This is a genomic window from Aureibaculum luteum (assembly GCF_003449015.1).
Taxonomy (GTDB): Bacteria; Bacteroidota; Bacteroidia; order Flavobacteriales; family Flavobacteriaceae; genus Aureibaculum; species Aureibaculum luteum.
Genome location: NZ_QRGD01000004.1, coordinates 57,672 through 173,014, shown reverse-complemented (window position 1 = coordinate 173,014; position 115,343 = coordinate 57,672). Strand labels below are relative to the sequence as shown.

The window sequence follows — 115,343 nt, the reverse complement described above, 5'->3', positions numbered from 1 at the left end:
TGCTGTGTATGTAAATTTAGAAATTTCTCAAGAAATCCTAATTTTGGTACATATTTAGTGTGTAATTGAAATTGCCAAAGAGCCTCAATACCCATACATACTATGAGCATTTCGTAATGGAAACCAATTGCAGGTATCCACATATAAAAGAAAGGTTTGTAAAGTACAGTAAACCAACCGTTACGTACCGCTGTACCCAAATTAAAGTTATCTGAAGAATGATGTACAATATGTGCCGCCCATAAGAATCTAATTTCATGATTAGCTCTGTGGAACCAGTAATAAGAAAAATCATCGGCAATTTGGCAAATAATCCATATATACCATGCCCAACCAAAAGATTCCCATCCCATAATATTTGTTGGAACACCATCAACTAAAGGATTAAATAAATCATAAACAAAACTGAATAAGACAACAGCAAAAACTATTTTCACTAAGGGGGCTATAATAGCTGAGCCAAGGCCCATGGCCCCACTTGCAAAAAGATCTTTCCACTCATACAACTCATCGTTGTCATGTGTTTTGCTATAAACTAATTCTAGTAAAATAAATGCTATAAATGCTGGTCCGCCGTAGACTAAGGGGTTGGTTAAATCCAATTTTTAATTTTTTTTGTAAATATAAATATAATCTAAGTACTTCAATCAAACTTTCAATTGTTTTAACAATAAAAAAACATTTTCCAAGTATGTTTTAAGCTTGCTAATAACTATTTTACCTCGTAGTGTATGTTTTAATTTTATACTGTGTTAAATAGATTTCCTTAATGATGAAAATTTATTATTCTTAATGCAATTGAAATCAGAGTATTATAATGAATAATTTTGAAAAAAATAATTGAATTTTTAGAACGTGAAATTTTATCGTAAATAAATTGATAAATCATTGTTATTTTAATCTTAAGTTTTATATTTGCACCGCTAATTTTAGCAAATGGTGGCATAGCTCAGCTGGATAGAGCACCTGCCTTCTAAGCAGGCGGTCCTAGGTTCGAATCCTAGTGCCATCACTTGAAAAGCCTTACTTTTTGTAAGGTTTTTTTTGTTTTATATCTTTTATTCGGTTTGTTTTTCGTCGAATCTGATTCTTGAAACTTCTTTTATTTTTAATTTTAATAGAATGAATACTGATATTTTATCTGTAAAACCGAAATGTGGTATATTGTCAAAAGAAATACTATTAAATTTGGAATTAAAACTTAAATTATTATCTTCGACATTACTTGATTAATACGACTTTTCAAGGAAATATTGGTGGCAATGGTTTATTTCAAACTACCATGATTGAAGTAATTTATAGAAATCTATAAATTACAGTAACACTAAAATAGTAATTGGAGTTTTCTAATTGAATTATTACACATCAAAAATGAGTGTTAAAAACTACATTATTTACAGCTTCTGTTTAATTACTAATCTAGTTTTTAGTCAATTCAACAATTTAAAGTTCGAGAACTTAGATACATATAATGGTCTGTCAAGTAGTACTTGTGTAGAAATTTTTCAAGATAAAGAAGGGTTTTTATGGTTTGGGACAATTGACGGTCTAAATAAATATAATGGATATGAATTTGAAATTTTTAAATCTGTTTTAAATGATTCAAAGTCTTTAAGTAATAATAGAATTAATGCAATAACTGAAGATAATGAAGGTAATCTTTGGGTTGGTACTAATAATGGATTGAACTTATTTGTTAAGGAAAAGAATAATTTTATACGAATTAACCTTTACCGTGACTTATCATTAGCGAATGGAACACAAAAAATTATTAATGATTTATTTTATGATAGTATTAATAATACATTATGGGTAGGAACAAATAATGGAATCATAAAAATTGCTCTGGGTGATGATAGTATTAATATAGAGAACTATAAATTTTCATATTATATAAATGATCAAACGAACCCAAACTCTATAGATAATAATAAGGTAAATGTTATAGTAAAGGATAAAAAAGATATTATATGGATAGCGACTAATGGTCAACATCTAAATAGATATAATTATAAAAAAAATAATTTTGATCGGGTTTTAATTAAAAATAATCGAACCTATGAACTTAATCACATGCCCAAAAGGGTTTTTATTGATAGCGATGGAGATTTTTGGATAGGTAATGATCTTTCTAATTTAATTTTATGGAATAAGAAGCAAAATACATTTAAACACATTTCTGTAGTCGATAAAAAGACTCCAATATTAGATATGTTTCAAGATTCAAAAGGTCTTTTTTGGATTTCAACTGATGCATTTGGATTGTATTTGTTTAATAAAAAGAATGATGTTGTGGAGTTACAACAGCATATTGTAAATGATTTTTCTGATCCTTTTACCCTTCCAAATAATAAACCAAGTAAAATATTTGAAGATAATAAAGGTATTTATTGGATAGGAAGTTATGACAAAGGTGTTAGTAAATTAGACCCATCAAATTATGCTTTTGGTCATTATTACTATCAGCCCAATAATTTAAATGGACTTAATCAAAAAACGGTACAGTCAGTTTTAGAAGATTCAAAAGGAAGAATTTGGATAAGTGCCTATAATGGTGGTCTGAATCTTTTTGATGAAAAAACAAAATCCTTTAAACATTTTAGTAGTAATCCTAATCTTAATAATGGTCTTAGTTCAAATAAAATTTTATACACATTTGAAAGTCATGACGGATTTATTTGGGTATGTACTTTAGATGGAGGTGTTAATAAATTTAATCCAAAATCAAATACATTTAAAACGTTTTTGCATAATGTAAAAGATTCACTCTCCATTGGTCAAAGTTCAGTATGGTCAGGGGTAGAGGACAATAAAAACAGGATCTGGTTTGGTTTAAGAACCGAAGGTCTAAGTCTTTATGATCCGTTAAGTGAACAATTTTCTAATTATAAAAATACATTTGCAAAAGAAAATGGTCTGGTTAGCAATTCTGTAATCTGCACCTTCATTGACTCTAAAAATCGTTTGTTTATCGGTACAGCTCTGGGCTTAAATGTTGTTGATTTAAACAAATTAGATGAATATATTCCAAAAGATATAAGGTTTAAACTTATCAAAGAAAAAGGTTTAGAAGGAGGTGGAATAAATTATGTTACAGAAGATCATAATGGAAATATTTGGATAGGGTCTGACAATGGTGTATTTAAGTTAGATAACACTTTACAACTATTGGATTCATATTCTTCTCAAAATGGGCTACCTAATAATCTTGTCGTTGGTATAAAAGAGGATGATAATTATAACCTTTGGATAACAACTAAAAGTGGTTTGTCTTTATTTAATCCTCAAACACATCAGTTTAAAAATTTTAATGCTCATGATGGACTACAAGGACCTGAATTTCAAAGTAAATCAATTGAGAAAACTAAAAATGGCAGGATTATAATTGGTGGAATAAATGGTTTTAATATATTTCAGCCTAATGATATAAAAGCCCCGAGTTTGGTAGAGCTACAGCCTCAAATAACAAACTTTAGGTTGAATAATAAAATAGTAGTTGAAGGAGATTCTATAAATGGGCGAGTACTTTTAAATAATGGGATTTCAAAAATTAAGGATTTGAATTTGAACTATGATGAGAATTATATTTCATTTGAGTTTGTAGCTTTATATTTTGATAATTCAGAACAAGTACAATATGCTTATAGAATGCAAGGTCTTGACAATGAGTTTATAAACTTAGGTTCTAATAGAGTTGTTAATCTTTCAAATTTAGAATCAGGTAATTATACCTTCGAAGTGAAAGCATCAATAACAGGAGATTGGGAATCTGCTAAAATGGACTTTATTAATATAGTGATAGCCCCTCCAATTTGGAGAACTTGGTGGGCCTATTTCGTTTATTTTATAATTGGAGCTCTTATTTTATTTGCTGTCATACACTATTACACACTAAAGATTCAAGAAGCTCAACGACATGATTTAGACCAAAAACAACTTCAGTTTTTTGTAAATGTGTCACATGAATTTAGAACACCTTTAACACTTATATTAAATCCGGTAAATAAGATTTTATCAAACTTTAATAATGACCCTGAAGTTACTAAACGGTCAGCTACATCAATACAACGTAGTGCTAGACGACTAATGCATTTAGTAGATCAATTACTCGATTATAGAAAAATGGATGCCGGTATGTCTCCATTACAATTAGAAAAGGGGGATATTGTAAAATTTAGCCACGATATTTTTACTCTTTTTAAAGATTTGGCTAAAAAGAAAGAGATTGACTATACTTTTGAAAGTACATCTAAAAGTATAAAATGTCTTTTTGATTTTGACAAGGTAGAAAAAATCATTACAAATTTAGTGTCTAACGCTATTAAATTTACTAATAATGATGGGCGTATTTCTGTAACAATTAACACCTCAAAGGAGAAGGAAAGTAAATCTACTTTCACATTATTTAAAGGTAAAAAATTAACTAGATATATTGAGATAATAGTTGAAGATACTGGTGTAGGATTAGACAAAGAACAACAGAATCGTATTTTTTCTCGATTTTATAATGTAGATGAAACAAAATCTGGAACAGGAATTGGACTTAATTTTACTAAAGGATTGGTTGAACTGCATGGAGGAAAAATATCTTTAGATAGCAAACGAAAAAAAGGAAGTAAATTCATTGTAAAATTGCCATTAGATGTAAATTCTAAATCTAAAAAAGTTGAAAATGTAAAGAATGAATATCTAATTAATTCCATGAAGGCTGTTGAATATAATATGATAATATCAAATGATAATTTATCAGTAGATCCTAAAAATGAAAAGAGTATTAAAGTTAATAAAGACTTACCTGTATTACTTATAGTTGAAGATAATAAAGAGTTAAGAATCCATTTAAAAAATGACTTAAAGGATTCATACACAATAAAAGAAGCGGTTAATGGTAAGGAAGGATTAAAAATGGTTAAAAAGTACTATCCAGACGTTGTGATTAGTGATGTTATGATGCCTAAAATGGATGGGTTTGAAATGTGTAAATTGATAAAAACGGACTTAGAAACCTCTCATATACCAATAATTTTATTAACAGCGAGAACCTTGGCGGAAGATAGAATAGTAGGTTATGATAACGGTGCCGATGCTTACTTGTCTAAACCATTCGTAATAAGTGTTTTAAGGTCAAGAATTGATAATTTGCTATTGGCAAAAAACAGATTACGAGAACGATTTTCTGAAATTGGAGGTATATTCCCTTCAAGTGAAGTAACTACTAATAATTTAGATGAAGCGTTTTTAGATAAAGCCACTAAAATTGTTTTGTCAAACATTAGTGATCTAGATTTTAAACAAGATCACCTTTTAAAAGAAATGGGCATTGGTCGTTCTCAATTTTATAGAAAAATAAACTCACTAACGGGTAATAATCCTAGTTATTTTATTAGGACCATACGTTTACGTTATGCCTCTGAATTACTGTTGAAAAATGGTCATTCTATTAAGGAAGTAACCTATATGTCAGGATTTAATTCTACAGCTTATTTTAGTAAGACATTTCGCGAATTATTCAAACTAACTCCTAGCCAGTATATTGAACAGAATGAAAAGAATAAAAAAACAGTTACTTAAATTATTTAGAATGAATGACTGTAATTTTAATTGTTTATAGCTGGCATTTCTGCCTTAACGTTATGTTGCCATTGTTTTAACTCTTTTGATAATTCTTTTGTTCGTTGAGGAAATTTACTTACTAAATTATGCTGTTCGCTAATATCTTCTTCTAGATTATAAAGAAATTCTTTTTGTGTTTCAAATTGATAAATATATTTCCATTTACCATTTCTAATTGCAGCACCCATAGAGAGTCCTTCTTTTCTGTGATGCGGAAAGTGCCAATATAGAGACCGTTTAGTAAATGTACTTTCACCATATAATAAAGGCAAAAGACTTTGCCCTTCTAATTCTGTATAATTTTTAGTAGAAATGCCTGCTAATTGCAACAAAGTAGGGTAGAGGTCAACACTTGTAACTGGAGTGTTACAAGAACTACCTAACTTTATTTTTCCTTTCCAATTCACAACCATAGGAACGCGTATTCCACCTTCATTTAAAGTTCCTTTTTTTCCTTTTAAGGGAAGGTTTCCCCATAAACCTCCATTGTCGGAATAGAAAATAATAATTGTGTTTTCCAATAGATCTAATGCTTTTAGCTTTTGCATTATCTTACCAACATTTTGATCTAGCTTTTCGATCATTGCAAAATATTTGTTTCCATCGTATTTATTCATAGTTTCAACAGGAGCGGCTAACGGAGTATGTACAGTATAGGTTGCGAAGTTTAAAAAAAATGGTTGATTTTTATTTTTTTCAATAAAATAAATAGCTTCATCTCCTAATCTATCGGTTAAATATTCTCCAACAGGTCCATCTTTTAGGGTGCCATTTTTGTATGGCGAAAAATAACTCGCTGGTTGTCCATATGCATTGCCACCAACGTTGGTATCAAAACCATACTTATTTGGCAGATAATCAGGGTTTACAATACCATCGTTGGTGTACATAGAACCATCGCCTCCCAAATGCCATTTTCCTATATAACCTGTGGAATATCCTTGAGTCTTTAAAACTTCTGCGATAGTAACCTCCTTTTGTGGTAAATGATCAATAAAATAGCCTTCTTTTAGTTTTTTTCCTTTATTTAACTTTTTTAAATATTTTTCCATACCCATACCTGGAATGTGACACGTAAGTTTTAAGGCTGCGGGTGATTTTCCAGTCATAATGCTTGCACGAGTTGGAGAACACACAGGAGCGGCTGCATAAGCATCTGTAAATACCATACCATTTGTAACAAGCTTATCTATATTAGGTGTTTGAATTTCTTCTTTATAATTCATATAGCCTACATCAGAATAACCAAGGTCATCAACTACAATAAAAACGATATTTGGTTTCTTTTCTTCCTTCTTGAGGATTGTTTTGTCTGTTGTATTAAAGGATGCTATTATAATAAACAACACAAATATTTTAATAGCTATTTTTAAATTTTTCATTCATTCAAATCTTTTTTTAATTCAAATTTAACCAAGCACGCTTGTATTTTAACGATATCGAACAGTAAAAGAATCTATAGTTACTTTTTTGCCTCCTGATATAATTCTTCTGTCTTTTTTCGCAACTTATTAAGTGTAAGATTATATTTTGGATTATTTACTAAATTATGCTGCTCTAATGGATCGTTTTCCACATCATATAGTTCTTCAATTATTGGAGAATGTTCATAATACACAAAGTATTTGTAACGCTCTGTCCGAACACCATGACTCCGGTAAGATTTGTTATTCTTAATTAGATTTTCATTGATTTCATCAACATTTTCTTTATATCTAGAATGAAACATACTTTCTAGAAAAAGGTCTTCCATAAACACGGCATCTCGCCATTTGGACATATCTTGTGTTTTGTTCAAGATTCCACCGAAGTTTTTACCTTGCATGCTTTTAGGGGCATCAAGACCTGCAAATGATAGAATAGTAGGAGCCATATCGACAGATGAAATAAGTGCATCTTCTCGAAACCCTTGTTTAGTATCAGGTACTCTTCCGTCATAGACAATTAACGGAGCTTTAACTGATTCTTCATATAATAAACATTTATCGAATAGACCATGTGATCCTTGAAAACGACCATTATCACTAGTATATATAATTATAGTATTTTTAAGCATGCCTTTTTCCTTCAATTTTTTAACCAAAAGTCCTACTTGATCATCAACACTATAACCTTGAGTGGCAAACCGTCGTACCAATTTTTGGTAAAGTTCAGGTGTAGATGACCGTTGTTTATGAAAACGAACTCCTCTAGCATTATCTTTAACTACGGATGGTAGTTTTTCATTTTCACCCTCAACCCAATTTTTAGGTACAGATAAATCTTCATCTTTAAATTGATCAAAATGTGGCATATACATATCTCTATCATTATCATGCTTAACAGCATAAAAACTAACAGAGAGACAAAAAGGTTGGTCTTTTGGTTGGGATTCTAAAAAACGTAACATGGCTTCACCTGTTCTTAAAGTTCTCCCAGAATTTTCTCGTCCTTCTTTATATATTTCCTTTAATTCTAAATCATCTTCGGGCCAAGTAACAAAACCTTTTCTATCAGAGGTCTCACTTCCTGCAAAAAAATCAAAAACATTACCCATATGTTCTTTATAGTAATGTTGTTTTGGTGTACTCGGTCGTGTGGCTTCTTCCGTGACCGTAAAACCAACCTTGCCAATAAAACCAGTACGGTATCCTGCATTCTTAAGTAATGCCGGATATCCATTTGCAAAATCAGTTTGTGATAAAGTATAGTCAGTTGGTGCTACAAACCCCACCTGATGGCTTGAGTTGTATCTGCCTGTCATCATTGTTACACGACTCGGCATACAGATGGCCACCGCATAATAGGCTTTGTCGAAAATGACACCTTTACTTGCTAGTTTATCAATATTTGGTGTGTTAAATTCAGGTTTTCCGTAGCAACCCATATTGTCCCAGCGTTGATCATCTGTCATTAAAAAAATGATATTGGGTTTATTCTGAGCAATAACAAAGAGATCAAATGGACTTATAAAAAGTAAGATTAACAGTATTAATAATTGATTGTACTTTATTGATTTTTTGAATGGTTTCATTGTTGTATTATTTTAAATAGTGTTTCAAATCATTACGCTATTAGTAATGTAAATACTTAATTGTATTTAATAGTCGGCTTCCCTTTTATAAATCTTAATTTTCTCAAAAACAGGTCTGTATCATACATGGTTAAATTGAAATATTTATCACTACTGCCTTTTCTAAAAAAACGACCATTAAAAAAGCCATGTCCAACACCATTAACTGTTATCAGTTTACATTTATTTCTGGCTTCTTTCATTAGTGAAGTAAAACGTGTCACGTTTTCATAAGGTACCGTTTTATCTTTATTTCCATGAAATAATAACATGGGGGGCAGTTTCTTTTTTACTTGATGACATGGTGATATTTCAGTTTCACGACCTGCAACTTTTTTAGCTCCATAACCTTTCACAGTAGTGTCAAGAACAGGATTGTAACCAATCACTGCATTGGGCACGGAGCTTATTGTTAAATCTTCATTTTTGTTTTCAAGTCCATTAATTAGTGCAGTACAGATAGCAATATGTCCACCAGCAGAGCCGCCAGAAGCCACAATTTTATTAGGGTCAACATGTAATTCTTTCGCATGTAAGCGAACCCATCTAATTGCCGATTTCGCATCTTCTACACTTTCAAAAGGAGAGGTTCCGTGAACGTTTTTAACTCTGTATTCTGCTGATATGGCTAAAATACCTCTTGAAGCTAGATATTTAGATTGTTGATAAAATTGTTTGGGAGTTCCACTTGTCCAACCACCACCAAAAAAGAATACAATAGCTGCTGTTGGTTTTTTGGAAATTTTAGGTTGAAATAAATGCAAATAAAGACTATCTCCATTTACTTCTTTAAAAAAAACTTTTTTATCTGGCTCTATATCTTGAGAAGAAATATTTTGAATTGTAAAAATAAAAACTATTAATAGATTGATTAAATTTTTAATTTTCATGTATTTTGATTCTTAAAAGATTTCCTATTTTGTATTTACTGATTAACAATGCTAGGATAAATATTATTCTGGTCTTATCCACATACAATGTCCACCTCCTTTTACCATTTGAGCACTTATTACATCTCCTTTTTTTACTGTTTCTTTTCGTATTTGATAAGCTTCAGGGTTTGTGCTACTATCTGTTTCTTCAGTATCTTCATAATAAGTAATTTTATAGTTTAGCTCTTCTTTTAGAAAATCTAAACTGATAGCTAAGTTTCCGCCTTTACTATGAACAGAGCCTATAAACCATTCATCACCATGTCTTCTGGCGGTGGAGATATATTCATCCATTTTAGCATGTAATACTTTACTTTCGTCCCATTTACCAACGGGCATTTTTTGTAAAAATTCGAATAAATCTAACTTAGCGGCATATGCTTCAGGAGCATCAGGTAAACAGATTAAACCACTAAAGATAATTAATGTTCTGGCAGCTTCAGCAGTAACCGTAGTAATTAAAGAATTTAACTTTTTCGGCCCTTTTTCTCGATTACCATCATTAACTCCAGTAATATCAAATATACCATTATTCATGTCTAATGGTCCTTGAATAGCATTAATAAGTGCCATTCTAATAAATGCTTCCGGTGTAAAAGCTCGTCTTGAATCTTGCTGTGCATGACAATACTCTCTAGCAATTGCATTGGGGTAAGTTCTTGTCATTCCAGTAAATGGAACGGGATTATCATGAAAATCAATTAATAATTTGCTTTCCGCACTAAGTCTTATGGCTTCCTTTGAAAAGGAAACATTTCTACCCATAAAACCATATTTAACGCCACTCATCCCTAAAGAGCTATAATAAGAAAAGAGTTTTTTATCTCCATATACACCTTTATGCCTATCGTAATATAAAATTAATGAAACACCTTTATTCTTTGCATAATCTGAAACTTTTTGTAAATCTAATTTTTCTGACATTTCTATATGCCCTTTTTTTACATCAGTATACCAAGAATCATCAATTAGAAAATATTCAATGTCATTTTTTGCTGCAAAATCAATAAAACGATAGTAACTTTCATTGTTAATGCCATAGGTAAATCCATCTTCAGTATTATATCCATGCACTCTCCAGTCCCACAGGGTTTTACCTGGTTTTATCCAAGAAGGATCCGAAATTTTATTTGGGGCCGCAACATTAAGAGGTACCGTATTAGTAACAAGATCTCCAATATTTTTTTCAAACAGAATCAGTCTCCAAGGTGTTATTAAACTGTTGCTTTTTAAATTATATTCATTCTTAGCTATTAATTTATTCCTTTTCTTGTCAAAATTAAAATCGATTACCTCAAAGCCTGGAGCACTAGCCAAATCTGATTCTAACAACGCCATAAATGGCTTTTCTGTATTTTCAATAAGAATAGGCATTACTAATTTTTGTTTTACTAAAGCATCAAATAAAGTTTGCATAGATAAAGGGCCTTTAGGTTTCCCTTCCCGTGCAGGTGTATATAATTTGCTATCTTTAGGTAAGCTATATTCAATGCTAAAAATTGGTTTTGAGTTTTTTGAAATTTGATCAATTTCATAGCGAAAAGCAGCACCATTATTATAGGCTCTTATATATAGTTTATAGGGTGTTTTATTATGAAGTAGGGTTACTTTTAGTTCATTATAATAATTTTGAATTTCACTAAACTGTCCCCAAACTGGCGTCCAAGTTGTATTTACTTTTACTTGTTCTGTTTTTAAAATTTCTACATTAGAATTTTGAAATAATGAAATTGAAGATTTTGAAATTAATGTTTGTCCATTCACTTTTAGTGAATATGTTAATTTATTCTCATTATTCTCATTATTATCAATATTGATAATTAGATTTCCATCCGGTGAATATAATTTTTTAACAATGGTGTCTGTATTACTGCAAAATGATAGTGATGTAAAAAATACAAAAAGAAGTAAACATATAATATTACTTGAATTACTCTTCATAGTGCTTATGTGATGAATTCATTAGATTAGATCTATACAATATTAATAAATATTTATAAAAATAAATATAAACTATGAATCAGCATTATCAATTCAATACCCATTTAATACCCATTTAGAACGAAGTCTAAAACTGATTTAATTTATTACTTTTAATTATTCTTATTAACTACTATAAAATAATATCTTTAAATGAACTATATTTTATAATGTATGATTCATGATTTATACTAGATAAAGCCTATTGTTTTTATTATTGTATAAACAATATTTCAAATTAATACTCCATGAAAAAAACTGGAATCTTATTGCTAATGCTCGTGCTTATATTTAATATCAGATGTGAGGGAAAGCAAAAGAATACGTCACTATTAGAAAATAAAGACTACCAAAAAGTAATCACTGATGAAGATCGAATGGAGTGGTGGTCAGATGCAAGATTTGGTATGTTTATTCATTGGGGTATATATTCAGTACCTGCTGGATTTTATAAGGGAGAAGCTCAAACGAATAGTGCAGAATGGATAATGAACAAGGGAAAAATACCTATTGCTGATTATGAAAAGTTTGCAGACCAATTTAACCCTGAACATTTCGACGCAAAAGAATTTGTAAGTCTAGCAAAACAGGCAGGTATGAAATATATGGTTATTACTGCAAAGCATCATGACGGTTTTTCAATGTTTCATTCTAAAAGCAGTAAATATAACGTGGTTGATGCAACTCCTTTTAAGCGAGATGTAATGAAAGAATTGGCAGAAGAATGTGAAAAGCAAGGAATTAAGTTTGGTTTTTATTACTCTCAGGCTCAAGATTGGCATCATCCAGGCGGTATGGGTAATACATGGGATAATACTTTAGAACGCGTTAGTAGTGATACGTACGTATATCAAAAAGCACTACCTGAAGTGAAACAATTACTAACTGAATATGGGCCAATTGCCATTTTTTGGTGGGATACACCTAGAGAAATGACAAAATCTGTTGTTGATAGTTTACATCATATCACAACAGCTTTACAGCCTAATATTATTACAAATGATCGTTTAGGAGACGATTATCCTGGTGATCACAAAACATTTGAACGTAATGGACCAAGATATCAGCCCGAAGCAAAATATTGGGAATTGTGTCAACCTATCAGTGGCAGTTGGGGATACCGAAGTGACGATAATAACTTTAAATCAATACCAACCTTAATTCATAATTTGATTGATCAAAGTAGCAAAGGGGGGAACTATTTACTAAATGTAAGTCCCACCAGTGATGGTGTCTTAAAACCCGAAGCCGTTGAACGTTTAAAGGCTATTGGATCATGGATGAATAAAAATAGTGAAGCCATTTATGGCACGCAAGCTAGTCCAACAAAAGAGGAGCCGAAATGGGGTAGAATTACAATGAAAACTGTTGATAATAAAGGGTTGTTATATTTACATGTGTATGACTGGAAAGATGGAGTTACACTTCCAATTAGACTTAGAAATGAAGTTGAAGCCTGCTATTTATTAACGGATAAATCAAGAACTTTTAAAACCCAATCTTTAGAAGATGGTATTGAAGTAAAGTTAACGGGAGATGCTCCTGATAGTATAGCATCGGTAATTGTTCTAAAATTGAATACTCTTCCCAATGCGTTGCCTCAACAAAGTTTAGGGCAAGATGAGTCAGGTCTTGTTAGGTTACCAGCTTATAGAGCTCAATACGAAAATTTACAAGGGCCAGGTGCTCAGTATAATGAGAAATTAGATTGTATTAGTAGTTGGGATAGTGAAACAGCAAGAGTTTATTGGACTTTTGAAATAGATACACCTGGCAATTTTGCATTAGTTGCAGGGTATTCAGGTCAAGAGGATAATGAAATAGAGGTTTTACTTAACGGAGAAACTAAAGTAATCAAAATCCCGGCAAGTGGTAGTAATTCTAAAAGGTTTAAAAAAATAGAATTTGAAAATTTCAGTATTTCCAAACCAGGTAAATATGAAGTTTCTTTAATGCCTGTTGCAAATAAATGGAAGGGCATTAACTTAAAAGAAGTAACTCTTAAACCATCTAAAAATTAATTCTAAATGCTAATTTAATTTATGAAATATTTTTTTCTTTTATTTATAGGAGTTATTTCTTCATGCACAGCACAGAACTTTATTTTTGATAATTTAAAGGAAGCACCTGTAAATGGTGGTTTTGAAATGGAAGATTATTGGGTGTGGGGAAGTTCTGTAATAAAAGGAGAGGACAATAAGTATCATATGTATGCATCACGTTGGCCAAAATCTTTACCATTTCATCCAGGATGGATGATTGCTTCAGAAATTGTTCATGCGGTTTCTGATACTCCAGAGGGACCTTATAAATATATAGATGTCGCATTAGGTGATAGAGGAACGCAATATTGGGATGGAAAATCATGTCACAATCCAAAAATTGTAAAGTATAAAGACACCTATATTTTATATTATATGGGCTCCACACATCCTTTTGAAGATGTTACTGCCGACAACATTAACGCGTTTACTTTATCAAGTAAATGGTGTATCGCAGCAAGATGGGGTAAGCGTATTGGTATTGCAACATCAAAAAGTCCTTATGGACCTTGGAAACGTTCAGATGCTCCTATTTTAGATGTAAAACCGAATTCATATTATAGTTTTTTAACTTCTAACCCTTCACCATTAATTAAAAAAGATGGATCTGTTATTTTGCTATTTAAAGGTAGGGGCTATAAGAAGGATGGTATTACACATGGAGATATGAGTATTGGTGTGGCTACAGCATCGTCTTTTGATGGTGAATATACTGTAATTGACGATGAACCATTATTTTCAATGGAACGGTTTGGAGAAATTGAAGATCCACATTTATGGAGTGATGATAATGGGTTTCATATGGTAGCCAAAGATCAAAGAGGGGTAATAACAGGTGGTAAAGGTGACGGACTATTAGCTCATTCTAAAGATGGAATTAATTGGGTTGTTGATAAAAATGCAAAAGCGTATACAAAATTAATTAAATGGGATAATGGAAAAAACATAAAACAAGGTCAATTGGAACGTCCTTTTGTTTTTGTTGAAAATGGAATTCCAACCCATATCTTTTTTGCAACTATGAATGGTCCAGGTGGATTTGGTAATGGTACTAAAACATGGAATATGGTTATTCCTTTAAACACAAAATAATTTAAATTAATACTTACAAAACTTATATTTAAGATGAACAAAAAAATACTATTATGGTCTATTACAGCTGCCCTTGCTGGATTTTTATTTGGGTTTGATGTAGTCGTAATTTCAGGAGCCGATAAAAAATTACAACTTTTATGGGAATCATCTGATTCTTTTCATGGTTGGGTTGTAATGGGAGCCGCACTTTGGGGTACTGTTATTGGAGCCATTTTTGGTGGCATACCTACAAATAAATATGGACGTAAAAACACATTAATAGTAATTGGGGTTTTGTTTGCTATTTCTGCTATAGGATCAGCATTTTCTAATGATCCTTACGTGTTTGCATTTGCTCGTTTCATTGGAGGTATAGGAGTTGGAGCATCTACAATTGCTGCCCCTGCTTATATTTCTGAGATTGCTCCTGCTAAAGATAGAGGACGTTTGGTCGCTATGTACCAATTTAATATTGTTTTTGGTATAATGATGGCCTATTTGTCTAATTTCTTGTTAAGTGATTTAGGTGAAAATGCTTGGAGATGGATGCTTGGAGTAGAAGCTATTCCAGCAGTATTATATATCTTATTTGCCTTAAAACTACCTAAAAGTCCAAGATGGTTATTATCACAATCTAGAGAAGAAGAAGCTAGAGAAGTCTTAAAAATAATTGAACCAGAAGCTGATGTTGAAGCACAGATAATAGAGTTCAAAGCTCATTCAGAAAAAAGTGATAAATCGGAGAATATATTTATAAAAAAATATAGATTCCCCTTAATGTTAGCTTTCCTAATCGCATTTTTTAATCAGTTGTCAGGGATCAACGCATTTTTATACTACGCACCTCGTATTTTTGAAGAGGCTGGTCTTGGTGAAAGTACGGCGTTGTTAAGTAGTATCGGAATTGGCGTTACGAACCTTGTTTTTACATTATTGGGTGTGTTTTTAATTGATAAATTAGGAAGAAAAACATTGATGTACATTGGTTCTATTGGATATATTATATCTTTAAGTCTCGTTTCAGCAGCATTTTTCTTGGGATGGACGGGTATGGCTGTGCCAATATTTTTGTTTTTATTTATTGCAGCACATGCCGTTGGTCAAGGTGCAGTAATATGGGTATTTATTTCTGAAATTTTCCCAAATCATTTAAGAGCTTCTGGTCAAGCTTTTGGAAGCTCAACGCATTGGGTTTTAGCTGCTATTATACCGTCTTTAATACCATTTTTATTTAGTCATCCTATGATTGGTCCGGGAGTTGTGTTTTTAGTTTTTGCACTAATGATGGTATTACAATTATTGTTTGTAGCCTTTATGATGCCCGAGACGAAAGGTAAAACGCTGGAAGAATTGGAAGATGTTATGCTGAAAAAATAACTGATTATCTGTAATGTGACATAATCAATTCGTCACCTTGTCCCGAAGTGTGGGGACAGCATGATGTTATGCTATATTATTACTAATTACGGATATGAAAAAAATATAAAAATATGAAAAACCGAATAAGCTTTATACTATTTTGTTTTATTGCTATCTCTGTATTTGCGTCTAAAACGGATACACTTATTGTACATAGCAAGACAATGAATAAAGACATAAAAAATGTGGTGATAACGCCCGACTCCTATACTAAAAAAGGGCAAGCCTATTCCGTAATTTATTTGTTACACGGTGCTGGTGGCGATTATAAAGATTGGTTAAAAAAAGCTCCTAAAATTAAAACGTATGCTGATTTATATAATGTGATAATTGTTTGTCCTGACGGGAATAAAACGAGCTGGTATTTTGATAGCCCTATTGATAGTACAATGCAATATGAGACCTATGTATCTAAAGAACTCGTTACACAAATTGACAAATCATATAACACAAAAGCTTCATATAAAAATAGAGCTATTGCCGGATTAAGTATGGGCGGTCATGGTGCTCTTTATCTAGCTTTTAAACATACAGATATCTTTGGAGTAGCAGCTAGTATGAGTGGAGGTGTAGATATTAGACCTTTTCCACGAAGTTGGGATATTTCTAAACGTTTGGGGTCTTATGCTGAAAATAAAGAAACTTGGGAGAATAATACCGTAATTAATTTGGTGCATTTATTAGATGGTAAAAATTTAAAGTTTCTTTTTGATTGTGGTGTTGATGATTTCTTTTATGATGCGAATAAGAGATTACATAAGAAACTGCTAGAACGAAATATTCCACACGATTATATTGAACGCCCTGGAGGACATACCAATACGTATTGGAAAAATTCTATTAAATATCAGATGCTGTTTTTTAATGACTTCTTTGAAAGTTCTAATACTAAATTAAAATGAATATTTTTAGATGCCTATTTGTGGTAACTATTTTGGTTAGTGTTTCATGTAAATCAAAAGTACTTGATAAGAATGATCAGGTTATAAATGAAAAAGTAATTGAAAAACAACCCAATATTGTAGTTTTATTATGCGATGATTTGGGCTATGGCGATTTATCCTCATTTGGTCATCCTATTATACAAACGCCAAATTTAGATGCATTAGCTGCATCAGGTATTAAACTAACTAACTTTTATGCTGCAGCACCGGTTTGTTCACCATCTCGAGTTGGTTTACTTACAGGGCGGAGTCCTAACAGAGCAGGTGTTTATGATTTTATTCCGGGGCTTAAAAAAAGCGAAGATAATAGAGATTTAGTCCATTTACAAGCTGATGAAATAGCCATTCCGTCGTTATTAAAATCAGTAGGATATTCCACGTGTTTGGTTGGTAAATGGCATTGTAGCTCTAGATTTAATTCGGATAAACAACCACAACCTAATGATTTTGGATTTGATCATTGGTTTGCAACTCATAATAATGCGGCACCTAGTCATCAAAACCCTAAAAATTTTATACGTAACGGTGAAAAAGTAGGAGAAATAAAAGGTTATAGCAGTCAAATAATAGTGGATGAAGCCATTCAATGGTTAGAAAAGAAAGAAAGTGATGCTCCGTTTTTTCTAGAAGTTGCTTTTCATGAACCTCATGAACCTATTGCGTCACCCGAAGATTTAGTCCAAAAGTATCTACAATTTACAGACAAAAGGGAAGAGGCAGAATATTTTGCCAATGTAGAAAATGTAGATTTAGCTGTTGGAAGGTTAATATCTTATTTAAAGAAAAATAATAGTGAGAATACATTAATTGTGTTTTCATCAGATAATGGACCTGAAACCTTAATGAGGTATAGTAAAGCAAAACATTCTTACGGATCTCCGGGAGCATTAAAAGGAATGAAATTATGGACCAATGAAGCTGGTTTTAGAGTACCCGGAATTGTAAGTTGGATTGGAAAAAATAATTTTTCAGGAACTTCAGATGCTGTTGTTTCTGCTTTAGACTTTTTACCAACTTTTGCTGAGCTTTCAGGAGCCAAATTACCAGATAGAACATTAGATGGACAATCATTTAAGTCCCTATTAGATAATGGCGTTTTTGAGCGAAGTAAACCCTTAATTTGGGCATTTTATGATGCTATTAATAAACGTAGAGTGGCCATGCGAAGTGGTGAATGGAAAATAATGGGAAGTTTAGAAGTAGATCATACCGAATTACCACATATACACAATTTATATGATGGTAATGAAGACTTCGTTAAAAGTGCTAAATTAACTGATTTTGTCCTATTTAATTTAAAGAAAGATATTAATGAATCTGAAGATTTATCTTTAAAGGAGCCTGAAATTTTTAACAAATTAAAAAAAGAGTTTAAAACTCAATATCAAGAATTATTGGAGGGAAGTCATATTTGGACTCGAAATGAATAATTATTATGAATAATTTGAAAATATTTTTTATTTGTGTCAATCTGTTTTTGATTAACATCGTTAATGCTCAATTTGATTTTCCAAAGGAGATTACAAGAACACATCCTCGACTTATTTCTTCAAAAGTTACTAAATCAAATATCTTTCAAATGATAAATGCATCTGATGATGTAAAACTATCATATAATGCATTTAAAAATAAAACTTCTAACTACGTAAAACAATTTGGTACCGATGCGGAATGGTTGTCCTCAAGGTTTCAAATGTACTGGAAGTCCCATGCTACAGATGTGTATGTAAATGGTGAGTTTTATTCTCATGCCGAAGGAAAGGCTCCTGTACCAACCGTACGTTTCACCGGGCAACGTGATTATGTTACAGATTATAAAACACCCAAATTGGAAGATGCAATTCCTTATTTAGAAGATAAAAGAGGATTATATCTTCAACACAAGAAAACAAATAAATGGGAATGGGTTTCCCCTCCGAAAACGGGGCGTGTCATAGAGAATACAAATGAAAATATTATGCGTATTGCTCGAGATGCTGCACTGGTATATTTTATAGAAGGTGATGAAGATTATGCAAAATTAGCCACACACTTGTTTGATGTTTATATGCACGGATTGTATTATAGAAAGGAGCCTGTTGATTTGAAAAAAGGAAATGTTCAAAACATAATAGGCTTAACATCATTTCAAGTAATAAAAGAGGGTATTGTTGATGAATTGGCAGAGACTTTCGATTTTCTTTATGAGTATTTGCACACCAATAAAAAGGAGCAAATGCATATTTATACAGCTTCACTAAAAAAACTAGCCGAAATTATTATAAAAAATGGAGTGCCTGATAATAATTGGAATCTTCATCAAGCAAATTATATTATTCAAATAGCTTTGGTTTTAGATAATGATAAGGCTTATAAAGACGGTAAAGGTTGTCAATATTATTTGAATCGTGTTTTTAATGAATCAGAAGCAAGACAATGGTCGGTGAATGATGTTTTAGCGTATGGTTATGATCAAAATAATGGAATATGGAACGAGAGTTCTAGTTATGCACTTAGTGTAGCCAAAGGCTTTATTGAATTGGCAATGGTAATACAAGGATCCTTAGACGTTGATGTTATGCAAGGAATGCCTATTATTCCCAAAGCAGTTACCATTATGCCTCAATATCTTTATCCTAATAAAAACATTGTAGCCTTTGGTGATTCTCATTATGGTCCACTTGAAATAGAACCCTTTTTAGACCTAGTAAAAAACGCTCAACGATTTAACAAACGGCAACAAGAAGAAAAGTATACTTCTCTAATTTATATGCTTACTAATAAGGATAAAATTATAAAAGACATTAAGGGTAATGAAAATACAATTATGCGTCTTTTATATGACGATGAAGTTAAATTAGATACTTCTATTCAGCCTGCAAATGAAGCAGATTATATGACCAACACTTTTTATGCACCAAATATTAGTTGGGTTGCTATGAGAAATGGATTGGATGCTAAGCACGGGTTAATGGTTTCTCAAGTAGGTTCATTAGGTAATCATGCTCATTCCAATGGAATTGCAATGGAACTTTACGGAAAAGGATATGTATTAGGTCCTGAAGGAGGTAGAGGTTCTAGTTATTTTCAACCTGATTATCGCAAGTATTATTCACAGTTTCCCGCTCACAATACAGTATCAGTGAATGGAAAATCTGAATACAACAAAATGCGTAGTTATTATGCATTTGATGTGAATGCCTTGTATCCGGCATCAGAACAGAAAACAGGCTATTATCCCAACATTAATTTTTCAGATCTTTATTTTCATGAACCAAGTACAAATTCAGATCAAAATAGAACAATGAGTATTGTAAGAACTGGAGAAAAGTCAGGCTATTATATTGATATTTTTAGATCTAAAACCCGAGAAATAAACGATAAATACCACGATTATTTTTATCATAACCTTGGTCAAGAATTTATATTGTCAGACTCAGAAAATAAGATATTAAACGTACAGCCAAGTGCAAAACTAACTTCAAAATTAGGGAATATAGAAGCTTATGATTATATCACAGATGAAACTTCGGTTAAAACAGATAAGGATATTAAAGCAACTTTTAATTTATCTATTGAAGGAAAAGAAAGTATAAGTATGAATTTGTGGATGAACGGTAATGAAAATCGTGAAATATTTAAAGTAAAATCGCCTCGTTCTGAAGCGTTAAGAGACGCCATGGTGCCAAAAAAAGTGGCCATGGCATTACAACCTACTTTGGTAGTTCGCCAAAAAGGCGAAGCATGGAACAATCCTTTTGTTGCTATTTATGAGCCATCAACACGCAGTGAGCCATCAACCTTAAAAAGTATTAAAACTTTTAATACAGATAATAACAACAGTTTTGTTGGTTTAAAAATTGAAAGTTTATTAGACAGAATTGATTATGTGTTTTCTTCAGATAAGAGCGATAGTTATAATTATGAAGATATGTTGCTTAATGGCACTTTTGGAATTGTTACCCAAGAAAAAAGAAATACAACACTTTTTCTTGGTAAAGGTAAAAAGATTGAAAAATCAGGATACACACTTGAAATATTAGGAAAAAAATCAGGAACAGCAATACTTGTTTTCGGAGAACAATTACAACTTTCATGTAATACTTCGGTTTTATTAACTGTACCAGATAACTTTAAGAAAGGTGATGTAATTTTAAAAATAGGTTTCAAAGAATTAAAAGGAAGTCGTAAAAAAGTGAATGGTAAATTTGTAGTATCTTTTAAAGTACAGCCTATGGATTATCGAGACATATCAATTGAATTAAAAAAGTAATATTAAATTAATTATGAGATACTTTGGAAGATTTTATTTAGTTGGGGTATTTTTTTTGCTGCTAATAATTTCATGCGATGAAGGTATAGAAATCATTCAAGTGAAATCTCCTGACGGAACTAAAAGTTTTAATTTATTAAACGCTCCAAAAAGTAATACGGTTACTTTTTCAATTACCTATAATAATAGAGATGTTATACTACCGTCATCATTACTGCTTATTTCAAATGAAATTAATTTTTCTGGTAAGTTATCTGTTTTGAAAGTGGAAAACACAACTGTAAACAGTGAATGGCATTCTAATTTTAGTGAATTGAGTACAGTACCGGATCATTATAACCAAGTTAAAATATTTTTAAAAAGGGGAGATGCACTATTTAATGTTGTTTGTAGGGCATATAATGAAGGTATCTCTTTTGCATATGAAATTCCGATACAGAACAATATTTCTGAAATAGGATTGGATGAAAAAATCAATTATAACTTTGACAATGATTATCAAGTTTGGTCAACCCCAAAACGTGAGCCAAGTAAACTAACAGCTCAAGGTGAGTACAAGAAAATTCCCTTGAGTCGTTTGGAGAATGGAATTGAGCGTCCCTTAGTCATTGAAATGAATGATAGTTTGATTGTGGCTTTGGCAGAAGCAAAACTGACAGATTATGCGAGATTAAGTTTTAATAAAGGTACTAATTCTAAATACAGTATTCTCGCGGAACTTGATGGAAAAATATTTGAGCAGAAACAAGATACAATTACGGGGGCAATTACCTCTAATCGTGATAGTAATGGAGCTACAGTGCATAAAAAACTACCTTTTCAATCACCTTGGCGTGTAATAATGATGGGGAAATCTTATGGAGAACTTCTTGAAAATAACTACCTCATTCAGAATTTAAATGATGCCTCAGAAATAGCAGATGAGTCTTGGATTAAACCTGGAAAAGTGTTACGAGAAACAACACTTACTACCAAAGGTGCCATTGCGGCTATAGATTTTGTAGCTACTCATAATATGCAATATATCATGTTCGATGCTGGCTGGTATGGAGACGAGATGAAAAACAGTTCGGACGCCACAACTGTGACGTTAGATCCAAAACGATCTAAGGGACCATTGGACATGAAAGCTGTTACGGCTTATGGAAAAAATAAAGGGATTGGTGTAATACTTTATGTCAATCGGAGATCGCTTGAAAAACAATTGGATGATTTACTACCATTATTTAAAGAGTGGGGTATTGCAGGTATTAAATTTGGTTTTGTTCGAGTTGGAGATCAAAATGCTACAGCTTGGATGCATGAAGCCATAAAGAAAGTTGCTAAATATAAAATGATTGTTGATGTACATGATGAGTATCGACCCACAGGTTTCTCAAGAACCTACCCAAATTTACTAACACAAGAAGGCATTCGTGGCGACGAAGAAACGGTTTCTAATGAGCATACATTAATCACCATGTTTACTAGAATGTTAGCTGGTGCTGCAGATAACACCGTTTGTTATTATAATAAAAGAGTTGATAATATGGGGTCACATGCTTCACAGTTGGCAAAAACAGTGTGTCTGTTTAGTCCGTTGCAATTTTTATATTGGTATGACAAACCTGCTGCTTCACCAGAAAAAAATGATGGTTTATGGGGAGATACAAAACATATTGGAAATGAACCTGAATTAGCGTTTTTTGATAATGTACCTACTACTTGGGATGAAACCAAAGTTTTATATGGAGAAATTGGTGAATTAGGAGTAATTGCAAGAAGAAAAGGTGACGACTGGTTTATTGGTGGGATTAATGGAGTAACAGAGCGTAAAGTAGCATTAGATTTTTCATTTTTGAAAGAAAATCAAATTTACAAAGCAAAAGTTTATACGGATGACGAATGTGTGAAAACTAGAACGCAGGTTAAAATAGAAGAAATGGAGATTAGCAATCAATCAAAACTAGATTTAATCCTAAAAAGTAATAATGGATTTGCTATTCATTTAATAAAACAATAATGAAATTAAGAATTAATAATAACCTAAAGTTTTTATTTTTAGTTGGGCTAACTTTATTCTGGGTCTTATGCTCAACAGCTCAACAAAGTGAGCATCCTAGAATTTATATAACAAATGATTCAAAGGAAGCATTTCTAAAAACAATTGAAAATACGAGTTGGAAAAAGGAACTGGTAGATCAGAAAAAAGAAAAGGTTGAAAAATATCTAAAACTGGTAAAGAATGATTCTAAATGGTTGGTTTCTAGATTACAGATGAACTGGAAAACAAAACATAATAAGGTCTTTTTAAAAGGAGGGAAGTTTTCACATTCAGAAGGTTCCGCTCCCGTAGCAACAGTTAGATATTCGGGTACAAGAGATTGGGCAACAGATTATAACCGTCCTAAACTTGAAAATGTACAGCCTTATTTTGATGATTCAAGAGGTTTGTATTTACAGCACAAAAAAACAAAAAAGATGGAATGGGTTCATCCATCAAAAGCAGGGTTTACTGTTGAAAAAATCAACGAGCAAATAATGGGTATCGCAGAAGATGCTGCCTTTTTATATTGGCTTACTGGCAAGAAAAAATATGCTGAATTAGCGACTCCAATTTTTATAACTTATATGAACGGTATGCATTACAGAGATGCACCCATTGATTTAGAAAATTCAACACAGCAAAATATTTCAGGATTGGCAACCTTTGAAGTTATCCATGAAGGTATTGTCGTTTCATTAGTTACTGCTTATGATTTTTTATATGATTACTTAAAAGCCAAGAATACGAATTTAGAGAACTCTGTTGCTGTTTTTCAAAAATGGGGAGATCAAATTATTAAAAATGGAATCCCTGATAATAACTGGAATCTTTTTCAAGCTCGTTTTTTAACTTATATCGGATTGGTTTTAGATAAAAATGAAAGCTATAAAAATGGCAAAGGGACAGAATATTTTTTAAACCATACTTTTACAACATCTACAGACAGACAATTGGCAGTTAAAGAGTCACTTTTGGTGTATGATCATGAAACAGGAATTTGGCCTGAATCGCCATCCTATTCTGTCCATGTGATAACTACACTGTTGCGAATCTTTACATTATTAGACCATGCTACAAATAACAATGAATTTTTGAATTACCCAATTGTTGAAAAGGCAGCCTTATCTTCTTTTCAATATTTGTTTCCGAATGGTTATACACTTGGCTTTGGAGATGCCAATCATAAAATTCTACCACCAGAAAATTTTGAGTTGTTAATTTCAAATTATCAAAAATATAATGAAAAGGATAAGGAAGAACTAATTTCAGGTCTACTCTCTAAAATGATTTCAGATAAATTATACACCCGTAAAGCCTCAGATTTTTTTCAATTGTTTTTCTATGTAGATGAATTAAAAACCAGTAAATCTATTAAAGAATCAAATATAGAAAGCCTAACATCTCCAACTTTTTATGCACCAAATGTGAGTATGTTTAATCAACGAATGGGTAAAGGTGATGATGCCTTAATGGTATCTACTGTTGGTTCATTTGGTAACCATGCACATGCCAATGGTATTTCATTGGAATTATATGCAAACAATTATGTGTTAGGTCCAGATTCTGGTAAAGGGCCAAGTTACTGGCATCCTACTCATCGAGAATATTATTCTCGTTTTCCCGCACATAATACGGTAATTGTAGACGGTAAATCTGATTACGCAGCTATGCGTACCTATAACCCTTATAAGTTAGAGAACTACTATCCTGAAATAGGTGAAACACCCGCTTTTAATAAAGTGAGTTTTTCAATGGTTTCCTTTTTTGAACCAGAAACAGTTTCTGATCAGCAACGTTTTACAGCACTAATAAAATCAAATACTAATAAAGGTTATATTGTAGATGTTTTTAGATCTAAAAAACAAAAAGTAGGAAAACAAAAACATGAATATATTTATCATAATTTAGGTCAATCTTTAGAAATTTTTGATTCTAAAAATAAACTCATAAAACTAGCTACAACTGACGAATTAAGTTCTAAAAAAGGAGATTTAAAAGGTTATGATTTTTACAAGGATAAAAAGAAGGTTATTCTTTCTAATGATTTACAGGCTCTATTTAAATTAAAAAGTGAAGGAAACCCTGATAATTTGATGAGGTTGTGGGTTAAAGGAAGTGAAAATCAAACTATATATAGTGTAAAATCACCTAAGTCAAATGCGATAAGTAAAGGTACGGCTCCTACTGAATTTTTAAAGGAACCAATGCCAACCCTAATTTTAAAAAGAGACGAAGCAGCATGGAAAAACCCTTTTGCGGTAGTGTATAATCCGTATATGGAAAATGGTAAAAATCCCATTGAAAAGGTTACTTATGCTTCTCTTGATAACTATCCGAATACACAACTGATTGATGTACTTCTAGATGATAAAGAAACAATAGATAGAATAGTTTTAAATGCATCAGAAAATGATGTCGCAGCAAAAGATGCTTTTTTTCAAAAGGGATTACTCTCTATTACGCGTGAATCTAAAACAAATAAAAAATTAGAGTATTTATTTCTTTCTGGGATGGAAAAATATGAAAATGACGGTTGGAATATTATAACATCTGGTACGCCTTTTACGCTATCAATGGAACGTAATAAAGTAGGATATTTAATAGCTACAGATGGTCCAATTACGATTAATATGCCATTTGTAAAAGGGGATAAACCAGCAGAGTTAAGATTGTATGAGAATGGTGAAATGGTTTCAAAGCGAAAAGGAACAACAAATAGAAACAATGATAATCAATTGGTCTTTAAAATAGAAAAGGCATACAAAAAAATTGAAATAAAATATTAATACAAAATGAAAAAAATAATCCTATTTATATCCGTTTTAAGTTTAATTTTTTCTTGTACAAACGAGAAGAATAGTATTGAAATATTTGTTTCGTCGAAGGGTGAAACAACAAATGATGGCACTAAAAACAGTCCATTTGCAACATTAGAAAGTGCAATTAAAAAAGCTAGTGATCTTAAGGCTAAAGATTCAAAAGCTATAATAGACATTACAATTTTAAAAGGAGATTATCATTTATCAGAACCCATAAAAATTCCTCCTTTATTAAGTAATTTATCAATAAAAGGGATTAATGCAGCTGATGTAAAAATAAAAGGTTCTACAGTATTAACATCGAAATGGGAAAAATTTAATGACAATATGTTTGTTACGACAGTTTCTGAAAATTTGGATTTTGATCAATTAATAGTTAATGGTAAAGCTCAAATTTTAGCACGTTATCCTAATTATGATGAAAGTTCTCAATATTGGCAAGGATCTGCTGCAGATGCCATTTCAAAAGAAAGAATAGCCTCATGGAAAAATCCAAAAGGAGCTTATTTTAGTGCTTTACATGGAGGTAAATGGGGTGGTTTTCATTTTACAATTACAGGTGTAAATGAAGATGGTTCAGCAATTTTGGAAGGAGGACAACAAAACAATAGAGGCTCAGAACCGCACAAAGAGTATCGAATGGTTGAAAATGTTTTTGAGGAATTGGATAGTCCTGGCGAGTGGTATTTAGATAAAATAGAGCATAAATTATATTATTGGCCATCAGAAAATGTAGCTCTTGATAGTGACAAAATTGAAGTGGCCGTTCTTAAAGATTTAATACAAATTGTTGGTACCAAAGAAAATCCTGTAAGAGATGTGACGATTAGTGGAATAACTTTTGAAAATACACAACGTACATTCATGGAGGCATATGAGCCTTTACTGCGAAGTGATTGGACTATTTATAGAGGGAGTGCTATATTTTTTGAAGGTACAGAAAATTGTAAAATTGAAGATAGTCAGTTTGTAAATTTAGGAGGTAATGTTATTATGGCAAGTAAATACAATAAGGGACTGGAAATAAAAGGGAACCATATTCATGATTGCGGTGCAAGTGCTGTGTCTTTTATTGGAGATCCATCGGCTGTAAGATCACCATCATTTAATTATAGGGAATTTGTTTCCATGGCAGAAATGGATACTGTTTCCGGTCCACAAAATGAATTGTATCCGAGAGCATGCCTTGTTGAGGATAATTTGATTTATAGAATAGGAAGAATTGAAAAGCAAACGGCAGGTGTACAAATTGCGATGGCAATGGATATTACTGTTAGGCATAATAGTATTTATGATGTACCTAGAGCTGGTATTAATATTGGTGATGGTACATGGGGCGGACATATTTTAGAATTTAACGATGTGTTTAATACGGTGTTAGAAACAAGTGATCATGGTTCATTTAATTCTTGGGGTAGAGATCGTTTTTGGCATCCAAATCGTCGTATTATGGATAGCTTAACCACGTCAAATCCTAACATGCATACATGGGATGCCATAAAAACAACCATTATTAGAAACAATCGTTTTCGTTGTGATCACGGCTGGGATATTGACTTAGATGATGGTTCCTCTAATTATCATATTTATAATAATTTATTGCTAAACAATGGGCTAAAATTACGTGAAGGTTTTAATCGTGTAGCTGAAAATAACATCATGGTAAACAACTCTTTACATCCACATGTTTGGTTTAAGAATAGCGAAGATGTTTTTAAGCATAATATTGTTGGTAAAGCGTATCAAGATGTACGATTATTGGGCTGGGGAAAGGAATTAGATTATAACTTTTTTCCGACAGAAGAAACCCTTTTGAAATCTCAAATTTATGATAGAGACTTACACAGTACTTATGGAGATCCGATGTTTATAGACCCTGCAAACTTAGATTTTACCGTGGCAGAGAACTCAAAGGCTTTGAGTATTGGGTTTAAAAACTTTCCTATGGATCAATTTGGAGTTCAAAAAGCAGCATTAAAATCTATAGCGAAAACACCTGAAATTCCATTACTTAAAACCCCTTCATCAAATAAAGATAAATCGAGTGCAACTGTAGCATGGTTACGTAATGAAATTAAAAGTGTGGATTCAGAACAAGAGCAATCGGCATATGGTTTAAAAACACCAGAAGGTGTTATTCTATTAAAAGTATGGAATCAAAGCCCAGCTGTTAAAAATAACGGACTAAAAAAAGGGGATGTTATTTTAGAGGCTGCTGGAAAAAAAGTGAATACTGTAAAGGACTTTTTTAAAATTAATGTTGCTAATACTTCTGATGAATTAGAACTATTAATTATGCGAAATCAAACGGAAAAAAAATTGACTATTAAAATAAAGTAAAACGAACTCAACCATAATATTAAAACTAAATAAAATGAAAATGTTAAAAAAATCGATCATAATTATACTGGTTGCTCTATTGCATATTAGTACGGGTTTTGCACAAGAAAAGAAAAATGTTAAAAAGTTATCAGATGATGAACGTATGGAATGGTGGCGTGATGCAAAGTTCGGAATGTTTATTCATTGGGGTGCGTATTCCATAATTGGAGGTGAACGTGATACTAAAATTGCAGGTGGTGGTGCAGAATGGGCCATGGATAAACTCGATTATACAATCGAAGATTATGAGAAATATCCAGAAATGTTTAATCCCCAATTATTTGACGCAGATGCATGGGTAACTATGGCTAAAAATGCAGGGATGAAGTATATTGTAATTACATCTAAGCACCATGAAGGATTTGCATTGTGGGACTCTAAAGTTTCGGATTACGATGTAATGGATACCTCTCCTTTTAAGCGTGATATTATTAAAGAATTATCAGAAGCTTGTAAAAAACAAGGAATCATATTTTGTGTTTACTATTCTATTGTTGACTGGCATCACCCACAAGCACAAGGAAATTTGTATCCAAATTATAATATAGCACAACATGACGATCCATCTGTGGTAAATCCGAAGTTTCCTAAGTACTTTAAAAACTATATGAAACCTCAAGTAAAAGAATTATTAACGAATTATGGAGACATAGGAGTGGTATGGTTTGATGGAGATTGGATTTCAGATTATACTACAGAAATGGGAAAAGAGCTGTATGATTTTATTCGTGAGATTCAACCGAATACAATTGTGAATAATCGTGTAGATAAAGGCCGTATGGGAATGGAAGGAATGGATGCCGATGGTGACTTTGCTGGAGATTTTGGTACACCTGAACAAGAAATTCCTGATACAGGTATTGCTTCTGATTGGGAAGCTTGTATGACCATGAATGGTTCATGGGGATATAAGCCTTCAGACAACAAATGGAAAAGTAGCGAAGATCTAATCCAAAAATTAGTGGATATTGTTTCTAAGGGAGGGAACTTTCTATTAAATATTGGACCTGATGGTTTTGGAAGATTTCCTGCTGAAAGTATTAGACGATTGAATGCCATGGGAGAATGGACTAAAAAGAATGGAGAATCTGTTTATGGAGCTTCTGCAAGTCCATATGAAAAACCTAAATGGGGACGCTATACTCAAAAAGGGAATGTTATTTATGCCCATGTTTTTGATTGGCCAAAAAGTGGAACATTAAAATTACATAAAGATATTAAAGTTAAAAAAGCAACCCTCTTAACAGCTCCAAACACGGAATTAAAAACACTTGGAACATCAAGAGAGGTTTTAGTTGAAGTGCCTATACTTGCACCAGATAATACTGTTTCTGTTATTAAAATAGAGTTAGCTAAATAAGTTTAAAGGCCTATTATTTTATATCATAAACAATAATTATAATTTTTATAAAAAATGAAAACATTAATCATACTCATAGTACTATCCGTAGTACAACTAAGTCCTGCTTTTGCTCAAGAAAATAGTGAAAAGGAAAAGCTTTCAGATACGCAACAATTTATAAAAATGGCTGAATGGACCAAGCAAAATGGAGAGGCTATTTATGGCACTTCTGAGAGTACATTTGAAAAACCAAATTGGGGACGTTACACCAGAAAAGAAGATATACTTTATGCACATGTTTTTGATTGGCCAACAGATGGAAAACTGATTATTGATAGAGGCATAAATGTAAGAACGGCCTACTTAAATTATGGGGACAAAAAATTAAAAACAAAATTGGTGGATGGTAATTTGACTATTTTCTTACCTAAAGTGGCACCAAATGATATTGCCACGGTTATAAAAATTGTTTTAACACCTACAGAAGATTGGGCAAATTTAAATCGATACAGAAAAGCAAATGCGAGTTTAAAAGCTCCATCTAAAAATGAAAAAAGAGTTGTATTTATTGGTAATTCAATAACAGATAATTGGACACGAGATCACGGGCAATTCTTTGAAGCGAATCCAACTTATATAAATAGAGGAATTAGTGGTCAAACTAGTGCTCAAATGTTGTTAAGGTTAAGACCAGATGTCATAGAATTAAAACCAAAAGTAGTTGTTATTTCAGCAGGTACAAATGATATTGCGGGTAATAGAGGTGTTATCAGTATTGAGCGTATTGCTGGAAATATTTTTTCTATGGCAGAATTAGCGAGAGCAAACAATATAGAGGTTGTGTTAGCCTCTGTATTACCTGCCAGTAGTTATTCTTGGAGTGCTTCAATAGAACCGGCCAATCAAATTATTAAATTGAATAAATTGATTAAAGCGTATGCTAAAAAACACAAGATGGTATATCTCGATTATTTTACCCCAATGGTTGATAGTGAAAATGCCTTAAAAAAAGAGTTGGGTAGAGATACTGTACATCCAAATGCCGATGGTTATGATATTATGGAGCCATTGGTTCAAGAGGCCATCAAAAAGGCTTTGAAAAGAAAAAAATAATAAATTCTTTATTATTAAAATAATTGAAAAGGTCAAAGCGTGTTGAATTTTAAATACGTTTTGACCTTTTAATAATTATCCTTCTTACTTCTTGAGATAATTAATGTATTTAAGTAAATCCCTTAATTTTTAATCAAATACTCAAAATAAATCATAATTTATAGCTCTTGAATGATGAGTTATATTTCTTTATGCATAAAATAGATAGTATTGTATATTCAATTAAACTAATTTGAGAAGTATGCAAAGAGGCCTATTATTTGTAATTTTTTATATACTAGTATTTTCCCTGAATGCACAAACAAGAAATTATCTTTTATATACTGATGAAAATATCTCTCGGTTAAAAGATCAAATTAAGACAGATGAATCCATCGAGAAAAACTGGGATAATCAGTACAAAAAAGCCAAAAAATTATTAAAGAAAGATAGGTTAAAGTCGACCGATGGTTTGCTGCTTGGTTTAGTTTTTAGAGTTACTGGCGAGGAAAAGTATGCCAATAAGTTGAAAGAGTTACTTCTTTATTATGGAACGAAGAAAACTTGGGAAGGCGGTACCTTATTAAAAAGAAACCCACCATGGAAAGGTGGATTGGGTACTTCTCACACGAGCTATGACATTGCAATGGGGTTTGATGCCATATATCAATATTTAACTGGGTCAGAAAGAAAAAAAATAGCTCAAAGTATTGTCGATTTAGGAATAGCACCAGCAAGAGAAGATTGGCTAGAATTAACCACAAACATGCATACCTTTGATACTATGGGGCATAATTGGTGGAGTGCCTGTGTTTATATGTCAGGACTGGCATCTTTAGCTGTAAGAAGTGAAATACCTGAAGCAACCAAGTGGGCAAAAGAAGTTGAAAATTCAGCTATAGAATGGATGAATTATACGGGGAGTATATTGCAAAATAAACCTCCTACTTTTGATAAAGATGGTGGTTTTTATGAAAGCTTAAACTATGCTTCATATGCCACATCACAATATTTATTGTTCTTAACGGCTTATAAAAATGCATGGCCAGATGAGTCCACTTATGAATCTCCATTGCTTGATAATATTGGTAATTTCTTTATCAATACAACGTATTATGTAAAAGGAAAAAATGACCTTGCCGTAAATTTTGGAGACTCGGGCATTGATGCAAATGGGGATAGAATACTCAAACTACTATGGAATTTAGGGTATCAAAAAGATGAATACGCTTGGTATATCAACAAAACGACAAACAAGGAATCGAGATATTGGAAATCAGCGGAGGCGTTAGCTTTGAACCCGAACTTACCAACTTTAAATACGGATTATGTACCCAAAGGATCTAAATCTCATCTGTATAAAGATATGGGTTGGGCAACCTTACGAAATTCTTGGGAAGATAATAAAACCATGTTAGCGGTGAAATCAGGGTTTACTTGGAATCATGCACATGCCGATGCAGGTTCATATATATTATTTCACAACGGTAAAAATTTAATAATAGATTCAGGTGGAGCTAGTTATTTGAGTCCATTATATACGGAATTTTATTGTCAAAGTGAAGCACATAATGTTGTGTTCTTTGATGGGAAAGCTCAAAATAGAAATGATCCTTATTTTGGAAGTGTTAATTCAGGTTCATTGCATAATCTTGTTGAAGGAGAGGGATTTAAATATTTATTAGCAAATGCTACGGGACCATATTCTCACATTTTGGCTCGGAATTATCGTAACTTTATTTGGGTAGGTGATGTCATTTTAGTTATTGACGATTTACTCGCCTTTGAACCGGGGCAATTTGAATGGCTATTGCATTACAATGGAGAATCTAATTTAAAAGGCGGAATTGATTTGAAAATTAAAGATGAAGATGCTAAAATAAGAGTGCGTCCACTCTTTCCTGAAACGTTTCCTCCTGGAGGAGAACGCCCACATGATTTTCCAGAACATATGAGATTAACTGAAAAAATTGGACATGAAGATCATCATCCTGAAGAAAGTAAACCTTATTGGTCTATTAGTCATTTTGAAAAAACTACGAGAACAAAATTTGTTTCTGCAATCATACTAGAAACAGAGGAAAACAAGAACAAATTACCAATAATTACACGAGAGGAAGGTAAAGATTATTTAAAAGTCACCATTACTCAAAATGGTGAAACCTCTGTTGTATATTTTAATTTATTAGCAGATGGTCGCTTAAAACATCGAAATAGTCTCATAAATATTGAAGGTTGGGAAACTGATGCGTACCTTACTGTTTTAAAGTTTGACGAAAATGCTGATAAAACAGATATAAATACAGTTAATGAAGTGTTTATTGGGCATGGTAGTTATTTACGTCGTAATGGGCAAGTTTTACTTCATTCTTTGTCAAAATATACCGCTTTGGTAGAGAATTTTGGAAAGCAACCAAATTTAATTTTTCAAGGGCAACCTAATGCTACGGTCACTATTTATAATCCCGAAAATATAAAAAGTTTACAATTAAATGAAGTCCTTAAAAAAGGTATTTATGATAACTCAAATAAAACGATTCAATTACAAATTAGAAATAATAAATAATTTAAAAAATATGAAATTTCATTCCTTTTTTAAAAAAATATATCAATTGGTATTTTCCATTGTGTTGTTAGGTTGCCTTTTGCTCATTGGATGTACTCCCAAAGAAAATTCTAAAAATTATGATGCTGATGTAATTATATATGGAGGTACTTCAGCAGCTATAACTACAGCTGTACAGTTAAAACGAATGGGAAAGACGGTTTTGATTCTTTGTCCTGAAAAACATATTGGAGGTTTATCATCAAGTGGTCTTGGTTTTACAGATCTTGGTAATAAGACGGTTATTGGAGGTATTTCAAAAGAATTTTATCAAAGTGTTTATAATCATTATCAAAATCAAAAAGCTTGGAATTGGCAACCACGCAATGAATACGGAAATGAAGGTCAGGGTACCACAGCAATCGATAATAGTACAAAGACCATGTGGACATTTGAACCTCATGTAGCGGAAAAAATTTTTGAAGACATGGTGAAGAAATATAATATTAAAATCTTGCGAGATAAATGGTTAGACCGTGAGAAAGGTGTGGAGATGAAGGATGGTAAAATAATAGCTATCACAACGTTAGATGGTGAAAAATATACAGCTAAAGTATTTGTAGATGGTTCTTATGAAGGTGATTTAATGGCAGCTGCTGGTGTTAATTATCATGTAGGGCGTGAGGCTAATAGTGTGTATAATGAAGAGTGGAATGGTGTGCAAAAAGAGATTTTTCATCACAGTCACAATTTCGCGGACAGAAAAATAAGCCCTTATCTAATTGAAGGTGATTCAACAAGTGGCGTTTTGCCCTTTATTTCTACAGACGCACCAGGAGAACAGGGGCAGGGAGATCATAAAGTACAAGCTTATAATTACAGATTGTGTACTACCAATGCTGAAGGTAATGTAATACCATTTGAAAAACCAGAAGATTATAACCCTGCTGATTATGAATTGTTAAGAAGAGTGTTTAAATCAGGCAGATATTCTATGTTCGGCGGGGGTAAAATTCCAAACCATAAGCGAGATGTTAACAATGTAGGTCCATTTAGTTCAGATAATATTGGTATGAACTATGAATACCCGGAGGCAACTTATGAAAAGAGAAAAGAAATTTTAGCACAGCATATTAGCTATCATAAAGGCTTACTTTATTTTTGGGGACATGACGAAAGTGTTCCGCAAGAACACAAAGACAATATTAATAAATGGGGGTTAGCTAAAGATGAGTTTGTAGATAATGATCATTGGCCTTATCAAATTTATGTGCGTGAAGCAAGACGTATGTTGGGTGAATTTGTAATGACTGAAAATGAAATTTTAGGAAAAAGCGGAGTGACTCAACCGATAGGAATGGGCTCGTATACGATGGATTCGCATAATGTTCAACGTTATATTACAAAAAATGGATATGTACAAAATGAAGGTGATTTAGGTGTTGATGCAGAAGAACCCTATCAAATTCATTTAGGTACTATTCTTCCCAAAAAACGAGAGTGTAAAAACTTAATTGTTCCTTGTGCTGTGTCGAGTTCTCACATTGCTTATGGATCTATTAGAATGGAACCTGTTTTTATGATACTTGGACAAAGTGCTGGTACTTTAGCAGGTTTGGCAATTGAATCGGGAAATGATATTCACGAAGTTTCTTACGATAAATTAAAAGAAAAATTAATAGCAGATCAGCAAGTTTTAGAATTTTTACCGTAATAAAATGAGAAATTATTTTTCAAATACTGTTTTAACTTTAGGTTTAGTAATTAGCTCTTTAGGTGTTAGTGCTCAGGTGATTAATGCTGGAGTAGGAGGTAATAATACTATGAATTTATTAAGTCGATTGGATAAAGATGTTTTAGAACAACATCCTGATTTAGTGATTTTAATGGTGGGTACAAACGATATGTTGAATTCTAAAAAAATGATTTCATATAAAAAATATGAAGACAATCTTGTAACGCTAATTAGAAAAATAAAAGAAAAAGGGATTGAAATTGTGTTAATGTCACCTCCACCGGCCGACTCTGTTTATCTTTTTGAAAGGCATGATAAAAATCTTTTTAGAGCATCTCCTAATGAGAAATTAGATTCAGTGAGACAAATAAATTTGAGAATTGCTGTTAACAATGAATTGAAGTTTATAGACCTTTATCAGGCTTTTACTGATTTAGACCTTCCAAAACACAACACAGATTTGTTTATTAGAAATCAAAAAAATAGTGGTGTTAGTGATGGAGTACATCCAACTGAATTGGGGTATCATTTTATTGGAGAAATGGTCTTCTATTTTTTAAAAGGTAATCAATTAGTACAAAAGCAACAGAAAATTGTATGTTTTGGAGATTCTATTACCAAAGGAAGCGGAGCGAAAGGAAAAACCTATCCAGTTATCCTTCAGAACCTCATCAATGATTATGATCATAAATAATTATAAAAATTCAATTAAAAATGAAATCTAAACTATCAAATTATTCAGTACTTGTATCATTAATTTTTCTGTTAACAATTGCATGTACGAAGACTCAAAAAGATCCCTTATCAGATGAAGGTTTTGTGGAAATATTCAATGGTAAAAATTGGGATGGTTGGCATCTTAAATTAAAAAATGGAGATGAAGAAATGGCCAAAAAAGTATACGCAATTGAAGATGGAATGGTGCATGTTTTTAAAGATATGCCTGATAGTTTAAATCTGAATACAGGAGAAAATGAAACACATGGTCTTTTTTATACAAATAAAAAATATAGTAAATATATACTGAGGTTTGAATATAAATGGGGGACAAAAATCACTAATAACTTTGATAAATGGCAATATGATGCAGGTTGTTATTATCATGTGTTTGATGACAAAATTTGGCCGAAAGGGATAGAATATCAAATAAGGTATAACCATATTACAAATAGAAATCATACTGGTGATTTTTGGGCGGCGAATACAACATTACATTGGACGGCTACTGAAGATGGTAAAACATTTCAATTACCAAAAGTTGGAGGAAAAGATATGGGAGAAAAGAAAAATGAACTTTATGGTATTGCTAATCCAACATATAATGCCCTAAATGATAAATGGAATCAATGTGAGATTATTGTTATGGGTGATGCATATACCATTCACAAATTGAATGGTGAGATTGTAAATATGGCGACAAATCTTTCGGTAAGTGAAGGCATTATTGGATTTCAATCAGAAACGGCTGAAATTTATTATAGAAATATTAAAATTAAGGAATTTGAAAAGATTATTCCAATGAAAGAATTTATTGAATAATAGATTTGATTAGAACTTGATTTTTTTAATTTTATTAAATTTTAATTCATAATAATGAAGCCATATTAATCATGAAAAATTCATATGTTACTTTCGCAATAATTCTTATTTTAACCTTTATATCATTTAAGTCTGAAGGTCAGGAAAAAAGAATTAAAGGATTTGTAACAACATTTGATAGTATTCCACTAATTAACGCTAAGATTATTGTTTCAAGCTCAAAACTAATATTTCTTACTGATAGTATTGGACATTTTGAGTTGAATTGTTTACCTACAGATAGACTTAAGATAAGTGCCAACGGGTTTTCAACACAGAAAGTAAAGATTAAAGAAGAAAATAAAATGTTGCATGTCAATCTTAAACTAAAAACGAGTCTTAAAAAGGACAAAATTTCCGTGGCATACGGATATGTAAAAGATGATAAAAAACTTTTTTCAATAGCAAGTATTAGTGATGATGATGATGATGATTTTGCACAATATGCCGACATTTATGCTTTAATAGTAAGAAAACTAGTAGGTGTGCAAATTATAAATAAAGAAATAATTATAAGAGGACCTAGTTCAATTAATGGTTCAAATGCTGCTTTAATAATTGTAGATGATGTTCCTGTTAACATACAAACACTTGAAGGGTTGAGACCGTTTAATGTAAAAAGAATTAGTTTATTGAAAGATGGTTCAGCGGCAATTTATGGTTCAAGAGGTGCAAATGGGGTAGTGATAATTGAAATGAAGAAAGGTGGTGAATAAATAGGATTATGAAACAAAATAGAGCTCGGAAATAAATTTCAAATAAAATTAAGATGAAAAAAACGTTAATAATAATCATTGTATTATCTTTTCTTGGAAGATGGGCATATGCACAAATTCCTCTCCCTGAAAATCTAGAACAAGGATATCCACGTTTATATATTACGCAATCAGAAAAGAAAGGCTTAGAGAAAACGATTAAAAATGAGCCGTGGGCTAAAGCCGTATTGCAAGGTATTCACGAACGTATAGATAAACATGTAGAACGTCATATTAAAGACCCAGAATGGATGGTTTCTCGACTACAAATGTATTGGAAAACCAAAGCAACTAATATTTATATAGATGGTATTAATTACTCACATGCCGATGGTGAAGCACCTGTGCCTACAGTACGTTTTGTTGGTTCTAGAGACTATACAACACCTTATGGAACGCCAAAATTAGAGGATATTTTACCTTATATGGATGATCCACGTGGTTTGTATTTACCAAATAGAAGTAAAGAAGGGAATCCTTTTGAATGGGCTGAACCCTCTAAAACTGGACGAGTAATTTATTCCATTAATGAGCAAATAATTGAGTTAGCACGCGATGCCGCATTTATTTATTGGCTTGAAAATGATGAACGTTATGCTAAATTTGCAAATGATATTATCCATACCTATTTAGAAGGAATGTCCTATAGAAGTGAACCAATTGATTTACTTAATGGGCATATACAGACACTTGTTGGCTTTACTAATTTTCAAGTAATTCATGAAAGTGTACTCATAGATGTTGCCGAACTTTATGATTTTTTACATCCATATATTGAAGCGAATCACGCTGAATATATACCTATGTATGATAAAACCATTAAGAGATGGACAGATCAAATAATCAAAAATGGAGTACCACAAAATAACTGGAATCTACATCAGGCTAAGACAATTTTAAAAGCCGCAATGGTATTAAAGGATAATAAATATTATGAAGATAAAAAAGGGCGTGAATATTATATCGATTATATTCTGAATGTTACTTCCGCAAGACAGTGGTCGTTAACTAAATTTATGGATTTTGGTTATGATGAAAACAATGGTGTTTGGGCAGAATGCCCTGGGTATTCTCAAGGTGTAACTAAAGATTTAACAGCCTTTATTGAGGATTTTGATACTACTTTTGATCATAATATTTTACCATATATGCCAACAATGGTAAAAGCTGTAAAAATGTTACCACAGTATTTATTTCCGAATGGGCAAACAGTAGCTTTTGGCGATTCTAATTATGCTGGTTTAGGTACAGAAGCAATTACAAACTTAATACGTGTAGCTCAGAAGAATAATGATAAAGCCGTTGAAAAAGAATTTACGAGTATGTATCACTTATTTGCTGAAGATTCTAAGAGTTCCGGTAAAAAAGGAAGAAAACCAAAAGCAAATATCTCTTCTTTTTTTGCTTCTAAGCCTTTGGAGCTCAATCCTAAATATGGTGCAGGAGATTTAAAAGAGTACATTACTCAAACTTTTTATGCTCCTAACGTAAGTTGGCATGTTCAACGGATAGGATCTGGAAAAGATGGTATGATGGTCTCCTTAAATGGATCGCTTGGTAACCACATGCATGCCAATGGAATTAATATGGAATTGTATGGCAAAGGGTTTGTACAAGGAGCTGATCCAGGAAAGGGGGCGAGTTATCTACAACCCATATACTTGGAGTTTTATTCGCAGTTTCCAGCACACAATACCGTGATGGTAGATGGGGTGTCTTCATATACCGAAATGTTTAGTAATCACGCATTTGATTTAATGGGTGAATATCCTAAATCTGAAAAGAAAAACGGTTACTACACAGATATTACCTATTCAGATGTTTATTTTTTAGAACCTGAAACTAGAAGTGATCAATCACGACTAGTAAGCACAATAAAAACGGGCGAAACAACAGGCTATTATATTGATATTTTTCGATCTAAAAAACAACGCAAAGGAGATAAATTTCATGATTATTATTACCATAACCTCGGTCAAAGTATGGCGGTTTTAGATGAATCTGGGCAACCTTTAAACCTTATGCCAACAGAAGAAATGGCTTTTGCTGGAGGGTTTTTATATGCCTTGGATTATATGTGGGATAAAAAATCTATCAAGCTGAATAAAGATTATCAAGCAGAATGGAAAATAGATATGCCAGAAGGGGAGGACGATGTTTTTATGAACTTGTGGATGAAAGGAACTGAAGGACGTGAAATATTTTCATTAAAATCGCCTCCAAATAAAGCTTTTAAAGGAAACCATGGCTTTCCGTATGAGGTTGAAAATGCACCTTATTTAACTTTTGCAGCAAGACAGCACGGAGCCGCTTGGGAACACCCTTTTGTTTCAGTTTATGAACCTTTTACTTCTAGTGAAGGAAAGAGCATTACAAATATTTCTGGTTTTGAAGATGAAAATGGGAATACTGAGTTTGTTGGTCTTCATATAAAACATAAATCGGGTCGTGAAGATATTGTTTTTTCTTCAGCAAATCATCAAAAGGTAAATTATAAAGAGATGACAACTGATGCTACCTATACATTATTAGCCAATGAAAAAAATGGAGATTTGATAATTTTTATGGGTAACGGAAAAGAAGTAATCACAAAAGACTTTTCAATTTCAGCAAGCGAAATAGGTAATGTGGTTTTAAAACAACAAAATGGTCAACTTATACTGCACAATGAAGTCGCTGTTACTATTACTCACAAGGGGGTAGAAAAGAAATTTGAAGCTGGCGATTTGCGAACAATACATATATAATAACCTATTATTAGATGCAATTATTTGAGAATTTAACATGTTTAAATAAACTAAAATAATTTTATAATATTCTAATATATAAAATGTTAAATAAATGAAATTAAATAATTACTTCAAGATTCTTTTAAGAATAAAAAGAGGATTACTTCTATTGGTACTGTTTTTCGGTTACCAATCAATTGTAATTGGACAAACGCCAGAAGAACAAGAAATTCTTGACACATTTACTTATAAAGAAACTGTCGTTTATAAAACGGTAGATGGTACTGAATTAGATATGATTATTTTCTATCCAGAACCTAATAAGGTAAAAAAAGAAAATCCATGGATGTTACATGTTCACGGAGGTGGATGGGCTGGTGGAAGCAAATACAAAGTGTTAAGAAAATCCTTTTTGGGTACTTTAAGAAACCTTCTTGATAATGGGGTTGTTTGTGCTACCATAGAATACCGAAAAGCACGAGGAACTATTACTGCTTATGATGCTGTTGTAGATTCAAAAGAGGCAGCTCGTTTTCTCTTAAAAAATGCAGAGAAATATAAATTAGATAAAAACAAGTATGGTATTTGGGGAGGATCTGCAGGAGGACATTTAAGTCTAGTGACAGCTTTAAGTAAAGAATCTGATTTTAAAGGTGATCCTAAATTATCAAAATACACGCTTGATTTTAAATGTGTAGCTTCCTATTTTCCCTTTACATCTTGTATAAATCCTGATATTCGACCAAATTCTATTTTTGAAGATAAAAAACTTTTTGTGCGACTTTTAGGTGATCCCATAGAAGAGAAACCAGAATTGGCAAAATTGTTAAGTCCTACTGAGCTTTTAGAAGAAGATAGTCCACCAATTTTATTATTACACGGAGACAAAGATACAACGCTACCCATTATAAACTCGACTTACATGATAGAAGTGGCAAAAGAGAAAAATGCGGACGTTGAACTATTAACCATTAAAAATGCGGGACATAGTTTTAGCGGGTCAAATATTTCGCCATCAATAGAGGAACTGAATGATTATGCTACTAAATTTATACTTTCTCATTTAAAATAGGTTGGTTAAATTTTATTAATTCATTCTTTTAAATTAACTAGTTCACTTGTTCAATTAGAGCGTAATAAATTATATCTGAAACGAAATAAATTAAAAATGATTAAAACTATTCACTTGCTTGTTTTTTTAGCTTTTACAGCAACATTAGTTGCACAAGATGACGATGTAATTTCTATTAAGTCTTTATTAAATGAAATGATTGATAGAGACGCCATAGCCCGATTTCCTCAAACTAATTTTAGGCTAAAACAAGAAAGTAGCTATAATAGAGCTTCAAAAACACCTCAAGATACGGTTGGTTGGTTTATCAATAAAGATTATAACAACAAAGAAACGGATCATAACTTTGTTAGAACCGAAGAAAAAAATGGACAAAAAGAATGGGTTTTGATGAACCATGTTGGACCCGGAGCTGTTGTACGAACCTGGATGCCTTTTTTAAGTCCAGACAAACCCAATACAGATATTCAAATCAAAATTTATTTGGATGGAAATACAGAACCTGTTTTAGAAGGGAATATGTTAGGGCTGTTAGATGGTACTGGAGAAATTCCTTTTCCATTAGCACATCAATCCTTAAGATCAGCCGTTTCTTTTTTTCCAATTCCTTATGCTAAGAGTTGTAAAATAACAACAAGTGAAATGCCTTTTTTCTACCAATTTACCTATAGAGCATATGACGATTACACGCCTATAAAAACGTTTACAAAAGAAGATTTTAACAGTGCCATACCGTTTACAAAAAAAGTTGGAGAATTGTTATTAGCACCTGAAAATGCAGTAAAAGGAAATGAAATTTCATTGAAAACTAAATTGCGTTCAACAAAAGAGAAATCAATTGAATTACCAGAAGGAAATGCAGCAATTAGAGAAATTAGTTTAAAATTAACAGAATATAAAAACCCAGAGGTTATGCGTTCTGTAATTTTAAAAATAGAATTTGATGGAGAGCAAACAGTATGGACTCCTATTGGTGATTTTTTCGGTTCTGGTATTGGGTTAAATCCGTTTCAAGGCTGGTACAGAACGGTTAGCGAAGATGGTACTATGACTTGTAGATGGGTTATGCCATATCAAAAAATAGGTAAAATTTCTGTAGTTAATTTAGGAAAAAAATCTATAAATATTGACTTAAAAGCGACTATAGGTGCCTGGAAATGGGATGACCAAAGTATGTACTTTAATGCGGCATGGAAAGGACAATATCCAGTAGCTACAAGACCATTTTCCGATTGGAATTATATTACACTTAAAGGGAGAGGGGTTTATGTAGGAGATGCGTTAACAGTAATGAACCCTGTTAAAAAATGGTGGGGTGAAGGTGATGAAAAAATATGGGTAGATAATGAATATTTTCCATCAATATTTGGAACCGGTACAGAAGATTATTATGGGTATTCATGGGGCGGGAAAAGTACCGATTTCTACGAGCATCCATTTCATGCTCAAACCAAAAGTAATGTATATAATAAATTAAATCGAAAACAAACCAAAGGAAAAAACACATCTGGTTATAGTACTGAAACAAGAACTAGAGCCCTAGATGTAATGCCATTTAGTAGTTCTTTAAAGTTAGATATGGAAATTTGGAGTTGGACTGATTGTGAAATGGGTTATGGTGTTGGTGTATATTGGTATGGCGATAAGCAAACTACATCAAATAGAGTTCCAGATGAAAAGGAAGCTTTAAATATACCTCCTTTGCCAGAAGGTTTTCCTAATAATTAATGTGTAAAAAAATAGTTTTCAAATATTTTTTTAGACGGCTATCAATTGTCAATTGTCAATTATTATTTATTATGATAATGATAAAATATGATGATAGTTTATATGAAATGAATCATATTTTATACCTGAAGAAGTTGAATAGTTTTATTTTTATGATTTACAAATCATAAAAATAAATTTAAAATTATGACTCTTAAGAAGTCGACATTATTGAAAATTATTTTTTCAGTTGTAACTGTGTTTGGTTTCGTGTTTTTATTTTTATCATGTACCGATTCCGCATCTAAAAATGAAATATCCTTCTATGTATCTTTAGACGGTAGTGATTCTCAAAACGGAACGCGTATTCAAAGTTCATTTGCCACTTTAGAAAAAGCACGGAATACCATAAGAGAACTTAAGAAAAAAGATGAATTTAATAAACCAATAACCGTGTATCTTAAAGGTGGTACCTACCAACTTTCTGAACCTTTTGTCTTGACATCTGAAGATTCAGGAACAGAAGAATTTCCAATAACTTATTGTGCTTATGAAAGTGAAAAACCAATAATTAGTGGTGGGCTGCAGGTTAGTGAGTGGTCTAAAACGGAACTTAATGGATTTAAAGTTTTGGTTTCAGATTTATCCAAGATTGATGGATATGCTCCGTTTGAACAATTATGGGTAAACAGCCATCGTGCTATACAGGCAAGAACACCCAATAGTGGCTATCTAAGATTTAAATTTGATGAATCGCAAATAACGAGTATGACTGAAGGTCTCAAAGGACCGATGGACAGGCTTAACTATATAGCGAAAGATGAGCATAATTTTGATGGCATAGAGGATGGTGTTGTGGTCGCTTTTTACAAATGGTTGGAATACCATTTACCATTTGACCAAATAGATAGAGAAAACGACGAAATTATATTTTCAGGAAAGACAATGCGTCGTGTAGAAACGAATGAAGCTTATTATCTAGAAGGAGGTAAAGGAATGCTAGATAACCCTGGAGAATGGTATCTTGATCGCCAAACTAATAAGCTTTACTATTATCCTTTGGAAAATGAAACAGAGATAGTCGCTACAATTCCATCTTTGATAAATGTACTTCGTATGGAGGGTGATGCGAGGAACAATCAATATGTTAAAAATATTCAATTTAAGGGATTGACCTTTAGTCATACTAGCTGGGTTTTACAAAGAGATGCCTCAGAGCCTGGTAGTTATGGTCAGGCAGATATCCGTATGGAAGGAGCCTTGCAGCTAAATGGAGCAAAAAATAACCTTTTTGAGGACTGTGAAATTACCGCTATAGGGAATTATGGTTTTGAGATTGGGCTGGGATGCTCCGATATTAAAGTATTGAGTTGTGATATACATGATTTGGGTGCAGGTGGCTTGCTTATTGGCCCTAAAATTCGCCCAAAAGGTAAGGTTAAGGCGGAAGACTTAGGTAAGGTAGCATTACCTCCGGTACTTGAAAATCCAGCCGATGCTACAAGCAATATTGAAATAGCAGACAGTCGTATTTATGATGGAGGTAAGTATTTTCACTGTGCGGTTGGTATATGGATAGGACAAAGCCCAGACAATCACATTCATCACAATGAAATATTCAATTTTTATTATTCAGCAATTTCTACGGGGTGGACCTGGGGTTATGGACCAGCATTAGCCACAGGCAATATATTTGAGTACAACCATATTCATCACATTGGAGGGTATACCAATGGAGATGGATCCGTATTGAGTGATCTTGGAGGGATTTATACACTGGGAGATCAGACTGGGACTATCATCCGATATAATGAATTTCATGATATGTTTGCTGGAAAATATGGAGGATGGGCCATATACTGTGATGAGGGCAGCCGGAATATTCTTATCGAGAATAATTTGGCTTATCGCTGTAGACATGCTTGTTTTAATCAGCATTATGGTAAGGATAACCTTGTACAGAATAACATTTTTGCATTTGCGGATACTGCTCCAGTAATGCTTGGATGGGCACAACCTCATACCAGTTATATACTTAGAAACAATATTATTTTAAGTGATATTACGCCAATATATGCCGGCGGTTATGCATATGATGTAGAAAAACAAAAGGCTTTCGATTCAGACAGTAATTTGATCTGGTCTACGTCAGGAAAGGTGCTTGGTGCACAGAATAGATTTCCAAGCCGTATTTACGAACCTAATGAACGCGTTTTAAGTTGGAAGGAATGGATGGCACTTGGAAATGATCAAAATTCGCTTGTCGCAGATCCTGGCTTTAAAGACCCCACAAATGGTGATTTTAGTTTGCCTGATGACAGTCCAGCATTAAAAATAGGCTTTAAGCCATTTCCTCTTGGAAAGACAGGACCAAGGGTAATTGAGTGATGAACCTAATTTTTTGAATAAGAAGTAACAGCATAAGAATTGAATATAGAGTTATGAAGAAAATAATTTTAATAGTTGTATTAGGAGGGATACTTTCAATAGGTTTAGTAGCCAATAGCCCTAAAGAATCATTTAAATATCAATTGGAACTAAATTATGTTGTACTATCTGAAGGGACAAAAGTGACCGCTCAGCCAGTCTTAACAACAAGTATACTTGAAAATTCAAATCAAAAAGCAACGATTAGCTACAAAGTACAAATGGATAGTGTTATACATTCAGAATTAAGTGGAATAGGAGGGGCTTTTAATGAAATGGGAGGTGAAGCATTTGCTAGTCTTTCTACTAATGATCAAAAATCTTTAGTGGAAGCACTTTTTAGTATGACTAAAGGTTCGGGGTTTTCAAACTGTCGAACAGCGGTAGGATCATCAGATTTTGGTTTAAGTGCCTATAGCTATAGTCAAACTCCGAATGACTATAAAATGAAAAATTTTTCTGTGGCACGAGAAGAGCTTACTTTAATTCCTTTTTTACAAGCAGCTTATAAAGAGAACCCTGAATTGAAAATGTTTGCTTCACCATGGAGTCCTCCAGGATGGATGAAAGAGTCAGGTAAAATGGATGGTGGTGATATAATGAAAGAGAAGAATGTATTAAAATCAGACCCGAAAATTTATAAAGCGTATGCACTTTATTTTGCTAAATATATTAAAAGCTATTTAGAACAGGGTATCCCTATAAATAGACTGATAATTCAGAATGAAACAGATATGAATCCTAAATATCCAGGCTGTGATATGCAACCTGAGCAAATGGAGGATTTGATATCAAATTATATCATTCCACAAATGAAAAAGTCGAAGTTAGATGTCGAAATTTGGGCTGGTAGTTTTAGAGGAAAACGAAAAGATGCTCAAAAATTTATGTCACTTGAAGGTGCTGAAAATGTCCAAGGTGTTGGACTACAATATTGTCCTCAAAGTACCATGAATGAGCTGCGAACTAAACATGCAGGAATAAAAATGATGCATACAGAAGGAAGGTGTGAGAATGGTGAAAATTCGATGAAGCAAGCTCAAAACAGATTCTCAGAAGTGTCTGACTGGATTAATTCTGGTACTGAAAATTATTGTTACTGGAACATTATATTAAATGAAACTAGTACAAGTGGATGGGGCTGGAAACAAAATAGCTTGATAAATATTAACCGTCAAACGGGTAACATTACCTACAATCCTGATTACGCACCAATTTCTCTATTGAGTCAATATATTCGACCTGGAGATCAAAGTGTAATGGTGAAAACACCAGAGAACAAGAAAGCTATTGCAGTAAAAAACGAGAATAGGGTAGTCGTTTTTCTTGAAAATAAAGAGACTGAGGTGTCTATTCAAAGTATTGACATCTCTGGTGAAAAGTATACTGTTGAACTTCCAGCACAAAGTCTTTGTGCTTTTGTATTTAAGAAGGGTAAATAGTAATTATTAGAAATGAAAAATATAATTAAATATTAAAATGATAGAATTAATTAAAATGAGAGGAATACAATCAAGAATAAATCTTAAAATGAATAGACACAGATTCATTACATCACTATGTTTTCTAAGTATAATTACATTAAGTTTATGTTCGTTTGGGCAAACAAAATCGGAATTTAAGATTAGTGATGGAACTACCATTAAATCAAAATTATTTTTACCTGAATTTAGTTGGGAAACGACACCGATGTATTTTCATTTCGGTGATATTGACCGCGTTTTGGAACCTGATGAGGTTGAGTTTATAGCCGATAAAACAGGTTTTATATGTATAGAAAAATCACATGCTTATCGCCAGCTTGGAGACGCAGTACTTGGAACAAAACATGAAGTGGAAGCTTTTCATAAGGTCAAACCAGAGTCTAAAGTGTTATTCTATTACAATTCATATGTGGCATGGCCTTTTCCACGGCTCAATAAAGAACTTACCCCAGAGGGCATTGCTAAAAACAAAGAATTAGCCAAATTCTTAGCCATTAATCCAAAGACTGGTAAATTAAAGGAAAAAACGAGAGGTCCTGCTTTTTCATATTATTTCGATGCTTTAAATCCTGATTTTCGTAAATGGTGGGTGAAAAATGCTGTTGAAGGTGTAAAAATTTCAGGTGCCGATGGCATTTTTATTGATCGTATGAATGTGGATAAAAATGCAGATTATCCTAAAGATAAATTGGTTGAAATAGCAATAGCTAAGGGTGAAATGATGGCTAACTTGAAAAAAGAAATGGGTCCTGATAAAATATTGATAGGTAACAACGGTGCCAACACTAAAGAAGTTTTTCCTTCGTGCGATGGTTTTATGTTCGAACATTATAATGACGCCGTTATGAGTAAAGAAAGTCTTCTAAAAGATTGGGAAGATATGCTTCGAATTGCTAAAGCTGGAAAAATGTCCATTTACCGTTTCGGAGCAAAGGGAAAAGGACGCACAGATATTACTATTGGAGCAACAAATAAAGATGGTATTGAAAAAAAATCTAAGGATCAATTAGAATTTTACCATGCGTGTTACCTTATTGGAGCACAACCGTATTCGTATTTTCAATGGAATTGGGGTTGGAATTTAGCAGACGGTAACTTAGTAGATTATCCAGAGTTGGTAAAACCATTGGGAAGCCCAAAAGAAGCATATAAAAGGGTAAACCCAGAAGGATGGATATTTACTCGTGAATTTGAGCATGCGAGTGTTTGGTTAAATACTGAAACAAGAAAGGCTAAAATTACTTGGAAATAATTCTAATTGACATATGCCTGACTGAAAACGACTAACTAATAATTTTAAATAAAATGAAAATAAATAATTTACATAAAATACTATTGTTTTTACCATTGCTTTTAGGTTTACAAACAGTAGTCGCTCAAAAAGCAAAGCAACCCAATGTTATTATTGTTATTACAGATGATCAAGGATATGGAGATTTAGGATGCACAGGAAACTCAATTGTAAAAACACCAACTATTGATAAGTTCTATAAGAAATCTGTTCGATTAACCGATTTTCATGTTGCACCTACTTGTGCACCTTCGCGATCGGGATTAATGACAGGGCGTTATGCAAATAGAGTTGGGGTTTGGCATACTATTGGTGGCGTATCCATTCTTCGTGAAAAGGAAGTAACCATGGCTAATATTTTCCAAAACAATGGCTATGAAACAGGCATGTTTGGCAAATGGCATTTAGGAGATAATTATCCATCAAGACCCCAGGACAAAGGTTTCAATTATGTATTATCTCATGGAGGTGGAGGTGTTGGACAAACACCTGATTATTGGAATAATGATTATTTTGATGATACCTATTTTGAAAATGGTGTGCCTAAAAAAGTTGAAGGCTATTGTACAGATGTTTGGTTCGGGGAAGCCATAAAATATATTGAAAGGAATAAAGACAAACCTTTCTTTTGCTATATTTCTGCCAATGCACCTCATCTTCCGTATAATGTTCCTGAAGAATATTACAATAAATATAAAAATGAAGATATTCCCGAAGAAATGAAAATTTTTTATGGGATGATTAGTAATGTAGATGATAATTTTAAACGTCTTCAAACCAAATTGAAGCAATTGAAATTAGACGAAAATACAATTGTAATCTTTATGACGGATAACGGCACTGCGACTGGATATAAAGATGTTGACGGCAAGATGTACGGGTTTAATGCTAATATGAAAGGGATTAAAAACAGTGAATATGAAGGAGGGCACAGAGTTCCTTTTTTTATATCCTATCCTGCAGGTAAAATTTCAGGAGGAAGAGATGTAAATAATATGTTAGCACATTTAGATATTTTACCATCATTAGCAACAATTTGTAATTTGGAAATGCCAAAACTAGAATTAGATGGCAGTGATATTTCTTCTTTGTTATTGAATAAAGATGCTGTTTTCAAACGCGATTATTTAATTACCGATTCACAACGTGTTCAAGAGCCAATTAAGTGGCGAAAAAGTGCAGTGATGTCAGATAAAATGCGATTGGTAAATGGTACAGAATTGTATGATATTTCTACGGATCCAAGTCAAAATAATGACGTAGCGACAAAATTTCCTGAAACTGTTAGTAAAATGCGTGGGTATTACAATGAGTGGTGGAGTTCAGTATCGACTGAGTTTAATCAATTTCCTATTATTATAGTTGGTTCTGAAAAAGAAAACCCGGTGGTGCTTACTTGTCATGACGAACACATTCATGATTCTAAAATCCCTTGGAATCAAAATTTTATTAGAGTGGCCAAATTAAATCCACTAGGTGGTGAATTCACCCTTAATTTTGAACGTGATGGGGTTTATGAAATCGAAGTGAGCCGTTGGCCATTTGAGTCTGGTTTGAAAATTAATGAAGGCGTTCTCGGTAGAAAAGCAACTACATATATAGATGCAATAGCCGAAGGAAAAGCTATGAATTTTAAAAAGGCAGTTGTGAAAATTGGAGGATGGAAAGAAGAAAAACCAGTTCTAGCTGATGCAAAATCAGTTCTATTTAAAGGAAATTTTACCAAAGGAAAAACAGCAATGAGCTCATGGTTTATTGATGGTAATGACAATGAAATTGGCACATTTTATTTTAAAATAACTAGAATAAGTGCTTTAAATTAGAATAAAAAAATAATGAAGAGGTTCAAATTATTAAAAATAATAGTGTCAATTGCTATATTTTCAGGGCTAATAAGTATTGAGGTACAGGCTCAGAATCATGCTGCCAACCCATTAATTTTAGATATGGTTCATCACAACCCAGGTGAAACACCTTATCAATCGGCATATAATGATCCAGCAGTTATCAAAGAAATGGGCTATAATGGTAAAGTCTATTTCCTTTTTGAATCACCTGCATTAGCTATTAATTGGGAGTCGGTAGATGCAGATATTTTACCAATAGGTTCAGAAGAGCGAAAGTGGGTCGATGCCAAAGCAAAGCAAATTAAAAAAATGCATGCGGAGTCTAAAGCACAAGATATAGCTATTTATGCCATGTCTGATTTAGTGTTGTTCCCAAAACGATTGATAAAAAAATATCATATAGAAGATACTTTTGGCGACCCCAATAATCCCTTAACAGAAAAATTTATTCGTGCTCAAATTAATGAGATGTTCGATCAATTTCCAGATCTTGACGGTTTGGTAGTTCGTATTGGTGAAACCTATTTGCATGATGCCCCTTTTCATCAAGGTGCAATTGTGAATAAATCAAGTCCTGAAAAAACTATTATTCCTTTAATGCAAATTTTGCGAGAAGAGATTTGTGTAAAGCGTGATAAACAATTGATTTTTCGTACCTGGAATGCCTTTGATAGAAATATGAAACCTTATATGCAGGTAAATGATGCAGTTGAACCACATCAAAATTTAATCATAAGTATTAAACAATGTGAAGGCGATTTTCACAGAGCACGTCCGTTTAGTAAATTAATTGGTCAAGGACGTCACCCTCAAATTATAGAAGTGCAATCAGCTCGTGAATATGAAGGTAAAGGAGCGTACCCTAACTACATTGCAAATGGCGTAATTGAAGGTTTTGAAGAGCATAGTAGAATGCCTGAAGAAGCTATTAATAGCATTCGAGAATTTGTTGAAAAAAGACCAGATTTATACGCAGGTATTTGGACATGGTCTCGTGGTGGCGGATGGGATGGTCCTTATATAAAAAATGAAATGTGGTGCGATTTAAACTCTTGGGTCATGGCACAATGGGCTAAAGATACGAAGCAAAGTGAGGAGTTTATTTTTAATAGATATGCGACAGAACGATTAAACCTAAAAGGTGATGACGTAGCTAAATTTAGGAAACTTTGTTTACTTTCAGCGGAAGCAGTAGTTAGAGGTAGAAATACGACATATAATGATATTAGTGATGTCTGGTGGACGCGTGATCAAGGCATTGGTTGGCCAAAACCAGCAAAAGATGCTATAGGCCAAAAACGAAATCTAGAGCAAAAAGATGCATCAGTAGCCAAATGGAAAGAAATTGTTAAGCTAGCAAAATCGATACATTGGGATAGTAAAGACGCAAAAAATCATGCTATAGGTTCTGCAAAATATGGGTTTAGACTTTATGAAATATACCGCTCACTTATTTATTTGTCTGATGCTGCGTCTAAAGGAGATAATAACTCAGTTCAAAAATGGATTAAAATTTATGATAAGGCTTGGAGAAAATATAATAAACTTCCTGATCAATATAATACGGTAGCAACTTTATATACTCAAGCGTATGATCGCCATATAGCAACTAATGCAGATCGGAAAGTAAATGAATTAAGAAAAAACAAGTACTAGTAAAAACTATGTAGAGAGATTTTAAAAGTAAAAATAATAACACGCAATGGGTTTGTCGTATTATTTATCATCTCAATATTTCTTGCTGTACTATTGATTACAAAATAGCGACATGATTTTAAGTTGTAAGCAGCTAACACATAGTAAATAGATATAGAATAAAAAAAATAGAATTATGATTCAAAAAAATGAGTTTTTCAATTTAATATTTAAAGCTAAATATTCCTTGTTGCTGTTAATTTTTATGGTGTCTGGCTGTACTTCAAAATATAAATATAGCCTAGAAAAATCGGATCATTCAGTAGTTATTCATCAAGATAGCCTTGTCATTAAAATTGAAGTTGTTGATGATGCTATCATTCATGTTCGTAAAATGATTACCGGTAGTAAACGTTCATCAATACCAGATTATGTTACCATTCTAGAGCCACAAGATGTAGCTTGGAAATTGGATGAAATGGCTGATAAAATCATCATTTCAACCATTAAAATGAAAGTAATAGTAAACAGTGATGGCATTATTGAATACGAAACGAAGGACAGTGAAAAATTATTAGCGGAAACAAACGAGTATACCTTTATTAAATCTAAGAATGAAGGTGAGCATACCGTTTCGCAAGGTTTTATTGCAGGAGATGAAGGCTTGTACGGATTAGGACAGTTTCAGAGTGGTATTATGAACTGGAAAAATGTGCCTATCCGACTCCAGCAGTACAATCAAGAAATAGTGATTCCATTTTTAGTTTCAACAAAAGGATATGGTATTTATTGGCACAATTATAGTCTTACAGATTTCAATCAACCTAAAAATGAGATTCAGTTTGATTCAGTTGTAAATGTTCAAACTAAAAAGAGGAATAAAGAATCTGTAATTAAAGGTGAAAAAGAAGATGTGGCAGCACATATTACCAATGAAAAGACAGCAAATAACATACGCGAAACTACATTTACACCAACTAAAACGGGTGAATATACTTTTTTGGCACTGAGTGATAATAATGGTCGCATGCGAGGGGAAATTAAGGTTACTATAGATGGAGATGATATTATCGATTACTCCACGATTTGGATGCCTAGAAGATATTCTGGGAAGAAACAGTTGGATGCAGGGAAATCATACAAGGTGGTTTTTCAAAATACAGGAGCTAAAATTCTGGGTCAATTATTTTATAACGAACCAGATTATAACCAAACCGTTTTTAGTAGTATAGCAGGAAATGCTATAGATTATTATTTGGTACAAGGTGATAATCCTGAAGAAGTTATTTCACAATATCAAAACTTAACAGGAAAAGCACCCATGTTTGCCAAAAGTGCTTACGGTTTTTGGCAATGTAGAGAAAGATATCACAATCAAGAAGAATTATTAGTCAATGCTCGTGAGATGAGAAAAAGAAGTATTCCTTTTGACAACATTGTGCAAGATTGGTTTTATTGGCCAAAAGGAACGAAAGGACCAGAGTGGGATAGAGCTAAATATCCAGACCCTAAAGGCATGGTTGATGAATTGAAAAGTTTACATCTTAAACTTATGGTTTCTGTATGGCCCGAAGTGAAGAATGAGCCTTTAGTTGAGCGATATAATCTTAAAAAAATTAAAAGTAGCAATTATGTAGATATTTATGATAAAGGAGTTCGTGAGCGTTTTTACCGAATGTTAAGCGATTCTATGTTTCATAAAGGGGTAAGCTCTATTTGGTTGGATGGAACCGAACCTGAAGGATTGACAAATACAAACGTTACAACAGCGATTGGACCGTATAAGGAAGTACAAAATCCTTATTCATTAGAAGTAACAAGAGCCATGTATGAAGGTCGAAGAAAGGAATTTCCGAATGAACGTGTTTTCAATTTAACACGATCAGCTTACGCTGGTCAACAACGTTACGGGGCAACCTCTTGGTCTGGTGATGTAGAAGCTTCATGGGAACAATTTTCGGAACAGATTGCTGCAGGTCTAAATTTTACTATGGCAGGAATTCCTTATTGGACACATGATATAGGTGGTTTTTTTAGAGATTCAAAGTCTATTAATCCACAGTTTGATAATCAATATACCAATCCTGAATATATTGAACTGTTAACCCGTTGGTTTCAATTTGGAACCTTTAGTCCCATTTTTAGAATTCATGGGTATGTTTCAGAAACTGAGATATGGAGATATGGAAGTGAATTTGAAAATACGGCTCGTAAGTTTATTGATTTAAGATATCAATTAATGCCTTATATCTATTCCGAAGCTTATAAAGTAACTAATGAAAGCCATTTGATGATGTCTCCATTAGTATATCACTATCCTGACGATAAAAATACTTGGGGCATAAAAGACCAACTCTTTTTTGGGGAGTCTTTAATGGTCAGTTTTGTAACTGAATTTAAGCAGAAGGAAAAGGAAATTTATTTACCAAAGGGTGATTGGTACAACTTCTGGACGAATGAAAAAATAACAGGAGGAAGAAAAGTTCAAGAGAAAGTATCGTTAAGTGAAACGCCAATTTATGTAAAAGCAGGTAGTATCATTCCAATGGGGCCAAAAGTACAATATGCAACTCAACAAACGGATGAACCTATTGTTATAAAAATATATCCAGGTAAGGATGCAACGTATGTTTTATACCAAGATGATAACGAATCCTACGAATACGAAAACGGTACGTTTTCAGAAATTGAATTCACTTATTTAGAAGAAAATAAAGTTTTGGAAATCTCAAAAGGAGCTGGTGACTTTATTGATTTTAAAGAATCTCCAATGAATTTTATCATTGAAATGATTAATAAGGAAAAGACAGAACAAGTTGTTTTTAATGGCACGAAAATAGAAGTGAAATTTTAAGAATTATAATAAATAGTATGAAAACAATACAAATATGTGTTTTAATATTTTCCGTTATGGGTTCTGTATTTTCTCAGAGTAGACCCAATGTGATTTTTGTAATGCCTGATGATATAAGCCACAATGCTTTCTCTTATTATAATGTTAAAGGTCCGCAAACCCCTAATATAGATAAGCTTGCAAATGAAAGTGTCCGTTTAACTGATTTTCAAGTTTCTCCAAGTTGCTCTCCAACAAGAGCAGCTCTTCTTACAGGAAGGCCAAGTGATGTTGTAGGTGTTTGGCACACTATAAATGGTCGTAATATGATGAGAGCTGATGAAATTACCATGGCTGATATATTTAAACATAATGGTTATGCAACAGGGTTGTTTTTTAAATGGCATTTAGGAGATAATTATCCTTTTCGCCCAAAAGACAGAGGGTTTGAATATGTAGCTTGGATTCAAGGTGGAGGTACAGGTCAACAACCAGATTATTGGGGTAACACGAATAATAATGCAAATATATTAGTTAATGATACCTTAGTTGAAATGACTGATGAAGATGATGGCATTGAAGGAGCATTTACTACCAATTTCTTTTTCAACCGTTCAATGGAATTTATGGAGGAAAATATTAAAAAGAAGAAACCATTTTTTGCCTATATACCTTTGGGTACAGCACACGCTCCACATGTAACACCTCCAGATGCTCGTAATGGAGTGGGAGCTAAAACAGCAACCATAGAAAATATTGATAAGAATATGGGAAGGTTGATGAAATTTCTAGATGATAAAGGTATTGCCGATAACACCATACTTGTTTTTACTACGGACAATGGTGGAGGCACATATCTTCGCGGAGGAAAGGGATCAAATTATGATGGAGGCACTAGGGTTCCTTGCTTTATTAGGTGGGCCGATGGAGGTCTTGGAGGCAATGGTAAAGGAAGAGAAGTATTGCCACTTACAGCTCATATAGACTGGCTACCAACTTTTATGGATATTCTAAATTTTAAAGATGTTCCTGATAGACCTGAAAAGCTTAAAATTCGTGGAATGAGCTTTAAGCCTTTTCTAGATACTGATTTATCAAATGACCCAATTGAATATAAAAATAGGGCTGTTACTATTAATGATATGTGGACAGAATTCCCTTAAAAGTATAAAAAACTCTCAGTAAAAAAAGATAGCTGGAATGGTAATGTTATAGAACATAAATGGCGTTTGGTTAGAACAAGCAGTACTTCTGAATGGGAATTATATGATGTGCTTTTTGATGAAACTCAAAAAAATAATTTGATTTCAAACTCAAATTATAATGCAATAATTACCGAGCTAAAAGAGGAATATGAAAAATGGTGGAAGCTAGTTGACGAGCGTTCAAGTGAATACACAAGAATCATTATTGGTAATAAAGCAGAGCCTGAATCAGTTCTTCATGCTATGGACTTTCATGGAACTGTTATTTGGGAACAAGATGCTGTTAAAAAAGGAGACAGTGGAAGTGGTTTTATTGCCATTGAACTTGAAAAATCAGGAACCTATCAATTTGATCTACGTCGTTGGCCTAAAGAAATTGAAGACAAAACAACTTTAAGTGCTGCAGGTTCAGGTAAAGCTTTAATAATAGCAAGTGCTCGTATAAAAATATGGAATGGTAATACTATTTATGTGGACGAAACAAAAAAAGCAGATCCAAATGCCGATGGCGTAAATTTCACCTTAAAAAACCTACCTAAAGGGCCTGCATTTATTCAAACTTGGTTTTACAATGTTGTTGGTGATATGGAAGGTGCCGTATATTATAACTATGTGCATTTTGACAAAGAATTAAAATAAAATAACATTAGATTTTTTATCTAAGTTAAAGTTATTTATCTAAGTTGAATAACTTATTTTTTTGACATTTTATGCATTCTATATTTACTGGAATTAAAAATATACAGTAATAAATTAGCCATATTATTTTATAACCATATTGTTTCAACTTGGGTACTACTTAATTTAGACGTAGACGCGGAAGTATTGATATTTCTGCGTTTATCATAAAATCCGTTAATAATTTATATAAAATGGACTATATCTTATACATGTATGAGAAGAAATAGTTATAATTTTATAAATAATAAAATAACAGATAAAAAAACATCGATTTTAAAACTATGCCTACAATTTCATTTCATAGAATAAGAGTTATTTATTGTAGTATTTTGATTTTGTTTAGTGCAATTTCATTTTCAGGATGTTCAAAAATCAAGGAATCCAAAGAAGCAAATCAAATAGAAAAAACAGACAAACCAAATGTTATTCTCATAATGGTCGATGATCAAGGTTATGGCGATATTGCGGTTCAAGGAAATAAATGGATTAAAACCCCAAACATTGATAAATTACACGCTGAAAGTACTCGTTTAACTGATTATCATGTGAGTCCCACCTGTGCACCTACACGAGCGGCTTTAATGACTGGTCATCACAACTATAGAACAGGTGTGTTTTTCACTATAAAAGGACGGTCACTTATTCTTGAAAGAGAAACAACAATGGCTCAAGTATTCAAAGAGAATGGGTATAATACAGCTATGTTTGGTAAATGGCATTTAGGTGATAATTATCCATTTCGTCCACAAGACAAAGGTTTTGATGAGGTTTTGATGAATAATGGCGGTGGTGTTGGGCAAACAATGGATTATTGGGACAATGACTACTTTAATGACACTTATGTTCACAATGGTAAATTTGAAAAATATGAGGGGTATTGTACTGATGTTTGGTTTGAAAATGCCAAGAAATATATAGGGAAACAAAAAGACAAACCATTCTTTTGTTATCTGTCTACCAATGCTGCTCACTCTCCATATTGGGTAGATGATACGTATTCTGATCCTTATAAAGATAATGAAAACATTCCGAATGCTTCCTTTTATGGTATGATTGCCAACATTGATGAAAATATAGGGAAGTTGGTGGAGTATCTAAAATCAATTGATTTGATGGATAATACCATTCTTATTTTTACATCAGATAATGGCACTGCTAAAGGTGCGAAAATGGCCAAAGGTGAAGATAGATTAGATGGTTTTATTGATAAAGGTAATAATGCAGGAATGCGTGGTATAAAAGCGAGTATGTACGAAGGAGGTCACCGAGTTCCTTTTTATATTCATTGGAAAAATGGTGGTATCAACGTAGGGAAAGACATCAATGACTTAACTGCCCATTATGATATATTTCCAACCTTAGTTGATTTATGTAAGTTAGACGTTAAAGAAGATTTGAAATTTGATGGTTCAAGTTTAGTGCCGTTAATGAAAGGTGATAAAACCAATTTTGAGGATAGAATAGTGTATGTAAATACACAGTTTTCAACGGATCCTATTCCTTGGAAAAGAACAGCTTTGATGCATCGTAACTGGCGTTTGGTAGAAGGAACGGAATTATATGATCTCGATACGGATCCGGAACAACGAACAAACGTAGCTGACCAATATCCTGAAAAGGTTAAAGAGTACAAAGCTGCGTATGACAAATGGTGGGCGGAAATCTCTCCAACATTTGTGGAAAAACCGTATTTCATTATTGGAAATGAAGCAGAAAATCCAACTACGTTAATTTGTCATGATTGGCATAGTGAGACTTTTACTCCATGGCAACAGAATCATATTAGATTGGGACAAATAAATAATGGTTTTTGGCGGGTTAAAGTAGCGGAAGATGGAACTTATACTTTAAAGCTTCGTCGTTGGCCAGAAGAGTCACAGCTGGCCTTAGGAGCAAAAGCTCCTGTGCGTCCTGCATTAGAGGGAACAAGTGTAACGGCTAGTAAAAAAGGTAAAGCGTTAGTAATTAAAAAAGCAAGGATAAGTATTCAGGACAATGAATTGTCAAAAGAAGTAGATTTAAATGCTGAATATGTTGAATTTGAAGTTAAACTTAAAAAAGGAGAAACAAAACTTAAAACCTGGTTTACGTTGGATTCTGCTGAAGAATTGGGAGCCTATTATGCTACCATCGAAAAATTAAACTAAAATTAATTATACCATATGAGATTGAAAAAATTTTACTACTTATTATTTGTCTTTATAGCTTTTTATAATTGCAAGGAAAAAGAGTACTCTGAAGAGATTTACGAGAAGCCTGTAATTATAAAAGAAGCACCATCTAATTTTCTTTCACCGGAAGAAAGCATGAAAACGTTTTACTTACCGAAAGGGTATAAGGTTGAATTGGTAGCTAGTGAACCTATGATTGATGAACCTGTAACCATTGCATGGGATGGTAATGGGCGAATGTATGTAGCTGAAATGAATACCTATATGCAAGATGTGGATGGTACGGGTACAAACCGATCAATAAGTAAGATAAAATTATTAGAAGATACTGATGGAGATGGTAAAATGGATAAAAGCACGGTTTTTATTGATAGCCTGTTATTACCACGAATGATGTTGCCTTTAGAAAACGAATTGATTGTCAATGAAACGTTTTCTTATGATTTATGGAGTTATAAAGATACTGATGGTGATGGTGTAGCTGATAAAAAAGAACGTGTTTATTACAATCCAAACCGTCGTGGAGGAAATTTGGAACATCAACAAAGTGGCTTAATTTGGAATTTGGACAATTGGGTATATACAACTTATAATCCCATACGGTTTAAATTTAAAGAAGGCGAAGTACAGGTAGATTCTCTTGATATTATGCCAAGAGGACAATGGGGATTAACCCAAGACGATATGGGGATCATGTATTACTCATCTGCGGGTAGTGAAAATCCAGCATACGGATTTCAACAACCTGCGGTTTATGGAGATTACAATCCACCAGGAAGGTTGTCAAAAGGATTTATGGAACCATGGCCAGTAGTTGGCACACCAGATGTGCAAGGTGGTCCAAAGAAATTACGAGAAGACAATACCCTCAATCACTTTACGGGAGTTGCTGGTCAAGAAATTTTTCGTGGTCATAGATTACCTCCTTCAACCTATGGCGATTTATTTATACCTGAACCAGTTGGGCGACTTATCCGTAGAGCAAAGGTAAAAGTAGAAGATGGTAAAAAAGTATTGTATAATGCCTATGATAAAGCCGAGTTTATGGCTTCAACGGACCTTAATTTTAGACCGACACAAGTTAAAACAGGTCCTGATGGTGCATTGTATATTGTAGATATGTATAGAGGAATTATCCAAGAGAGTAACTGGACGAAAAAAGGAAGTTTCCTTCGCCCTGTTATAATACGTAAAGAATTAGATAAAAATATTGGTAAAGGTAGAATTTATAGAATTGTACATGAGGATATTACACCAGATAAAAGACCTAATCTCTTAGGTAAAAAAGCGTCTGAATTAATCACCTATTTAGGGCATCCTAATGGTTGGTATAGAAATACGGCACAAAAATTAATTATATTAAAGAACGACGCCTCTGTTGTTGATGAGCTTAAAGCTATTGCCATGGACAACACTTCCTTTTTATATGGTTTGTTTAACAGCGATAGAGATTTAGGTATAGAACGAGTACATGCATTATGGACGTTAGAAGGATTAGGTATTATAGACAAAGAATTGATTACAGCAAAATTCAAAGATGAAGACCCTAGAGTAAGAATTACGGCATTACGATTGAGTGAACACTTCTTAAAATCTGATGATACATCTTTATTTTCTGATTTAGAGAAATTGATAAATGATACCGATACGGAAGTTGTAAATCAACTAGCTTTAAGCTTAAGATACAGTAAAGACAAACAAGCTACAGCGTTGTTAAATACAATTGCTGAGCAATATTCGCAAAATGAAATAGTTGCACATGCTGTAAAAGAAAGCCTTAAAAAAGATGATACAAAACTGGCTCAACTGAAAAAAAGGATTGCGAATAGAGGGTTAAATGATAAAAAAAGTGTGTTGAATGGGTATGAATCATACAATCAATTATGTGCTACTTGTCATGGGCCTGATTTAAAAGGTTTACCTACAGAAGATGGTGGTTTAATAGCTCCTTCATTAATTGGAAGTCCTAGAGTTATTGGGGATAAAAAAGTACTTAGTAAAATATTGTTAAATGGGTTAATAGGACCAATAGAAGGAAAAGAGTATGGAATAATGGTGCCTTTAAAAAATAACAGTAACGATTATATTGCTGATGTGTTATCCTATGTTAGAGCTATGAATAATGAAGGTGGTGTACATAAAAATGTGGTCCGAGATGCACGAGAAGAATCAAAAGAGAGAGAAGACTATTGGACCTTAGAAGAATTATTAAAATAAGATGTTACATAAAATAAACTTAAAATGACAGCTATACTAAAAAGAGGACTTATATGTTTTCTTGCATTCTGTTCAATACTATCTGCTTTTTCGCAAGAAGTTTCAAATAAACTAGAAAAAGTAATTATTGAACCAGAAGTGTATACCATAATGTCAGATAAATGGGATAAAGAATTTATACATGTTACCTATCCTAAACAATGGTTAGAAACTATTATTCATGTAAAACCAGGCGAATCTATTCAAAATGCAATTGATAAGGCGAATTCAGCTGGTGGTGGCGTAGTCTTATTAGAAGAAGGTACCTACATTTTAGAAAACACCATCACGTTAAAAAGTAAAATAACTTTAGTTGGGGCTGGTAAGAAAAAAACAATACTTAAGCAGGGGCCTAATATGCAGGGTTCTGGATTTAATATAGAAGATAAACCGCAAATTACGGACCTTGTTATTAAAGATTTAACATTAAAGGGTACTCGTAAAGGTAAGTCAAACGGAATCCTAATTAGAGGACGTAATGAAAGCAGACATACAAGGATTATGCTTCAAAACATTAATGTAACAGATTGGTCAGCACAAGGTGTTCATATGAAGCGTACCAATAATATCATTATGGATAATTGTAATTTTCAGTTTAACGGATCTGCTGGAGGTTTATATCACAATGTTTATTTTTTATATAATAAATACATTTTACAATCTGATTGTGATATGTCTTATCCAGTAAAAGGAAAAGGTAATAAATATACTTCATGTGAGTATGTTTTGTCTCAACGTTGTACCATAAAAGATACTAAAACCAATGGTATTCAAATTGATCATGAAGAAGCAGGATATATATTTTTTCATAAATATCATATTTCTGGATGTGCCAGAGTAGCATTGTGGTTTCCATGTGAAGATTACTACAATAAATATAATTATACGGAAAATCCAAAATACGCACCTCAAAAGGTAATATTAAATAGATGTGAAATTATAAATAATACTTGGGGAGCCATGTGGCGTGCTGTTAATGAATCTTATGTAATTAATAGTGTATTTGATAATGAGAATATTGATATGGGATTATTAAAGTGCGATGTTATTATGGAAAATAGCACTTTCAAAAAGGGGAATGAAATATATACCGATAAAAAACAGTGGCCGTCAGATGTTAAAATATTATGGTAACCTATAAATTTCTATTAAACCTAAGCGTATATCATGAAAATCAATTTAATGATTAGACATAAAATGAAGATGACTAAAGTCGTATGATTTAACTATTAAAATAAAACGAAATGAAATTTAGTAAAATATTGACATTAATTACAGTAATAGTTTTGATGTGCTCTTTTGGATTGAAGTTTGAAAAGGAAATAAAGCCAAAAATAAAAGTTTTAATAGTAGATGGACAAAACAATCATGGTGTGTGGCCAAAATCTACTATAATGATGAAGCAGTATTTAGAAGAAACAGGCTTGTTTACGGTAGATATTGAAAGGACTAAGTTTTTATGGAAAGGAGAAGGTGAAAAAGCATTTTTATCTTTGGCAGAAACAGGTGATTCAGAGTTTTTAGAGAAACCAAAAACTGATCCTGATTTTTGCCCGAAATTTAGGAAATATGATGTTGTAGTTTCTAACTTTGGTTGGAAAGCGGCAGATTGGCCAGAAAAAACACAAAAATCTTTTGAAAAATTTATTAGAAAAGGTGGCGGGTTTGTAGCTGTACATGCAGCGAACAATTCATTTCCAAAGTGGTTGAATTACAACCAAATGATTGGCTTAGGAGGCTGGGGTGGAAGAAATGAAAAAAATGGTCCATATGTATATTATAACAATGAAGGGAAATTAATTCATGATACATCTGAAGGTGAGGCTGGTTCTCATGGTAGCAGGCATGAATTCCCTGTTACTATTAGAGTTGCAGATCATCCAATAACTAAAGGAATGCCAAAAGTTTGGTTGACTACAGCTGATGAATGTTATGCAAAATTAAGAGGTCCAGCAGAAAATATGACCGTATTAGCTACAGGAAAAGATCAAAGTACAAAAGCACCTACAGACAGGCACGAACCCATTTTCATAGTAACAAATTATGGGAAAGGGAGGGTTTTTAATACTATTTTAGGCCATGATACTGTTTCTTTTCAAAGTGTAGGCTTTATCACGTCATTTACAAGAGCTGCAGAATGGGCTGCTACAGGGGAAGTAACGCAAGAAATTCCAAGTAATTTTCCTACTAAAAAAGCGTCTTCCAGTAATAATTTTTCAATTATTAAATAGATTTCAATATGAATACTAAAAAAACATTTTTATTACTGCTTAGTTTGCAGTTAACTTTTGCAGTTTTTGCTCAAAAAGAAGGTGTTGTAGACAAACAAAATGGACCTTCAAAAAAAATAAAGTCGAAGGACTGGACATCTCTGTTGGATAAAGACTTAAGTGAATGGGAAGTTTGGACCGGAGTTCCGCATAAATCCGTAAAAAATTTACCTAAAGGATATGAAGTACCTGCTAATGGAATACCAACAGAACCTATTGGTTTGGATAATTCTTTGGGAATTTTTAAAGTTACACAAGATGATAATGGAGAGCCTGTTTTAAATATTTCAGGTTTGGTATATGCTGGTTTAACTTCGAAAAAAGTTTATAAAAACTATCATTTAACAATGTTATTCAAATGGGGAGAGAAGAAATATGAACCTAGATTGAATGATATTCGTGACAATGGCTTGTTGTACCATTGTTATGGTGAACATGGTGCGTTTTGGAATGTATGGAAACGTTGTTTAGAATCACAAATTCAAGAAGGTGATTTTGGTGATTTATATACTTTGGCTGGTACAAAAGCATCCGTAAAAGTGAATGAGTATGGTAGATGGGATCCTGAAAACGGAAAAGAAGCAACTAAAGGAAAGCGTTTGTATGATACCGAAAGTGTACATGGAGCTTGGACACGTGTAGATATTTATGTTTTAGAAGATAAAGCAGTACATGTAATCAATGGAAAAGTGACTTTAGTTTTAAAAGATGCTTTAACGCATGATGGAAAAAAATTGGACCGTGGACAACTGCAAATACAATCAGAAGGAGCTGAAGCTTATGTAAAAGGTATGTATATAAGACCTATCAAAAAATTTCCAAAAGAAATAAAAAAAGTGGCTGGTTTATAACTAGTCCATATAGCATCTTGTAATACATTCTATCGTTGTTTCGATTTTTTTAAATCCATAATTAGATATTTTAATTACGAGAAAACAATTATCAGAAAGAACAACTAGTTAAAGGACTTAGTCACAAATACCGTCAGATGTTAAAATATTATGGTAATCTAGTAATTACCTATTAACCTAAGAGAACAGTATGAAAACCGATTTAATGATTAGACATAAAATGAAAATGACAAAAGTCGTATTGTTATTACTTTTAGCCCTATCAACAAATTTGTCCGCTTTTTCAACGATTAAAAACGAAAAGTTAACGAGTAGTCAACAAACGGATGCAGCCAAAGCTAACGATACCATACAATATGCGTTTCAATTAAAAAACACAACAAATACGCGTCAAACCTATTTTTTAAGTGTAAAAAATCCAAGGCAATTAGGATGTAGAACAATCTTGAGTGCTACAGAAGTAGTCTTAGAAGCCAATAAAAGCTTTGAAGGTCAACTTTCGGTTATTGTTAGTGATAGAATTCCTGTAGGTGGCTATGAATCTAGTTTTATTGTTTTAAAAGATAAGGATAACAACACCTTAGAAACCTTATCGTTTATTTCAGTTCGTGCGAAACCACATCCGTTTTTATTAGTAACTGATACCATATTTGAAGAAACTAATCAAAAAATAAAGAATTATAATTGGGCTAATGATAATTTAGAAATCATGTTAAAGGAGCTTGATCATTTTGAGTTTCCGGAACTTAAAATTATTACAAAGCCACGTCCAACAAAAGTTTGGTCAAGTTTAAATTATAGTGCTAGTGACGGCGAAAAGGCATTTAAACTAGCCTTAGCTTATAAACTAACAGGTAATCTAGAATTTAGAGATAAATTAATCACTTTTATAAAAATTGTTACTGATAAAAATAAAGGTTATTTATCGATAGGTGCAGCAACGAATGGGGTGCAAGTACATGAAGGTAATTTCTTTTTGTTTTTAGCTGCAGCTTGTGATGTTGTTTATAATGAACCGAGCTTAACAACGTCCGATAGAGAAAATATTAACAACACTTTTCGTTATTATTTAAAATTGAATAAAGAGCACATGAATGGTTTAGGTATTATGAACCATCAAGCAAGTGCTAATGCAGGTGCTATACTAGTTGCTCTTTTTTTACAAGATATGGCTGAGGTTGATTATTTAATTGAGGCCGATGGTGGTATGGCAGATCAGATTGGAAAAGGAGTTATGGCCGATGGCTGGTGGTTTGAAGGTACAGCCAATTATTGTTATTTGGTAACACAACGTTATACTTTAGTGTCACAAGCATTTGAAAACTACGGACTCGATTTATATCATAGACGTTTTCCCGCAGCATTTAAAAGTAAAGATTTTGACAATGTTAAAGAAGGCTTTGCAGGTATGAAGTTTGATAACTGGGGCCCCACAGGAAAAAATACTAGAGGCCTAGAAGATATGGTAACACCATATATACCTATGATGGATGAAAATGCTTATGTCGTCTCAAGTAATGATTCCAATTTAAAAGAACCTAACGAATTTTATGAACTCGCATATCGTGAATATAAAATTGATGATTTAGCGTGGGTAATTAATAAAACCAAGAGAGAATCATGGGTGTCCTTAATGTACGGAATACCTGAATTACCACAAATAAAAGATCCAAGAACTGAATCAAGTTTTTTGCCCAATGTAGGTTTAGTAGCATTACGATCGCAACCTAAGACTAAGACACCTAAAGATCAGATTCAAGCCTATCTAAAATACGGAACACATGGTGGTTGGCACGGACATTTTGATAGGGCAAGCTTAATTGCATTAGATAGAAATGGACATAAATATTTTGGAACAGAAATGGTGTGGTTTGGCTATGGCAATCCGGGATATAAAGAAAGCGTACAAACATCAGCTACACATAATATGGTTATTGTTGATGAACTACAACAAGAGGCTGTACCATCCGAACAATTATTATTTTTTAAAGGTGAAATGATGCAAGCAAGTGCTGTAGAAACCAATGCTCGATGGCGGATTATTCCAAAGTGGAATGCAGATAAATTTCCACCTTGGGATGACACTGATTACGCGTCTGATTTTAATCCTATTCAGCAAAGAAGGTTGTCTATTGTTACTGATAATTATGTGGTAATTGCTGATTATATGAAATCTAATAAAAAACATAATTACGATTGGTTACTACATCCTGTTGGTTTTAAGTCAATTTCCGGTGCTAAAAAGCAAGGAAAAAGTTTAGAGCTATTAAGTACTAATGAAGATTCTCCCTATACGTATTTTAAAAATGCACAATGGTATACAACCAAGAAAGGAACTAAAATAGAATTTGATGAAGAGGGAAATAAATTAGATGTTTATTCTATTTGGCCCAAAAAAGCAGAAATTTTGTTAAGCAGCTATCCAAATGGGGGTAAACAACGAGATATTAGAAACAATCCTAACCGTAAGACGTATGGAGTAAGAGTTAACGAAAAAGAAGTCGTGTTTTTAAATGTTATTGAACCCTATCAAGGAGAAAGTAAGATAGATAAAATCGTATGTAAAACAGCCGATCAATTAACCATTTATTTAAAGGATGGTAGAGAACAGTATATACACATTGAGAATTTTGAACAATCTGATTTTAAAATAATCATGGAAGAACGTGTTAACGATATAGTAGTAAAAACAGAAATAGCTAAATCTAAATAAATAATTTATAATTATGAAGCAGTACATAAAACAAGTGGTGTTAATATGCTTATTGTCAGTAGTTTTTTACAATTGTAAAAATAAGCAAGGAATAAAAGTTGAAACGCCGAAAGAACAAAAAAGACCTAATTTTCTTTTTGTTTTAGTTGATGATCAATCTGCATTTGATTTACAAACCTATGATCCTAATTCTATTTTGGAGACACCCAATATTAGTAAATTGGCAAATGAAGGAATTGTTTTTGATCAAGCAAGGCAAATGGGGTCTATGAATGGAGCTGTTTGTACGCCTTCGCGTCATATGATTATGACCGGTCGTACACTATGGCATTTGCCGCCTAGTGCTGAATTTCAAAAACAAACGGATCCCCATGAGCTAGACGAGCAAACCATTGGAGCTGTTTTTAATAGGGCAGGGTATAAAACAATGCGTACATGTAAAAAAGGAAATTCTTATCCTGGTGCAAATAAACAATTTAGTGTGGTGCATGATGCAACTAAGCGTGGTGGTACCGAAGAAAGTGGTAGTGCATGGCATGCAACTCAAGTCTTAGATTATTTAGGAGCTAGAGAACAAACGAAAGAAAAAGATCCCTTTTTTATCTACTTCGGTTTTTCACATCCCCACGATACTCGAAATGGTACTCCAGAATTGTTAGAAAAATATGGAGCTACTAATCATAAGGATAAAAATAGCCTACCGGCTCTAAATGAAAAACAACCTCAATTACAGGATAATTACCTTCCAGCACACCCATTTTTTCATGGGCATCCGGAACTTAGAGATGAAGAACGTGTAAGTGGGGTTTGGAAAAATAGAGATGAAAATACGATTAGAAATGAATTGGGTAGAGAGTATGCGTGTTCAGAAAACATTGATAATCAATTGGGAAAAGTATTGAAAAAGTTAGAAGATTTAGGAGAATTAGATAATACTTATATTATTTACACCTCTGATCATGGAATGGCCATTGGGAGACATGGTTTACAGGGAAAACAAAATTTATATGAGCATACTTGGCGTGTACCTTTTATAATTAAAGGCCCAGGCTTAGCCACTGGGAAGCGAGTTAATGGTAATATTTATTTGTTAGATGTGTTGCCTACGTTATGTGATTTGGCAGGCATTGATGCACCTAAAACTGTTGAAGGTAAAAGCTTTGTTCCAGTGTTGAAAGGGGAAGAAGATGTGGTTAGAGATGTAATGTATGGTGTTTATGCGGGAGGAACAAAACCTGGCATGCGTTCTGTTAAAAAAGGGGATTGGAAGCTCATAAAATATGATGTGATGGATGGGGCTGTACGTGAAACACAACTATTTAATTTAGCGGAAAATCCAAATGAATATTTACCTGAACATCATAAAAAAGGAGCAATGGAAACTGATTTGGCTGAAAACCCGAAGTATGCCGATAAATTGGCCGAGATGGAAGCATTGTTATTAGAGCAAATGGAACAAAATGATGATCCTTACAGGTTATGGAACCAAACAAAATAATGGACGAACAGATAAAAAGTTACTCTCTAATATGATTAAAATGAAAAAAAGTAGATTATTATTTCTAGTGTTCACTTCCTGCTTAATGCATGTCACTATTTTATATGCTCAAGTGAATAAGAATGCAAAACAAAAACCAAATATTATCATTGTAATTACTGATGATCAAGGTAAAGGCGATTTAGCTTGTGAAGGTAATCCGTATATTAAAACTCCAACTATTGATAAATTGTATACGCAGTCCATACGATTTACCAATTATCACGTATCTACCACTTGTGCACCAACAAGAGGTGCTTTAATGTCAGGAAGACATAGTAATCGGGTAAATGTATTTCATACTATAAATGGACGGTCCATTCTTTTTGAAGATGAAGTTATTTTACCTCAAATATTTGCTCAAAATGGGTATACCAATGCCATGTTTGGAAAATGGCATTTAGGTGATAATTATCCCTATCGTCCAGAAGATAGAGGCTTTCATGAAGTGGTTCGTCATGGTGGTGGAGGTATAGGTCAAGGACCTGATTATTGGGGTAATGACTATTTTGATGATACCTATTGGCACAATGGAAAAATGGAAAAATATGAAGGCTATTGCACCGATGTATTTTTTGATAATGCGTTACGTTTTATTGAAACCAATAAAGACAACCCTTTTTTCTGTTATATTTCTACAAATGCACCCCATTCCCCTTACAATCTCCCTAAAAAATACTTTGACATGTATCAAGGGAAAGATTTTGAAAAATTGAATCCAAGATTAAAACGGTTTTATGGAATGATAACCAATATGGATGATAACTTTAAGAGGTTAGAAGACAAACTGGATGACTTAGATATTTTAGATAACACCATATTAATTTTTACTACTGATAATGGAACTTCAGCTGGGCGAGGTACTTATAATGCTGGGCTAAGAGGTGGAAAAGGAAGCCAATATGATGGAGGACATCGCGTGCCGCTATATATCCGTTGGCCTGATGGAAAACTAACTGGAGGTAAAGATATTGATAAACTGGTTGCTCATTATGATTTGTTACCCACATTTGTAGATTTACTAGGTTTAGATTTTAATCCTATAAAACCGCTAGATGGTAAAAGTTTTAAACCACTTTTAACGGATGAAAATGCATTATGGGAAAATAGGATTTTGTACATGGATACGCAACGCGAACAAAACCTAATCAAGTATAGAAAATATACGGTAATGGATGATAATTGGCGTTTAGTTGATGGAAAAGAACTTTATGACATGCGTAAAGATTTAGGTCAAGAAAATAATATTATTGATGCACATCCAGAGGTGGCATCACGGTTGGCAGTTGGATATGAAAAGTGGTGGGAATCATTTGTAGATGAAGGTGTTAATGAACAATATGCTTATATTAAAGTAGGGTCTCCAAAAGAAAATCCTAGTCGTATTTCAGCTCATGATATGATTGTTGGTAAATACAGTGGTTCATGGCATCAAAATGGGGCAATTACAGGAACAAAAGCTGGTGGAAAATGGAAAATTGAATTTGTTGAAGATGGTGAGTACGCTATTAGTTTACGTAGATTTCCTCGAGAAAGTGGATTGGCAATTAATGCAACATTTCCTGCACAAAAAGAAGCTGTTGAGTATGATAAAACTTCACCTGCTAGTATAAAGTCAGATTTTAAAGAAGCTTTTTTATATGTTGCAAATATTTCTAAGACAATAGAAATTACTAAAGGACAAGATGAAGTGACGTTCAAAGGGAAAATTCCTGCGGGTAAATATGACATGGAAGCACAGTTAATTGATGAGGACGACCGGGTGCATCCTGCATACTATGTCTATATCGAAAAAATAGCGTCCAAATAGATTTAAAAAATACAATTATGAGATATAAAATGAAAAGAGCCTTAAAATCCATTCATTCTATCAGTATTTTATTGTTTTTATTATGTGGATTTTTGGCTTGTTCAGCTCAAAAAATCAAACCTAACATTATTATTATTTATACGGACGATCAAGGGTATGGCGATGTGAGTGCTCTTAATCCTGAAGCCAAATTTAAGACTCCAAATATGGATAAATTGGCTCATGAAGGAATAACGTTTACTGATGGTCATAGTAGCGATGCCGTATGTACGCCTTCCAGATATAGTTTATTAACAGGACGTTATAGTTGGAGAACCTCATTAAAAAAAGGCGTATTAAGAGCCGATGGCCCCTGCTTAATCGAAAAAGACCGAATGACCATTGCTTCCATGTTGAAAGCGAATGGTTATCAAACAGCAATGATAGGTAAATGGCATCTTCAAATGGAGTTTGAAGGAGATTTAAAAAGTGATAATAGAGATTGGTCAAAACCATTTACAGATGGGCCAATTGAAAAAGGATTCGATTATTTTTATGGTATTCCTGCTTCTATGAATTATGGAATATTAACTTTTTTAGAAAATGATAGGGTAGTAGATCCGCCAATACTATTTACTAAAAAGAAATTGGATGTAACCCCACGCACATATCGAATGACACCGCCATATCAAACAGAACGAGATAGAGGTTTTGTTGAGGTGGCTCCTTCGTTTAATGATGAGTTGGTCTTAGAAACCTTAGCCAATAAAGCGGTTGATTATATTAATAAATCGGCAAGTGAACCCAACAATGATAAGCCTTTCTTTTTGTATTTACCACTAACAAGTCCACACTTACCACATTGTACACATCCTGATTTTCAAGACCGCAGTACTTGTGGAAATTATGGGGATTTTATGGAAGAAACTGATTATAGAATTGGGCAAGTATTAGAGGCCCTAAAAGCCAATGGTTTGGAAGAAAACACCTTGGTCATATTTTCATCTGATAATGGAGCTGAATCCAATTACGCATACCAAAGAGATACGTATCAACATTATAGTAGTTTAAATTTTAAGGGTGGAAAACGTGATATTTATGAAGGAGGACACCGAGTGCCTTTTTTAATGCGTTGGCCAAATGTTATAGAGGCTGGTAAAAAAAGTAATTCACCAGTTTGCCAATCAGATTATTTAGCAACCATAGCAGATATTGTTGGGGTTACGCTGCCAGATAATGCAGGTGAAGATAGTTATAGTTTATATGACTTAATGAAAGATTCGAATGAAAATCAAAGTTTAGATAGAGCAGTAATTCATCATTCGTTTACAGGTCATTTTGCAATTAGAGAAGGTAAATGGAAGTTAAATATGTTAAGAGGTTCAGGAGGTTCTTTGAAACCTGTCATCGTAATGCCTCAAAAAGGAGAAGCGACATATGAGCTTTATGATATTAAGAATGATCCAGGGGAAACAGTCAACCTTTATTTTAAACATCCTGATGTTGTTAATCACTTAACAAAAAAAATTACAGAGATTATAAAAAATGGGAGATCAACCGATGGTACTCCACAGCCTTTTATTAAAGAAAATTGGAAACAAGTAACGTGGATGTCGTTGGATTAATTATCAAAATCTGATTTTAAAAATTTACCTGTGAAATTTAAAAACTTATATCACAATTATTAAAATAGATCGAAAATGAAAAAGAGCATATTTACATTATTATCATTTCTTTTATTTTCATTACTACTTCAGGCAAAAGAATACCACGTTTCAAAAAAAGGGAACGATTTTAATGAAGGGAGTAAAGTAGCCCCATTTAAAACCATTTCAAAAGCAGCAAAAGTCGCTCAACCAGGGGATGTGATAACCGTGCATGAAGGAATTTATAGAGAATGGGTAAATCCCCGTTTTGGAGGAATAAATGATAGTAATAGAATTGTGTATCAAGCAGCAGAAAATGAAGAGGTTTGGATTAAAGGTTCGGAACATATTAAAACATGGAAAAAGCACAAAGGAACCGTTTGGAAAGTTGTTTTAAATAATGATTTTTTTGGTGACTTTAATCCCTATCAAGAAATTGTTTATGGAGATTGGTTAACGAAGACTTATGGACGAGATCATCATCTCGGTGAAGTATATATAAATGGTAAGGCACTTTATGAAATTGATAGTTTGGCGAAGGTGTTTTCAGAAACTTCATTAAAAAGAGCAACAGATACAGAAGGGTCTAAATACAAGTGGTATTGCGAAAGTAATCAAGAGACTACTACAATTTATGCTAATTTAAATGGGATAAATCCGAACAAAGAGTTGGTTGAAATAAATGTAAGACCAACTGTATTTTTTCCTAAAAATACAGGAATTAATTATATAACGGTTCGTGGATTCAAAATGGCTCAAGCGGCTACACAATGGGCACCTCCAACAGCAGAGCAAGAGGGATTAATTGGTCCAAATTGGAGTAAAGGATGGATTATAGAAGATAATGTAATTTCTGATTCAAAATGTTCAGGAATTGTAATAGGTAAAGAAAGAGCTTCAGGTCAAAATTTATGGAAACGAGACCAAAAAAAACACGGAACACAACGTGAAAGAGAAGTTGTTTTTAAAGCGTTGCAATTGGGGTGGTCTAAAGAAACAATAGGTTCTCATATTATCAGAAATAATACGATAAGAGACTGTGAACAAGGTGGGATTATTGGTCATTTAGGAGGTGTGTTTAGTGAAATAAGCAACAATCACATTTATAATATTAATGTAAAAAAGCAATTTGATGGATGGGAAATAGGAGGCATAAAACTACATGCAGCTATTGATGTTATTATTAAAAATAATTTCATTCATGATAATCATCGTGGAATATGGCTCGATTGGCAGGCACAAGGAGCACGCGTAACGGGAAATCTCTTATATAATAATGAAGATCAAGATTTATTTATAGAGGTTAATCACGGTCCAATGATTATTGACAACAATATACTATTGTCTGAAAATGGAATTCTTAATGCTTCACAAGGAACGGCTTTTATAAATAATCTAATTGCTGGAAATGTACAAATGCGTGCGGCGAGTAATCGATTTACACATTATCATTTTCCACATTCTACAGAAGTTCTTGGGATGATGACTGTTATTCTTGGAGATGACCGATATTACAATAATATTTTTGCCGCCAATAACGATACGTTGAATAAAAGCCAGTTTTATGGTTTAAATGCTTATAATGATTTTCCATCAGCCACATACCAATGGAAATCACCAGGTGGTCTCAATAATTACAACAAACAAAAATTTCCTGTTTTTATAGATGGTAATCTTTATGTAAACAAAGCACTACCATCAACTATTGAAACGAATTTTCTAGAGAATAGAACTTTAAATCCAGCAATTAGTCTGACTAAAGAGGGCGATGGTTACTATTTGAATATGACTGTGGATGAGAGTTTTAAACGTGTGAAAACCCAATTAGTTACTACCGCATTATTGGGAGCTGCATTTCAATCGGAAACACCATTTGAAAATAGAGATGGTTCACCAATAACTATTAACCAAGACTTTTTTGGAAAAATAAGAACAAAAGAGATTCCGATAGTTGGCCCATTTGAAAATTTAAAAATAGGTAAGAATAAAATTAAAGTATGGAATATAGAATAAGTTATTGGGTAGAGCTTACTTAAAAAAATAATATCAATGGAACGTAAAGAATTTATAAAAATTCTAGGTCTTAGTGCTATAAGTGCGGGGATGTCTCCAGCTGTATTTGCAGCTCTTAAGGATAGAAATTCTGATGAGGAAATATGCAGGTTAATTTGGGATAAGTTATGTGGTACTATGGGATCTGTTTATAAAACAGAGGCTTTTAAGTATGTACATCCTAAAAAAGGATTACCTAATGTATTCATATATGGCGACTCCATTTCAATTGCATATTCTCAGTCGGTTAGAGAAGAATTGAATAACAAAGCCACAGTTATTCGTCTGTTCAAAAATGGAGGTTCAAGTCATAATTTTATAGAAAATATGGAAGAACTGCAAGAGAAAATGTTTCAACCAGGTTTAGAAAAAGGATGGAATTTTAAATGGGATTTAATTCATTTTAATGTGGGTTTACATGATCTAAAATATTTGAAAGGTAAAAATTTAAACAAAGCAAACGGAAAACAAGTTTCATGGATACGTGAATACAAAGAGAACCTCAATGAAATATGTAAGTATTTAAAACTAAACTTTCCAAAGGCTAAATTGATTTTTGCTACCACAACACCGGTCCCAAAGAATGCCAAAGGACGTTTTGAAGGAGATAGTGTTACATTTAATACAGCCGCGTTGGAGGTGCTTAAGAAGTATCCAGACATTATAATAAACGATCTTTATTCATTTACAAAACCAAATGCTAAGATATGGGCACAAGAACCTGGAAATGTCCATTATAATGATTTAGGATTTACACAACAAGGAAAAGAAGTAGCACGATTAATTACAAAAGAATTAAAATAAACTATTTATAGAACACTATAATTATAAACTCGTATTCAAATGAAAAAACACAGTCAAATTATAATACTCCTTCTATTGTTTATACCACAATTTTTGATTGCAGATGTGAAATTAAATGCACTTTTTACGGATCATATGGTCATTCAACGAGATACTGAGATTCCAATATGGGGTTGGGCTGATCCTAATGAGAAAATAGAAATTTCAGGGAGTTGGGGTGAAAAGGCTACAACGATTGCAAATACTGATGGTACTTGGAAATTAAAATTAAAAACACCAGCAGCAGGAGGTCCTTTTCAAATCACAATAACAGGTAAAAATGAATTGGTTATAAACGATGTATTGTCAGGTGAAGTTTGGCTTTGTACGGGACAATCTAATATGGATTTTGCTTTGGAAAAATTTATACATGATTCCAAAGAACCAAAATATCAACCATTAGTAGCGTATATAAGAGAAGAGGTTAAAAATGCAAATGACAACCAACTGCGTCATATTGAAGTACTTCAAAATACATCTTTATACGAAAAACAAACTGATTTTACTGGGCAATGGGTTAGTGCACAGGGAGAAGATGTTAAGAAAATTTCAGCGATCGGTTATTTCTTTGCTAAAGAATTACGCAAGGAATTAAATGTACCCATCGGATTGGTAGAATGTTCATGGGGCGGATCAAGAATTCAACCTTGGATTTCAGAAGAAGCTTTTTTAGCAGATGAAAACTTAAAGGAATATTTTCAAACGAACAGAAAAGAACTTAAAGAAACCATAGAAAAGCTGGATGCCAAAGACTATGTAGATATTGAGCTTGAGAAAAAATTAACTGCATGGATAGAAAAAGGCAAGAAAGGCAGAAAGCCAAAACCTGCTGACCACCCTAGAAAAGACAGACAAGTACCTGCAACATTATATAATGGCATGCTCTATTCTGTTATACCGTATGCTATTAAAGGAGCCATTTGGTATCAAGGTGAAAGTAACGCTGTAAATATGCCAAATGAATATGAAAAGATGTTTACCACGATGATAAATAGTTGGAGAGCAGATTGGAATCAAGGTGATTTCTCTTTTTATTGGGCACAGTTGGCCGCCTGTAAGCGTGGTAATGATAAAGCAGATAAAGGATGGGCAACAGTGAATGATAAATTACGTAGAACGTTAAAATTGCCAAATACGGGTATGGCCGTATTATATGATATTGGTGAGGCAAAAGACATACATCCTCATAATAAAATGGATGCAGGTAAACGTTTAGCTCTTTGGGCATTGAAGAAGGATTATCACATTGATATTCCGGTAGTCAGTGGACCATTATATGTTACCAAAGAAATTATAGGTAATAAAATTGAAATTGAATTTAGTGAAGTAGGAGCAGGGTTAATGGTAGGTAATAAAAAGTTGATGAACCCTACTGTGGCCGTACAAGAACCTTTAAAGTGGTTCGAGATTTTGGATCAAGAGGGGAACTGGAAACCCGCAGAAGCAAAAATAATATCTAAAAATAAAATAGAAGTTTGGAATGCATCAGTAGCACATCCAAAACAAGTTAGATATGCTTGGTCTGGTAATCCTGAAGGTGCTAATTTATATAATAAGGAGGGATTACCTGCTGCTGTTTTCTCGACTGAAAATTAATCAAATCACAAAACTAATTTAAATCAAATAGGATGAAAAAGATAAATTACACGGTACTCATGTTGGTGCTTTTAGTCTCTAATTTATTATATGCTCAAAAAGTAGAATTAATTTATACAACAGCTTCAGAACGTTGGGTTAAGCCTAAGAAGTTTCTTAAAAAGAAGGTTAGTGAATCTAAGGTTGATATCACTGTTTATACGGACAGTGTATTGCAAAAAGTTGATGGTATTGGTGGTGCTTTTAATGAGTTAGGTTGGGAAGCTATTCAGAGGCTAGATGATAAAGGTGCTAAGGAAGTTATAAAAGCTCTTTTTTCAAAAGACGGCTGTAATTTTTCAATGTGCCGTATACCAATTGGTGCTTCTGATTATGCCTTAAGTTATTATTCTCACGATGATGTTCCAGGAGATTTTGTTATGCGTGATTTTAATATAGACAGAGATAAATATATTTTGATACCCTATTTAAAAGCCGCTTTAAAAAACCGTCCAGATTTAAAAATATGGGCATCACCATGGACACCTCCAGCTTGGATGAAAGTGAATGAACATTACTCTTTACGTGCAGGCGATTGGAATGATAGGTCAAATGGAAATAGAATGAATCCTGGTGCTCAAATATTGAGTAATGCTACTGCATTTAAAATGCAAGACCAGTACTTAAAAGCATATGCCCTGTATTTTTCAAAATTTATTAAGGCCTATAAAAAGGAAGGGATAGATTTATTTTCAATACAACCACAAAATGAAATTGCCTATGCACCAAACTGGCCTAGTTGTACTTGGCGTGCTGAAGATTTCTCATTGTTTATTGGAGAATACTTAGGCCCTCAATTAGAAAATGATGGTTTAGATACAGAAATTTGGTTAGGAACTATTAATTATAGTAATCCGAATTATGTTAGAACCATTTTGGATAATAAAAAGTCAGCTAAATATATAAAGGGTGTTGGTTTTCAATGGGGCGGCTCTAAAGCTATTCCTACGATACATAAAGAGTATCCAGATTTACAATACATGCAAACGGAGAATAAGTGTGGAGAAGGAGAAAATGATTGGACAGCTTTCGATCGTTCTTGGGAAACATTGGTACACTTTTTTAACAATGGAGCAGGATCTCATATGTATTGGAATATGGTATTAGATGAAACAGGAAAAAGTGCTTGGGGATGGCCACAAAACTCAATGGTAGTCATAGATAAAGTAACTAAAAATGTTACATATACCGATGAGTTTTATTTATTTAAACACTTATCGCACTTTTTGCAACCAGGTGATCATTATTTAAAATCTTCTAAAGGGAAAAATCATTTGGCCTTTCAGTTAAAAGATGGCCGTGTTATGCTTTTAGTTAACAATCCTGATAAAACGAATAAAAATCTAAATTTTAAAATAGGGGAACAGTTATTTGAAATTGAAGTACAAGCATTATCGATTAATTCCTTAATTATAAATAAATAATTTATATGATTTCTAAATCAAATTTTAGAAGTACAGTTTTAGTCATTGTTTTATTAACTTTTTTTCGGTTGCAAGGACAGGTTATTGACAACATTGATTGGCCTAAATTTTTAGGACAACATGACTTGGTTTGGGAAGAAATTCCCATGCAATGGAATGAAGGTGCTTTTACAGGAAACGGTCAAGTAGGTATGATGGTTTATGCTACTATGAGTGAGAACCGTATTGATTTTCATATGGGAAGACAAGACGTTACCGATCATAGAGGAGCTCCTCATAAAAAAACATCTATGGGTGTTAAAGGGTATAACCTATATGATTTCTCGAGGTTAGATGTTGGTAGAATGGCATTGTATCCTGTTGGTAAAATTATTTCAGCTACCATTCGTCAAGATTTATGGAATGCCGAAATCCGAGGTATTATTTATACAGATTTAGGTGAAATAAGCTTTAGAGCCTTTACACCTTATGATAGAATGATGAATATTATTGAAATCAGTTCAACAGAACGAAAGACTAATAAAAATGTTGATTATAAATGGGAATGGTTAGCGGGTAATCCCATTACACCAAGAGTATATGCAAAACCAGACCATCCACAAACATTAAGCTATAAACCAAATCCTAAACCCATAATTACTGTGGAAAATGGTATTTCCATTTGTACACAATCCTTATTGGCTGGAGGAGATTATGCAACGGCTTGGAAAGAGAAAAAATCGAATACATCAAAAAATAACTCTACTTTATTTGTAGCCATTGCAAATGAAGTTCCAACGGCCAATGTTTCGGCTAAAGTAGCAGTTAACACAGTTAAAGATGCTATGGGTTTAAAAGCAGAAACTATTATAAAAACACATAGCGATTGGTGGCATAATTATTATAAAAAATCATTTATAACAATGCCAGATGCCAAGATGGAATCTTTCTACTGGATTCAAATTTATAAAATGGCAGCTAGCTCTCGTGCTGATGGTCCTGCATTAGATTTAATGGGACCTTTTTATAAAAATACGGGTTGGCCAAGTTTATGGTGGAATTTAAACGTACAATTGACTTATTGGCCATTTAATACCAGTAATCATTTAGATATTGCGGAAAATTTTATTCATTTAATAGATACTCACTTTGAGTATATGGTTGAAAATAAAAGTGGAAAAAGTTTGGGAGATTTTGCTTGGGCTACACACAATTATTGGTTGTATTATAATTATAAGGGTGATGATGAGGCCATTCAAAAGAAGTGGGTGCCTAAAGCCATTAAAATTTTAGAGAAATATAAAAAACATATGATTCGAAATGAGAAGGGAGAAATTGAGTTAACAGCAATGGGTTCACCAGAATACAAAGGGTTTAAAACTTTTCGAAATACAAATTACAACCTGTCAATTTTACGATGGTTATTAAATTCTTTGATTGATTCTAACGAAAAATTTAATAAAAACCCTGAAGGTATTATAGCGTGGAAACAAACGCTTAACGACCTAATTGATTATCCTGTGGATGAAAATGGATTAATGATTGGGAGTAATCAACCTGTAGATATGTCACATCGGCATTATTCACATTTATTGGCATTATACCCTTTATTTCAATTAAATCCAGACGCACCTAAAGATCGAGCATTGGTTGAAAAATCAGTTATTCATTGGCATAAAATCGAAGATGGGGCAAAATTGGTAGGTTACTCCTTTACGGGGGCAGCGTCATTATATGCAGCCTTGGGAAAAGGGAATGAGGCGAATAGCATTATGCAACATTTTTTAAATGGTAAAATAGGAACGGCTCTTTTATTACCCAATACATTTTATATGGAAGGGAATGGTAAAAATCCAGTAATAGAAACACCTCTGAGTGCTGCTACATCTATTATGGAATTTCAATTACAAAGTTGGGGAGATAAAATTCGCGTTTTTCCAGCAGTTCCAGATGCGTGGAAAGATGCATCTTTTCAAAATTTACGGGCTCAAGGTGGTTTTTTAGTGAGTGCAAAGCGGAATGATAGTAAAACGGAATGGGTATCCATAAAAAGTTTATCTGGTAAACCGTGTGTATTAAAAGTTTTAGATTGGACTAACGCCATTCAAATAAATAAAGGCAAAAAAATTGAAATAGTAAAAAATTCAGAAAATGAATTTCGTATTGATTTAAAAAAGGGAGAAACGATTTTGATTTCATCAAAAAACATTGATAAAGCAATAATGGAACCCATAAAACATTTGGAATCAAAAATGAATCAATATGGTGTGAAAAAAGGAATGAATTACAAAGAAATAATGGAATACAAAGTGCCTGAGTATAAGTATTAATAAAAGAGAATGAACAGTAAAAAATAGTAATAATGAAAATATTAAAAATAGTAGTTTTAGGATTAATTTTGGGAAGTAGTTTTTTAATTAACGCACAAAAAAACATACAAATTGATGCTCAAGTGAAAGGAGAGAAATTTGATCATTTTTGGAGTAAAATGGTTGGTGCGGGTCGTGCCAATGAAGGCTTACGAGCAGGATGGTTAGAACAGTTAGAACAAGTACAAGAAAATTGTGGGTTCGAATATGTTCGTTTTCATGGACTTTTTCATGATGATATGTTTCCCGTTTTTCAAGAAAAGGGAAAAACCGTTTATAACTGGCAGTATATTGATGATTTGTTTGATAGAATGTTAGACTTAAATGTGAAACCATTTTTAGAACTAGGTTTTTTTCCAAAAAGTATAGCCGCTGAGAATTCTAAAACCACAATGTGGTGGAAAGGTAATATTACTCCCAATGAAGAATCATTTGGTAAATGGCATGACTTGATTAAAGCTTTTACCCAACATTGTGTTGATCGTTATGGAATAGATGAGGTTTTAACATGGTATTTTGAAGTTTGGAATGAACCTAATTTACATAGAGGGTTTTGGGATGCAACCAAATCACAATATTTTGAGTTATACAAACAGTCCGTTAAAGCTGTTAGATCTGTAGATAATAGGCTTAAAGTTGGAGGTCCATCAACCAGTAATTTTGTGCCAGATAATCGTTTTGAAGGCGAACTTGTAAATGATAATGTTTCAGATGCTGTTTTTAAAGCGGATGATATTAACGTTTTAGAATGGCATGGCGTATGGATAGAAGATTTTCTCAACTATTGTAAAAAAGAAAATTTACCTGTTGATTTTGTAAGTTGCCATCCTTATCCAACTGATTATGCATTTAATCCAGAAACAGGAAAGGGAAGGGGACTAACACGCTTTGTAAAGTCAACAAAATTAGATTTAGAATGGTTGAATAAAACGATTGCTAAAAGTGATTTTCCAGATGTAGAAATTCATCTTACAGAATGGAATACCAGTCCAAGTAGTAGAGATGCAATGCATGATCGTTTACCCGCAGCTGCATATATTGTAAAAACAAATTTAGATTGTATAGGGTTAACAAATTCTTTAGCTTTTTGGACGTTTACTGATATCTTTGAAGAAAAAGGTGGAGCTTCAAGTATTTTTCATGGTGGTTTTGGAATGATTAATTTTCAAGGGTTGGTTAAACCATCGTATCATGCGTATAGAATGTTACATCAGTTAGGTGATCAAAAATTATATAAAGATGATTACCTTTTTGTTTCTAAAAAATCATCAGATGGTAACATTGTAGCCTTGGCTTATAATTACCCTAAAGAATATCAAAATGCAGTACCTTCAGGAAGAGATAAACGTGAAACAGGAACGGCTAAAAATTTAGATTTCACGTTAACAGGATTAAAAGCTGGGAGTATGTTTGAAATAGAAATTTTAGATAAAGACCACGGTAATATTCATAATTTTTGGGAAACAATGGGTAAACCTGAACCACCAACAAGAGAAGAGGTTAAGGTAATGAAAGACTATGCTAATACCATGAAAAAAGAATTTGTTAAAGCAAATAAAAATGGGGTTTTAACTATTAAGCATTCCATAACTCCTTGGAGTTTAGTATTAATCAAACAAGTAAATTAAAACTATAAAGAACATGTTATATTCTAAAAAATTCACAAATTTCATTGTTTTAGCATTGGTGTTAGGTATTTTATCTTCATGTAATAATGATACTAAGGGCATAGAAATAAAAGGAAAAACCTTTGCTACTGAACTTGTTTTTGAAGAGAATTTTGATAATGGAATGGATAATTGGGTTGTAGAGCAAATGCCAAAAGGTAGTGTAGCAATTAATAAAAGTAAATTAGAAATTAACGATGATTCTGGTTGCACGGTTTGGTTAGACCATAAATTTGAAGGCTCAATCGTTATTGAATATGATGTGTTTATCATCCAAGATGGAGGTGCTAACGATCGAGTGTCTGATTTGAATTGTTTTTGGATGGCGTCTGATCCTAAAAATCCAACAAACTTGTTTGCAGATTCTAAGAAACGTGGTGGTAAATTTTCGAATTATGATGCACTCCAATTATATTATATGGGAGTAGGAGGGAATGACAATGGTACTACACGATTTAGACGTTACGTAGGTAATGGAGAGCGTCCTTTAATTGATGAACATGATTTGTCTGATACAAAATTCATGTTAGCCCCTAATAAAAGATATCACATCAAAATAATAGCACATAATGGTGTTATACAATACTACAGAGATAATGAATTGTTTGTTGATTTTGTTGATTCTAACCCTTATACATCAGGTTATTTTGGTTTAAGAACGGTTAAAAACCATATGACTGTAGATAATTTTAAAGTGTATCAAATACAATAGAAACTCTTAGTGCATTTTAAATAAAATTTAGTATTGAGAGTGTTTTTTTCTAAGATGCAGAGAAATAAAAAAGTGTATCGAGAACCTTCAGTACGCGAAAAGTTCTCGATACAATCTCTCATTCTTCGAGACCACTCGAACTGACGACAGAATAAGGGTCTTAGTTAAAGTATAAAATGCACGTCTCTTCGAATGCCACGCTTTTTGGCGTGGTGTATCCAGAAGCCTTCTTCAATTTGTTTAAACGAATAGTTCACGCTACTTCTGAGGCTGTATATTAATTTTTAGAGAACACTATGCTGTCGGCGAAACTTTAGTAAAAACCATTGAACAGACGATGGATTTAAATTTTAATCAAAATCATTAATAGTACGTCACTTCGAGTGCCACGCTTTTTGGCGTGGTGTATCGAGAAGCCTTCTTCAATTCGTTTACACAAATAGTTCTCAACATAGACAACCCTTCTATATTCATTCTTAGGAACCATCCGAATTAACAACTCAATAAGGTCTTAGTTTCTTGTATAAAATCCGTGGCTCTACGTTTGAATTTTATAGGTACAAGAAAATTTATATCTAGAAGTTTTCGATACTCCAAACGCTTCAGGATTCATTCTTTATTTACTCCAAACAGGAATTATAACAAAATAGAAACGGCTATAAACATATAGTTTATAGCCGTTCTGCAATCTAACTCAAATAATTATTTTCTCTGAAACTAGTATCCAGGATTTTGTAATAACTCATCATTTAAACCGGTCTGAGATGTAGGTACCGGAAATAGATAGTCATCTTTTGAAAAGTTACGAATCGCTGAAGGCTGAACTACAAGACATCTTCTTGGACCAACTCCTGTCGTCGTAGTTTCTTCACCGTAACCATATTTAGATGGGTCGTATAAGGCAGGTGTACTTTCATAAACTGTACCTTCTATAACTGCACCATAAATTGCTTCACCTAATTCTTGCTCTGCAATACCCCATCGTTTTAAGTCATTAAACCTTGTTGCACTTTCTGCATAAAGTTCAATAGTACGCTCTCTTCTAATTTCGGTTTTAATATCCATATTATTAGAAGATAAAAAGGCGTTAGTTATTCCAGGTAAACCAGCTCTAGCTTTTACCAAATTAATAGATTCCTCCATTTCTTCATCAGAAAGACTACCATTTAATTCATATAAAGCTTCCGCATACATTAAATATACTTCAGCCAATCGTATAAAAGGCATGTCATAGGCTTCAGTTGTTGTTGCTCTATAAGCCTCATCTGTTCCCCATTTCCAACTCATAAATTTTGAATTGAAGTAACCAAAATTGTTTGTTCCACTTAAAGTAACATCTCCATTTTGAGGGATTTCACCAAGGTTTTTATGATAGGTAAAATAAGCCCTCATTCTATAGTCTCTGTTTTGGAATTCGTCAGGTGTATTTGCGTATCCTTGAAACCTAGGAGATTGAGCTATTGGTAATCCATCATCACATAAAAACATATCTACCATTTTTCTGCTAGGTTTTAATCTCCCTTCATAAACGTGACTTACTAATGTACCTGCCTGTCTGAATGTAAAATCGTATTTATTGTAAAAAATATACTCATTATTTGTAGCCTTATCATAACCACCAGGGTTAGAGCCACCATCTTCTAAATTAAATAAGAAATTTGAACTCAAATTATCAAGATCTGCATTGTGATTCCATAGTTCAAAACCACCTTGATCCATTACCGTTTTAGTTAAGGTAACTGCTTCTTGAAGGTAGATATTGATATTTGAATCATTAAAACCAGCACTACCAGCACCTGTGGAAGTTCCATCACCATCAGTTGTAGTGCCAACATATTTCATCCAAGTAGCTTCGTGTAATAGTACTTCTGCTTTGAATGACATAGCTGCCCATTTACTAATCTTGCCTTTATCACCAGAGGCGATATCTTGTTCTGCAGGTAAACCAGCAATAGCATCGTCTAAGTCAGTTAATATTTGAGCAACCACTTCATATCTACTATTACGTGGTCCATATAATGCTTCCGAATTAACATCAAGAGGTTCTGTTACTATAGTTACACCTCCAAATCGTTGTACTAAAAAGAAATATTGCCAAGCTCTATGAAATTTAGTCGCAGCTACATACTCACCTATGTCATTTCCTTCATATGCTTCAGCTCTCGATAGTAATAGGTTCATATCTCTAATAGCATTATAAGCATTTGAATAATAACTATCATTTGCTGGTGCTTGAGTGTCACCTCTACTATATTCTTGCATGTCACTGTCTTCCGTATAACCTACTAAATCGGAACCATGATCTGAAAATACATCTTGGTCATTCCATCTTATTAAGTTTGTATAGAATCTGTTTGATCCTGTTAAAAAATGCTCAGCTTCAGTGTAATAAACATCGTCAGTAATTGAAGCAGGTGGTGTCAAATCAATAAAGTCGTCTGCACAAGATGTAAAGAGCATCATTACGCACGGAATTATTATATATATTATTTTTTTCATTTGTTTATGATTTTATTATTATTAGTTATCTTAAAGTGATAATTTTAAACCCAATGCCCATGTACGCATAAATGGATAAACACTTGCATTAGTACTCGCTTGAAATTCAGGGTCATATCCATCTTTTACACTGGTGAATTCAAACAAATCATTTCCTGAAAAATAAATTCGGATATTATCGATAGGTGTATTACCTATTTTCACTCCTTTAATATTATAACCTACTATTAGAGATTTTAATCTCATATATCTATTGTTTTGTAATATATGATCTTTACTTCTATAGTTCCATTTCGATAATCCACGTTGGGTTGTTAATCTAGGAAACTCTGCATTACGGTTATCTTCAGTCCATGTTCTGCCTAACCATGTATTAGATTGGTTTTGCCATTCTGCTTGGAAAGGTTGTGCAAAATAACCTGTTCTATAGATTTGATGATTAAGAACACCTTGGAAAAATGCACTTAAATCAAAATTCTTATAATTCACATTAAAATTCAAACCATAAACATAATGAGTAGCATTGTCTCCTTTGTAGGTTAAATCATCATTATCAAGAGTTCCGTCTCCATTAGAATCTACAACTCGCATATCTCCAGGACGTAAAGCGTCATTTGAAGTTTGCGATGGTAATATTCCTCCTGGATTAAGACTTGCATAATACGCATCAACTTCAGTTTGAGAATCAAAATAACCATCAGTTTCCCATAAATAAAATGAGTTAATAGGTTTACCTAATATGTTTCTACCAGCAGATGCAGCATTTAAGTTCTCTACAATTGATTGAGCTCCATCATATTTAGTAATTTCATTTCTACTATCACTCATGTTTGCACTTACGGTAAAATCTAAATCGTCACCAATTTTATCTCTCCATCCTAACATTGCTTCCCAACCATTTGTTTCAAGAGTCCCTATATTAGTATATGGAGCGTTGGTACCAAGAACTTGTGGTAAAATACCTCTCACTAGCATACCAATATTCTCTTTTTGATAAAGGTCAAATGAACCAAACATTTTATCCTTAAACAATCTAAAGTCTACACCAATTTCTTTTGTTGCAATCCTTTCCCATGTTGTAGTACTGCTAAATAAGCTACTGGCTCTTGAAGTTGCTTGTTGTGAAGCATTAGTTTGACCAAAAACAGTTGAACCAAAGCCAACTGTAGATAAATATCCAAAATTACCAATACCTGACGTACTACCTAATTCACCATAACCACCTCTTATTTTTAAGAATGATATTAATTCACTATCCTTAAGAAAATCTTCAGCACTTAAAACCCAACCAGCAGATATACTACCATAATTAGACCATTTTTTTCCATCTGCAAATCTTGAAGATCCATCGCGTCTGCCTTGTACTTCCAATAAATATTTGCTTTTATAATCATAATTTACACGACCTATATAACCGTATGACCCCCAGGTATTACCACCACCTGAAGTGGTTACAAGTTGATCTGTAGCTCCAATGTTTATATCATATACACCATAGTCAACAAAACCATTTCTCCTCATGTAATACTCATCAATTATATTTTTTTCCGCTTCAACAGCTACAAGTCCTGATACATTATGATCTCCAAAGCTATTACTATAATTTAAAGCTCCTTTATAATTCTTATAAGTTATGTTACCGTCTTTGTTATCAGGTCCAGTTCCTTCTTCAATAAAAGTTGTATTGTTTATATTATTAGAGAAACCACCTTGCCAACTATATAAAGGTACTGATACTGCATATCTTTGCCATTTGCTATTTTGCTTACTAATAGCATAAGATCCAGTAGCATTTAAATGTTCGGTTATTTTATAAGTAGCCTGTGCAGCTATTTTAAACTGCTCTCTTGTATAATTTTCACGACCGGCATCTTTAACTTGTGCTATTGCATTTCTATCACCCGTAATATTAACTCCTCCAAAATTAGCATAATATTGTCCGTCGGGGTTATACGTAGGAAATAAGGGAGCATCCCATGTAGCGGCTTCCCTTGCTAAACCTGCTGCAGGTCCTGAAAAGCTATTATGAAAATAAGTAACATTAGTATTAACACTTAATCTATCGCTGATGTCAAGACCATAATTTATAGAGAAATTATATCTATCTGCACTATCATCAGCAACTTTTAAACCACCAACATTTTTATCATATCCGGCTGAAACACGGTAATTACTTTTATCTCCGCCGCCCGATACACTTAAATTATGTTGGCTCGAATTTGAATTACCAAACATTTCATCAAATTTAGCTGAATTACCCAACCATATATTTCCGTTTATAGGTAAATCATAAAAACCTTCATCTCCTGAAGCAATTCTCTCTACAGTTGGACGATCATTCCAAAAGAAAAAACGAGGCGGCTTACCAGAAGCTAAATCTTCATCAACTGCCGCTAAATAAAGTTGTCCATATTCAGACATCGTTGGTGATGGTGGGCGAATACCTATAGTACCCATCCTTAAAATTGAACCTATTTCAACTTTAACATCTCCTTTTCCTTTTTTAGTAGTAACCAAAATAACACCACCTGCAGCACGTGATCCATATATAGATGCAGATCCTCCTTTTAAAACACTTATGTTTTCAATATCATTGGGATTCATATCATTAAACGTTGATGAATTTATTGTAGGAATACCATCTATTACGATAAGAGGTTCTATACCATTAATAGAAGAGGCTCCTCTAATAAGAAAATTAACCCCCTCATCACCGGGTCTAGAAGAAGTACGTGTAACAACTAAACCTGGTGTTCTACCTTGAAGAGCTAATGCAGGACTACCTACAGCTATATCTTCAAAAGCTTCAGCTTTAATTTGTTCAACAGAACCTGTCAAAGTTTCCTTTTTTGCTGTTCCATAACCAACTACTATAACTTCGTCTAAAGTTTGAGCATCTACTTCTAATATAACATTGATTGAGCTTTGACTGTTTACAGTTACTTCTTTTGTAGAAAACCCAACAAAACTATATACCAATACGGCATCTGATGCAACATTATTAATGGTATAGTTTCCATCAAAATCTGTAACAACACCATTTTGTGTACCTTTTACAAAAACATTTACCCCCGGCAGCGGCATGTTATCGTCTGCACTAATAACATTACCAGTTACTGTGGTAGTTTGTTTAAATTCATTTACTGAACTATTTTTTGCAGCATGCACCTGAGTGAACACTCCGCAAAACAGAAAGCCTATTATAATGAATAGACCGTAAAAATGATTCAGATTTCTCTGATTGTGTTTAATTTTAATCATAAAATTGTCATTTTTAAGTTAGTAATTTAAGTATTGATTTTTTCTTTAAAATCATTACACAATATTAAAAAGATTTAAGAAAGGTATTTATAAATTAATATTCAAAAACTATAAAACATAGTTCATTTAACTATTAAACACCTTTGTTTGCAAGCATTTTTAAAAATAGCTTACTTTTAGTAGTTGTTAATTAATTATTAATTAAATATTAAATATTAGTTAAAGTTTATGTAGTGGTAGTTGATTATGCCATTCCAATAAAGAGTAAAATAGATTTTAAATTTAGACAGGTTAGTATACAATTAATGTGCTGATGTTCTTATCTATAACTGTATTTTTTAAATTGTATTAGAAGATAATTCAAGGTGAAGTGAATTCGTATTTACTTAATAAATGATACACATTCATTTTAAACAATAGTTTTTATAAATATATTAGGACTTCAAAAAACAAATGTCACATTATAATAGTAATCAAAAGGATTACACATCTAAAAGAGTGATATTTTATAGTTTTTGAATACTAATTTATGCTCGGTGTTTTAGATTCTCAGTAAAATTGTAATAGAAAAATACAATACTAATTATTCTAAAAATATAACAAATGAATCTTACTAAGCCATTGCTAATTTTAGCTATCTTTTTAATAGCAGCATGCAATTCGACTAAAAAAGAAATGCCTATTGCAGATACCATAACAAAATCAAATGCCTTTAATCTAGAAGAAGTTTTAAATACGAATGTATTGAAAACCAAAAAAACTGCTGAAGGGTTAACTTCTGTGGATAGTTTTCCAAGAAATATTAAGGAAGGAACTACAGATTGGCATTTTGTAGGTGTAAAAGATTGGTGTAGCGGGTTTTATCCAGGGGTTTTATGGTATGCTTATGAAGCTTCTGATGATGAAGAAATAAAAAAACAAGCGGAACGTTTTACCAATCCACTTAAAACGATCGCCTATACACCGGCTGATAATCACGATATCGGTTTTATGGTATATTGTAGTTATGGTAATGGATATCGATTAACAGGGAATGAAGCTTATAAAGAAATATTATTAGCTGCAGCAGATACATTAGCTACATTGTACAATCCTACAGTGGGTACAATTTTATCATGGCCAAGCCAAAAGGAAAAATTTCAATACAATACCATCATAGATAATATGATGAATTTAGAGTTACTTTTTTGGGCGGCTAAGAATGGGGGAGAACAAAGACTTTATGATATTGCTAAAAGTCATGCCGAAAAAACCATGGAGCATAGTGTACGTAAAGACAGTGCCGTGTATCACGTAGCTTCATTTGATGAAAAAACAGGTGAATTTTTAGGAGGTCATACACATCAAGGTTATGCTAAAGAATCGATGTGGGCAAGAGGACAAGGCTGGGGTATTTACGGATTTTCAATGGCTTATAGAGAAACTGGAGAACAAGAGTTTTTAGATACAGCTATTAAATTAGCTGATCACTATATGAATCGTTTACCTAAAGATGGTATTCCTTATTGGGATTTTGATGATCCTAAAATACCAAATGCACCTAGAGATGCATCGGCTGCAGCCGTAGCTGCTTGCGGTATGTTAGAGTTAGCTGGCTTAGTAAAAGATGAAGATTTAAAAGAAAAATATATAAATGCGGCTTCTCGCTATATTGAAATATTATCATCTAAAGAATATTTAAGTGGCGATACTAATCAAGCTTTATTATTACATTCAACCGGACATTATCCTAAAAATTCAGAAATAGATATTCCAATAATTTATGCTGATTATTATTATATGGAAGCTTTGATGAGACTTAAAAAAATGGAAAAACTTAATAAATAGGATCTTATCTCATTTCAAACGGATCAATATTTGAAATTCTCTTTTTGTTAATTTTGCAGCTATAAATAGTTTTATATGTTCAATCAATCCAGGTATATACTAAGTGTTTTAATTTTAAATTTTATTCCATTTGCGAATGTATTTGGGCAAACTATACCATATACAACTGGTAGAATTGTAATAAGTTCTGATGGTAATGAGCATGATCATGATGATTGGGCAGCTACGCCATTAAGTTTGGCATTACTTTCTGCGAGAAATTTGCAAGATAGTTTGACGGTATATACCTTTAGTGATCATATTTGGGGTAGCAATCACGAGAAAAGTGATGGTAAAAAGCAAATGCTAATAAGTGCTCTGGAAGGAAAAGAAATATATCAATTCAAGAAATCTAATTTTATTGAAGCGGTAAGTGATTCTACCAAAGCAATTGAGGCAATAACAAATGAAATTAATAAGTCAAGTAAAAATAGTCCGTTGACTATAGTAGCAGCAGGACCTATGCATGTAGTGGGAAGTGGATTAAATAATGCCATGGAATCTAAATTAAAATATGTAAGAATTATCTCACATTCGAATTGGAATAATAGACATTCGGATAAACCATACACTAAATGGGAAAGTCATTCTGGGTGGACTTGGAATGAGATACGTGAAAAATTTGAGTCAAAAGGTTTAATAGTTGATCGCATTAAGGATCAAAATGGTGGTGATGGCTATGTAGGATTAAAAGCTCCTAAGCATTTGTACGATTGGATGAAAACATTATCCATTCGAGAAACCTCTGAAGAATTAAAAAATCAATTGGATTGGTTATACGACCGACAATTAACCTGTATAAAAAAAGGAGATTTTGATCCTTCTGATGCAGGAATGATTATTTACCTTTTAACAGGAAAACAAAAAACGAATCCTGATATGGCTAAAAAAATTATTGAAAACCAGACGAAATAATTACGGTTTAAAAAAAGCATATGATCTTTAAACAACAAAAATTACTAGTACTTCTTATCACATCGTTTTTATTTATAGGAATGAAATCGGAAAAGGATAATATATATCATAAAGATTGGATTGATTTTAATAAAAATGGTACCAAAGAAGTCTTTGAAGATTCAAAAGCTCCTTTGGAAGCTCGTGTTAAAAATCTAGTTTCATTAATGAATGTGAATGAGAAAACATGTCAATTAACCACACTTTATGGTTTTGCTCGTGTATTACAAGATGAGTTACCAACTGACCAATGGAAAAATGAGGTTTGGAAAGATGGTATTGCCAATATTGATGAACATTTAAATACCATTTGGAATCAAGAAAAAACGCATACTAAATATGCCTTTCCCTATAGTACACATGCCGAAACTATTAATATCGTTCAAAAGTGGTTTGTAGAAGAAACGCGAATGGGTATTCCTGTTGACTTTACCAATGAAGGTATTCATGGATTATGTCACGAAAAAGCAACGCCCTTACCAGCACCAATTGGAATTGGTAGTACATGGAATAAAGAGTTGGTTTACAAAGCAGGAAGCATCGTTGGTCGTGAAGCCAAAGCTTTAGGATATACTAATGTTTACGCTCCCATTTTAGATGTTGCTCGTGACCCACGTTGGGGACGCGTAATAGAATGTTATGGTGAAGAACCTTACCATATTTCAGAATTAGGTAAGCAAATGGTGTTGGGAATTCAATCTGAAGGTGTAGCCTCAACTTTAAAACATTTTGCGGTATATAGTGTTCCAAAAGGAGCTCGTGATGGAGAAGCAAGAACAGATCCACATGTGGCACCGCGTGAAATGTTTCAAATGTATTTATACCCTTTTGAAAAAGTTATAAAAGAAGCCGCACCTATGGGTGTTATGAGTAGTTATAACGATTATGATGGTGTACCAATAACTGGTAGTCATTATTTTTTGACAGAATTACTACGTGAAAAATTCGGATTTAACGGCTATGTAGTTTCTGATAGTGAAGCCGTAGAATATGTTTCTGATAAACACCATGTTGCTAAAGATTATAAAGAAGCGGTTCGTCAAGTTATAGAAGCAGGTTTAAATGTTCGTACCACGTTTAGAACACCAGAATCATTTATTGAACCTTTACGTGAATTAATTCATGATGGGGAAATTTCAATGAAGACTATTGATGCTAGAGTAGCTGATGTATTAAGAGTCAAATTCAGATTAGGCTTGTTTGATAGTCCCTATGTAAAAGATACAAAGGCCGCAGATAAATTGGTACATACCAAGGAAGATCAAGCTTTTTCAAAGCAAATAAATCGAGAAGCTTTAGTGTTGCTAAAGAATGAAAATAATCTGTTGCCATTAGATGTTAATGAAATCAAGAACATTTTGGTAACTGGACCTTTAGCTGATGAAACAAGTTTTACATATAGTAGATATGGTCCCGCATTTAATCCTTCAACTTCTGTCTATCAAGGTATAAAAAAGTATGCAGGTACTAAAGTAGACGTTAATTATGTTAAAGGTTGTGATGTTATTGATCCTAATTGGCCTGAGAGTGAAATTATTCCAACACCATTGTCTAGAAAAGAACAAGAGGATATCGATGCGGCAGTAGAACAAGCAAAAAAATCTGATATTATTATTGCTGTGGTTGGTGAGGATGACAATACCGTTGGTGAGTCAAAATCAAGAACTAGTTTAGATTTACCTGGTCGTCAACTACAATTAGTTCAAGCATTATATGCAACAGGAAAACCTGTAGTTTTAGTGCTTATTAATGGACAGCCACTAACTATTAATTGGGAAAATAAATTTTTACCTGCTATATTAGAGGCTTGGTTTCCTAGTACAGCAGCTGGTGAAGTTATTGCAGAAACATTGTTTGGAGCTTATAATCCAGGTGGAAAATTATCAGTTACTTTTCCGAAATCGGTTGGACAAATACCTTTAAATTTTCCTTTTAAACCGGGCTCACAAGCAGGTCAACCTGGTGCAGGGCCAAATAGAGCTGGTAACACAAGAGTACTAGGTTCTTTATATCCTTTTGGTTATGGTTTGAGTTATACAACTTTTGAATATAGTGATTTGAAAGTAACACCCAATACCATAAAATCACAAGCAGATGTTCATGTTTCCTTCTCCATCAAAAATACGGGTAAAAGAGCAGGGGATGAGGTGGTTCAATTATATGTAAAAGATGAAGTTAGTAGTGTTACCACTTATGATTCGCAGCTTAGAGGTTTTGAAAGAATACATTTAAAACCGAACGAAACAAAAACAGTAAACTTTATACTGCACCCTGATGATTTAGCAATTTTAGATAAAAATATGAATTGGACAGTTGAATCTGGTCAATTTGAAGTACGCATTGGAGCCTCTTCTGAAGATATAAAATTACAGGAAAAATTTATTGTCGAATAAGACAATTGGTAAAGGAATTTAACTTTTCATTTAAATTAGTTTTTTGAAGAATTCATAATAGTTATGCTATATGAATTCTTCTTTTTTTATATAATCTTAAAAATAAAAAATTCTTATACCAATAGTATTGTTAAACTCATAGCCCCTTGAGCTCCAATAACCAAACATTGCTCAATATCTGCGGTTTTTGAAGGCCCTGAAATAAATACACCAAAACTTCGATCTCTTGTTGAAATAGCATCATATGCATTTAACATATGAAGATAAAGCTGTTCTTTTGATAGGATAACAACTAAATCATTGGTAATAAAAGGAAGTACCCTTACAATGCTCTCTTTTTCTGAAATCCACACGGCTCCGTTTTCAGCCACACCAAAGGCTCCATTTACAATGGCTAAATCTATCGTAGCCAAGTCATGAGGATTCGTTTGTTTGTTCACAGAAATTGTACCTAAAGAAGATGCCTCAGCAAGAGCAACAATACTCTTGGCATCAGGGAATTGCTTTTTAATTTCTTGATCTATTAAGGTTTTGTCAATCTCTTTAATGCTTCCCCCAACAAGGGTAACATTATGCTTGAAAATGTCTAATAGATTTACATCATCATCAAAACGTGCACCATCAATTTCCGGTAGCGGAAGTAAATCTGGCTTATGTTGTTTTATAGCTTTTAAAATTGAATCTCTCCCCATTATTTTTTTCTATTTATTTTGTACCACTGATCAAAATTTTCATTTTTTATTTCTGGTAATTCTCGTGCTTTTCCCCAAGCATTTAATTTGGAGTAGATCATAAAACGAGGTGTATATTTTAACATAAATCGAGCTGATTTACCTGCAAAATCGTACAGTTTAGGTTTTGCTAATACAGAACCTGCTATTTTTAAAATTGATTTTTTGACGATAGGCTGCTTAACATCTTTTACAATTATTTGTCGCCATTTATAGAGCTGCTCGTGAATATTTATTTTTACCGGACATACATTAGAACATGAACCGCATAAGGTTGATGCAAATGGTAATGAGCTGTGCTTGGTTAAATCTTTACCTGGAGATAATATGGAACCGATAGGTCCGGGAATGGTAGCTTCATAACTGTGACCGCCACTACGTCTATAAATAGGACAGGTATTCATACAAGCTCCACAACGGATGCAATGTAATGAGGCTCTAAAATCTTCTCTACTTAGTTGTTCTGTTCTCCCGTTGTCTACAATTACAATATGCATTTCCTTACCCTCGGCAGGTTTGTTAAAATGTGAGGAGTAGGTGGTTATGGGTTGTCCCGTAGCACTTCGAGCTAACAAGCGTAAAAATATACCCAGATGAGCTTCTTTCGGAATAATTTTTTCAATACCCATACTTGCGATATGAACGTTCGCTAAATGGGAACCCATATCTGCATTTCCCTCATTGGTGCACACTACAATGCCACCAGTATCTGCAATGGCAAAATTAACACCTGTTATAGCAACATCTGCCTTTAAGAATTTTCCTCTGAGATGTTTCCTAGCTTCATTGGTTAAATACTCAGGATTACCATTGCTGGGTTTTGTACCTAAGTGTTCTTGAAATAATTCGTCTACTTCTTCTTTGGTTTTATGAATTGCAGGCAACACAATATGACTAGGTGTTTCCTTTGCAATTTGTACGATGTATTCTCCTAAATCAGTATCTACTACTTCAATACCTTTCGCTTCTAGGTACGGATTCAAATGACATTCTTCCGTAAGCATAGACTTACTTTTTACTACTTTCTCTGCGTTATTATCATCTAAAATTTTACCGATAATGGCATTGTGTTCTTCAGCATCTGAAGCCCAATGGATTTTAATTCCGTTTTTTAGAGCATTGGCTTCAAATTCAACCAAATATGTATCTAAATCAGAAAGGACATTGGCTTTAATTGCTGAGGCTAAATCCCTTAAATATTCCCATTCTTTTACGTTATGGGCTGCGTTGTCTCGTTTTTCTCTAACGTACCACAAGGCCTTATCATGCCAATTTACTTTGGCTTCATTTTTATTAAAAATTGTGGCTTTCTCTGCGTGGCTCATAACTAAATACTACTATTTAAAATTTCAGCAATATGCATTACTCGTAAGGGTTGTTTATTTCTATTGATTAATCCTTCTAAATGCATTAAACACGAATGGTCTGCTCCCGTAATTACTTCTACATTATTATCTAAATGATCTTGAATTCTATCTCTTCCCATTTTAACAGAAATAGCTTCTTCAAATACAGAAAATGTACCTCCAAATCCACAACATTCATCTTTTCTGGTCAGTGACATTAGTTCCAAGCCCTTTACGTTATTCAATAAGTCTTCTTCAGTAGAAAATGGAGGGTCCATCCGTTCAGAACAGGAACCTAAATGCAATCCTCTTAATCCATGACAGCTTTTATGCAAACCTACTTTATGAGGAAAGGAAGCCCCTAAATCTGTCTTTCCTAAAATTTTTACAATAAATTCACACAATTCATAGGCATTGTTTCGCACTTTAATAACTTCGGGTGTTTGTTCGATAATATCGAAATGCTTTTTTACATGATAAATACAACTTCCAGATGGACCAACTATATAATCATATTCCTTAAAATTTTCGACAAATACCTGACAGCTACCTTTAGCATCACCTTCATAACCTGAATTACCTAGTGGTTGACCACAACAAGTTTGTCCTTTAGGATAATAGACATCTACACCTAATTTCTCTAATAATTCTAACGTAGCAATTGCTACTTGTGGATACAGTTGATTGATATAACAAGGTATAAATAAACCTACTTTCATTTTAGTGTTACTTTTTTTATTCGAATTATCTATTACAATTCTAATACTATTCTTTATAAAAATGAATAGTATTTTAACGAATATAAATACATCATAAACTAACTGTATTTATTACTTCAATATTTACCATTAGGTATTAAAAATGGCTGATACAATAGTAATTAGATTAGGACTAAAAGTCTATCTATTATTTGATTAATTGTAATACTATTTTTGCTTTTTATAGTATTTCATTATGATAATAGCAAATTATTGTTGTTTGTAAGGTGGTTGATAATTTTATAAATAAAACATTTGAGATGTTAAATTTGAGAACCAATCCACTACCATATTAGTGGACTTCAAACTTGTGTTCTTGCACATATATGGACGGGGTACAATTCATTATTAATTTAAATTGCCTGTTAAAATTGGAAATATTGTTAAAGCCTGATTCATAACACACGGCGGAGATATTAATTTTATCTTCAAGGAGTAATTTACATGCATAACCTATACGAATTTCAGACACATAACGAGAAAACGTTTTACGATTGATTCGCTTAAAATAACGACTGAAAGCAGAGGCATTCATATTTGCAATTTGAGCAGCGTTGTCAAGTGTAATGGTTTTGTTGAAGTTTTTAAAAATGTAGGCCATTACCTTATTTTGAGTATCACTTTTTGTGGCCTTAAATGAATTTATAAATCCTTCACTTGAGAGTTTTTTGGTTGTACTGTGCTTCGCTAATTCATTAAGGATATTTAAAAATGAAATGGTTTTTTCAAAGCCTGTTTGCTTTAACATGGATAAAATATCTTCGATAAGACTTTTATTGATGTTTAAAAACTTTAATCCATATCTGGCTCTTTCAAAAAGTTCTGAAAGATGTTTCATTTCGCGAGTCTCAAAAAATGTAGCACCTAAATAATCTTGTTTAAAATGCACAGCAATGGCTTTTGCACCTCCTTTTAAATTTCGTTTGAAATAATCTTCATCATTTAACCACATATGGGGTACATTTTCTCCTATCAAAATAACATCACCAACTTCAAATTTCTCTATACTGTCACCAACAAAACAAGTACCTTCACTTTTTAATATTACTACAAGTTCTAATTCAGGATGATAATGCCAAATTTTTAAGAAATAGGGGTAGTCATTAACTTTAGTGGTTAATGAAGTGTTATTAATGCTACTTCTATCTAATAAATGTAGTTTCATAAATTGAAATATATACAATCAATACGTAAAGGTGGTAAATTACAAATAGATATACAATTTAGGCAAAAATAATATTATCTTTTTGATGTTGAAAAGTGCTCTTATAAAGAAGCATAACTAAAGTTTGTATTTGAAACAATAGTTATGCTATTATTATTATTATTATTATTATAAAACGTATTAATTATGAACCTTTAATGTCCTGTATCCGTAAAGTGCTATAAAACAGAAACATACGAAGGGTAGTATAAATGAAAAGTTTACACCAGAAAAAGGACCAACCGTTTTCATATCAATAATAGATCCTTGTAAAATTGGCATTAAAGCTCCACCTACAATAGCCATAACCAAACCAGCCGCTCCTAAGGCAGTATCTTCTTCTTTTAGACCTGTAAGTGCAATACCATAAATAGTAGGGAACATCAAGGACATAAATGCAGAGGTGGCAACTAATAAATATAAACCAACAATACCCTCAATTAAAATAACTCCAGAAATGGTAGCCATTGCACAAAGAGCGAAAATCATCAAGAGCTTTCTTGAATTCACGTACTTCATTAAAAAAGTACTTATAAAACGACTAAGTAAAAATATAGTCATGGCTACAATATTATAATTTTGGGCTTCTGCTTTTGGTATACCTAAGTTACCAGCATATTGAATGATAAATGTCCAACACATAATTTGAGCAGCAACATAAAACAATTGGGCTAAGACTCCTTCTTTGTATTTTCCATTTTTAAATAGTCTTTTAAATGATGATAAAGCACTAGATTGATTTTCATTTTTTTTCCTTTTAGGCATTTTAGTTATTGCAATAACTATTAACATAGCAATAACAACAAAACCAAGAATTACATAAGGGTTTCTGATTATAGATAAATCGTGAGTTCTTATAATTGCTTTTTGAGCTTCATCTAAAGTGCTAAAAATTAACTCTCCAGCTTCATTTCTTTTATCAGAATCTAGAGCAACAAGTATAAATTTTGAAGCTACAAACATTCCGAAAAGTGACCCTATCGGATTAAAGGCTTGAGCAAGATTTAAACGTCTTGTCGCGGTGCGTTCATCACCCATTGAAAGTATAAAGGGATTTGCAGTAGTTTCAAGAAAAGCTAATCCAAAAGTTAAAATATATAATGAAACCAAAAAGTAACCAAATATTTCAAACTGAGCTGCTGGATAAAATAATAAAGCCCCAATTGCGTAAAGTATTAAACCCAAAATAATTCCTTTTTTATAACTGTATTTTCTGACGAAAAGAGCGGCAGGTATAGCCATAGTGGCATAACCACCATAAAAAGCAAATTGCACTAAAGCAGCTTTGGCTGTGGATATTTCCATAACTGTAGCAAAGGCCGCAACCATAGGGTTAGTAATATCATTGGCAAAACCCCAAAGAGCAAATAAAGAAGTAATTACTATAAAAGGTATGAGCATCTCTTTAGACACTACGGGTATTTTTTTTGAGTCAGTCATTGTAACCTTGTTAATGTTAATACTAAAGTATAAAAAAGCACTATCAATGTTAAGATATATACTATCTAAAAATTAACAGTGCTTTATTGTTATTTATTAAATATTCTAACGGTACTGAGCGTAAATTACTTTAGTTTGCAAGTACTCTTCCATACCATGTTTTCCATCGGCACCACCTAAACCAGATTTTTTCCAGCCTGCATGAAAACCTTGTATTGCTTCAAAATGTTCTCTATTTACATAAGTCTCGCCAAATTCTAATTCATCACACGCATACATTACTTTATTATAATTTTCTGAAAAGATAGATGATGTTAATCCAAATTCACAATCATTTGCAAGTGCTATAGCTTCATCTAAATCTCCAAACTTCATTACAGGTAAAACGGGGCCAAAAACTTCTTCTTGTATAATTTGCATATTTTGAGTTACATTGGTTAACAATGTAGGCTGGTAAAAATAGCCTTTATCAAATCGTGCAGATCGTTTACCACCAACAAGAACTTCGGCTCCTTCTTTTTTAGCGAATTCAACCATTTCCTCAACTTTATCAATTTGGTCTTTAGAAACCATACTACTCATATCAGGATTGTTTTCAGAAAAAGCATCTTCTACTTTTAAAGCAGACATTCTTTTTGTCACTTTATCCATAAATTCATCATAAATAGAAGCTTCTACATAAGCACGCTCAGCACAATTACAAACTTGTCCACTAAATATGATTCTAGAGTCAACTACAGCTTTTACAGCCAAATCGATATCAGCATCTGCACATACTATAGCTGGTGCTTTACCCCCTAATTCTAAAGAAACTTTTGTTATATTTATGGAAGCTGCTTCCATAACTTTTTGACCAGCACCAACACTACCAGTTAAGCTGATGATACCAGTAATTGGACTTTTTGAAAGTGCATTACCCACAATACTTCCTTTACCACAAACAAAGTTTAAAACTCCAGCAGGTATACCAACTTTCTCTATTAATTGAGCAAATTCCATCACCGTATTAGGTGCAACAGAACTAGGATTAATTATACACGTATTTCCAGTAACTAAAGATGGAGCTATTTTTCTGGCCATTACAAAAAATGGGAAATTCCAAGGCAGTATACCAACAGCAACACCTATTGGAGCTTTATGAAGAAATATATGTTCTTTTTTACGATCACTTTGAATAATTTCACCTTCAATTCTTCTTGCCCAACCCGCATTATAGTCAAAATAGTCAGCGGTCACATCAATTTCTACTTGTGCTAACCCCATAACTTTGGCTTGCTCTGAAGCCAATGTTTCTGCCAGAAAAACTCGATTTTCACGAATTACAGTTGCCATTTTATTTAAATAACCAGCTCTTTCTATGGCTGTAAGAGATTTCCATGCATGCTGAGCATTTTTTGCAGCATCAAGTGCTTCATTAGCATCTGAAACGGAACCCGTTGGTACGAGAGAGATCACTTCTTCTGTACAAGGGTTTAAAATTTTTATCATTTCTGACGAAGTAGATTTTACAAATTTTCCATTTATGAATTGCTTAAATTCTTTCATTTTTTCTGTTATTTAAGATTAGTTAAATTAAAATTAATTGAAAGTCAAATAATAAGATTATTTTCTTTTGTGTTTAAATAGTGTCAAAAGAAAATTAATTAAAAATAAACTTTATTACTATATAAGCAAACATAATTTATTTAACTAGCGTAGTGTTTATCTGTATTAATCAATAATATGTACAATTTAAACATAAAATAATAGAATCCTAAAAATTACTTTTTAGTGTATATTAATAGGAATTGATTCACATTGATTTTTTTCTATCAACACCCCGTTTATCAGTATTTTATAAAATGAATTAGGTATATTTTCCAGATTTATAATTAGCAGGAGTGAGACCTGTAACTAATTTAAAAACTCTCGAAAAGTGATATCGATCTGAAAAACCAAGGCTAAAGGCAACATCTTCAATTGTTTTATTGGTATGTTCAAATATATCACATGCCTTTGCTATTTTTCTGTTTTGAATAAAACGGTGTAATGTAATCGTCATTTCTTGTTTAAATAATCTTCCAAAGGAATTTGGAGCCATATTTGTTAAAGAAGCCAAGTCTGGATTGCTTAATTTTTTTTCAATATTTATTTCAATAAAACGGATCACTTTTAAGACGCGATCATCAATGTTGATCGTTTTCCACAACTCAGGACCTATACTAGTTAAAGACTCCTTTATAAAAGCTTGTAGTTTTAGATTGAAGGTGAGTTTAAAATCTTTATTTTCAATTTTTAGTCTTTCGGTTAAATAAGTTAATCTGTTTTTTAGATAATCTGTTAATTCTATTTTTAGAATTCCAGGATATACATTGTCAAAAGGAATGCCTAGATTAAAATGAATAAAAAAATGAATTAAATAATTCTCTTCATAATCTTTTTCTTCGTAATTGCTATTAAATTGTCTTCCAGATACATGTATTCCGGAATTGTAAATATGTTTTTTTGTAAAACGCGAAGAGAATGATGTAAATGGAGGTATAATATACAGGTAATCAGGATCCATATCATAAGTGTTATCATGATGAATCAATTGTCCTCCTTGGTTTTTATTCCAATATAGTCTCCAAAATGGGAAGACCATATCGTGACAATCCCACAGGTCTAATAACCAATACCTGCAACATAGCAACTTTAATTTTAAGTCTATAAAATTTTGTTTGTTAGATGATGGATCACCTAATTCAATATTTTTAACCAACTTCATTAAGGTATAATGTTTGAATTAGACACAAAAATACGGATTTTAAATATCTGAATGAACTTGATTTGAGAGTATTTTTGTACTATAAAATAAGATACATATTATGAAAACTTTAAAACTTCCAATTGAAGTAGAGAATGAATTACAAAAAGTATCCACAGTAGCTGGATATTTATGGCAAAGAGAATGGGCAGAAAGAAACGCTGGAAATATATCGATAAACTTAACTTCCTTTTTTAATAAAGAAGATGTTCAAGGTTTAGGTGAAGAAGTACCTTTTGATTTTCCAAAAGGAACGGCAGGTTTTGTTATTTATATAACTGGTACGGGGTGTTATTTGAGAGATTTGGTAGATCGTTTAGAAGAAGTTTCTTGTATATTATATATAAATGAAGATGCAACTGCATATTCTATAATTTGGGGAGGTAAAAGAGAAAATTTTGGACCTACTTGTGAATTGATATCGCATGCTAGTATTCATTTATTTAATTCAATAAATCATCCAGAAAATTTAGCAGTTGTTCACACACATCCTTTAGAATTGATTTGCATGAGTCATCATGAACTATTTGATAATGAAGAAGAATTGAATAGACAAATATGGATGATGTGTCCTGAGGTTAAGGTATTTGTTCCAAAAGGAATTCATTGTACGCCTTATGCCTTGTCTAGTACCGCAGATTTAGCTAAAGTGACCATTGATGCTTTTAAAACAAGAAATATTTCTCTATGGGAAAAGCACGGTGCAACTGCTACCGCTCCTGATGTAATGAAGGCATGGGATTTTCTAGATGTAGCCAATAAAGGGGCTAAGTTATTAATGATGTGTTGGTCAGCAGGTTTTAAACCAGCGGGTTTATCTAACGCACAGTTAAAAGAATTAGAACAATTTGTTTAATAAAAAAAGCATTATAAATCATGAGTAGATTAATAGGTAGACTACCAAAAGTAGGCATACGCCCTGTAATTGATGGGCGTGAATTAGGAGTTAGAGAATCTTTAGAGGTTCAATGTATGGATATGGCGAAAGCAGCAGCCAAATTAATTGAAGAAACGTTGCGTTTTCCTAGTGGAGAAAAAGTAGAATGTGTTATTGCAGATACTACTATTGGAGGAGTTGCTGATGCAGCAGCTTGTGCAGATAAATTTAAAAGAGAAGGGGTAGAGGTTTCATTAACAGTAACGCCTTGTTGGTGTTATGGAACAGAAGTTATGGATACAGACCCATTGACACCCAAAGCAGTTTGGGGGTTCAACGGTACGGAAAGACCAGGAGCGGTATACTTAGCAGCAGCCTTAGCGGGATATTCTCAAAAAGGATTGCCAGCTTTTGGAATTTATGGAAAAGAAGTTCAAGATGAAGGTGATCAAACGATTCCTCACGATGTTTCGGAAAAGATTTTACGTTTTGTAAAAGGTGCTTTGGCAGTAGCCCAAATGAAAGGAAAATCGTATTTGTCTATAGGATATAGTTCTATGGGGATTGCCGGTTCTATGGTAGATGTAAATTTTTTACAAGACTATTTAGGCGTTAGAGCAGAATTTGTAGAATCAGTAGAGCTTTTAAGACGAATTGATAAGGGTATTTATGATCAAGAAGAATTCAAGAAAGCCTTAGCGTGGACAAAGAAAAACTGTATTGAAGGAAAAGATTACAACAGTGTCGAAACTCAAAAATCTGCTGAAGAAAAAGAGAAAGATTGGGAAAAAGTTGTTAAAATGACGTTGATCTGTAAAGATCTAATGAATGGAAACCCCAAATTAAAAGAAATGGGATTTGGTGAAGAGTCTAAAGGAAGAAATGCTATAATGGGTGGATTCCAAGGGCAACGTCAATGGACAGATTATCAGCCAAATGCCGATTTTACAGAATCTATTCTAAACTCATCTTTTGACTGGAATGGTATTCGACAAGCCTATACTTTTGCCACAGAAAATGATTGTTTAAACGCAATTTCTATGTTATTTGGTCATTTATTGACAAATAAGGCACAGTTGTTCTCAGATGTACGTACTTATTGGAGTCCAGAATCTGTTGAGCGTGTAACTGGTAAAAAGTTAACTGGAATAGCAGAGAATGGAATTATCCACTTAATTAATTCAGGATCTACAACGTTAGATGCCACAGCACAACAATCAGATGCTGAAGGAAATCCAACCATGAAGCCTTTCTGGGATATTTCTGAGGAGGAAGTTCAAAAATGCTTAGATAATACAAAATGGCCAGCGGCTATTTTTGAATATTTTAGAGGAGGTGGTTTTTCATCTCAATTTAAAACAAAAGGGAGCATGCCTATTACCATGTGTAGATTAAACTTGATAAAAGGAATAGGACCTGTTTTACAAATTGCAGAAGGATGGAGTGTTGAATTACCAGAAGATGTTCACTATATTTTAGATGAAAGAACAAACCCAACATGGCCAACAACATGGTTTGTACCAAGAACCACAGGTAAAGGGTTTTTTAAAGATGTTTATACCGTAATGGCAAAATGGGGAGCAAACCACGGAGCCATTTCTCATGGGCATATAGGAGCCGATTTAATAGCATTGGCCTCTATGTTGCGTATTCCCGTAAACATGCATAATGTAGATGAAAATGATGTGTTTAGACCAAGTGCATGGTCTGGTTTTGGAGAGGAATTAGAAGGAGCTGATTATAGAGCGTGTGACAATTATGGTCCTTTATACGGATTCAAATAAAAAGTTGAGTTAAGTTTATTATAAAAAGAAGTCATTCATAAGTGTTTGAGTTAGGATTACTATACTCTTTTTATAATTAGAATTGGTTTTTCATTTGATTTTTCATCATAATCAAATGGAAAACCTTTTTAAGTACAAATTTCAATATAAAACAGTGAAGAAAGTAATTGCAATTATAGATATTGGAAAAACAAATAAGAAGCTATTTTTATTTGATGAAAAATTTAATGTTGTTTTTAATAATTCCAAGAAATTTGAAGAAATTAAGGACGATGATGGTTTTCCTTGTGATGATATTGAGGCCATTGAAAATTGGATTCAGAATCAAATTAAAACAATACAAGAGACGGGTAATTTTAAAATTAAGGCTATTAATTTTACCACCCACGGTGCATCGTTACTGTTTTTAAATAAAGAAGGGAAGCGAATTACTCCTTTATACAATTATTTAAAACCGTTAAATTTAGACGATTTTAAGAACCTTTATAAAACGAATGGTGGCGTTGATGAGTTTTCACGTAAAACAGCATCACCTGCCTATGGAATGTTAAATACTGGCATTCAAATGTTATCGATTAAAGCGAACAAACCAAGAATTTGGAATCAGGTAGACGCTATTCTACATTATCCTCAATATTTAAGTTACTTATTTACTAAAAAAATAACTGCTGATTTTACTTCAGTGGGTGCTCATACAGCTACATGGGATTTTGATAACATGCAATACCACAGCTGGTTAAAAGATGAAAATATAAATTTACCAGAACCATGTAAAGGTAACGAAGCTGTAATGGCTGTTATTAATGGCGAAAATATAGCAGTGGGTACTGGTTTACATGATAGTTCTTCATCAATTATTCCAATACTGGCAAAAGAAAAAGGGAATGACTTTGTGTTATTGTCTACAGGAACTTGGATTATTGCCATGAATCCGTTTAGTAAAGAAACCTTGACACAAGAGCAATTGAAAAATAATTGTTTGTGTTTTATGACTCCAGAAAAGCAGCAAGTAAAATCGTCTATGCAATTTTTGGGTCGCATTCATGAAGTATATTTAAAAGAATTAAGCGATTACTTTAAAGTAGATTTGAATACTCACTTGGATCTTGTTTTAAGTAATGCACTATGCAATGAATTAATTGATGAGAATGCAACTGTATTCTTGTCTGAAGGTATTGATACTGATTTTGAAGCACATCATGAGATTTTAAATAAATTTCCTTCTTATGAATCGGCTTATTATCAATTAGTGTACGAAATCTGTAAAAAAGTAATTTTAGGAATTGATTTGATTACAGATAAAGATGCTAAAATTACTACGGTTTATATTTCTGGAGGTTTTAATAGAAATAAGGTTTTTGTTGAGTTTTTATCTTTACTAAAACCGTCTGTAACTATTAAAATGTCAGATGTTAAAAATGAAAGTGCCTTAGGTGCTGCATTATTAATGAAAAATTATTTATAAAAAAAAGAACACCATTCGGCATTAGAATTGTTTCGATGTTAATATGTTCTAGCTATTGATATGTACACACTAAACATATTATACTCAAATAGAATTAGGTATTCAAAAACGTTAATAAATTTTTTACTTTATCAGTTTGCTAGGGGAGTGGCCGAACTGCTTTTTAAAGCATCGACTAAAGTATAAAGGATCATTAAAACCTACCATATTAGCAACTTCAGAAACATTGTGATTTTTAGTTTTTAATAAAACTGCTGATTTTTTTAATCGAATTGTTCTAATAAATTCATTGGGTGATAAGTCGGTTAATTGTTTTATTTTACGATAAAGCTTTGATGAACTCATTGCAAGTTCATTACATAGAAACCCTGAAGTTAGTCCTGTATTACTCATGTTTTGTTCAACCAAAACCTTTATTTTTGAGATCAGCTCAATGTCAATTTGAGAGTGAGCCAATGTAATAACATCTGTCTCCACATCGCCAGAAAATTTTTGTTTTAGATTAAAATGTATACCGATAATATTATCAATACGTGTTTTTAATAGCGAAGGGTCAAATGGTTTTACCAAGTATCCATCAACACCAATTTTATAGCCTTTTATTCTATTTTCATTTTCTGCCAATGCCGTTAATAAAACAACTGCAGTATGGCTGATATTTTCATCATTTTTTAACTCTTCAACAAACTGAAATCCATCCATAATCGGCATCATTACATCTACAACACAAAGTACGGGTTTAATTTTTCTACAAACTTCTAACCCCTCTTTTCCATTTTCTGCTTGATAAACTTTATAAAAACTTGACAGATATTCAGCAACATACTTTCTTAATTCTAGGTTGTCATCTATTATTAATATTTTATGCTTAATATCAGTATTTGTTTTAATTTGTTTTACATCAATATCGCTCAACAAAGCTAATTTAATTGTAATAGGTTTCTCAATTTCTACACCCGTTGGAATAAAATTATATATTTCATCATTTTCATAAGCTTCTTTATAAACAGGGAGTTTAATTGTGAAAATACTGCCAGACCCAGGTGTGCTTTCTAATTGGATTTCACCCTTATGAATTTCTACAAGAGCTTGTACCAGAGACAATCCAATACCAGTTCCTGTAGTATTTTCTTTACTATTTTTAGCTTGATAAAATCGAGAAAAAACTTTTTCATGACTTTCAACAGGTATTCCAATCCCATCATCGCTTACTTCTATAATTAAGGTTTTTTTGTCTTCGGTAATACCCAAAAACAAATCTACATTACCATAATTATTGGTAAATTTCATTGCGTTGGAAAGCAGGTTGTATAGAATTTTAGTGTACTTATCCATATCTATCCAGCATTCGCCAACTTCATCTTCAATATTTAAGTTAAAGTTTATATTTTTAGATTCAGAAAGTTCAAGAAAGGAATTAAAGATATCATTAGTTTTCGATAAAATTTCAGTTTTAGTGACCTTGAGCTTTAACTCACCAGTTTCAGCTCTTCTAAAATCTAAAATTTGATTTACAAGACGTAGTAATCTGTTGGCATTTTTATAAATTAAATCGACTCTACTTTTGGCATAGCTACTTGCACCTTCTTGATCGAGAAGCTGTTTTACTGGACCCAAAATTAATGTTAAAGGGGTTCTTAATTCATGTGAAATATTAGTAAAAAAACGTAATTTTTCATTATTTAATTTTTCGTCACGCTCTCGCATTACTTTTTCTAACAACAATTCTTGCTTTAATTTTAAGCGGGACTTAATTTGTTTCCGTCCAAAATATAACATTAAAAAAAGTGCTGACAGTAAGAGAGTTATGCCTTTGTAGCTAAACCAAAATGATGGTAGAATATTTATATTGTACGACGATGTTTCACTCCATTTACCATCGCTATTACTAGCTCTTACCTTAAAAATATAATTGTTTGAGTATAAATTAGTGTATTGTACAGTTCTAGAATTACTAGTAGTTTCAATCCAATCTTTATCAAATCCTTCTAATTTATATTGAAACTTATTAAGTCGTTCATTTGTGAATGAAGGTACTGAAAATTGTATTGAAAAATTTCGATTACTATAGTTTAGTTCAATACTTTTACCATAATTGATATCTGTTTGAAATGGTACTTGACCGTTAATTTTATGTCCAGGTAATATTTCTTCATTCTGAACTTTAAAATCAGTTATTATTGGTGTAGGAGACCATTTGTTTTCTTGCATTTTGGATGGGGAAAAATTAATAACCCCATTCTTTCCTCCAAGGAATATTTTAGAATAATTAAAATTATAAAATCCACTAGAGCTAAAAACATCCAATCTATTTCCACTATTTACATGATAAATATTAGCGGTATTATTTTTAGTATTAAATTTTGCAATAGTGTTATTATTCATGTTTAACCATAAATTACTTTGCGAATCAATCAAAAAATCAGTAATCCACTTGTCGGTAATTTCATTGGGTTCATTAACTTTTATAAAGCTATTTTTACTTTTATTATAAATACTTAAACCTAAACGAGTAGAAGCCCAAATTTTACCTTTATCATCTATAATAATTGCACTTACGTTATTATGCGGTAGACCAGCAGTAGAATTAGGTTCTTGCATAAATGACTCAATAGATTTTAGTCTATAATCGTACTTAATTATACCATTTTCTGTAGCAAACCATAAATTTTTATCAGTGTCTATCGCTACTTTATTGATTTCATAGTTTTTTAATAGATGGTCCCAGTTTGCTGATGGTTTTAATGTTTTACTATTTATAATAATAGCACCTTCACCAAAGGAACATACAACTAAACTATTATCATCAAATTCAACAAAACTAAGAACAGCCGAATATTTAAAACCAATATCAATAATTTTAGAAGAATTTTTTAAATAATCGTAAACCAAAACTTTACCATTCCACAGACCACAATAAAATATTTTTCCATTAGTAGAAAAAATACTGGCTATTTCAATATTGTCATTATATAATGGAATAAAAGTATTCTCTTTAGATATAAATAGACCGTGATGTCGCGTTGCTACTATAATTCTATCATCGAAAGTTTTTGTAAATCCACGAATTCTAGGAGCTTGATTATTAATATATTTAGAGATGTCTTTATTAATTTTAAACTGATTTTCAAATGGATCATATTTATCTAAACCATCTTCAGTACCAATCCATAACATGCCAGAACTATCAAAATAAAGTGCAGATATTAAATTATCAACTAATGAAGTACTGTCTGATAATTTAGAATAGTGCCATTGAAAATCTCCTTTTGCAATATCTTCCAATTGATTACAAACTAACAAACCACCTAAAGTACCAACCCAATATCTACCATCAGGAGCACGAGCTACTGAAAGAAAATAAGGACCTAAATTATCTCTTATCTTGTTATTGTTAATATATAAATTATCAAAAGTATTTGTTTCTTTATTGTGCTTATAAAGTCCTTCACGAGTTCCAACAAAAATATCAGATTTATCATCCTCATATATAAAATTAATATAGGGGTTTATAGCAAATGAATTGGGAATTGATAAGGTGTAATTGTTTACTTCTGTAATTTCACCAGTACTATTTAATTTTAACTTGGCAATTGATGCGGTATCATAGGAACCTACCCAAATATTACCATTTTTATCCTCAAATATTTCTTTAATATAATTATATCCCGGTAATTCAACTTTTTCAAACCTATTTTCGTCAGGAAAGAATAGAAATAAACCTGCACTTTTGGTTCCTACCCAAATTCTTTTAAATTCATCTACATATACCGAACGAATCTCTTCATCAGGAAAAGTGCCTGGGTTATTTATATCTGGTAAAAATGTAGTGAATGTTTGCGTTTCTAGTTCTAATCGGGTTAACCCTTTTCTAGTGCCAATCCATAAATTATTGGATTCCTCATCAAGTTTTAGAACTGTTATATCATCATTATATAATTCATTTTTGGTGTTTGAGTTACTTAAATAGGTCTTAAATTCATAACCGTCAAATCTATTTAAGCCTGAAAATGTACCCAGCCATAAAAAGCCTTTACCATCTTGAACAATATGCCTTACTGAATTATGAGAGAGACCATCATTATCATTGTAATGTTCAAATTTTAAATCTTGAGCACCACTTTGAGTACAGATAGCAAGTATAAAAACGAATAAAAATCTCTTCATAAAGTTTAAAAAATTTTCCACTTAAATTGAATATATACTTTGAAACTAATATAAGGTTTTTAACCGTTTTATAGTATTTGAATCTAAATTTATTTGGAAGTGATTTGAAGGTTCTCCTTGACACATTTTTAAAAATAGTTGTGCCCATAATTTTAATTGTGGATTGTCAGAATTTTTTAATTGATTGCAGACAATTTTATAAGCTTCTAACCGATTTTTGTCAATATCAGTAAATGCCAATTCATCAGCATTTTTTATTTTATAAAAGTCATGAATCATGTCTAATCCATTCCATTTTTCATATGATTCAATGTCAATATTTTTTGCAGTCATTTCTCGCTTAAAGTTATTATAACTGACGTCATCTTTAAAACCAAATTGCAGTAATTTTTTCCCTGACGAATTGATCAACAATTCTCTAAATTCAAGAGGCCAATCCTTTATTAAAAATCGGAGTCTAACCAATTCTTTTAAATGAAATTCAGTAAAGTCCTTATAGGTAGTAGTATTTAAAATGTTTTTATTCCAAATCGTATTCTCTGCTTCACTTTTTAAATGTTCAAATTCGGCTTCATATAGAGGAAATAAAGATGTAAAATTGGGCACACTATCAATTACAATTGTCTCAATTTCATAAACGTTTTTATCTTTAATTGTAAGTAATTTATAAGCGGGTACATAAGCTGCTAGGGATGGGATTTGAATATTTATTAAACTACCTAAATTTGTGCTTCTATACCCAGTATCATTGATATGCATATGTCCACCAAAATGAACTTTTATACCCGCTTTAATAAAGAAATCGGCAACAGACTCATCGGGAAGTCGATGCATTTGCATCTTGTCTTTACCAAATAATTCCTTTATTTCTGTTGAGGCATCATCATTAAAATCAATGGTAGGATAATGACTAAATACGATTAGTGTTTTACCCAATTTTTCGGCACGTTCAGTTACTGATTGAAGCCATTTAAATAAGTGTTTTTTATGGGTCAAAACGTGGTTGTACCCTACACTTGCGTTACTGTAATCTTTAGGGTTTTTAGACGTTTCTGAAATGTTATGTATAGGTACATACACGTTGGCATCTATTGCTAAAAACCATAAATCATCTGCAGGTTCTACGAGGTAACTAACATCTGGAATGGTATTGTTAGTGGCAGAAACAATGTAGTTTCTTTTGCTTAAAGACGATATTTTTAAGGCATTTTCAAAAGTATAATCTTTATAAAGATAATTAGTAAATGGTGTTTCCCAATAGACATCTGAAGATTTAGGGTAAAAACCAAAATCTTTTAGTTCCGTAAGTATTTCTTTGTAACCTAATTTTGCAATATCTTTTGTAATTACCACAGGTAATGCACTAGAATCTCTTTTGGTATAAATTTCTGAAGTACTAAAAATGGGTTGTTTTTTACCATGTTCTCCTAAGAAATCTCGTTTGCCAGCATCTTGATAAAAGGGACGAACAGGATCGTGATTACCTGTAGTTATGATAAATTGAATACCATGATTTTTAGTATACTTGTTTAGTATATGTTTTAAGCCTCTTATATTTATGGCTTGTCCATCATCACTGAAATCGCCGGGTAAAACTACATATTTCACATTTTTTTTAACCACATCGTCTAAAGCTGCTAAAAAGGCAAAATAATTTTCGTTAAATAATCGTGTAGATTGCAACTGTGATTGCATCGTTCTTGCTAAAGTATATTTATTTGTTTTGGGATTTAATACACCTTTATAATCTGTGTCTGAAAATTCACCATAAATATCTTGTAAATGAACATCACTTAAAAAAGCAATTTGAATATTATTATTATTGGAAACCTCATTGTCTTTCTTGCATGAAAATGCAAGTAATAATAAGAAGAACAGAGGTGAAAATTTTAACATTAAATTCAATTGAATACTTTTTTACATTTTTGTTTCTTGAGGAAAGGCATAAGAATTTTTCCAACCCCCTAAATCAATAAGAATTTGATCAAGCATTACACCCGGGTCTACCATCCAAATTTTTAGTGTATGTTTTCCAGCCTTATTTACAACTTGTTTTCCAACTTGAATTGTGGCATTCTTTAACACATTTTTTTTCCAATTATCACTTCTTCCAAACGTTTGAAAATCGAGTAGTACAGGCTCAGCATCGTCAATAGAAACGGCACATCTAACACCTCTATCTTTAAAAAAAGCATGTGTGGGTATTGCTTGTACATTTACATTAACGTCACCAAAATTAAAGGTATAAAAATCATATTCCAAAACAGGACTATTTTTTACAATATTTTCTATTGTAATTTGTGACTTTGCCGTTCTAGGCAATGCAACACTAACATTATCCGAATATCCTAATCCATGATAAATTTCCCATTTTGCTTCCTTTCCATCATTTTTACGTGAATAATTTTCTGCATTTATAGATACAAAACCTTTGTCTTCAATGAAACCTTTATAATTATTTAACGCCTCTAGTTTTGGATTAAATACGGATACACCAACGGTAATTATTGTGTCATTAGATATAAAATCTATAGCAGAATTGACTTTGTAACTTGGTGGAATTAATTGATAATCGTGCCCTAAAGGGGCTTCTTTTTTAGCTTCACCTTTTGGTACTTTTTCCCAATCTATAGTTACCCAAAGCCGTTCTTCAAGATTGTTTTTATTGAGTTTTCCGTCTACTTTACTTATTTTAATCCAGTCGGCCTTAGGCTTAGCTTGCCATGTTAATTCGCCATTACCTTTTAGAAAAACATCTAGAAAATAACTGTTTTTGGTATATGAATTAAAAACAGGAAGTACATCAGCATAACTATTGATAACTGAATTGTTTACCTCCATTTGGTAACTTTCTAAAGCTAAACCTAATTCTGGAATTTTACTTTGAGTAGGAGCAGTGTAAGAAGGTTTTGAGAATACAGGTAAATGCCTTGGAGCCATACTCATAATATGATCCCATTTTCCATTCTTCATTGTTTTATTAAAATAGTTGGTTTCTTTTATGATAGCTTTATAAGCAAGGGCTGATTTGTCTCCAAAATCCATAGCACTTTGTCTTCCTTGTGTTGCTAAGAATTTATTTTTATACGCATATAACCATTTGTGGTTTAAATTTGCAGCACCAATAACGGGGTAATAGACTAATTGATAAAAGGCATCTTGCTGTTCTTTTGAAATTTTAGATTTTATTGCAGTAGCGTCATTAATTAAATTCTGATAGTCAGTAATTCGTTGAGAAACTTCGTCTCCATAATGGTATTGCGTAAATTCTGTAGGATTTGATTTAGTAACAGGTTCTACTTGACTCCACGCCATAAATTCTGGTCGTCTTTTAAACGCCAACGTATAGTATGAATGCATTAAATTAGAAATGCTTGTAGCATTTTTAGCACCAAATTCTCTTGAAGCCCAGCTTGTTTGATGTTTACTGATATCTTTATTTTTTTTGAAATCATTCATATTCCACGCCATGTCTAAAAATAATTCGATACTGTATTCATGTGGCTTAATATCTCCACAATTTAGTATCCATAAATCTTGCGATTTGAACTCATAAGCTTTAGACATTTCTTCCCACATTAAAACAGGGTTTGTAGAGTTTAACCATAAATAATCATGTGGTCTTCCCCAATATGAAGTGTGATAATAAACACCGGCTCCACCTGAACGTGATTGTTCATCAGGATTACTTAATTGACGGATATACCCATAATTATCGTCTGTCCAAACTAGGGTTATATCTTCTGGTAATTTTAATCCACTTTGGTAATAATGTAATACTTCTTTGTAAGGCACGAACGCTTGGGGTTTATCAACACCATTTTTAGAATATTTGTTAAGAATAGCTCTTTGGTCAGCAATTACTTGTTCTAATAAAGAAACCTGAGCGTCTGTATTATCTTCACCAACAATCATAGGTGAATCATGCTCTCCACGCATACCAACAGTGTAAATTCCATCAAAATTTTGAGTTTCTTTAGCTCGTTTTTTAAATAAATCCTTTATGACTTCGGCATTAGTATCATATCGATATTCTCCCATACTTTCGTGATTCCATTCTGCATTAATGTTGCACAACATGGGTTCTGCATGCGAACTCCCGATAACAATGGCATAATCATCAGCTACTTCCTTGTTTTTAGGATAATGGTAAAATGCTTTGGTACATTTATGCATGGCGGGCCAAATAGTATTGGCTCGTAAACGCAATAGTAATTCAAAAACTTTCGCATATGTTTTAGGCCCAATATCACCGGTTTCAGGCTCAAAATTTAAAGCTGCCCAACGTTGTAATCCCCAATCTTCATCATTTAAAAAGATACCACGATATTTTACCGATGGTGAACCGTAAGTTGTAGTGACTATTGGAATAACTAATTCTTCTTTTTTAGTAGGGACAGCATCTGCCCACCATTCCCATGGAGAAACACCAATCATTCTTGATAATTCTAAGAGGCCAAAAGCAGTTGCTCTTCGATCAGAACCTATAATTACTAATGCTTTTTTAATTTCTTTTGAAGGATTCTCAATGACTTGAATAGTATAGGTTTCCCATTTCCCAGAAACTTTTGAGACATCAATCTTATGTTTTGAAACGAACTGATCTATAAGTTTACTTTGTCCTAAGGTGCCTGCGATTATTTGATAAGGATTATTTTTAGTATCAGTTACTAGTTTTTTTTGAGTTACTTTAAAAATGTCATCTATTAACATTTCTGCAGCAATAGATACTACTTTGGCATCTCGTTTGTCAATGCGTAATGTGGCATTATTTTCATCTGAAATTAAGGGAAAGTTAATTGCAGTTTGTGCATTAAGTTGTAAACAAAACAACAACCCAAGAAGTACAAATTTCAAATAATATTTGTTTCTAAACATCTTAATTCTTTTTAATTCTTTCATAACTACCATCATTAAATATTACTTTAAAATCAGATTTAAATAAAGTAGAGGGTATGTAATAATCTGTAGAGATTACTTGTGCACCAGATGCTTTAGCCTTTTCAAATCGTAAATAACTACTATTTCTTGCTTCCTTCGTTCCTGCATCTGCACGTGTTCTTACCATATAACCTTTGGAAACTAACTCTTTGATATAATTAAAATTTTGAATTGGATCGTTAATAATTCTAAAAGCAGCTTCAGGGTTGCCTTCTTTGCTATTTACAAAAAGTACTCTGCCTTTTAAAGAAGGGTGTCCGTCCAAATAGCTATTGATTCTTTCTTCTTTTTCATCTAGCACAAATAAAAATTTTCCTTTTAAAGTATTTAGTTCTGGCCAGCCGATTTTTAAAATAGCTTCCTCTAAAGTTTTAAAGTTTCTGCGTACATCATCAGGCATAATTAATTTTGAATGAGAAAAAACACTTTTGATTTCTTCATCTAAACTATTTAGTGCATTTTTAT

68 protein-coding genes and 1 tRNA gene (2 of these 69 cut by a window edge) are annotated in these 115,343 nt (G+C 32.7%); 51 read left to right on the top strand and 18 right to left on the bottom strand.

Going from position 1 to position 115,343, the window contains the following annotated elements; translation table 11 throughout:
- On the bottom strand, window positions 1-602 hold the 5' portion of the coding sequence (locus D3P13_RS11410) for a sterol desaturase family protein (protein ID WP_117882481.1). It extends 334 nt beyond the left edge of the window; the window shows 602 of its 936 coding nt (coding positions 1-602); it begins with the start codon at window positions 600-602; the stop codon falls past the left edge of the window.
- 336 nt (window positions 603-938) lie between these two features.
- Between D3P13_RS11410 and D3P13_RS11405 the strand changes: the two genes are divergently transcribed.
- Window positions 939-1,012: transfer RNA gene (locus D3P13_RS11405), tRNA-Arg, on the top strand.
- A gap of 359 nt (window positions 1,013-1,371) precedes the next feature.
- On the top strand, window positions 1,372-5,571 hold the full coding sequence (locus D3P13_RS11400; protein ID WP_117882479.1) for a hybrid sensor histidine kinase/response regulator transcription factor: 4,200 nt from the start codon (window positions 1,372-1,374) through the stop codon (window positions 5,569-5,571).
- A gap of 26 nt (window positions 5,572-5,597) precedes the next feature.
- Here the strand turns inward: D3P13_RS11400 and D3P13_RS11395 are convergent, their stop codons facing one another.
- The 4 genes from D3P13_RS11395 to D3P13_RS11380 form a co-directional block, all read right to left on the bottom strand.
- Window positions 5,598-6,995 carry a sulfatase gene (locus tag D3P13_RS11395; RefSeq protein WP_117882477.1) on the bottom strand — a complete coding sequence of 466 codons (1,398 nt, stop codon included), beginning with the start codon at window positions 6,993-6,995 and terminating at the stop codon, window positions 5,598-5,600.
- 80 nt (window positions 6,996-7,075) lie between these two features.
- Complete coding sequence (locus tag D3P13_RS11390; protein WP_117882475.1) at window positions 7,076-8,626, bottom strand: sulfatase-like hydrolase/transferase; 1,551 nt, start codon at window positions 8,624-8,626, stop codon at window positions 7,076-7,078.
- Window positions 8,627-8,682: 56 nt separating this feature from the next.
- Window positions 8,683-9,555, bottom strand: a complete 873-nt coding sequence (locus D3P13_RS11385) for an alpha/beta hydrolase (protein ID WP_117882473.1) — start codon at window positions 9,553-9,555, stop codon at window positions 8,683-8,685.
- Window positions 9,556-9,618: 63 nt separating this feature from the next.
- Entirely contained in the window at window positions 9,619-11,538 is a 1,920-nt protein-coding gene (locus D3P13_RS11380) for a glycoside hydrolase family 97 protein (protein ID WP_117882471.1), read from the bottom strand.
- 287 nt (window positions 11,539-11,825) lie between these two features.
- Here D3P13_RS11380 and D3P13_RS11375 point away from each other — a divergent pair, with 287 nt between their 5' ends.
- The 43 genes from D3P13_RS11375 to D3P13_RS11165 all read left to right on the top strand — a co-directional run bounded on the left by D3P13_RS11375 (window position 11,826) and on the right by D3P13_RS11165 (window position 82,407).
- Window positions 11,826-13,598 carry an alpha-L-fucosidase gene (locus tag D3P13_RS11375; protein ID WP_117882469.1) on the top strand — a complete coding sequence of 591 codons (1,773 nt, stop codon included), beginning with the start codon at window positions 11,826-11,828 and terminating at the stop codon, window positions 13,596-13,598.
- 21 nt (window positions 13,599-13,619) lie between these two features.
- Entirely contained in the window at window positions 13,620-14,711 is a 1,092-nt protein-coding gene (locus D3P13_RS11370) for a glycoside hydrolase family protein (RefSeq protein ID WP_117882467.1), read from the top strand.
- Window positions 14,712-14,744: 33 nt separating this feature from the next.
- Complete coding sequence (locus D3P13_RS11365) at window positions 14,745-16,070, top strand: sugar porter family MFS transporter (protein WP_117882465.1); 1,326 nt, start codon at window positions 14,745-14,747, stop codon at window positions 16,068-16,070.
- A 113-nt stretch (window positions 16,071-16,183) separates the two neighbouring features.
- Complete coding sequence (locus D3P13_RS11360; RefSeq protein WP_117882463.1) at window positions 16,184-17,014, top strand: alpha/beta hydrolase; 831 nt, start codon at window positions 16,184-16,186, stop codon at window positions 17,012-17,014.
- Window positions 17,011-18,486, top strand: a complete 1,476-nt coding sequence (locus D3P13_RS11355) for a sulfatase-like hydrolase/transferase (protein WP_117882461.1) — start codon at window positions 17,011-17,013, stop codon at window positions 18,484-18,486. Before D3P13_RS11360 ends, D3P13_RS11355 begins: the two co-directional genes overlap by 4 nt.
- A 5-nt stretch (window positions 18,487-18,491) precedes the next feature.
- A complete protein-coding gene (locus D3P13_RS11350) occupies window positions 18,492-21,308 on the top strand; it encodes a heparinase II/III domain-containing protein (RefSeq protein ID WP_117882459.1) in 2,817 nt (938 codons plus the stop codon).
- A gap of 13 nt (window positions 21,309-21,321) precedes the next feature.
- The gene (locus tag D3P13_RS11345; RefSeq protein ID WP_117882457.1) at window positions 21,322-23,310 is read left to right on the top strand and encodes a glycoside hydrolase family 97 protein; all 1,989 of its coding nucleotides are present in this window, start codon (window positions 21,322-21,324) and stop codon (window positions 23,308-23,310) included.
- Window positions 23,310-26,120, top strand: a complete 2,811-nt coding sequence (locus D3P13_RS11340) for a heparinase II/III domain-containing protein (RefSeq protein WP_117882455.1) — start codon at window positions 23,310-23,312, stop codon at window positions 26,118-26,120. The genes D3P13_RS11345 and D3P13_RS11340 overlap by 1 nt, the downstream gene beginning before the upstream one ends.
- Before the next feature lie 6 nt (window positions 26,121-26,126).
- Window positions 26,127-28,493 carry a PDZ domain-containing protein gene (locus tag D3P13_RS11335; RefSeq protein ID WP_117882453.1) on the top strand — a complete coding sequence of 789 codons (2,367 nt, stop codon included), beginning with the start codon at window positions 26,127-26,129 and terminating at the stop codon, window positions 28,491-28,493.
- A gap of 34 nt (window positions 28,494-28,527) precedes the next feature.
- On the top strand, window positions 28,528-29,895 hold the full coding sequence (locus D3P13_RS11330) for an alpha-L-fucosidase (RefSeq protein WP_117882452.1): 1,368 nt from the start codon (window positions 28,528-28,530) through the stop codon (window positions 29,893-29,895).
- Window positions 29,896-29,949: 54 nt separating this feature from the next.
- Complete coding sequence (locus tag D3P13_RS11325; RefSeq protein WP_232829174.1) at window positions 29,950-30,990, top strand: GDSL-type esterase/lipase family protein; 1,041 nt, start codon at window positions 29,950-29,952, stop codon at window positions 30,988-30,990.
- Window positions 30,991-31,231: 241 nt separating this feature from the next.
- Window positions 31,232-33,535 (top strand): heparinase II/III family protein, encoded by a 2,304-nt coding sequence (locus D3P13_RS11320; protein ID WP_117882450.1) that lies wholly within the window; start codon window positions 31,232-31,234, stop codon window positions 33,533-33,535.
- Window positions 33,486-35,228, top strand: coding sequence for an FAD-dependent oxidoreductase (locus tag D3P13_RS11315; protein ID WP_117882448.1), 1,743 nt, complete (start codon window positions 33,486-33,488; stop codon window positions 35,226-35,228). Before D3P13_RS11320 ends, D3P13_RS11315 begins: the two co-directional genes overlap by 50 nt.
- 4 nt (window positions 35,229-35,232) lie before the next feature.
- Window positions 35,233-35,943, top strand: a complete 711-nt coding sequence (locus tag D3P13_RS11310; protein WP_117882445.1) for an SGNH/GDSL hydrolase family protein — start codon at window positions 35,233-35,235, stop codon at window positions 35,941-35,943.
- 20 nt (window positions 35,944-35,963) lie between these two features.
- Window positions 35,964-36,788, top strand: a complete 825-nt coding sequence (locus tag D3P13_RS11305; RefSeq protein WP_117882443.1) for a 3-keto-disaccharide hydrolase — start codon at window positions 35,964-35,966, stop codon at window positions 36,786-36,788.
- A gap of 71 nt (window positions 36,789-36,859) precedes the next feature.
- Window positions 36,860-37,543, top strand: coding sequence for a TonB-dependent receptor plug domain-containing protein (locus tag D3P13_RS11300; RefSeq protein WP_117882440.1), 684 nt, complete (start codon window positions 36,860-36,862; stop codon window positions 37,541-37,543).
- A gap of 53 nt (window positions 37,544-37,596) precedes the next feature.
- Window positions 37,597-40,329, top strand: coding sequence for a hypothetical protein (locus tag D3P13_RS11295; RefSeq protein ID WP_117882438.1), 2,733 nt, complete (start codon window positions 37,597-37,599; stop codon window positions 40,327-40,329).
- A 94-nt stretch (window positions 40,330-40,423) separates the two neighbouring features.
- A complete protein-coding gene (locus D3P13_RS11290; RefSeq protein WP_117882436.1) occupies window positions 40,424-41,383 on the top strand; it encodes a prolyl oligopeptidase family serine peptidase in 960 nt (319 codons plus the stop codon).
- Window positions 41,384-41,479: 96 nt separating this feature from the next.
- Window positions 41,480-43,111, top strand: a complete 1,632-nt coding sequence (locus D3P13_RS11285; protein WP_198680022.1) for a glycoside hydrolase family 172 protein — start codon at window positions 41,480-41,482, stop codon at window positions 43,109-43,111.
- 186 nt (window positions 43,112-43,297) lie between these two features.
- Entirely contained in the window at window positions 43,298-45,478 is a 2,181-nt protein-coding gene (locus D3P13_RS11280; RefSeq protein ID WP_117882434.1) for a right-handed parallel beta-helix repeat-containing protein, read from the top strand.
- Window positions 45,479-45,531: 53 nt separating this feature from the next.
- Window positions 45,532-46,959 carry a glycoside hydrolase family 30 protein gene (locus tag D3P13_RS11275; protein WP_117882432.1) on the top strand — a complete coding sequence of 476 codons (1,428 nt, stop codon included), beginning with the start codon at window positions 45,532-45,534 and terminating at the stop codon, window positions 46,957-46,959.
- An 88-nt stretch (window positions 46,960-47,047) separates the two neighbouring features.
- Entirely contained in the window at window positions 47,048-48,253 is a 1,206-nt protein-coding gene (locus D3P13_RS11270) for a putative glycoside hydrolase (protein ID WP_117882822.1), read from the top strand.
- A gap of 53 nt (window positions 48,254-48,306) precedes the next feature.
- Window positions 48,307-50,115, top strand: coding sequence for an arylsulfatase (locus D3P13_RS11265; protein ID WP_117882430.1), 1,809 nt, complete (start codon window positions 48,307-48,309; stop codon window positions 50,113-50,115).
- 12 nt (window positions 50,116-50,127) lie between these two features.
- Window positions 50,128-51,795 carry a hypothetical protein gene (locus D3P13_RS11260; protein ID WP_198680020.1) on the top strand — a complete coding sequence of 556 codons (1,668 nt, stop codon included), beginning with the start codon at window positions 50,128-50,130 and terminating at the stop codon, window positions 51,793-51,795.
- Window positions 51,796-51,970: 175 nt separating this feature from the next.
- Entirely contained in the window at window positions 51,971-54,628 is a 2,658-nt protein-coding gene (locus D3P13_RS11255) for a glycoside hydrolase family 31 protein (RefSeq protein WP_117882428.1), read from the top strand.
- Between the two features lie 17 nt (window positions 54,629-54,645).
- Window positions 54,646-55,770, top strand: coding sequence for a sulfatase-like hydrolase/transferase (locus D3P13_RS11250; protein WP_117882426.1), 1,125 nt, complete (start codon window positions 54,646-54,648; stop codon window positions 55,768-55,770).
- 66 nt (window positions 55,771-55,836) lie between these two features.
- On the top strand, window positions 55,837-56,451 hold the full coding sequence (locus D3P13_RS11245) for a hypothetical protein (protein ID WP_117882424.1): 615 nt from the start codon (window positions 55,837-55,839) through the stop codon (window positions 56,449-56,451).
- A 323-nt stretch (window positions 56,452-56,774) separates the two neighbouring features.
- Window positions 56,775-58,640 carry an arylsulfatase gene (locus D3P13_RS11240; RefSeq protein ID WP_117882422.1) on the top strand — a complete coding sequence of 622 codons (1,866 nt, stop codon included), beginning with the start codon at window positions 56,775-56,777 and terminating at the stop codon, window positions 58,638-58,640.
- Window positions 58,641-58,655: 15 nt separating this feature from the next.
- Window positions 58,656-60,881 carry a DUF7133 domain-containing protein gene (locus D3P13_RS11235; RefSeq protein ID WP_117882420.1) on the top strand — a complete coding sequence of 742 codons (2,226 nt, stop codon included), beginning with the start codon at window positions 58,656-58,658 and terminating at the stop codon, window positions 60,879-60,881.
- A gap of 24 nt (window positions 60,882-60,905) precedes the next feature.
- The gene (locus D3P13_RS11230; protein ID WP_117882418.1) at window positions 60,906-62,054 is read left to right on the top strand and encodes a glycosyl hydrolase family 28-related protein; all 1,149 of its coding nucleotides are present in this window, start codon (window positions 60,906-60,908) and stop codon (window positions 62,052-62,054) included.
- A gap of 110 nt (window positions 62,055-62,164) precedes the next feature.
- Window positions 62,165-63,151: a ThuA domain-containing protein gene (locus D3P13_RS11225; protein ID WP_117882416.1), complete on the top strand. Its 987-nt coding sequence runs from the start codon at window positions 62,165-62,167 to the stop codon at window positions 63,149-63,151.
- 8 nt (window positions 63,152-63,159) lie between these two features.
- Entirely contained in the window at window positions 63,160-64,041 is an 882-nt protein-coding gene (locus D3P13_RS11220) for a 3-keto-disaccharide hydrolase (RefSeq protein WP_117882414.1), read from the top strand.
- Window positions 64,042-64,231: 190 nt separating this feature from the next.
- Entirely contained in the window at window positions 64,232-66,754 is a 2,523-nt protein-coding gene (locus D3P13_RS11215) for a heparinase II/III domain-containing protein (protein ID WP_117882412.1), read from the top strand.
- A gap of 13 nt (window positions 66,755-66,767) precedes the next feature.
- Complete coding sequence (locus D3P13_RS11210; protein WP_117882410.1) at window positions 66,768-68,252, top strand: sulfatase-like hydrolase/transferase; 1,485 nt, start codon at window positions 66,768-66,770, stop codon at window positions 68,250-68,252.
- Window positions 68,215-70,101 carry an arylsulfatase gene (locus D3P13_RS11205; RefSeq protein ID WP_198680019.1) on the top strand — a complete coding sequence of 629 codons (1,887 nt, stop codon included), beginning with the start codon at window positions 68,215-68,217 and terminating at the stop codon, window positions 70,099-70,101. Before D3P13_RS11210 ends, D3P13_RS11205 begins: the two co-directional genes overlap by 38 nt.
- Before the next feature lie 17 nt (window positions 70,102-70,118).
- Entirely contained in the window at window positions 70,119-71,705 is a 1,587-nt protein-coding gene (locus tag D3P13_RS11200) for a sulfatase family protein (RefSeq protein ID WP_117882408.1), read from the top strand.
- A gap of 75 nt (window positions 71,706-71,780) precedes the next feature.
- On the top strand, window positions 71,781-73,739 hold the full coding sequence (locus D3P13_RS11195; protein ID WP_117882406.1) for a DUF1565 domain-containing protein: 1,959 nt from the start codon (window positions 71,781-71,783) through the stop codon (window positions 73,737-73,739).
- 36 nt (window positions 73,740-73,775) lie between these two features.
- The gene (locus D3P13_RS11190; RefSeq protein WP_117882404.1) at window positions 73,776-74,582 is read left to right on the top strand and encodes an SGNH/GDSL hydrolase family protein; all 807 of its coding nucleotides are present in this window, start codon (window positions 73,776-73,778) and stop codon (window positions 74,580-74,582) included.
- A gap of 39 nt (window positions 74,583-74,621) precedes the next feature.
- Window positions 74,622-76,217, top strand: coding sequence for a sialate O-acetylesterase (locus D3P13_RS11185; protein WP_117882402.1), 1,596 nt, complete (start codon window positions 74,622-74,624; stop codon window positions 76,215-76,217).
- A 32-nt stretch (window positions 76,218-76,249) separates the two neighbouring features.
- Window positions 76,250-77,680, top strand: a complete 1,431-nt coding sequence (locus D3P13_RS11180; protein WP_117882400.1) for a glycoside hydrolase family 30 protein — start codon at window positions 76,250-76,252, stop codon at window positions 77,678-77,680.
- A gap of 5 nt (window positions 77,681-77,685) precedes the next feature.
- Window positions 77,686-79,989, top strand: coding sequence for a glycosyl hydrolase family 95 catalytic domain-containing protein (locus D3P13_RS11175; RefSeq protein WP_117882398.1), 2,304 nt, complete (start codon window positions 77,686-77,688; stop codon window positions 79,987-79,989).
- Window positions 79,990-80,021: 32 nt separating this feature from the next.
- Window positions 80,022-81,656, top strand: a complete 1,635-nt coding sequence (locus D3P13_RS11170; protein ID WP_117882396.1) for a GH39 family glycosyl hydrolase — start codon at window positions 80,022-80,024, stop codon at window positions 81,654-81,656.
- Window positions 81,657-81,669: 13 nt separating this feature from the next.
- Window positions 81,670-82,407 carry a DUF6250 domain-containing protein gene (locus D3P13_RS11165; protein WP_117882394.1) on the top strand — a complete coding sequence of 246 codons (738 nt, stop codon included), beginning with the start codon at window positions 81,670-81,672 and terminating at the stop codon, window positions 82,405-82,407.
- Window positions 82,408-83,124: 717 nt separating this feature from the next.
- On the opposite strand, the gene D3P13_RS11160 is transcribed toward D3P13_RS11165, so the two are convergent.
- Both D3P13_RS11160 and D3P13_RS11155 read right to left on the bottom strand, forming a co-directional pair.
- Window positions 83,125-84,906, bottom strand: a complete 1,782-nt coding sequence (locus D3P13_RS11160; protein WP_117882392.1) for a RagB/SusD family nutrient uptake outer membrane protein — start codon at window positions 84,904-84,906, stop codon at window positions 83,125-83,127.
- A 30-nt stretch (window positions 84,907-84,936) separates the two neighbouring features.
- Window positions 84,937-88,167, bottom strand: coding sequence for a SusC/RagA family TonB-linked outer membrane protein (locus D3P13_RS11155; protein WP_117882390.1), 3,231 nt, complete (start codon window positions 88,165-88,167; stop codon window positions 84,937-84,939).
- A 603-nt stretch (window positions 88,168-88,770) separates the two neighbouring features.
- On the opposite strand from D3P13_RS11155, the gene D3P13_RS11150 reads away from it, so the two are divergent.
- The 3 genes from D3P13_RS11150 to D3P13_RS11140 all read left to right on the top strand — a co-directional run bounded on the left by D3P13_RS11150 (window position 88,771) and on the right by D3P13_RS11140 (window position 93,380).
- Complete coding sequence (locus D3P13_RS11150) at window positions 88,771-89,994, top strand: glycoside hydrolase family 88 protein (RefSeq protein ID WP_117882388.1); 1,224 nt, start codon at window positions 88,771-88,773, stop codon at window positions 89,992-89,994.
- 75 nt (window positions 89,995-90,069) lie between these two features.
- Window positions 90,070-90,948 carry a hypothetical protein gene (locus tag D3P13_RS11145; protein ID WP_117882386.1) on the top strand — a complete coding sequence of 293 codons (879 nt, stop codon included), beginning with the start codon at window positions 90,070-90,072 and terminating at the stop codon, window positions 90,946-90,948.
- Window positions 90,949-90,968: 20 nt separating this feature from the next.
- On the top strand, window positions 90,969-93,380 hold the full coding sequence (locus D3P13_RS11140) for a glycoside hydrolase family 3 N-terminal domain-containing protein (protein ID WP_117882384.1): 2,412 nt from the start codon (window positions 90,969-90,971) through the stop codon (window positions 93,378-93,380).
- Between the two features lie 113 nt (window positions 93,381-93,493).
- Here the strand turns inward: D3P13_RS11140 and D3P13_RS11135 are convergent, their stop codons facing one another.
- From D3P13_RS11135 to D3P13_RS11105, 7 genes are all read right to left on the bottom strand, one after another.
- Window positions 93,494-94,072, bottom strand: a complete 579-nt coding sequence (locus tag D3P13_RS11135) for a LutC/YkgG family protein (RefSeq protein ID WP_117882382.1) — start codon at window positions 94,070-94,072, stop codon at window positions 93,494-93,496.
- The gene (locus D3P13_RS11130; protein WP_117882380.1) at window positions 94,072-95,436 is read right to left on the bottom strand and encodes a LutB/LldF family L-lactate oxidation iron-sulfur protein; all 1,365 of its coding nucleotides are present in this window, start codon (window positions 95,434-95,436) and stop codon (window positions 94,072-94,074) included. The genes D3P13_RS11135 and D3P13_RS11130 overlap by 1 nt, the downstream gene beginning before the upstream one ends.
- Before the next feature lie 2 nt (window positions 95,437-95,438).
- Window positions 95,439-96,176 (bottom strand): (Fe-S)-binding protein, encoded by a 738-nt coding sequence (locus D3P13_RS11125; protein WP_117882378.1) that lies wholly within the window; start codon window positions 96,174-96,176, stop codon window positions 95,439-95,441.
- 331 nt (window positions 96,177-96,507) lie between these two features.
- Window positions 96,508-97,380 (bottom strand): AraC family transcriptional regulator, encoded by an 873-nt coding sequence (locus tag D3P13_RS11120; protein ID WP_117882376.1) that lies wholly within the window; start codon window positions 97,378-97,380, stop codon window positions 96,508-96,510.
- Window positions 97,381-97,560: 180 nt separating this feature from the next.
- A complete protein-coding gene (fucP, locus tag D3P13_RS11115) occupies window positions 97,561-98,859 on the bottom strand; it encodes an L-fucose:H+ symporter permease (protein ID WP_117882374.1) in 1,299 nt (432 codons plus the stop codon).
- A 105-nt stretch (window positions 98,860-98,964) separates the two neighbouring features.
- Window positions 98,965-100,404: an aldehyde dehydrogenase gene (gene aldA / locus D3P13_RS11110; RefSeq protein ID WP_117882373.1), complete on the bottom strand. Its 1,440-nt coding sequence runs from the start codon at window positions 100,402-100,404 to the stop codon at window positions 98,965-98,967.
- Between the two features lie 301 nt (window positions 100,405-100,705).
- Window positions 100,706-101,605, bottom strand: coding sequence for an AraC family transcriptional regulator (locus D3P13_RS11105; protein ID WP_117882370.1), 900 nt, complete (start codon window positions 101,603-101,605; stop codon window positions 100,706-100,708).
- Window positions 101,606-101,705: 100 nt separating this feature from the next.
- Here D3P13_RS11105 and rhaD point away from each other — a divergent pair, with 100 nt between their 5' ends.
- From rhaD to D3P13_RS11090, 3 genes are all read left to right on the top strand, one after another.
- A complete protein-coding gene (gene rhaD, locus D3P13_RS11100) occupies window positions 101,706-102,500 on the top strand; it encodes a rhamnulose-1-phosphate aldolase (protein ID WP_117882368.1) in 795 nt (264 codons plus the stop codon).
- Window positions 102,501-102,520: 20 nt separating this feature from the next.
- Complete coding sequence (locus D3P13_RS11095; RefSeq protein ID WP_198680018.1) at window positions 102,521-104,305, top strand: L-fucose isomerase; 1,785 nt, start codon at window positions 102,521-102,523, stop codon at window positions 104,303-104,305.
- A gap of 154 nt (window positions 104,306-104,459) precedes the next feature.
- Window positions 104,460-105,770, top strand: coding sequence for an FGGY family carbohydrate kinase (locus tag D3P13_RS11090; protein WP_157972897.1), 1,311 nt, complete (start codon window positions 104,460-104,462; stop codon window positions 105,768-105,770).
- A 123-nt stretch (window positions 105,771-105,893) separates the two neighbouring features.
- On the opposite strand, the gene D3P13_RS11085 is transcribed toward D3P13_RS11090, so the two are convergent.
- The 4 genes in view from D3P13_RS11085 to D3P13_RS11070 are tightly spaced (at most 45 nt apart) and all read right to left on the bottom strand, a layout consistent with a single transcriptional unit that may run on beyond the window.
- Window positions 105,894-109,937: a two-component regulator propeller domain-containing protein gene (locus D3P13_RS11085; RefSeq protein WP_117882363.1), complete on the bottom strand. Its 4,044-nt coding sequence runs from the start codon at window positions 109,935-109,937 to the stop codon at window positions 105,894-105,896.
- 45 nt (window positions 109,938-109,982) lie between these two features.
- Complete coding sequence (locus D3P13_RS11080; RefSeq protein ID WP_117882361.1) at window positions 109,983-111,833, bottom strand: metallophosphoesterase; 1,851 nt, start codon at window positions 111,831-111,833, stop codon at window positions 109,983-109,985.
- A 21-nt stretch (window positions 111,834-111,854) separates the two neighbouring features.
- Window positions 111,855-114,839: a glycosyl hydrolase 115 family protein gene (locus D3P13_RS11075; RefSeq protein ID WP_198680017.1), complete on the bottom strand. Its 2,985-nt coding sequence runs from the start codon at window positions 114,837-114,839 to the stop codon at window positions 111,855-111,857.
- On the bottom strand, window positions 114,817-115,343 hold the 3' portion of the coding sequence (locus D3P13_RS11070; protein WP_198680016.1) for a phosphatidylinositol-specific phospholipase C1-like protein. Its footprint extends 520 nt past the window's final position; the window shows 527 of its 1,047 coding nt (coding positions 521-1,047); the start codon falls outside the window, past its right edge — the gene reads right to left on this strand; it ends in the stop codon at window positions 114,817-114,819. The genes D3P13_RS11075 and D3P13_RS11070 overlap by 23 nt, the downstream gene beginning before the upstream one ends.

Bases quoted from the DNA above. Each gene is read 5' to 3' on its own strand.
- D3P13_RS11280 (WP_117882434.1), top strand. From the start codon at position 43,298: ATGACTCTTAAGAAGTCGACATTATTGAAAATTATTTTTTCAGTTGTA.
- D3P13_RS11140 (WP_117882384.1), top strand. From the start codon at position 90,969: ATGATCTTTAAACAACAAAAATTACTAGTACTTCTTATCACATCGTTT.
- D3P13_RS11080 (WP_117882361.1), bottom strand. From the start codon at position 111,833: ATGTTAAAATTTTCACCTCTGTTCTTCTTATTATTACTTGCATTTTCA.
- D3P13_RS11315 (WP_117882448.1), top strand. From the start codon at position 33,486: ATGATAACTCAAATAAAACGATTCAATTACAAATTAGAAATAATAAAT.
- D3P13_RS11290 (WP_117882436.1), top strand. From the start codon at position 40,424: ATGAAATTAAATAATTACTTCAAGATTCTTTTAAGAATAAAAAGAGGA.
- D3P13_RS11325 (WP_232829174.1), top strand. From the start codon at position 29,950: ATGAAAACATTAATCATACTCATAGTACTATCCGTAGTACAACTAAGT.
- D3P13_RS11260 (WP_198680020.1), top strand. From the start codon at position 50,128: ATGAAGAGGTTCAAATTATTAAAAATAATAGTGTCAATTGCTATATTT.
- D3P13_RS11170 (WP_117882396.1), top strand. From the start codon at position 80,022: ATGAAAATATTAAAAATAGTAGTTTTAGGATTAATTTTGGGAAGTAGT.
- D3P13_RS11130 (WP_117882380.1), bottom strand. From the start codon at position 95,436: ATGAGCCACGCAGAGAAAGCCACAATTTTTAATAAAAATGAAGCCAAA.
- D3P13_RS11205 (WP_198680019.1), top strand. From the start codon at position 68,215: ATGATGATCCTTACAGGTTATGGAACCAAACAAAATAATGGACGAACA.
- D3P13_RS11395 (WP_117882477.1), bottom strand. From the start codon at position 6,995: ATGAAAAATTTAAAAATAGCTATTAAAATATTTGTGTTGTTTATTATA.
- D3P13_RS11215 (WP_117882412.1), top strand. From the start codon at position 64,232: ATGAAAACCGATTTAATGATTAGACATAAAATGAAAATGACAAAAGTC.
- D3P13_RS11375 (WP_117882469.1), top strand. From the start codon at position 11,826: ATGAAAAAAACTGGAATCTTATTGCTAATGCTCGTGCTTATATTTAAT.
- D3P13_RS11210 (WP_117882410.1), top strand. From the start codon at position 66,768: ATGAAGCAGTACATAAAACAAGTGGTGTTAATATGCTTATTGTCAGTA.
- D3P13_RS11105 (WP_117882370.1), bottom strand. From the start codon at position 101,605: ATGAAGTTGGTTAAAAATATTGAATTAGGTGATCCATCATCTAACAAA.
- D3P13_RS11305 (WP_117882443.1), top strand. From the start codon at position 35,964: ATGAAATCTAAACTATCAAATTATTCAGTACTTGTATCATTAATTTTT.
- rhaD (WP_117882368.1), top strand. From the start codon at position 101,706: ATGAAAACTTTAAAACTTCCAATTGAAGTAGAGAATGAATTACAAAAA.
- D3P13_RS11250 (WP_117882426.1), top strand. From the start codon at position 54,646: ATGAAAACAATACAAATATGTGTTTTAATATTTTCCGTTATGGGTTCT.
- D3P13_RS11275 (WP_117882432.1), top strand. From the start codon at position 45,532: ATGAAGAAAATAATTTTAATAGTTGTATTAGGAGGGATACTTTCAATA.
- D3P13_RS11185 (WP_117882402.1), top strand. From the start codon at position 74,622: ATGAAAAAACACAGTCAAATTATAATACTCCTTCTATTGTTTATACCA.
- D3P13_RS11400 (WP_117882479.1), top strand. From the start codon at position 1,372: ATGAGTGTTAAAAACTACATTATTTACAGCTTCTGTTTAATTACTAAT.
- D3P13_RS11200 (WP_117882408.1), top strand. From the start codon at position 70,119: ATGAGATATAAAATGAAAAGAGCCTTAAAATCCATTCATTCTATCAGT.
- D3P13_RS11145 (WP_117882386.1), top strand. From the start codon at position 90,070: ATGTTCAATCAATCCAGGTATATACTAAGTGTTTTAATTTTAAATTTT.
- D3P13_RS11075 (WP_198680017.1), bottom strand. From the start codon at position 114,839: ATGAAAGAATTAAAAAGAATTAAGATGTTTAGAAACAAATATTATTTG.
- D3P13_RS11385 (WP_117882473.1), bottom strand. From the start codon at position 9,555: ATGAAAATTAAAAATTTAATCAATCTATTAATAGTTTTTATTTTTACA.
- D3P13_RS11350 (WP_117882459.1), top strand. From the start codon at position 18,492: ATGAATAATTTGAAAATATTTTTTATTTGTGTCAATCTGTTTTTGATT.
- D3P13_RS11345 (WP_117882457.1), top strand. From the start codon at position 21,322: ATGAGATACTTTGGAAGATTTTATTTAGTTGGGGTATTTTTTTTGCTG.
- D3P13_RS11155 (WP_117882390.1), bottom strand. From the start codon at position 88,167: ATGATTAAAATTAAACACAATCAGAGAAATCTGAATCATTTTTACGGT.
- D3P13_RS11120 (WP_117882376.1), bottom strand. From the start codon at position 97,380: ATGAAACTACATTTATTAGATAGAAGTAGCATTAATAACACTTCATTA.
- D3P13_RS11095 (WP_198680018.1), top strand. From the start codon at position 102,521: ATGAGTAGATTAATAGGTAGACTACCAAAAGTAGGCATACGCCCTGTA.
- D3P13_RS11310 (WP_117882445.1), top strand. From the start codon at position 35,233: ATGAGAAATTATTTTTCAAATACTGTTTTAACTTTAGGTTTAGTAATT.
- D3P13_RS11300 (WP_117882440.1), top strand. From the start codon at position 36,860: ATGAAAAATTCATATGTTACTTTCGCAATAATTCTTATTTTAACCTTT.
- D3P13_RS11285 (WP_198680022.1), top strand. From the start codon at position 41,480: ATGATTAAAACTATTCACTTGCTTGTTTTTTTAGCTTTTACAGCAACA.
- D3P13_RS11335 (WP_117882453.1), top strand. From the start codon at position 26,127: ATGAAAAAAATAATCCTATTTATATCCGTTTTAAGTTTAATTTTTTCT.
- D3P13_RS11135 (WP_117882382.1), bottom strand. From the start codon at position 94,072: ATGGGGAGAGATTCAATTTTAAAAGCTATAAAACAACATAAGCCAGAT.
- D3P13_RS11380 (WP_117882471.1), bottom strand. From the start codon at position 11,538: ATGAAGAGTAATTCAAGTAATATTATATGTTTACTTCTTTTTGTATTT.
- D3P13_RS11265 (WP_117882430.1), top strand. From the start codon at position 48,307: ATGAAAATAAATAATTTACATAAAATACTATTGTTTTTACCATTGCTT.
- fucP (WP_117882374.1), bottom strand. From the start codon at position 98,859: ATGACTGACTCAAAAAAAATACCCGTAGTGTCTAAAGAGATGCTCATA.
- D3P13_RS11230 (WP_117882418.1), top strand. From the start codon at position 60,906: ATGACAGCTATACTAAAAAGAGGACTTATATGTTTTCTTGCATTCTGT.
- D3P13_RS11180 (WP_117882400.1), top strand. From the start codon at position 76,250: ATGAAAAAGATAAATTACACGGTACTCATGTTGGTGCTTTTAGTCTCT.
- D3P13_RS11330 (WP_117882452.1), top strand. From the start codon at position 28,528: ATGAAAATGTTAAAAAAATCGATCATAATTATACTGGTTGCTCTATTG.
- D3P13_RS11295 (WP_117882438.1), top strand. From the start codon at position 37,597: ATGAAAAAAACGTTAATAATAATCATTGTATTATCTTTTCTTGGAAGA.
- D3P13_RS11150 (WP_117882388.1), top strand. From the start codon at position 88,771: ATGAATCTTACTAAGCCATTGCTAATTTTAGCTATCTTTTTAATAGCA.
- D3P13_RS11165 (WP_117882394.1), top strand. From the start codon at position 81,670: ATGTTATATTCTAAAAAATTCACAAATTTCATTGTTTTAGCATTGGTG.
- D3P13_RS11240 (WP_117882422.1), top strand. From the start codon at position 56,775: ATGCCTACAATTTCATTTCATAGAATAAGAGTTATTTATTGTAGTATT.
- D3P13_RS11125 (WP_117882378.1), bottom strand. From the start codon at position 96,176: ATGAAAGTAGGTTTATTTATACCTTGTTATATCAATCAACTGTATCCA.
- D3P13_RS11160 (WP_117882392.1), bottom strand. From the start codon at position 84,906: ATGAAAAAAATAATATATATAATAATTCCGTGCGTAATGATGCTCTTT.
- D3P13_RS11355 (WP_117882461.1), top strand. From the start codon at position 17,011: ATGAATATTTTTAGATGCCTATTTGTGGTAACTATTTTGGTTAGTGTT.
- D3P13_RS11360 (WP_117882463.1), top strand. From the start codon at position 16,184: ATGAAAAACCGAATAAGCTTTATACTATTTTGTTTTATTGCTATCTCT.
- D3P13_RS11190 (WP_117882404.1), top strand. From the start codon at position 73,776: ATGGAACGTAAAGAATTTATAAAAATTCTAGGTCTTAGTGCTATAAGT.
- D3P13_RS11235 (WP_117882420.1), top strand. From the start codon at position 58,656: ATGAGATTGAAAAAATTTTACTACTTATTATTTGTCTTTATAGCTTTT.
- D3P13_RS11255 (WP_117882428.1), top strand. From the start codon at position 51,971: ATGATTCAAAAAAATGAGTTTTTCAATTTAATATTTAAAGCTAAATAT.
- D3P13_RS11225 (WP_117882416.1), top strand. From the start codon at position 62,165: ATGAAATTTAGTAAAATATTGACATTAATTACAGTAATAGTTTTGATG.
- D3P13_RS11340 (WP_117882455.1), top strand. From the start codon at position 23,310: ATGAAATTAAGAATTAATAATAACCTAAAGTTTTTATTTTTAGTTGGG.
- D3P13_RS11195 (WP_117882406.1), top strand. From the start codon at position 71,781: ATGAAAAAGAGCATATTTACATTATTATCATTTCTTTTATTTTCATTA.
- D3P13_RS11220 (WP_117882414.1), top strand. From the start codon at position 63,160: ATGAATACTAAAAAAACATTTTTATTACTGCTTAGTTTGCAGTTAACT.
- aldA (WP_117882373.1), bottom strand. From the start codon at position 100,404: ATGAAAGAATTTAAGCAATTCATAAATGGAAAATTTGTAAAATCTACT.
- D3P13_RS11390 (WP_117882475.1), bottom strand. From the start codon at position 8,626: ATGAAACCATTCAAAAAATCAATAAAGTACAATCAATTATTAATACTG.
- D3P13_RS11270 (WP_117882822.1), top strand. From the start codon at position 47,048: ATGAATAGACACAGATTCATTACATCACTATGTTTTCTAAGTATAATT.
- D3P13_RS11320 (WP_117882450.1), top strand. From the start codon at position 31,232: ATGCAAAGAGGCCTATTATTTGTAATTTTTTATATACTAGTATTTTCC.
- D3P13_RS11175 (WP_117882398.1), top strand. From the start codon at position 77,686: ATGATTTCTAAATCAAATTTTAGAAGTACAGTTTTAGTCATTGTTTTA.
- D3P13_RS11365 (WP_117882465.1), top strand. From the start codon at position 14,745: ATGAACAAAAAAATACTATTATGGTCTATTACAGCTGCCCTTGCTGGA.
- D3P13_RS11370 (WP_117882467.1), top strand. From the start codon at position 13,620: ATGAAATATTTTTTTCTTTTATTTATAGGAGTTATTTCTTCATGCACA.
- D3P13_RS11085 (WP_117882363.1), bottom strand. From the start codon at position 109,937: ATGAAGAGATTTTTATTCGTTTTTATACTTGCTATCTGTACTCAAAGT.